This is a genomic window from Streptomyces sp. NBC_01283 (assembly GCF_041435335.1).
Lineage (GTDB): Bacteria > Actinomycetota > Actinomycetes > Streptomycetales > Streptomycetaceae > Streptomyces.
This window is the reverse complement of record NZ_CP108430.1, coordinates 57,672-173,014: the sequence shown is the minus strand read 5'-3', so window position 1 is coordinate 173,014 and position 115,343 is coordinate 57,672. Positions and strand designations below refer to the sequence as shown.

Sequence of the window (115,343 nt, the reverse complement as noted above, 5' to 3'; positions counted from 1 at the left end):
TCTCCTCGGTCGCCTCGGCGCGCCCGTGGTAACCCCGCGCCACACAGGGGCCGTTGATCCAGATCTCGCCGACCTGCCCGTCGGCCAGGAGGCGGTGCGTGGCGGGGTCGACGATGCCCACCCGGGTGCGGCCGACCACGCTGCCGCTGCCGACCAAGGGGACGGCGTCGGCGGCGCCGTCACCGACGGGCTGCGCGGTGCCGTTGCGCAGCGCCTCGGCGGACAGCCACAGGACGGTGGGCTCCTGGTCCTGGCGGGAGCCGGTGGCCTTGAGGGTGTTCTCCGCCAGGCCGTAACCGGGGCACATGGCACGCGGGTCGAAGCCGTGCGGCGCGAACGCGTCGGTGAACGCGCGCAGGGTGGTCCAGCGCACCGGCTCGGCGCCGTTGGCGGCCACGCGCCAGCGGGAGAGATCGCCCACGGCAGCGGTCTTGCCCTCCGCGGCCGCCCGTACGCACAACTCGTAGGCGAAGCTGGGCGCGGCGGCGTGCGTGCCGCCGAACCGGGCCAGGGCCTCCAGCCAGCGGGCCGGGCGGCGGATGAATGACTCCGGGGCCATCAGGTACGAGGGTATGCCCGCCCACAGCGGCATGACGACGCCGAACAGCATGCCCATGTCATGGAAGAGCGGCAGCCAGTTGACGACGGTGCCGCCCGGCTCGCACGGCCACAGCTCGTCGCTCTCCACCACATTGGCAAGGAAGTTGGCGTGAGTGACCATGACGCCCTTGGGGTCGCCGGTGGAGCCGGACGTGTACTGCAGCAGCGCGATGTCCTCGGGGCCCGGAAGGGTCGGCCCGACGGCGTCCGGGTCATAGTGCAGCGCGTCGGTGGCGATGAGCCTCAGACCGCTCAACTCCGCCATGTCACCGAAGCGTTCACGCATCTCGCGCGCGACCTCCGCGGTGGTCAGGACGGTCGAGGTCCCGGCGTCGTCGGCGATCCGGCGCAGCCGCTCGACCTCCTCGCGCCGCCGGGGCACCTGCACCGGAGCGCTGGCCATGCGCGCGTACATGCACCCCAGCAGTGTCCGGACGAACTCCAGGCCGGAGGGGTAGAGCAGCACGGCGCTGGCTCCCGAGAGGCCCTCGGCCGCGAACGCAGCCGCTCGCATGCGGGCATCGCCGTGCAGGCGGCCGTAGGTCAAGGTCTCCTGGGGGTCCTCGCCGTTGAGCAGGAAGACATAAGCGGTCCGGTCGGGCTGCTTCTCGCCGCGCAATCGCAGGGCGTCCGCCAAGGTGTGCACGTCCACGGTCGAATACGGTCCTGTGCTGGTCACGGGTCAGATCTCCTCATGCGTGCAGGGACTTCGAGCGGGGTGAGGTCGTCGGGGCTACTGCGCCATGGGCATCGAGGCCAGCATGTGTTCCACCGCCGCCAGCACATTCCTCGTCGCCACCGCGGCTGCCGGGACGATGTCGGCCATGAGGAGATATCCGTGCACCAGGCCCGGAGCGGGCACATGGTGCACCTCGACGCCGTCGGCAGCCAGCCGCACCGCAAGCTCGACACCCTCGTCGTGCAGCGGGTCGAACTCGGCCGTGCCGATCACCGCGGGCGGCAGCCCGCGGTGATCGGCACTGAGCAGATCGATCTCCGGATCGGTGCGGTGCGCCGGGTCCGGCACGTACTGGTCGTAGTACCAGTGCAGGTCCTCGACCTGCGAGAGGTACCCCGAGCCGTACTTGCGGGCGGACTCCGACCGCAGCTGAGGATCGGCCGGCGGGTACACCAGCAGCTGAGCGGCGAAACCGATGCCGCCGTGGTCACGGTGGTGCATGGCGATCCCCATGGCCAGGGCCCCGCCCGCGCTGTCCCCGGCGATCACATGGTGGCGGCCGGGGAAGGCGCGCTCCGCCCACTCGGACGCGGCGATGCCGTCCCGCAGTGGACCGGGGTGGGGATGCTCGGGCGCGCGCCGGTAGTCGACGGAGACGACGACCGCGCCGAGGACGGAGGCGATGGCACGGCACACCGGGTCGTGCGTGTCGACGTCACCGACCGTCCAGCCGCCCCCGTGCAGGTACGTCACCAGACGCCCCCGGTCGGTGGGCGGCAGATACGTCCGGACGCCGAACTCACCGTCGCCGGCGTCGATCAGCTGGTCCTTCGTCTCGATGCCCGCATGCCGCGCGGTCGCGCGGCGCACATGCGCCGCCTGCGCGGCATAGCGCTCGCGCAGCTGTGCCAAGGGGAGCGCGCTCGCCGGTTCGGGTCGGCTGCCGGCCTGCCATTGGATCAAGGCGCGGACGAAACGGTCCATGGCCAAGAGGGCTCTCCTTGAGTCACACCAGCGGAGGATTCAACGGTTTGAATCCGCGTAGCCGGCTGTACATGTGGTACGGGTACGGCGCGGTGACCGAGCTGACCTTGTCGAGCCGGGACAACTGCTCGGCGTCCAACTGCCAGCCGATCGCGCCCAGGTTGTCCCGCAGCTGCTGTTCGTTGCGCGCACCGATGATGACCGTCGCCACTGTCGGCCGGGTCAGCAGCCAGTTCAGAGCCACTTGAGGAACGGTCCGGTCCGTCTCGGCGGCGATGTCATCGAGCACGTCGACCAGGTCGTAGAGCCGTTCGTCGTCGATGGGCGGAGCGGCCGCGGCGGTCCGATGCAGCCGGCTTGCCTCCGGCAGCGGCTGGCCCCGGCGGATCTTCCCGGTCAGGCGGCCCCAGCCCAGCGGGCTCCAGACCACCGCGCCGATGCCCTGGTCGTGGGCGAGCGGCATGAGCTCCCACTCGTAGTCACGGCCGGCGAGCGAGTAGAAGACCTGGTGCGCGACGTACTTGGAGAATCCGTGCCGGTCGGCGGCGGCCAGCGATTTCATCAGCTGCCAGCCGGCGAAGTTCGACGCCCCCACGTAGCGGATCTTGCCCGAGCGGACCAGGTCGTCCAGCGCCGCGAGTGTCTCCTCGACCGGGGTGCCGGAGTCGAAGACGTGCAACTGGAACAGGTCGATGTGGTCGACGCGCAGCCTGCGCAGCGAACCCTCGACCGCCTTGATCAGCCGAGACCGCCCCGTACCCATCTCATGGGGACCGGAGCCGGTGGGCGTGCCCGTCTTGGTCGACAGCAGCACCCGGTCCCGGCGCCCGGCGATCGCCGCACCGAGCAACTCCTCCGACTTGCCCTCCGAGTACACGTCCGCGGTGTCGAACATCGTCACACCGGCGTCCAGACAGATGTCGACCATGCCCCGCGCCTGCTGCTCGTCGGTGTCGCCCCAGGCGCTGAACAGGCTGCCGCGGCCGCCGAAGGTGGCCGCGCCCAGACTCAGTACCGGGACGTGCAGTCCGGAGGCTCCGAGCCGTCGGTATTCCATGACCGTCTCCTCTCCAGCGACTCCGCGGTCACCAGTCGATCAGCGTGAGGGAGACGGCGAACCCGCCGCCCATGCCGAGCATCAGGACGCGATCGCCCCGGCGCAGCGCCCCGGAGCGGGCCGCCTGGTCGAGGGTGAGCGGGACCGACGCGGAACCGACGTTGCCGAACTCGCCGACCGTGCGGTGCAGCGTGGCGCCCGGCAGGTCGAGCTTCGACCACAGGTCGTCGAGCATGACTCCGTTGGCCTGGTGCGGGACGACATGGGCGATGTCGGCAGGCAGCACCTCACAGTCGTGCAGGAACTGCTTCACGAGGCCGGGCACCGTATTGATGATGAAGTCCCGGACGGTGCGTCCCTCCATCGAGAAGTACTGCAGACCCGCGTCGTGCGCTGCCGGATCGTAGGGCTGCCGGCTGCCGCCCGCCGGTACGACGACGAGGTCGGACATGTCGCTGTACATGTGGAACGCCGTTGTACGGATCGCACGGTCACCATCGCCCGGCCCGATGACCGCGGCGCCGGCGCCGTCGCCGAAGAGGATCACGGTCTTCTTGTCCGCCGGGTCGAGGATCTGCGAGTACAGGTCGGCGCCGATGACCAGACCGTAGCCGCCGGACTTGGCGATGATCCCGTGGGCCACGTCCAGGGCGAAGGAGAAGCCGGCGCAGACCGCGTTGACGTCGAAAGCCGAGACGCCGGGCGTGGCCCCGCCCAGGTTCTGGTGCACGAACACCGCGGTGGCCGGCTGCTTGTGGTCCGGGGTCGAGGTGGCGACGACGATGGTGGACAGCTGGTCAGCCGTGATTCCCGCGGCCTCTAGGGCTCTGCGCGCGGCGCCGGTGGCCAGGTCGGAGGTGGCCTGCCCCGGTTCGGCCCAGCGGCGCTCGTGGATGGCGGTCTTCCGTACGATCCAGGCGTCGTCGACCCCGGCGGGCGTACCGACCTCGGTGTTGGACACCACACGGTCCGGGACGTACGACCCGGTGCCGAGTATCGCGACAGGTGCTGAAGGCACAGGCATGGGCGAACTCATTCCGTGACGTCGGCGGGCAGGGCGAAGTCCGTGGTGGCCTCGGGCCACTCGGGTACCGAATCGATCTCCAGCACCGCCACAGTCAGCGAGTAGCCGCCGCCGGCACTGACCAGGAGCACCAGATCGCCCTCATGGACGTGCTTCTTCTCCACGAGCCGTGCCACGCCCGCGAGCAGGTCGCCCGCGCCCAGGTGCCCGGTGTAGCGGCCCCAGTCCATCAGCGAGCGGTCGGCCGTGATGCCCAGCGGCTGGAGGAACTGGGCGTCCATCAGGCCGTGCCCCATGTTGGGCATCAGGATCTTGGCGAAGTCGTCCAGCTTGTGCCCGGTCTTGTCGAGCACCGAGCGGACGATGTCCTGCAGCGCCACCTCGGCGCGCTGCATCACCGACTCCTTGCCGACCTTGGCCAGGTAGGACTTCTTGGGCGCGCGCAGATCGTCGACCTTGGGCTGCGGGGCAGTGGTGAAGGGATGGTTCCCGCGGTGCAGCGGCTCCAGCGAGGCGTCGGTGTACGACTCGACGGCGTGGATGCGGGCGAAACCGCCGGCGGTGGACAGAACCATGGCCGTGGCCCCGTCACCGACGACGATGCCGTACGCGCCCCGCCACCGGTCCATGCCGGGCAGGCAGAACCGGTCCGACGTGGTGATCATGGCGCTCGTGCCGCGGCCGGCCTGGAGCTGCGACATGGCCAGGTCCATCGCGACCATGCCGCCGTTCGACAACTGCTGCACGTTCACCGCGAAGGCGTTGGTGACGCCCAGCTCCCGCTGGATGTAGGGGGCGGAGGTCCAGCAGTAGTCACGGCCCTGGTGATACACCGACGCGTGTACGAGCACGTCGAGCCGGCCGCCGGCCACGTGCGCGGCACGGTCGAGCGCGCGCCGCGCCGCGAATGCCGCCATGTCGGGGACCGAGGTCTCGTCCGCGACGACGGGCAGACAGACCATCTTGTTCTCTTCGAAATCCTCGGCAGCGTACTTGCCTGCGGCCACTGCTTCCCTTGCCGATTCGGCGGGCGGAATCCAGGCGGCTGCCGACGCGATGTAGACAGGAGCGGTCATTCTTCACTTCCTCCGAGTTCGATGCCCGCGGATAGAATTCCTCCGCCGGAATGAAATTCACGCTACCAGCGCCGCCCCGATGGTCCGCATATTAAATCCTCACGCCTTGTGCTCGATATTGCACAGTCGTGATATGGCGGCCGACCGCGTTATCGATGGGTGAGCAATTGATCTCGCCGGGCGGATCACAGGGGGATGTTGCCCCGCAGCGTCCGCGGGGCGAGAGCCGATTCGTTGCGCAGCGCGCGCAGAGCCCCGGCGATGTGCGTGCGCGTGGACGAAGGGGTGATGACCGCGTCGATGAAGCCGAGGTCGGCCGCCACGTACGGCGTGCAGTAGCGGTCCTGGTACTCCCGCTCCAGCTCCGCGCGGACCGCCTCGATGTCGCCGCCCTCGGCCTGCACCTGTGCGAGGTGGCGGCGGTGCACGATGCTCGTCGCGCCCTGCGCCCCCATGATCGCGATCTCCGCGGTGGGCCAGGCCAGGTTGACGTCGGCGCCGAGGTGCTTGGAGCCCAGCACGTCGTACCCGGCGCCGTACGCCTTGCGCGTGATCACGGTGACCATGGGGACCGTCGCCTCCGCATAGGCGTAGATCAGCTTTGCGCCGCGCCGGATGATCCCGCTCCACTCCTGGGTGGTGCCGGGCAGGAAACCGGGCACGTCCACGAACGTCAGGATCGGCACGTTGAACGCGTTGCAGGTCCGCACGAAGCGCGCCGCCTTCTCGGCGGCGTCGATGTCCAGGCAGCCGGCGAAGTGCAGCGGCTGGTTGGCGACGACGCCGACGCTACGCCCCTCGATGCGGGCGAAGCCCACGAGGATGTTGCGCGCGAACAGCTCCTGGACCTCCAGGAACTCACCGTCGTCCACCACGCCTTCGATCGCCTCGTGCATGTCGTACGGCTCGGTGGGGGAGTCCGGGATCAGCGAGTTCAGCCTCTTCTCGAGGTCCTGCGGCGCGCGGTCGACCAGCGGCTTGCCCGTCCTGTCCATGGCGTCGAAGACCGGGGCCTCGGTGGCGTTGTTGTCGGGCAGGTGGGACAGCAGCACCCTGACGTAGGAGATGGCGTCCTCCTCGTCCTCGCCCAGGTAGTGCACGTTTCCCGACTTCGTGCTGTGCGTCCTGCCGCCGCCGAGGTCCTCGAAGCCGACGTCCTCGCCGGTGACCGTCTTCACCACGTCGGGGCCCGTGATGAACATGTGCGAGGTCTGGTCGACCATGACCACGAAGTCGGTGAGCGCGGGGGAGTACGAGGCGCCGCCCGCGCAGTACCCCATGATCAGCGAGATCTGCGGGATCTGGCCCGACGCCTGCACGTTGCGCTGGAAGATCTCCCCGTACATCGCCTGGGACTCCACACCCTCCTGGATGCGGGCACCGCCCCCGTCGTTGATGCCGATGAGCGGCCGTCCCGACTTCATCGCCAGTTCCATGATCTTCAGGATCCGGCGGCCGTGCACCTTGCCGAGCGAGCCTCCCTTGTAGCTCGCGTCCTGGCTGAAGACACAGACGGTGCGGCCGTCGACGTCCCCGTATCCGGTGATGACGCCGTCGCCGTACTCGCCGTCCGTGTCCGCCTCGGACTCGGGGCGGGCGAACCGGTCGATCTCGACGAAGGAACCGGGATCCATGAGGAGATCTATGCGCTCCTGAGCGGTCAGCCTCCCCTTTGAATGCTGCTTCTCGGCCATCCGGACCGAGCGTGCGGCAATGGCTTCACGGCGTCGATGCAGGTCGTCGATCGCATCCCGCATGCTGCCCATTTTGGCCCTCCACCGGTTCATCAATGGCCCCCGGTCCTGATGGGGATTTGGATGATATATCTCGGGGTCGGGCGCGGGCACGCGAAAATGAATTACCAATACAGATGTCTGAGGAATTCATAAAATTCTGTGCAGGATGCATGCGGGGTGCGGGCGGGCGGAATTCGAGGAGTGGATTCGTTACGCTCGCGACGGCCGTGCTCGGACGTTCAACTGCCCATTGAAAAACAGTTGAACGGTCAGTTCGGCTCCGCATCCGATGTTTTCGGTGTTCCCGATGTCTCCAGGGCCTGTGCGAGCAGGCCGTCGACGAAGGCCCGAAGCCCCTGCGCGAAGGTGTCCTGTCCGGCCAGCGCCCCCCACCGGTCGGCGATGGCGGCCAGGTGCGGGAGCCGGGCCGGGCTGTCGGTGTTGCCGAAGTAGGCGTTGAGGCCGGCAGGGTCCCGCTCGTCCATCTCGCGGTGGCGGGTGTGCGTGCGCACCAGGATCTCGCCGACCGTGTAGTACCAGATGCTGCGAAAGATCTGGACGGACTGCTCGGGGGTGCATCCGGCGTCGACGACTCCGGCCAGGACCGCCTCGACCAGCGACAGGAACGAGTCGCCGAGCCGGGCGATGAACCCGTCGGTGGTGAGAACCTCCGCCGCCCAGGGCCACGCCGCCAGACCGTCGTGGATCGCGACGCCGGCCGTGATGATCCGCTCCCGCGGTTCGCTCGGCATCTCGGGATGCGGAATCTGCTCCGCGTACTCGTGGATCAGCAGGAACAGCAGGTCGTCCTTGGCCCGCACATGCGAGTACAGGGTCGTCGGCGCGACACCGATCTCGGCCGAGAGCCGGCGGATCGTGAGCTTCTCCCAGCCGTACTCGTCGATGAGCCCACGCGCCGCGGCCAGGATCTGCTTGCGGGAGGTCAGCGGGGGGCGGCCGACGGGCCGGCGTGGTTCGTTCGATCGGGGCATCGCCCCATCATGCCCGCCGCGACACCCCGTGTATGACCTGCGCGGTCGACACCCAGCGGCCACCGCTGCTAATTTCAGAACGCATTCGGAAATTCGACTGGCACGACCGGACAAAGAGGGGCTGGGTGCGGTGGCAAGTACGCAAGTAGCGAGTGGGAAGACAATCGTCGCGAGCGGCGCGCGGCCGGGGACCACCCTCGCCGCCGTCTCCGTCGTGCAGTTCATGGTGTCGCTGGACCTGACGGTGGTGAACGTCGGGCTCCCTCGCATCGGCAGCGGGCTCGGCTTCAGCGAGGTGGGCCTGACCTGGGTGATCCACGCCTACGCCCTGACCTTCGGTGGCCTGCTCCTGCTGGGCGGCAAGATCGCCGACCGGTACGGGCACAAGCGCGTGATGCTGTTCGGGCTCGGCCTGTTCGGCCTCGCCTCGCTCGTCGGCGGCCTCGCGCAGGCCCCCGGCCAGCTGGTGGCCGCCCGTGCCGCGCAGGGCGTCGGTGCCGCCGCACTGGCGCCGGCCGCGCTGGCGCTGCTGGCCTCGACCTTCCCCGGTGGCAAGGAGCGGGTGAAGGCCTTCGGCATCTGGAGCGCGGTGAACGCCGCCGGCGGCGCCGTCGGCGTCCTGGCCGGCGGCCTGCTCACCCAGTACGCGGGCTGGCAGTGGGTGATGTACATCAACCTGCCGATCGCCGCCCTCGCGCTGGCCCTGGCCTGGCGCGGCATCGCCCAGGACGGCCCGGCCGGGCGCCGCGGCCGTCCGGACGTGCTGGGCGCCGTGCTGGCCACCTCGGGGGCGGCCCTGCTCGTGTTCGGTGTGGTCCGCACCGATCAGAACGCGTGGACCTCGGCGACCACCCTGACCACCCTGACGATCGCCGTCGCCCTCCTGGCCGCGTTCGTCCAGGTCGAGCGGACCACCAAGCGTGACCCGCTGATCCGCCTCGGCCTGCTCGCCAACCGCTCGGTGGCGGGCGCCAACCTCTACGCGCTCCTGTTCGGCGGCGCCATGGCCTCGGCCCTGTACTTCGTCTCCCTCTATCTCCAGCGGGTGCTCTCCAGCAGCCCGGCCCGGACCGGAGTCGAGTTCCTGCCGTTCACGCTGGGCGTCGTCGTCGGCTCCACCCTCGCGGTGAAGCTGGGCTACAAGTTCGCCCCGCGGTCCGTCCTGATCACCGGCGGCACGCTGGCCGCGCTGGGCTTCGCCTGGTTCGGCCTGTTCCGCGCGGACGGTTCGTTCCTGGTCGACGCCCTCGGTCCGTCGATCCTCGCCAGTGTCGGCATCGGGCTGTGCCTCGCGCCGGCTGTCTCCATCGCCACCGGTGGCGTCGCGCCCCACGAGGCGGGTGCCGCCTCCGGCGTGCTGAACAGCACACGCCAGATCGGTGCCTCGCTGGGCCTCGCTGCCCTCGGAACCGCGGCCAATGCCCGCACCGGAGAAGTGGTCACGCCCGCCAGCCTCACCGACGGGTACGCGCTCGGCATGTTCGCAGGCGCCGGCCTCCTCGTCTGCGCCGTCCTCATCGCGGTCTTCGTCCTGCCACGGCCCGGCCAAACCACCGCCGCGGGAGCGCAGAAGTCGTGACGTGACGACCAGCGAGCGCCACTCGTCCGGTACTTGCTCGATGAATACGGTGAACGCGGCCCCTGGCGATCGGGTTCTTCCCCGCCCCGATCGTGAACAGGGGCCGTTTTCGTGCCTTGCCGAAAGGAATCCAGGCGTCTCTATAGACGGCATGCAGAGTTCACCCAGTCGCGCTGCCCACAATGACGAGTTGTCCGAGGAACTACTCAGGGGGCTTGCATGGGAATCGATGTTCTGGTGTCTGATGACCTGCATCTGTCCGGCTTCGCGCTGGCCGCACTGCTCGACCGGGACGAGGAAGTCCGCGTCGTCGGCCCGGTGGAAAGCAACTTTGCCGCGCTGCAGTTCGCCGAGACCTATCGGCCGGATGTGGCGGTCATCAGCTTCGAGGGTGAGGACAGCGACGCGGTCTCTGTCGCCGAGAAGATCGCGAATCTGGGCTGTCGGAGCATGCTGCTGGCCACGGCGGTGACGCGGTCGATCGTCCGCCAGGCCTTCGCGGGCGGCATCGCCGGCATCGTCGAGCGCAGCGTGTCACCACGCCAGTTCGTCGATGCCATCCACCGCGTGCATCAGGGCGAGAGGGTCTTCGACGCGGAGCTGACCGTGGCGGCGCTGAGCAACAGCGACTGCCCGCTCAGCGCGCGCGAGTTCTCCGTGCTCGAGCACGTCGCCCGGGGGGACACGGTCCCCGAGATAGCGGCCCGGATGCATCTCTCGCAAGGCACCGTGCGCAACTACCTCTCCTCCATGGTGACAAAGCTGGGGGCACGCAACCGAATCGACGCGTTGCGCATCGCACGGGACTCGCGCTGGATCTGACCAACAGAAAGAAAACCGGGTGCCGGGATGGATGACAACTCCCCCTGACTCGCGCTCTGTTGAATCCCATGGACGTTCAACTGCTCATGAAGAAGCAGTTGAACGTCCGCCCTCTTACGGCCCGTGCGAGGGGGCTGGTTGAAGCCACGTGGTGTGTGTTTCTAATGGGTGCGCACTTTACAGAGACACGGCGGCAAAAACATAGCGCCGAACCGGTTTGTTAATCCCGGGGGACCGCGCCGCGCAGGGCGATTTCCTGCTGAATGCGCGCCGGCTCGGTGAATCGACTCGTACGGCTCCCCGACCCCTGCGACGCATTCAGGATTGGGTTCGACATGGCTACCTCGGTCAAGGTGAGTGAAGGCAGGACGTCCCGGTGCGGCGGGAGCGGTGCCGGCATCGCCGCGACGGTCCTCGACGTCATCGGCGACCGGCTTGCGTCGTATCGCGGCACCGAGGCGGTCAACCGCGGTGGCGCGGAGGGACTTTCCTGCACCGCGCTGTGGGAGCGCGCCGAAGCGATAGCCGGGGAACTGGCGGACGCCGGGGTGCGGCGCGGGCACGTCGTGTCCGTCCTGCTGCCCCGGACGACCGACACGGTCGCCGCGCTGCTCGGCGTCTGGCTGGCCGGGGCCGTCTACGTACCGCTGGATCCGGCGTTTCCCGCCGAGCGGACCGAGTACATCCTGCGCGACTGCGGCAGCACCGTCCTGCTGACCCACTCCGGTCTCGGCGAGCCTTTCGCCGCAATGGGTCGAATCGGTCGAATGGGTCCGATGGGCCCTCACGTCATCGCACTGGACGCACCGCTGCGGCACACGGGCCGCCGCCCCCGTGCCGCGTCGGTGCGTCCGGCCGTCGGTGACCTCGCGTACATCGTCTATACGCCGGGTTCGCCCGGCCGCCCCAAAGGCGTTCAGGTCACCCACCGGTCGCTGCTCAACTGCACCCTGCGGATCGCGGAGATGCTGCGGCTCGGCCCCGGAGACGTGGTCACCAACGTCGTCAGCCCGGCGCTCGGCGCGTCGTTGACCGACTATCTGGTGCCCCTGCTGAGCGGCGCCGGCATCTGCCTGGCGCCCCAGGACGCCCTGGCCGACGCGGGGCGACTGGGCCGGATCATCGAGGACAGCGGCACCACCGTCCTGCAGGCCCCGCCCGTCACCTGGCAGATCCTGCGGGAGGGCGAGTGGTGTCCGTCCGGCGCCTTCACCGCCCTGAGCGGCGGCCAGGCACTGCCCGCCGACCTGGCCGCCTGGATCCGCGACCGCTGCACCACAGGCATCCATCTGTACGGTCCCGCGGAGACGACGATCTGTGTCTCGGCGCAGGACCTGTCCCTCGTCGACCTCGCCGCGGTGCACACCGTCCCCCTGGGCGCCCCGATCGCAGGCGTCACCCTCCACGTCCTGGACGAGGACGGCGCCCTCGCGCCGGCCGGCGTCCCGGGCGAGCTGTGCGTGTCCGGGGTGGCGTTGGCGCGCGGCTATCTGAACCGGCCCGCGGAGACCGGGCGCGTGTTCGTGCCGCACCCCTTCCGCCGCGGCGAGCGCATGTACCGCACCGGCGACCTGGTGCAGCGCCACCGCAACGGGTCCCTGGAACTTCTCGGGCGCATGGACCACCAGGCGGCCCTCACCGGCAACCCCGCCTTTCGGAACGGGTCCGGCCCACTGCTCGCCGACCGGCCGGGCACCATCAACCCCCGGCTCGGCAGTACCACGTTGACCCCGGGAACCGGTGACGGCACCAACGTCGTCGCCGGCACGGATCAGCTCCCGGAGCCGGCCCGCAACCGTGCGGACTGGTACGTCAGGAGGCGGTGATCCATGGCGACCACGGGAGCGGCCTTGCGCATTCAGCTCCTCGGGCCGGTACGTGCCTGGCGCGACGGGGCGGAGATGGCGCTGGGTCCGCCCAAGCAGCGGGCGGTACTGAGCCTGCTGGCGAGTCGGCCGGGCGACATCATGGGCGTGGAGAACATCGTGGACGCGGTGTGGGGCAGCGACGTCCCGCAGACGGCCGTGAACGGTGTGCACACCTATGTGGCAGGGCTGCGCCGGGTGCTGGAGCCCGGACGGGCCGGGCGGGCGGGCGGCACGGTGCTCACCTCCGAGTCCGGCGGGTACTGCCTGCGGGTGGACCCCGCGGACGTGGATGTCACGCGCTTCACCCGGACTCTGGGTGAAGCGCGCAGATCACGCGGTCGGGGTGACGTCGATGCCACGCTGCGGCTGTACGAGCAGACCCTGGCGTACTGGCACGGCGAGGCGCTGTTCAGGATCCCCGGCCCCTTCGCCGCGGTGGAGCGCGACCGGCTGCGGGACCTGCGGCTGACGGCCGTGGAGGAGCGGGCCGCCGACATGCTGGCGGCCGGTCACCACGCCGAGCTGGTCACCGAACTGCCGGGAACGGTGTCCGAGGAACCGCTGCGCGAGAGGCTGCGCTGGCTGCTGATCCTCGCGCTCTACCGCAGCGGGCGCCGGGCCCACGCGCTGTGGATGTACGAGGAGATCCGGGATCTGCTGATCCGGGAACTCGGCATAGAGCCCGGTGTCGACCTGCGCACGCTCCACGAGCAGATCCTGTCCGGGCACCCCGAACTCCTCGCGCCCGGCGGCGACACCGGCTCTCCGCGTGCCGCGCACCCCGGGCGGCTGCTGCGCGGCACACCCAGACCGGTCCAACTCCCGTCCCTGCCACGCGGGTTCGTCGGCCGCACCGAGGAACTGGCGCGGCTGGAGCAGGCAGTGCGGGGCGAGAGCGCCCGCGGTGGCCCGACGACGCCGGCCGTGGTGGTCGGCGGCGCGCCAGGCGTGGGCAAGACGGCGCTCGTGCTGCAACTGGCACACCGCCTGGTCGACTGCTTCCCCGACGGACAGTTGTACGTGGACCTTCGGGGCGCCGACCTGGAGGGGGGCCCGGCGAGCGCCGCGGACGCCCTGGCGCAACTCCTGGGCAGCCTGGGCGTGGACGGCGCACGGGTGCCGCCGGATTCGGCCGCCCGCACTGCCCTCTACCGGAGTCTGCTGCACGGCCAGCGGATGCTGGTGGTGCTGGACGACGCGCACAGTGCCGAGCAGGTGCGGCCGCTCATCCCGCGAGGTTCGTCCGGTGTCCTGGCCACGAGCCGGCAGCACCTCGGCGGGCTCGCGACGGACGAGGGCGCGTACCTGGACACGATCGGGCCGCTGACCGTCGGGGAGGGCGCGCGGCTGCTGGCCCTGCTCAGCGGGGGGCGGCTGGAAGAGCGGAACCCGGCCGCCGAGCGGCTGGTGGCGCTGTGCGGGGGGCTCCCGCTGCCGCTGCGCATCGTCGCCCAGTGGCTCGCGGCCCATCCCGGTGCCCCGCTGAGCGCACTGATCGAGCGGTATACCGACGTACTTGGCCGCGTCGAACCGGTCTCGGCCTTGAACGGTGCGGCGATGGACGGCGCGGTGGTGGACGGCGCGGTGGTGGACCTGTCCCGTGTCGTCGAGGCGTCGTGATCCGACCCGCGAAGCGGTTGGACGAGTTCCGCTCCAGTGCCGCTTGAGCCCGACTAGTAAAAACAGGGCGGTCGGTTTCTTTGTGGGTATCGTCTTGCCGTGAACCCGGAACTGGAGATGCCCCAGGAGGCGCTCATGCTCGACGTGTTGACGGCAGCAGCCCAACCCGCATCACCAGCATCTGGCGCCACTCGCCTGCCGATGACGGAACTGGTGCCCATCGCAAACCTGGTGACCACGGACTCGCCACGTGTCGCGGGGAAGGACGCGGAGCACGTCGAGGTGCTGGCGCAGACGGAGAAGGCGCTGCCGCCCATCGTGGTCCACCGGCCGACCATGCGGCTCATCGACGGCCTGCACCGACTCCAGGCGGCAGTTCAGCGGGGCGAGGACCACATCGAGGTCCGGTACGTGGAGGGCTCGACCGAGGACGCCTTCATACTGGCCGTCCAGCTCAATGCCGAGCACGGCATGCCGTTGTCGCGCAGGGACCGGGTCGCGGCCGCCGAGCGCATCATCGGCACCCACGCGCACTGGTCGGACCGGCGCATAGCGGAAGTGACCGGCCTCGCGCCCGCCACCGTCTCCACGCTGCGCAGGCGTTCAACCGGGCAAGGCGATCAATTGAACACGCGAACCGGACGTGATGGCCGTTCCCGCCCGGTCAACAGCGCTGCAGGCCGGCAGCGTGCGGGCCAGATCATCGCCGAACGCCCGAACGCCTCGCTGCGTGAGATCGCCCATGAGGCGGGCATCGCTCTGGCCACCGCCCGGGACGTCCGGCTGCGCATCCGTGACGGCAAGGACCCGGTGCTGCCGAAGCTGCGTGATGCCGCGAAGGACAACGTACTTCCGGAGCAGCGCACCGTGCGCGGACGGGCGGAGGCGGACGAGGCGGAGCGTGGCGGACGCGCCCGGCTGGAGCCGGCCGAAGTCTCGGACGCGGAACGCTTCGCGAAGCTCCGCAAGGACCCCTCGCTGCGCTTCTCCGAGGCGGGCAGGGTGCTTCTGCAGCTCCTTTCGACCAACGCGCTCGACAACGAGAAGTGGCGGTGGCTGGTGAGCGCGGTGCCAGAACACCGGCACGCCGACATCGCGCGGGCCGCACGACGCTGCGGGGAGCGCTGGCTCACCTTCGCCGACGGGCTCGAGCACGGCGGCGGCGTACGCCGGGGCCGGGCGGTGTGAACCAGCCGGCCCCTGCCACCCCACACACCCACGCGTCCGGCGTCCAGGAGGGAACTCTTCGGCGGACGCGTCTTTCGGTCGCGTCGAATCCGAGCGGTCTCTGCTGCCCGAGGTCACCGGCGCGGGCACGGAACGCTGTTAGCATACGAACTCGACGGTTTGTTTGTTCGGGGGCGGAGACCTAAGAGGGAGATGTGCCTTGGCGCAACAGGAGCGGGCACTCCGGACCCGACGCGCGATCCTGACCGCCGCGGCCGAGGTATTCGACGACTTCGGCTACGAGGCCGCGACGATGTCGCAGATCCTGCGGCGTGCCGGCGTCACCAAGGGCGCACTGTACTTCCACTTCACCTCCAAGGAGCAGCTCGCGAGTGAGGTGCTGCACGAGAATGCGCAGGTCCCCGCTGTTCCGCCGCAGAGGCTGAAGCTGCAGGAGGCCGCCGACCGGGGCTTGTTGCTCGCCTATCTGATGGTGCGTGACCCCGTGCTCCGGGGTGGTGTCCGGCTCGCCCTCGAACAGGTCGGACAGGACAGACTGGAACGCAACGTGCCGTTCCTGGACTGGGCCGAGGAGAGTCTGCGGCTGCTCCAACTGGCCAAGTCCGCTGGAGAGTTGCAGCCTCACATCGATCCAGGTGAGCTCTCCGAGGTGTTCGTCGGGGCATTCGCCGGGACGCAGCTCATGTCCCACGCGCTGTCGGGGCGAGCGGACCTGAATGAACGCGTGGTCGCCCTCTACCGCGTTCTGCTGGCGGGAATCGCCGCCCCGGGCGTCATGGCCGAACTGGACGTCACCGAGTGCCGCGGCGCCCGTGTGGAGAAGGCCATCCGGGCTCTGCACCCTTCCGTGCGCTCCCAGTCGGCGTGAGGGAATCGGCCCGCCCACCGGCACGCGGCCACGCACTTCGCACTCATTAGTAAACCGCCAATGCGGTTTGTAACCTGGGAACTTGCTGGTGAGCGAGTTCTGCATCAGGGACGGAGCCGCTCTGGTGGTGATGCCATGCCCGTGTTCCGCGTGTGCGGGCCATGGTGCGGCTCGGAACTACGGAGTGCCCCGATGGTCAAGCAGGAACGTGCCGTGCGTACCCGCAGAGCGCTGGTCACCGCTGCCGCGGACGGCTTCAGCCGGGCGGGCTACGGTCCTGCCTCACTGCTGGACATCAGCCGCCACGCCGGCGTCACCAGCGGAGCTCTGCACTTCCATTTCCCGACCAAAGCGGCGCTCGCCTCCGCGGTCATGACAGCCGCGGCGCAGCGACTTCACGAGCTCGTGGAGCTGTGCGAGACGCGGATGCGGTCCGGCGACGCGCTGCAGCTTCTGGTCGACGCGGGGCATGAACTGACACTGCAGCTGAGAGAAGACGTGGTGTTGCGGGCCGGATTCGACCTCGAGGGCGACCCCGGGTCCCCGAAGGACATCGGAGAGGTGCGCCGTCTCTGGCACGTGTGGATCAGCGCGACGCTCGAAAAGGCGGACGAGGCGGGGGAGCTGCGGCAGGAGGTGTCGGCCGACCAGGTGGCGAGCGTCGTGTTCGCGTGCACGGTTGGTTTCCAGATACTCAGCAGACGGGATCCGACCTGGGTCTCGCGACGTGTGCAGACGCGCTTCTGGTCCGTGATGCTCCCGCGGATCGCGGTCAGCCGGCAAGGCCTGAGCGCTGCGGGCTCCTGAACCGATCGAGTGGGCGCTCGCGGTGTCGTACGGAATCCCGCACGACCGAAAACGACCCATGACAAACAGTGCAAGCAACTTGGAAACAAGCAAATTGCATGGCATATGCAGGGAGCAGTATCGGGGAAATGTGACGGTGAGCGTTCAACCACACTAAGGGTTCGATAAATAAACCGGTGGACCCGTATATTTTGTGCCACCCTTTCGCACCAAGCTCACCGTGCCCATTCTGCCGAGAAGAGGGAAATCCATGGCCCTGCTCGTCCGCCAGCAAGAGCACACCGACACTCCCGTTCTGCGGGCCGCCCAGGACCTGCCGAAACTCACCACCACGGTGCCCCGGGAGTACGTGCACCGTGCCGCGCACGCCGAGGTGTTCCTCACCGGATGCCGCCGCCTGGACGGCGACCGCTTCGCACTCACGGGGCAGTGGCCGCGTGCCCACACCTTCTTCACCGACGCGGAGGGCAAGCGCCACGACCCCACGCAGGCGGCGGAGACCATACGCCAAGTCGGGCTGCTGCTGGCTCACTCGGAGTTCGGCGTGCCCCTGGGGCACCAGTTCCTGCTGCGCGACATGGAGTACTCCGTGTCCCCCGACAACCTGGACATAGGCACCGGCCCCAGTGAACTGACACTCCAGGCCATCTGCACCGACGTGAAGTGGAGGGGCAGCCGCGTCACGCAGTTCGCCATGGCGATCACCATCGAGCGCGACGGACGCCCCGCGGCCTCCGGCAGCGGGCACTTCACCTGCATCGCCCCTGCCGCCTACAACCGGCTGCGCGGAGCGGGACGCGTCGATACCGGCACCGCGCCGACACCCCGCCCCCGCATCGTCGACCCGCGACGGGTGGGCCGCTCGGCCGCCGTCGATGTCGTCCTGTCACCCACCGACCAGGACGGCCGCTGGCTGCTCAGCCCGGACCGGAGCCACCCCATCCTGTTCGAGCACGGTGGCGATCACGTACCGGGAATGGTGTTGATCGAGGCGGCACGGCAGGCGGCCTGCGAGCTGAAGGGCGACACGTTCGAGCCTGTCCAGGTCAGCACCGAGTTCCACCAGTACGCTGAATTCGACTCACCGTGCTGGATAGAGGCGGTGACGGTGGCGCCCGCACGAGCGGGCATGCGCAGCGTCCACGTCACCGGACATCAGGGGGACAACCTCGTCTTCAGCGCCCGGCTGACCGGCTATCGCCGTGAAAGCGACGCACCGGGCGACCGCTTGGCCGGGAACGACGCGCCATGACAGACGCGCCATGACAGACGCGCGGCGGCAGGCCCCTGGCGGCGTGTCACCGCGGCGCGATCCGCGGGGCCGCGCCGGAGCGGGATCACACCTCGGGCGCCGTGAGCGGGCCGGGCACCGAGGTCACCGAGGGGGCGCCACCTAAGCCGAGCGTCGCGGTGAGTCCGGCATCGACGGGAAGCACGGCACCCGTGATCCATCGCGACCGCGGGCCGGCCAGGAACAGCACGGCGTCACCGACGTCCCAGCCCGTGCCCTCGATCCCCAGCGGCGCCGCCTGCCGTCGCTGTTCGCGGGCGCCGTCGTCCACTCCCTGGGAGTGGACCATCGGGGTGTAGACGTAACCGGGAGCGATCGCGTTCACACGGATCCCCTCGGGACCGTGGTGCGCGGCCATGGTCTTGGTGAGTCCGATGACCGCTGCTTTCGTCGTGGGGTAGGCCACCTCCGGGTGGCCGCCGACGAGAGCGACCGCGGAGGACATGTTGACGATCGATCCCCCGCCGCCCGTGCGCATGCGGGGGATGGCGGCCCGGGACATCAGCATCATCGACGTCAGGTTGAGGCCAAGACACTGGTCCCAGGCATGCAGGTCCAGGTCGACGACGGTTCCGGGCGGGCCCGCGACGCCGACGTTGTTCACCAGGATGTCGAGTCTGCCGAAGGTGTCCCACGTCCGCGCGACCACATCGGCGCACTCCTGCGGGCTGGTCACATCCGCGGTCACCAGAAGGGCGTCCTTGCCCCGCTCCGCCATCAGGCTCCGCGTCTCGGCCATGTTCCGCGCGGCGGAGTCGACCACGACCACGTGCGCCCCGGCCTCCGCGAGCAGCACCGCGGCCGCCCTGCCGTTTCCGACGCCCGACGCACGCGAGCCGCCGCCGGTGACGATCGCAACCGAACCCTCAAGACCGAAATCAATGGCCATACCGTCCTGCCCTTCTCAGACCTGCCGGCTACGGCCGGCCCAATAGGTCTCGCGCACGGCCCGCTTGAGGACCTTGCCGTTCGCGCTGCGCGGCAGCGAGGTGACGAAGTCCACCCGCTTGGGCGCGCGGATACCGCCCAGCGTCTTCCTGCACAACGCGATCAGCTCGTCGGCGGAGACCCGGTCGCCCGGATTGGGCTCGACCACCGCGGTGACGGCCTCTCCCCAGTCCTCGTGCGGAACACCGATCACGGCGCAGTCCTGCACTGCCGGGTGACTCCAGATCACCTGCTCGATCTCACTCGGGTAGATGTTCAGCCCACCAGAAATGATCATGTCCTTCTTGCGGTCGGTGATGAACAGATAGCCGTCCGCGTCGAAGTGACCGATGTCGCCGGTGTGCAGCCAGCCGTCGACGATGGTCTCGGCCGTCTTCTCAGGCGCCGCGTAGTAACCCTTCATGACGAGATCCCCGCGGACACAGATCTCCCCGGACTCGCCCGCGGGGACCCGCCGTCCGCTGTTGTCCTGGATCTCGACGGCGACCAGGGGGTAGGGCCGGCCGCAGGATGCCAGCCGCCCCTCCGGCGCTATGGCCCCGGCGGCGAAGTGCTCGTCGGGGCGCATGAAAGAGACCCCCGCGAACGCCTCCACCTGGCCGTAACACTCCATCAGGACCGGCCCGAACAGATCGATGGCCCGCCGCAGCTTCTCCGCGGACATCGGAGCCGCGGCGTACAGCAGATAACGAAGCGAGGTCAGGTCCCGACCCGTGAGCCCCGGCGCCTCCATCAGCCGGTAGACGACCGTGGGGGCGAGGAAGAGCTCGGTGACCCGGTGCCGCTCGATCGCGTCGAGGATCGCCGTCGGCTCGGCCCCGGGCAGGAAGACCACCGTGCCGCCGCGCGCCGTGGCGGCGAGGCTGATCACGCCGGAGGCATGGCTGATGGGCAGCGCCGCGAGATCGACGATCGGGTCGTCGGCGCCGTACTGGAACGCCATCATCAGATGTGCGAGACAGGTGGACAGGGACCGGTGAGTGTTCATCACGCCCTTGGGCGCACCGGTCGTACCGCCGGTCGAGGAGATGGCCACCACGTCGTCCATCGCGTATCGCACGTCCGGTGGCGTCGCGGGCAAGCCCGCGGTCCACTGCGACAGCGAGGGGGCACCGGCCGCCGCGTCGTCGATACACACGTACTGCGTGACCTTCGCCAGGGAGGGAGCCAGCCCAGCCACGGCCGACGCCATCGAACTGTGGAAGAACAGCACTTCACAGTCGAACGTCTCGATCACCCGCCGCAGGTCTGCCGGGGGAGTGGTGGGGTTCAGCGGCACCCAGGCCGCACCGGCCCGCCAGATGCCCAGCACGCCGATCCAGGCACGCGCATCGTTGGGTGACAGGACACCGACCTTGGTCCCTTGAGCGCACCCCGCCCGCAACAGGGCGTGTGAGACCCGGCACGACAGTGCCCCCGCCTCGTCGAACGTCCAGCTCCGCTCGCCGCACACATAGGCGACCGAGTCCGGAGCGTGCCGCCAGCCGCGGTCGAAGAAATCGATGATCGCCACTACGCCCCCAAGACCGTGATGGCGGCGACTGCTTCCTCGCCGCCGTAGAAGCCGCCGCTGTTCTCCGCGAGCGCGACCCGGGCGCCCGCCACCTGGCGAACACCGGCCTCTCCGCGCAACTGCTGGACGAGCTCGTACACCTGGGCCAGGCCGGTCGCCCCGAGAGGGTGCCCCTTCGATTCCAGCCCGCCGGACGGGTTGACCGGCACGCGCCCGCCCAGCGTCGTCACCCCGGCCTCGGCGGCCGCACCGCCACCACCGGGTTCGCACAGGCCGAGGAGTTCGGTCTGCTGGATCTCACCGAAGGCCGTGGCGTCGTGCAGTTCGGCCACATCGATGTCCTGCGGGCCCACCCCGGCCCGTTCGTAGGCACGCACGGACAGCAACTTGCTGATGTGCTGGTCCCACGCATCCCGCGGGTGGACGGCACCGGTACCGACCACATGCGCCAGCACACGCACCAGGCGGCCGCGGGCAGCCATCCGCCGCAGCCCGCGCTGCCCGCACACCACCACGGCCGCCGCGCCGTCGGTGACCGGTGCGCACATCGGCACGGTCAGCGGAAAAGACAAGGCGCGAGCGGAAAGAACGTCCTCGACGCTGAATTCCTTTCGATGCTGCGCCTTGTCGTTGTGCACGGAATGCCGATGGTTCTTGGCCGCGACCGCGGCGATCTGCCGCTGTGTCGTGCCGAAGCGCTTCATATGCGCACGGGCCATGGACGCGTAGATATCCATGAAAATACTGCGCCTGCCGACGTGCGCGTCATCGCTCTCGCCGCCCATGTCGGTCAACGCCGCCGTGAGCCCCGCCGGATCCGATACGTCGTACGCGCCGTTGAAGACCGCCATGGTCCTGTCGGAATCGGCGACGTTCATCTTCTCGGCGCCCACCGCAAGCGCGATGTCCACGGCACCGGCGCGGACCTGATCGACCGCCAGATGCAAGGCCGTGGCACCCGTGGCGCAGGCATTCTCCACGTTGTACATCGGAATCCGTTCGAATCCCATGCCACGCAGGGCGATCTGGCCGCCCACCATGAGCTGGCCCTGCAGGGCCCCCTGGGTGGTGTTCCCGAAGAAGGCCGCTTCCACGTGACGTCGCTCCAACCCCGCGTCGGCCAGCGCTTCGTGGACTGCTTCGGCGGCCAGGTCCGCCACCTCACGATCGGCGTGATGGGCGAATCTCGTCATCCCCACCCCGGCGATCCACACCTGTTCCGCCACGGACCGACTCCTTTGTCTGAGAGCGTCCCGTCAGCCGGCTGACCTGGTGGTGACGGTATGGAAAAGAAGATGTCCCACCTGTAGAACCGCCGTCAATATTCGTTATTCATCAGCAAGATGCGGAATTCATATTGCTGATCGCGGTCCGCGCTGCGAGCCTGAGCGGATCCTCAGGGGCAGCCCACCACTTGGGCCGCGTAGGACAGGCCGGCGCCGAAGCCGAGCAGGAGTACCGGAGCGCCGCTGGAGATCTCGCCGCGTTCCACCAGCTTGGACAGGGCAAGCGGAACGCTGGCCGCCGACGTGTTGCCGGAGTCGACGACATCGCGCGCGACGACGGCGTTGGTGGCCCCGAGGCCCTTGGCCACCGCCTCGATGATCCGCAGATTGGCTTGGTGCGTGACCACGGCGGCCAGCTCGGCCGGTGCGACACCGGCTCGCTCACAGGCCTGCCGAGCCACCGGAGCGAGGGAGGTCACCGCCCAGCGGTAGACGACGTGCCCATCCTGTCGGAACAGCGCGGGCGGACCCTCCGGCCCCGTGGTGCCGAGAACGATGGCGGACCCGCGCTGGGGCTGAGAACCCCATACCACCGGGCCGATGCCGTCGGACCGAGCGTCATCGGTCCTGGTGACGACCGCGGCGCCGGCCCCGTCACCGAAGATGACGCAGCTGGTGCGGTCCTGCCAGTCGAGGAAATCGCTCATCTTGTCCGCACCGATGACGAGTGCGGTACTGCTGCCGCCGCCCCGGATGGTCATGTCGGCGGTGGCCAGTGCGTAAGTGAACCCGGCGCAGGCGGCGTTCAGGTCGAAGACGGCCGCTTCGGGAACACCCAGGTGATGGGCGACCCGGGCGGCGATGCTCGGCATCCGGTCCACCGCCGTGCAGGTCGCGACGATCACCAGATCGATGTCGGCGGCATCCACCCCCGCACGGGCGACGGCCTTGGCGGCGGCGCCGATCGCCATGTCGGCGACACTCTCGTCCTGCGCGGCTATGTGGCGGGTGGCGATGCCGACGCGGGACCTGATCCACTCGTCCGACGTGTCGACCATGACGGCGAGTTCGTCGTTGGTGAGTACGCGCGTGGGCTGGTGATGGGCGAGTGACAGTATCCGGCTGCCTGCGGTCGTGGCGGTCACGAGTCCTCCATGGGGTCACGTTCCGGGATGCGAAGCGCCGCGCGGTTCAGGGACGCGCGGCAAGGACCGAGCGGGAAGTGCTGGACGACGGCGCGACGGGCGCCGTGCAGGCCAGGGCGTCGGCGACCGTCGCCAGTACGTCGGAGACCGCCGAGTGCAGGAAGAAGTGCTCGCCGGGAAGGACGACCAGCTCGGAGCGGGCCTGGGTCTGCCGCAGCCACCGGTGCAGCTTCTCGCGCGCCACGAGCGGGTCCGCCTCGCCGCCGAACACGGTCATGGGCACCGTCAGCGGCGGCTGCGGCTGATAGCGGTACGTCTCCAGGACCGAGAAGTCGGCACGCAGCGCGGGCAGGATCAGCTCCATGAGCCCGGCGTCGTCCAGGAGCTCGGGCGGCGTGCCGCCGAGGAAACGCAGCTCCTCGATCACATCGGCCTCCGGCGCCGCGTGGATCGGCTCCCGGGTGCGCGGCAGGTCGGGGGCGGCTGATCCGGAGACGAAGAGATGCGCCGGCTGAGGCAGGCCCCGCTCGCGCAAGGTCCTGGCGAGTTCGAAGGCGATCAGACCGCCCATGCTGTGGCCGAACAGGGCGTAGGGCCGGTCCAGATGCTCCGCCAGGACGTCGGCCAGCAGCTCGGTCAGCAACGGCATCCTGCTCACCGGGGACTCGCTCCAGCGGGCACCGCGGCCGGGCAGCTCCAGCGCGTGCACGTGCACGTGATCGGGGGTCAGGTCGTGCCAGGTCCGGTATGCCGAAGCGTTGCCGCCCGCGTACGGGAGGCAGAAGAGGCGGACCCCCGCCTCGTCCCTCGGCTCCGACTGGGCAAACCACGGGTTGCGCATGGTGTGCTTCTCCTTGGTCGTGTTCCGTGCGCAGTGGGTCCGCGCAGGTCAGACAGCCACGCCGCCGTCGATCTGGAACGTCGTGCCGGTGATGTACGCGGCCCGGTCCGAAAGCAGGAACGAGACCAGGTCGGCCACCTCGTGCGGCTCACCGAACCGGCCCAGCGGAATGCGCTGGCGGAACTGCTCCCGCAGGTCGCCCGGCAGCTCCATGACCGGGTCGGTCGCGACGAAGCCGGGCACGACCACGTTCGCCCGGATCCCGTACCGGCCGACCTCGCGGGCCAGGGACTTGGTGAACCCGATGATCCCGGCCTTGGACGCGGCGTAGTTGGTCTGTCCGGCGTTGCCGTACAGACCGGCGATGGAGGACATCGTCACGATCGCACCGCGCCGGCGCTCGATCATTCCGTTGATGACGGTCCGGCAGACGTAGTACGTCCCGTCGAGGTTGACGCGCTGGACGTCGCTCCAGTCGTCGTCCTCCATCGCCGCCAGCGGACCGTCACGCAGCACGGCAGCCGAGGTGACCACCGCGGAGACCGGCCCGAGATTCCGCTCGATGCCGTCGATGAGTTCCTCCACCGCGAGGCTGTCGCCGACATCGGTCCGCCGCACATACGTGCGCCGGCCCAGCGCGCCGATCTCCTTCTCCAGGCTCTCCGCGGCGGCCGTGTCGGAGGCGTAGCACACCGCCACGTCGAAGCCGTCCTCGGCGAGTCGCAGCGCCACGGCGCGGCCGATTCCGCGGGAGCCGCCCGCCACCAGCGCCACCGGGGCGCCCTGCGGTGTCCCGGCCGGGTCGGGTGCGGTGCTCATGCCCGGCCCTCCTGGTCTTCCGTGGCCAGGTCCTCCCCTGTCAGCAGGCGGCGCAGCTCCTCTTCCACTTCGTCGTCGGACAGCTCGGCCAGCGCGTCCAGGTCCGTTGACGGCTCGTCGCGGCTGAGCACCTCGATGGGGTTCTCCAAGCGGTCGGCAGCCGGCCGGGGGCCCGCCTCCAGCAGGTCGGCGGTGTGCGCGACCGTGGGCTGTTCGAAGAAGGCCCGCAGGTCGAGCTCGGCTCCGAGCCGGTTCCTCAGAAGGGTGCCGATCTGGACCGCGGCCAAGGAGTGGCCACCGAGGGCGAAGAAGTCGTCGTCGACGCCGACCCCGTTCACGCCCAGGATCTCCTGCCAGACCTCGGCGACCTCCCGCTCACGGGCCGAGCGGGGAGCCACGTACGGCGTTTCCAGGTCCGGGCGGGGATGGCTGGCGCCGGGCGGAGCGAGCTGCTCCATTTCCTGCTGCAGCAGCTCGGGGGTCAAGGACCTGGCCAGCTCGCGCACGGCGGTGAAGTCGCGGTGCGAGACGAGGAGATGGCTCGGCAGCCCGGGAGCGGCGAGGAGCCGGGCGAAGACGTCCTTGCCCTGGCCCTCGGTGATCCCCTCGGCGAGGGTGCGCAGGACCCCGGAGCCCGCATCCGCGGAAGGCGCGTCGTCCACCTCGGCCGCCGGAGCCTGGGCGGCACGCGTGATCTGCTCGCGCAGACCCTCCAGGTCGTTGATCCGCTTGATGGTGAAGTCACCGATCCGGACCAGCAGCCGCCCGTCCGGGTCGAGGATCTCGATGTCGCACGTACTGGTCTCGCCCGCGGTGTCCCCGGCGCCCTTCACCTCCACATAGGCGTGGACGGTGCTGGTCAGGCCGTGGTGAAAGCGCAGGCTGCGATAGCTGAACGGCAGATAGTACGTGTCGGGGGCGTGGACGCGCGCGGTGCCGCCGGCCGCGTCGAGCAGGGCCGGGTGCAGCAGGTAGTGGTCGAGGTCACCGTGGTACTCCTCGTCGAGTCGCAAGGTCGCCATCACCCGCTCGGGTCCGACCTGGATCTCCCGCATGCACCGCCAACGGGGCCCGAACGAGAACTCGATCGGCCCGCCCTTCTCGAACCGGTCCAGGCGGAGCCCCAGCTTGATGGACTCGTCGGTGTCCAGGACCTCCGTCACCGCGCAGCCGGCGCGCAGCTCGTCCAGGTCCCGCACGGTCTCCTCCACGGGTTCCGGGAAGGCGACCGTGCCGCGTGCGTGATCGGTCCAGGCCACCGCTCCGGGTGCGCCGGTGCGGCTCTGCACCGCGAAGTGCCACCGGCCCTCGCGTTCTTCGATGGTGGTGAAGACCTCGCGGCTCTGCCCGTCGGGAACGACGACAGGGATCATGTACTGCACGTCGCCGATCTCGATGTCCCGCCCGGCCGCTTGTTCGGCGACGGCGGCCCGGACCAGTTCGAGGTAGGCGGTACCCGGGACGAGGCCGTAATCCTGGATGCGGTGATCGGCGACGATCCAGCTGTCCTCGGTACTGAGGACCGTGGCGTAGGTGCGGGACGTGGGGGTGGAGCGCACCAGGCGCCGCAGCAGAGGATGGCTGTCGAGCGGGGTGCCGGAGTCCAGGCCGAACCGGGAGTCAAGACCGGCGGCCATACCGACGCCCCGCCAGGTGTCCCAGCCCACCGCGGTGACGGGAAGCCCGCTCTCGCGGCGCTTGTACTGGGCCCACGCGTCGAGGAAGGCGTTGGCAGCCGCGTAGTCGCTCTGGCCGGGGCCGCCGAGGACGGCGGTCACCGACGAGCAGAGCAACATGAAGTCGAGGCCGTCCTCCTGGCAGACCTCGTCCAGGACGAGCACCCCGTGCGTCTTGGCGGCGAGCACCTGCCCCGCGTCGGCCGGTGACTTGGTGACGATCATGCCCTGAGAGGGCAGGCCCGCGGCGTGCACGACGCCGTTGAGGGGGCCTGCGAGGGCCCGCAACTCGCCGACGGCCCGGCGCATCTCCTTCTCGTCGGTGACATCGGCGCGCAGCAGAACCAGGCGAGCGCCGAGCGATTCGAGGTGCCGCAGCCGCTTGATACGGATGCTGGTGGCATCGCTGTCCTCGTGCGCGGCGAGGTGGGCGTCCCAGGCGGCGGGCGCCGGGAACTTGGAACGGCCCAGCAGACCGAGAACGGGCCGGTCGACAGCGCTCGCCACCTGCTCGGCGAGCGCCAGTCCCAGGCCGCCGAGGCCGCCGGTGATGAGGTAGACGCCGCCCTCGCGCAGGGCGGTGCGCTCTTCGTCGCCGTCGGCGATCCAATCCACCCGGTCGAAGGCACGGGCCCACACGTGGCGTCCGCGCACGGCGAGTTCAGTGCTGGTGGTGCTGTGGAAAGCGCTGAGCACGGTGTCCACAGCCTGCTCGTCCGTGGCGGCGCCCGTGATGTCCAGGACACGGCAGGTGATGCCCGCGGTCTCCTGGGGGATCACCGTGGCCGCACCGAGCAGCAGAGCGTGCTCGGGCTTCAACGCTTCATCACCCGTGACGTCGTACACCCCGTCGCACAGCACATCGAGGGTGACCGGTGCGGGCAGCCGCTCGGAGCCCAGGGCCTGGGCCAGCGCCAAGAGGCTGTCGAAGCCGGTGCGGCGCGAGGCGTCCAGCCGCGCGCGGGCCAGGGCCGCGCCGTTCGCGGGCCCTTCAGCGGTACTCCACAGGTGGATGAAGCGAATGCGCTGCCCGTCCCCGGCCGCGACGGGGGGCACGGCCAGGGACGAGGCGAGCGCCGCCAGGTGGTCTCGTTCGGCGGGATCCAGGATCCAGGCATCCTCGCCGGTGTGTTCCAGGGTGGTGCCCGCGGTGACGCGCACGACGCGGTCGCCGGAGGCGGCCAGATGGTCGGCGACGGCGTCACCGAGGTCGAGCCCCGCGCCCAGGACGATCCAGGTGTCGCCCGTGGCAGCGGCCGCGTTCCGGACGGGCAGGGCCAGGCGCTGCCAGACGGGAGCGTAGAACCAGTTGTCCGCGGTGGCGCGGGCAGGCTCCGCGCCCCGCAACGCGCGAGGCCGGCCGGAGGGCTCGACCCAGTAGCGCCGCCGCTGGAAGGGATAGCCGGGCAGGGATACGGGGCGGTGGCCGTCGGGGCCCAGGACGGACTCCCAGGCAACGCGGACACCGGCGCTCCACGCTGCCCCCAGGCCGCTGAGCAGATGGGCGGCGTCGTCGGCGGCGCGCTCACCGGGACGGGGCAGGGAACCCACGACGGTGCGATCCGGCGTCCAGGACCGGTGGGCACGCACGAAGTTGGCCAGGTTCTGGCCGGGGCCGATCTCCACCGGGACGAGGAAGGGGTCGGCGAGCAGCACATCGAGCGCGTCACCGAACCGGACCGGCAGGCGCAGATGCGTGCCCCAGTAGTCGGGGCTGGTCGCCTCCTCGGTGGTGATCCAGGTGCCCGTCACGTTCGACAGGAAGGGAATCTCCGGCGGACGCAAGGTGACGGCACGGACCTCGTCGACGAACGGGGCCACAGCACCGTCCATGTCAGGGGAGTGGAAAGCATGCGACGTGTGCAGGCGACGGCATCCCACGCCCTCGTCCTTGAGCCGTTGCTCGAAGGCATCGACGGCCTGCGGGGTGCCGGAGACCACGGTGAGCGCCGTGGAGTTGACGGCGGCGAGGGCCAGTCCCTCTCCCAGCCGGGCGACGGTCTCGTCCTCGGAAAGGAAGACGCTGAGCATGGCGCCGCGCGGCATCTCCTGGACGAGCCGGCCGCGGGCCGCGACCAGACGCACGGCGTCCTCCAGCGAGAACACGCCCGCCAGACAGGCGGCGGCGTACTCCCCGATGCTGTGACCGGCCATGGCGCGGGGCTCGACACCCATCGACTGCCATTGCCGGGCCAGGGCGAACTCCACGCAGAACAGAGCCGGTTGGGCCAGCCGCGTCTGCCGCAGCCGTTCGGCGTTCCGCGGGTCGTCCGAGCCGAGCACCAAGGCACGCAGGTCCTCACCCAGGTACGGGGTGAACAGCTCCGCGCAGCGGTCGAACTCGGAGGCGAAGACGCCCTGCCGGTCGTACAGGCCGCGGGCCATCCCGGGGTACTGCGCGCCCTGCCCGGGGAAGAGGAACGCGACCGGAGCGTCGTCCGAGGAGGCGACCGGGGGCGGGGCCTGTGCCAGCCGCCGCAGCGCGGAGACCGCCTCGCCGGTCGTGGAGGCGACGACGGCGCCCCGGTGGGCGAACTGGGCTCGCCGGTGGGCCAGGGTATGGGCGGCGGCGTCCAGGGCGACGTCCGGAGCTGCCTCCAGATGATCGGCCAGGCGCCCGGCGGCCTCGGCGAGCGCGGGCGCCGACTTCGCCGACAGCGGCAGCAGCTGGGGACGGACCTGCGCCGTGGCGTCGCCCGCTCCGTCGGCGCGCTGTCGCGGCTGCTCGGCCGGGGCCTCTTCCAGGACGACATGGACGTTCGTGCCGCCGATGCCGAAGGAGCTGACTCCGGCCCGGCGCGGCTCGTCCTCGCGCGGCCAGGCACGCAACGCGGTGTTCACGTAGAACGGGCCGGACTCCAGCTCAAGGCCGGGGTTGGGCCGCTCCCAGTGCAGGGTCGGCGGGATGGCCTCGTGCTTGAGGGCGAGAGCCGCTTTGATCAGTCCGGTCACACCGGCGGCGGCGTCGAGATGACCGACGTTGCTCTTGACCGAGCCGATGGCACAGCGGTCCCGGTCGTCGGCGCCCGTGCCGTAGGCACGCGTGAGAGCGGCCAGCTCGATGGGGTCGCCGATCGGCGTACCGGTGCCGTGGGTCTCGACGTAGCCGACGGTGGCGGGGTCGATGTCGGCCAGGGCCAGCGCCTCGGCGACGACCTCGGCCTGGCCGTCGACGCCGGGCGCCGTGTAACCGGCCTTCAGCGAACCGTCGTTGTTGACGGCGCTGGCCAGGACGACCGCGTCGATGCTGTCCCCGTCGGCTCGGGCGTCGGCGAGGCGCCGCATGACGACGATGCCGACTCCGTTGCCGGGCACCGTCCCCTCGGCATCGGCGTCGAAGGCCCGGCAGGTGCCTTCCGGGGAGAGGATGCCGCCGGGCTCGTACGTGTAGCCGCCGTGCAGCGGGGAGCTCACGGACACGCCGCCGGCCAGGGCGATGTCGCACTCGCCGTTGAGCAGGCTCTGGGAGGCGAGATGCACCGCGGTCAGAGAGGTGGAGCAGGCCGTCTGGACGGTGATCGCCGGACCCGTGAGGCCCAGCTTGTACGCGGCACGCGTGGCCAGGAAGTCCTTGTCGGAGGCGAGCATCACCTGGTACATGCCGGAGGCGTCCAGGACCTGCTGGTTGTTCATGAGGTTGAACAACAGATACGTGTTGAGGCCCGCGCCCGCGAAGACGCCGATGCGGCCGTCGAAGCGGGCCGGGTCGACACCGGCGGACTCCAGTGCGTGCCAGGCGCATTCGAGGAAGACGCGGTGCTGGGGGTCGAGGAGCTCGGCCTCGCGTGGGCTGTAGCCGAAGAAGCCCTCGTCGAACAGGTCGGCGTCATCCAGCGCGCCCTTGGCCCGTACGTAGTCGTCCCGGGCCAGCAGTTCGGGGTCCACGCCGGCTTCGGCAAGTTCCTCGTCGGTGAAGACGGTGATGCCCTCGCGGCCCTGTTCGAGATTGGTCCACAGGGCCTCCACGTCGCCCGAGCCGGGGAAGCGGCCCGCCATGCCGATGATGGCAATGCGATCGAGGTCCTGGCCCTGCTCCTGGCCCTGCTCCTGGTGTTGCTGTGCCACGTGGATCACCTGTCTCCGCGAGAGGAAGCCCGGCGTTCGGCCGCCTGTTGCCGCCGGTTACGGGACTGACGTCGGTTCTGTGCGCGTTGCCTGGCGCCCTGGCCGGCGGCCCCGGGCGTGCCGCGCGTGCCGCCGAGGCGGCCGGCGAGGGATTCGATGGTGGGGTGCTGGAACAGTTCGACCATGGTCAGTTCGTGGCCGAGCGCTGAGGCAAGAGCGGTCCGGAACTCGGCCATGAGCAGGGAGTGCCCGCCGAGGTCGAAGAAGTTGTCGCGCAGCCCTACGCGCTCGACACCCAGCAGACCGCGCCACATGTCGGCAAGCGTCTGCTCCAGGCCGTCCTTGGGGGCGACGAACCGGGTCCTGAGGTCGGGCCGGTCGGTCTGCGGCACAGGCAGAGCCTTGCGGTCCGTCTTGCCGCTGGGCGTCAGTGGCAGAGCGTCGAGCACGGTGAAGGAGGCAGGGACCATGTACTCCGGCAGCTGCTCGCGCAGATGGGAGGCGAGATCACCGGCTCCGGGCCTGTCGGCGCGCGCGGGGGTGACATAGGCGGCCAGCCGGACATCGCCGGGGGAGTGCTCGTGGGCGACCACCACTGCTTCGCGCACGGCGCCATGCCGCGTCAGCACGGCCTCGATCTCACCCAGTTCAATGCGCTGGCCACGGAGCTTGACCTGGTGGTCGAGACGGCCCAGGAACTCCAGCGCGCCGTCCGCGCGGTGCCGTGCCAGGTCGCCGGTGCGGTAGATACGGGCCCCGGGGACGAACGGGTCGTCCGTGAAGCGCTCGGCGGTCAGTTCCGGGCGGTTCAGGTAGCCGCGGGCCAGCCCCCGTCCGCCGATGCACAGCTCACCGGCGACTCCGGCCGGAACAGGCCGGTCGTGGCGGTCGAGCACGTACATGCGGGTGTTGGCGATGGGGTGGCCGATGGGGACCGGGCGGGGGTCGTCCTGCGGCCGGCAGTGCCAGGCGGTGACGTCGATCGCGGCCTCGGTGGGGCCGTACAGATTGTGCAGCTCGGCCGTGTGCAGGCCGAGGAAGCGGTCGTGGAGGTCGCGGGACAGTTCCTCGCCGCTGCAGAAGACGCGCCGCAGACCCGCCGAGCGATCCGGCGGCTCGGACAGGAAGAGCTGCAGCATGGACGGAACGAAGTGGATCGTGGTGATCTGCTCCGCGGCGATCGTCTCGGCGAGGTAGGAGCTGTCACGGTGCCCGTCGGGCCGGGCCATCACGAGGGCGGCACCGGTCATCAGGGGCCAGAAGAACTCCCACACCGACACGTCGAAGGAGAACGGCGTCTTCTGCAGCACCCGGTCGGAGGCGTCCAGGCCGTAGGCGTCCTGCATCCACAGCAGCCGGTTGCGCAGGGCGGCGTGCACATTCATCACGCCTTTGGGCCGACCCGTCGACCCGGAGGTGAAGATGACGTACGCCAGGTCCTCGCCGTCCACGGCCGCGTCCGGATTCTCCGGGGACTGCGCGGCCAGTTCGGCGTCGAGATCCTCCATGCGCAGCACGGGGCAGTCGAGTTCGGGCAGCCGGCCGGCCGAACCGCCGTGGGTGAGCACCACGGGGGGCCGGGCGTCCTCGACGATGGCGGCCAGCCGGGCGGGCGGCAGCCCGGTGTCGAGGGGGACGTACGCCCCGCCCGCCTTGAGGACGGCCAGCAGGGCGACCACGAGCTGCAGGGAGCGTTCCGCGGCCACGCCGACGAGGACGTCCCGGCCCACGCCGCGTCCGCACAGCAGGTGAGCGAGACGGTTGGCCCGCTCGTTCAGCTCGGCGTAGGTCAGCGACGTACCCGCGTAGCGGACGGCTTCGGCGTCAGGGGTGCGGCGCGCCTGCTCCTCGATGCGTTCGTGCACCAGCCCGTCGGGCCACTGCCGGTCGGTGGCGTTGAGCTCGCTGACGACGCGGTGGTGTTCCGCCGCGTCGAGGAGGTCCAGGTCGGCGACGGGAGCGTCGGGGCGGGCCACGATCTGCTCGATCAGGCGACGGAAGTGACCCGCGAGGCGCACGACGGTCTCCTCGTCGAAGAGGTCGCGGTCGTACTCGAACCAGCCGGTGACACCCCCGTCCGTGTCGAACGCCTGCAGTTCCAGATCGAAGCGGGCACCTTCGCTCCGGACCGGCAGCCGGGTGAGGCGGGCGCCGGCCATGGCGAGCGTCGGCACCGGTTCCCGGCCGTAGCTGAAGCTGACCTGGTACACCGGAGGACGGCTGAGATCCCGGGCGGTGTTGAGGTCGGCGACGATCAGTTCGAAAGGAATGTCCTGGTGGGCGTACGCGCCGAAACAGGCGTCGCGGACGCGGGTGAGGACCGCTTCGAAGCTGGGGCCGCCGGACAGGTCCGCCCTGATGGGCAAGGTGTTGACGAAGTAGCCGATGAGCGGTTCGACCTCGGCGTGCCCACGCAGCGCGGTGGGCACACCGACGACGAGGTCGTCCTGGCCGGTATAGCGGTGCAGCAGAATCTTGAAGACGGTGAGCAGCGCCATGTACGGCGTCGCCCCATGCCGCCCGGCCAGCGCGGCCAGTTCACCGATCAGAGCGGGCGGCAGATCGACGGGCACGGAGCCGCCGTTGAAGCCCTGCACGGCCGGGCGGGGCCGGTCGGTGGGCAGGTCGAGTACGGCCGGCGCGCCGGCGAGATGCTCGCGCCAGTAGGCCAGGCCCTGCCGCCAGCCGTCACCGCCGATCTGCTGCTGCTGCCAGGAGGCGAAGTCCCCGTACTGGATGGCGAGTTCACCCAGCTGTGGAGTGGAGCCGGCGGCGAACGCCTCGTACAGCTCGGACAGTTCGTTCAGAAAGACCGCGAGGGACCAGCGGTCCGAGACGAGATGATGCATCGCGACGACCAGCACCGACCGGTCGGGCCCGGTACGCAGCAGGCGCACCCGCAGCAGCGGGCCGGTGTCGATGTCGAAGGGTTCGGCGAGGGCGTCGTCGATCCACTTCTGGCGGTCGGCATCGGTGTGGTGCGGGTCGCTGAGGTCGGTCTCCGGGACATCGATCGCGAGGTGATGGTGGACGACCTGGACCGGCGCGCCGTCCCGCGACTGGAAGGTGGTGCGCAGGGCCTCGTGCCGCCGCACGATCTCGGCGACGGCGGTACGCAGCAGGCCGGTGTCGATGGGGCCTTCGACGCGCACGGCGCCCGGAACGATGTAGCCGGGGTTGCGGGGCCGGAGCTGTTCGAGGAACCACGTGCCGCGCTGCAGTACGGCCAGCGGGAACGTCACCTCGGCCGAGTGTTCGGCGAGCAGGGCGTCGAACCGGGCCCGCTCTTCGGGAGTCAGGGCGGCGAGGCGCCCGGCGAGGTCATCGGTCACGAGTGCTTCTCCTGGCCGGACGCGGAAGCGGAGCTGGTCAGTTCGTCGAGTAGTGCCGTTGCGGCATCGACGGCCCGGGGCATTCGCTGGATCGCAGCGGGTGCCCCGGAGCCGTCGTGCCCTGTGCCCGCCAAGCCGCTGCCACCGATCACGGCAAGCTCCTTGACGATGCTCCTGGCGACGCTTGCGATGGTCGCGCCGCCCAGGAAGTCGGTGATCTGCAGGGTCAGGCCGAGCCTGCTCTGGATCTCGTTGCGCAGTTCGACGGCCATCAGGGAGTCCAGGCCGAAGCCGGTCAGCGGATCGTCCACGCCGACATCGGTGGAAGCGGAGCCCAGGACGTCCTTGACGCTGAGCACGAACTGGGCGCAGAGGGTGTCGAGACGCTCGGTCTCACCCAGCGCCAGCAGCTCGGCGGCCGTGGAGATACGGCTCGCGCGGCGCCGGCCGCGCGAGGACCGGCGGCTGGAGCGGGAGCGGCGGTCACCGGAGCCGTTCACGGCCGGCGCGTCGCCCCTGTCCTCGGCGGGCGCCGCCGCGGTGCCGTCCCACGGGCGCGGGGGCTGCCAGCAGCGGACCGGATCGAACGGGTACGTGGGCACGGCCACGTTGGCGCGGGTGTAGTCGCGGTCGAAGCCGGTCCAGTCGATGGGGGCGCCGGCCGCGTACAGCTCGGCCACCGTGCCCAGCAGGACCTCCCAGTCGTCCTGCTTGGGCCGCAGGCTGGGCAGCAGCAGGTCGTCGTGGCCCGGCGGCAGGGCGTCGCTGATCACGCCCAGCAGCGTGGGGGCGGGGCCGACCTCCACGAAGGTGTGATAACCCATGGACCGCAGGGTGCGCACACCGTCGGTGAACCGGACGGTTCCGCGGACGTGCCGGCACCAGTAGTCGGGATCCGGCGCCTTGTCCCAGGGCCACAACTCGCCGGTGACGTTGGAGATCAGGGGAATGCGCGGGGCGGTGAAAGTGATCTGCTGGGCAGCGCGGCGCAGCGGCTCGAGCACGGGGTCCATCAGCGGGGAGTGTCCGGCCGACGCGATGTGCAGCCGCTTGGCCTTGACACCGCGGGCGCTGAACGCGGCGCACACGGCCTCGACGAGGTCACGCTCGCCGGAGACCGCGATGTTCGCGGGGCCGTTGACCGCGGCGATGGCGATCCGCCCCGGGTGCGCGGCGAGCTCGGCGGCGACCTCCTCCTCGGATGCGAAGATCGCGGCCATGGTGCCGGGCAGCGAGAACTCCTGGATGAGGCGGGCGCGTTCCACCGCGAAGGTCAGCCCGTCCCGCAGGGACATGGCCCCCGCCACACAGGCCGCGACACACTCGCCGAAACTGTGGCCGAGCACGGCGGCGGGCGTGATGCCCCAGGACCGCCACAGCTCGGCCATGGCGTACTCGACGACGAACGTGGCGGGCTGGGCATAGGCGGTGTCGTTGATCTGCTGGTCGTCGGCGTCGTCGGGGAACAGGACGGACAGCAGCGGCTTTTCGAGCAGCGGGAGCAGGATCTCGGCGCATTCGTCGACCGCCCGCCGGAACGTGGGCTGAGTGTCGTACAGGCTTCGGGCCATTCCGGGACGCTGGGCTCCCTGGCCCGTGAAGACGAACACGACCTCGGAGTTGTCCCCCTCACCCTGCGCCAGGCCGGGCGCGCTCTCGCCGCGGGCGAAGGCGGCGAGCTGACCGGCGACCTCCTCGCGGCTGGAGCCGACGGCGGCGAGACGGTGCCGGAAGTGGGAGCGGCCGGTGCCCGCCGCGTGACACACGTCCGCCAGTGAGGTGCCCTCGTCGGCAAGACGGTCGGCGTAGCGGCCGGCGAGCGCGGTGAGCGCGCTCTCGCTGCGGGCGGACAGCGCCAGGACCGAGGCGGGCCTGCGGTCGTCCTCGGCGGGCGGCGCCGACGGTTGCGGCGCCTGCTCCAGGATCAGGTGGACGTTGGTGCCGCTCAGCCCGAAACTGCTGACCGCGGCCGTCCGGCGGCCGTCGGTGTGCGGCCACGGGGTCAGAGAGGTGGGCACCTGGAAGGTCGTGCCGTCGAAGGAGATGTTGGAGTTCAGCCGGTCGAAATGCAGGTTCGGCGGGATCTCGCCGCGCTCCAGGCACACCGCGGCCTTGATGAGCCCCGCGATGCCGGCGGCCGCCTCCAGGTGGCCGATGTTGGTCTTGACGGCGCCGAGATAGACCGGAGATCCGTGCTCGCGGCCATACACATCGGCGAGTGCCTCGGCCTCGATGGGGTCTCCGAGGCGGGTGCCCGTGCCGTGGGTCTCGATGTAGCCGACCTGATCGGCCCGCACTCCCGCCGCGTCCAGGGCGCGCTGGAACACATCGCGCTGCGCGGCGCCGTTCGGCGCGGTGATACCCGCGCTCCGGCCGTCCTGGTTGACCGCGCCGCCGCGCACGACCGCGAGCACACGGTCCTTGTCACGCAGGGCGTCGGACAGCCGCTTGAGTACCACCACGCCACAGCCCTCGCCGCGGACATAGCCGTCGGCGCTGTCGGAGAAGGTCATGGCGCGGCCCTGCCGGGAGACCGAGCCGAACTGCGACTGGGAGATCATCAGCATCGGTGAGAGCACCACGTTGACGCCACCGGCCAGGGCCATGTCGCATTCACCGAGGCGCAGGCTCTGGCACGCCTGGTGGACGGCCAGGAGCGAGGCGGAGCAGGCCGAGTCGACGGTGAGGTTCGGGCCGCGCAGATCGAGGAGGTAGGCGATGCGGGCCGGTATGAAGGACATCGCGGCGCCGGAACTGGTGTAGGCGCTGACGTCCTCGGGGTGGCGCAACTGGGCGGTGATGTAGTCCCAGGAGGCCGCGCCCAGGAACACACCGGTACGGCTGCCCGCCAGTCCTGACGGCGCGTGACCCGCGTTCTCCAGGGCTTCCCAGCACACCCGCAGGCTCAGCCGCTGGGCCGGGTCCATCGCCGCGGCCTCGCGCTGGGAGATGCCGAAGAAGTCGTGGTCGAAGTGCTCGAGGTCGTCGAGGAACGCGCCGGAGCGGGTGTAGACCTTCCCCGGCTTCCCGGCCTCCTCGTCGTAGAACGACTCGTGGTCCCACCGCCCGGCGGGTATCTGACCCACCGTGTCGGTGCCCTCCGCCAGCATGCGCCAGTAGGAGGCGGCGTCGGTCACGCCGCCGGGGAGGCGGCAGCCGGTGCCCACGATGGCGATGGGCTCGGAGCGTGCCCGCTCGTACTCCGCGACCTGCCGCTGGAGGCGCTCCATCGTCAGGTAGGCGCGCTTGAGCGTGTCGGCCGCTGTCAGGTCCTGTCCCGGCGTCATCGCTGGGCCCCCTCGTCGATCTGTGTGGTTTTGGCCATCAGGAGTGCTCCGAGTTCCGCGGCGGACATCGAGTCGAGGTCCACGGATTCGTCCGCGGCGATCCCGTGGGCGTTCTCGGTGGCCGAGGAAGCCGGTACGGGTCCTGCCGGAACGGCGGGAGGGTCTGCCCGGTCCCCGCCCAGCTCCTGGTGGGACTCCAGCTGGATCCCCATCCGGTCGGCCAGGTACGGCACCAGGGCGTCGATGGTCGGGAAGCGCCAGGTGACGGTGGAGGGCAACTGGATGCCCAGCGACGACTCCAGGGACTTGCGCAGCTCCAGGGAGAGCAGCGAATCGAAGCCCATGCCGGTGATCGGGGCGCTGGTGTCGATCCTGGCCGGATCCGCTCCGATGACGCGGGCGGCGACCGCTCGCCCGTGCTCGGTCAGTACGGCCCTGCGGCGCCGGCCGGGTTCGACCGCGAGCATCAGGCGGCGTATCTCGTCCTGCGGTCCCGCGGCACCCTGCGTGTCCTGGCCCCCGTCGTCGACGAGGGTGCGCAGCAGGCCTCCGCCGTGATGGCCGCGCACCCGCTCGTGATCCAGCGGCAGGACGCACACCTGGGCGGCGGAGCTGCTCAGCAGCCGGTCGAGAGCGGCGATGCCCTGATCGGGGCTGATGCTCTCGATGCCGCGGGCGGCCAGGGACCCACCGCGGTCCGGGTGGGCCGCGAGGCCGATCTGTGCCCAGGGGCCCCAGTCGATGCTCAGCGCGGGCAGGCCCAGGGAGCGCCGGTGATGGGCCAACGCGTCGACGAAGGCGCTCGCCGCCGCGTAGTTGCCCTGACTGGCCGAGCCGAGAACGGCGGCGGCCGAGGAGTACAGGACGAAGAAGTCGAGGTCGCGGTCCGACGTGGCCTGGTGCAGATGCCAGGCAGCGGCCGACTTCGGGCCCGCGACTGACCGGAACCGCTCCGGGGCAAGGCCGGTGAGCAGGCCGTCGTCGAGAATGCCCGCGGCGTGCACGACGCCGGCCAGGGGCGGCAGGGAGCCGTCCAGGCGGGCGAGCAGGTCGTCCACCGCGCCGCGTCGGGACACATCGGCGGCGGTGACGACGACCTCGGCCCGGGTACGCAGTTCGGCGAGGACGGCCTCGGCATGCGGTCCCGGGGCATTGCGGCCGACCAGGACCACATGGCGGGCGCCCTGGCCCACGAGGTAGCGGGCCGTCTCCAGGCCCAGCGCGCCGAGGCCGCCGGTGATCAGATAGGTGCCGGAGGGGCGCACCGGTGCGGCGCCCACAGCGGTCGTCACCGATTCGTTGGCAGCCGGTAGCAGTACGAGCTTGCCGGTGTGGCGGGCCTTGGCCATCGCGGTGAAGGCCGCGGGGGCGTCGGCGAAGGGGTGCGTGGTGATGGGCAGGGCCGTGAACTCCCCGCGGTCGAAGCCCTCGACGACGTCGGCGAACAAGCCGGCGACCCGCTCCGGCTCCTCGCGGATGGTGTGCTCCAGGTCGACGGCCATGAAGGCCCGGTTGCCTTTGAAGAACTCCAGGCCGATGTGGCTGTTGTCGTAGATGTCGCGCTTGCCGATCTCCACGAAGCGCCCACCGGGCGCGACCAGATCCAGGGAGCGGACCAGTGCCTCGCCGGACGAGGAGTTGAGGACCACATCGACCCCGCGGCCGCCGGTGAGCGCCCTGATCTCCTCGGCGAAGTCGAGGGTGCGGGAGTCCATGACGTGCTCGACACCGAGACCGCGCAGCAGATCCCGCTTGGCCGGAGTGCCGGCCGTGGCGAACACGCGGGCACCGCGGCGGCGGGCGACCTGGAGTGCGGCGAGCCCGACACCTCCGGTCGCGGAATGGACGAGGACGCTCTCGCCCTCGCCGAGCCGGGCCAACCGCTCCAGGCCGTGGACGGCGGTGAGGAACGCGATGGGCACGGCGGCGGCCTGCTCGTCGTCGAGTGCCGGGGGAGCGGGGGCCACCAACTGCGCGTCGAGCGTGATGAAGGCCGCCATGCTGCCGGGGCCGGCGGCGATGACCCGGTCGCCGACCTGTGGCGCGCTGACGCCCTCACCGACAGCGGTGACCCGGCCGGCGCATTCGGCACCGAGCGGCACGACCCCTTCGGCACCCGGGTAGGAGCCGAGGGCCTTGAGCACATCACTGAAGTTCAGGCCCGCGGCGGTGACCTCGACCTCGACCTGACCCGGACCCGGCGGAGTGCGGTGCCACCAGGTGGGGCGGAGGCTGGTGAGACTGCCGGGACGGGCGGCCAGCAGGTGGTGGTTCCCGTCGCGTGCGGCGTCGAAGTTCCAGGCGGGGCGAGGGCCCTGGCCCGGATCGTCGGTGGGCGCCCAGGGCTGCAGTGCGGGCGTCAGACGGACAGCGCCCCGCAGAGCGACCTGGTCGTTGTCGCCGGAGCCCAGCACCTCGGCGAGCAGGAGCGCGCCTTCCTCCGCGGGCCTGGCCGGGTCCAAATCGATGACCGAGCTCCGCAGTTCGGTGTGCTCCAGTCCGATCACCCGGGCCAGACCCCACAACGGGGCCTGCCCGACGTTCAGTTCGTCCCCGTCGGCGGCGTGCTGGGCGCCCCGGGTGAGCAGCACGAGGCGGGGCGCGGGGTCCTGACCGGCCAGCGCGAGTTCCTGCACGAGACGGAGCACCGGCAGACCGGCATCGCCGGCCGCGCTCGCCGGTGGCCGGCCGTCGCCCTCCTCGGGAAGGCCGATGTCGAGGGACCAGCCGTGCACGATGCCGTCCGGGCCGGTGCCCGAGGCGGTGAGATCGGCCAGCAGCGCCGCGATGTCCTCCCGGCTGCCCGGATCGATCTCGTAGTGGTCCGGGCCGACCTTGCGGTAGGCCGGGCCGGTGGTGACGGTCCGGCAGGTGGCGCCGTGCGCGCGCAGCGCGTCGGCGAGACCCGCGGTGGTGCGGGCCTGGTCGACGAAGAGCAGCCAGCTGCCCGGCGGCTGCTGGAGGGCTGGGGCGGGCGCGGGTGTGGAGCGCCAGACGAGATCGAGCAGAGCCTCGTCGCGCGGGTCCGCGGTCTCGGTGCGGTCCAGACGCTGCAGGGTGACGTCGGTGATCTCGCCGACGGCGGCGCCCTCGGCGTCGTACAGGACGACGCGAGCACCGGTGATCGTGTCGGCGCCGGGCTGCGGCGCCGTGACGGCGGCGTGCGCCCAGCGGGGGGCGACCTGGTCGCCGACGAGGGTGAAGCCGCCGACGGCCACCGGCACGTACGTCGCGTCCAGAGGCTGGTCCTGTGCGTCGAGGGCGGCACTGAGGACCTGCAGGGCACTGTCGAGCACGACCGGGTGCACAGGGTGCTTGCCGCGGTCGGTGGTCAGGGCGCTCCGCTCGCGAAGCCGGGCCACGGCCTCGGCCCGGCCCTGCCACAGCTCTTCGATGCCCTGGAAGGCGGGCCCGTACGCCAGCCCGGCGTGGCGCAGGGCGGCGTAGTGCTCGTCGGACGGGACCGACGTGGCACAGCGTGTGCGGACGGGGGCGAGAGGCTCGGCCGTGGCGACGGGAGCGGTTCGGCGCACGCCCGCCCGTGCGGCTTCGGTCCAGTCCTCCCCGGCGCCGGACCGGGTGAACAGGCGCACCGTCGCGGTGTCGGCCGTCGCGGGCACCAGCGTGAGCTGCAGCGTGGACCCGTCGGCCTGTTCGGGCACCACGGAGAGCCGGGTGAAGGCGACATCGTGCAGAACAGCGCCGTCGTCGAGGTGGTCGCGGGCAGCGCCGAGCGCCGCGTCCAGCATCAGGGCGGCGGGCAGCACGGGACTGCCACCGACTTGATGGTCCGTCAAGTAGGGGAACTCGGCGAGGTCCACCGGGGCCGACCAGTGGACGGCGTGCGGTGAGAGCGCCGACACGGTGCGCTCGCGCAGCGCCGGATGGCCACGGTGCGCGGACCGGCCTGCCGGACGCAGCTCGCGCCAGCTGCGGGTGCGCTGCCAGGGATAGGCGGGCAGATCGGTCATCGGCCCGGCGGGACCGTGCACCCGCCTCCAGTCGATCTGGTGGCCGGCGGTGTACAGGCGGCCGAGTTCGCCGAGCACGGTGGCGCGGCCCGGCTGATCCCGGCGCAGGGACGATACGGCGACCCCGTCGTCGTACGAGGCAAGGCGTTCGGTGACGGCGTCGGTGAGCATCGGGTGAGGTGACGCCTCGACGAACACGTTGTGGCCGGTGTCGGCGAGCGCGGTGACGGCGGTGTCGAACAAGACCGGCCGGGTGAGGTTGGACGCCCAGTACTCGGCGTCGAGCCGGTCACCGGGCACGATCTCCCCGGTGCCGGTGGAGATCATCGGGATGGCGGTGGGCCGGGGCCGCAAGGGGGCAAGGACCCGCCACAGTTCGGAGGCGACGGGCTCCATCAGGGGGCAGTGGGAGGCGAACTCCACGGACTCGAGGACCTTGCAGTACAGACCGTCGTCGGCCAGGGACTTGGCGAACGTCTCCAGGGCGTCGTTCTCGCCGGAGAAGACGGTGGAGCCGGGACTGTTGGCGGCAGCGATCCACACCGGCCCCGGGGCGCGCTCGGCGAGCAGCGTGCGGGCCTCGTCCAGGGAGACGCCCGCGACAGCCATCCGGCCCTTGCCGGTGGCGGCGTGCAGAGCCGTGCCGCGGTGCAGGGCGATCAGGAGGGCGTCCTCCAGGGAGATCGCACCCGCCACATGGGCCGCGGCGATCTCACCCACGCTGTGTCCGACGACGGCGGCGGGCTCGATGCCCCAGGAGCGCCACAGAGCGGCGAGCGCGATCTGGACGGCGGTGAGAGCGGGCTGGCCGACCGCGGTGTCGAGCAGCCGGGAACGTGCCGGGTCGGCTGCGAGCTGGTCCAGGAGCGACCAGTCGGTGTGCCGGCGCAGCAGCGTGTCCGCCCGCTCCAGTACGGCGCTGAAGGCTTGCTCCGCGGCGAGGTCACCGGTGAGCAGCTCGGCGGCCAGCGGCCACCAGCGGGGCCCCTGTCCGGAGAAGACGAACACCGGTTTCGACTGCTGGCCGGCCCGGCGCACCCCGGTGCTGAGCCCGGTGACACTCTCCCCGCGGCCGAACGCGGCCAGCGCCGTGCGCAGTTCGGGGGCATCGGCGCCCACGCAGGCCAGCCGGTGCTCGTGGTGGGTGCGGCGGACCGCGGCGGCCGCCGTGACGTCACGTACGGGCGTCGCGCCGGTGAGCTTGTCCGCGTAACGGGCGGCGAGATCACGCAGGGCCTGCTCGTCCCGGGCGGAGACGGTCAGCAGCGCGGCGCCCTCGGAGGGGGAGTGGGCGGGAGCGGCGGCCGGTGGCGGTTCCTCCACCACCAGGTGGGCGTTGGTGCCGCCGAAACCGAAGGAACTGACGCCGGCCAGAGCCGGGGCAGCCGTGGCCGGCCACGGCTGAAGGGTGTCGGCGACGCGGACCGGGAGCTCGTCGAAGGGAATGTGCGGGTTGGGCGCGCGGTAGTGCAGCGTCGGCGGCACCATGCGATGGCGGACCATGAGGGCGGTCTTGATCAGCCCTCCGATTCCGGCGGCGGCCTCCATGTGGCCGAGGTTGGACTTCACCGAGCCGATCAGGCAGGGCCGGTCCGCGGCACGACCGTCGCCGAGCACACCTCCCAGCGCCTTGGCCTCGATGGGGTCCCCGAGGATGGTGCCGGTGCCGTGCGCCTCCACGTAGGCGATGTCCGCGGCGCGCACCCCGGCCCTGGCGTGGGCAGCACGTACCACTGCCTGCTGGGCCTTCGGGTTGGGCGCCATCAGCCCGTTGCTCGCTCCGTCCTGATTGACGGCGCCGCCGCGGATCACGGCGTGTACCGGATCGCCGTCGGCCAGAGCCCGGCTGAGCGGTTTGAGTATCACCACGCCGGCGCCCTCGGAACGCACGTAGCCATCGGCACTCGCGTCGAACGGCTTGCACCGGCCTTCGGCGGACATGACGCCCGCCTTGCTGAAGTTGATGGCGAACGCGGGGGAGAGCACCAGGTTGACGCCGCCCGCGACGGCCAGGTCGCAGTCGCCCCGGCTCAGGCTGGTGCACGCCTGGAGCACGGCCACCAGCGAGGAGGAGCAGGCGGAGTCGACCGCCATGCTCGGACCGCGCAGATCCAGCAGATACGAGAGCCGGTTCGCGGCGATGCTCAGCGCGCTGCCGGTTCCGGTGTAGGCGTCGATGGCGTCGAGGTCGTTCAACTGGCCGGTGGCGTAGTCGAACGTGGAGATGCCGATGAACACCCCGGTCTGCGTGCCGGACAGCGACGCGGTGGGCACGCCCGCGTTCTCCAGGGCCTCGAAGGAGACCTCCGCGAGCAGCCGCTGCTGCGGATCCATGCGGGCGGCTTCCTGCTGCGAGATGCCGAAGAAACCCGAGTCGAACTGGTCGACGCCCTCGACGAAACCGCCCCAGCGGCTGGTCGTGCGGCCGGGGGCCGCCGGATCGGCGTCGGTGAACTCCTCGGTGCTCCACCGGTCGGCGGGAACCTCGGTGACCGCGTCGCGGCCCTCGGTCAACAGCTGCCAGAAGCTGTCGGGGCCGTCCACCCCGCCGGGAAAGCGGCAGCCGATCCCGATGATGGCGATCGGCTCGTCCGCGCCCTGCCCCGCTGCCCCGGCGGGCGCCGCGGCAGGCACCGGGGCCGTGAGGGTGGTGGCGGGCTCGGCGAGCGAGGGCGCCGGGGAGTCGGCGGCCGACCCTGCCAGGTGGGCGGCGAGCTTGGCCGCGGTGGGGTGTTCCCAGACGATGCCGGGCTGCAGGGGAACGCCGAGATGCTGCTCCAACTCGCCGACGATGGAGACCAGTTCGACGGAACGCAGTCCGTAGCCGGCGAAGGGCACGTCCGGATCGATGGTGGCGACCTGTCGTCCGGTCGCGGCAGCCAGCGACTGGCGCAGCCACTGTTCGATCTCGCGGGCGTTTGGCGCGGGACGCTCCGTCACGTCCTTGCTCGCGCCCGGTGCCTCCTCGGGCACCCGGCCCGCTTTTGCCTCGTCCGCGCGCCACAGCGCGAGCGGCTCCGCGGTTCCTGCCAGGAGCGCGTCGAGGCAGGCCGCGCGCTGCAGCTTGCCGCTGGAGGTCTTGGGCACCGTACCGGTGCGGGTGAGTGCGACGATGAACGGCTGAAGACCGTGCTCGTGGGCGACCTCGGTGCGTATCGCGTCGATGACCCGTGCGCGGTCCTCGGGCGAGCGGCTGCCGCGGTACTCCTGGACGACGATGAGCCGTTCCTCACCGTCGATCTCGCGCGCGCCGGCCACGCCGCAGCCTTCCCGCAGGCCCGGATCGACGCTCTCCACGGTGCGTTCGATGTCCTGGGGGTAGTGGTTGCGGCCCGCGACGATGACGACGTCCTTGATACGGCCGGTGACATAGATCTGGTCACCGTCGGCGAAACCCAGGTCGCCGGTGCGCAGGAACGGCCCCTCGCCGGTGTCGAGGTGGGCCCGGAAGGTCTCCTCGGTGGCCTGGGGGCGGCGCCAGTAGCCGCGCGCGACGCTCGGTCCCGCCACCCACAGTTCGCCGACCCGCCCCGCGGGCAGCGCGGCATGGGTCTGCGGGTCCACGACGGCGACCTGCTGGTCCTGGAACGAGATGCCGCAACTGGGCAGGTTGCGTGCCGCCTCGCCCGGTCCCGCGGTCTCGGCCACACCGGCGAGGAGTGCCTCGGTGCGCAGGTCGCGGTGGACGGGCTCGGCGGCCGGGTCCCCGGTGGACACCACCAGGGTGGCTTCGGCCAGACCGTAGGACGGGGCGTGCGTGGTGGGCCGGTAGCCGCACTCGGCGAACGTGCGGGAGAAGCGGTCCATGGTCTGCTTGCGCACCGGCTCCGCCCCGTTGAGGGCGACGCGCCATGAGCTCAGATCCAGCGTCTGCCGGTCCTGCTCGGTGATCTTGGCCACCGCGAGGTCGTAGGCGAAGTTCGGCGCGGGGCTCGCGGTGGCCCGGACGTCGGAGATGGCCCGCAGCCAGCGCAGCGGCCGCTTCAGGAACGAGTACGGGGACATGAAGGTGACCGGGTATCCGCCGTACGCGGGGGTGAGCAGGCCCATGATCAGGCCGAGGTCGTGGAAGGGCGGCAGCCAGCTCACCATGTGCTGGTCGGGGTCGTTCCCGAAGAACTGCCGGTTCATCTCGGAGATGTTGTGCATCAGGTTGCCGTGGCTGACCATCACGCCCTTGGGGCTGCTGGTGGAGCCGGAGGTGTACTGCAGGAACGCCAGGTCGTCGCGTTCGGTGCCGGGGGCGCGCCAGCCGTCGGCGGCCGCGGTGTCGATGTCGTCGACGGCGATCCAGACGATGTTCCGCAGCGCCGGAGCGTGTTCGGCGAAGCGGTCGACCAGGGCGATGGTCGCGGCAGGGGCGAGGACCACCGCCGGCTCCGCGTCCTCCACGATGGCGGTCAGCCGCGGCAGGGTGCGCATCGGGAACGCCGGGTCCGGCGGGTAGACGGGCACGGCGACGACGTCCGCGTAGAGGCAGGCGAAGAACGAGGTGACGTAGTCCAGTCCGGCCGGGCACATGATCAGCGCCCGCTCCCCGGCGGGGAAGCGTTCCTGCAGCGCCGCCGCGATCGTGCGGGCCCTCAGGTCCAGTTCGGCGTTGCCGAGCGCCTGCGGCTCGCCCTCGCCGTCCACGAGAAAACGGAAGATCTGCTCCTGCGAGTGCTCGCCCAACACCGTGCGGAAATGGTCGACAAGCGATCGTGCGTCCCGGCCCGACATCCGACCGTCCTCTCCATGCTCGAAATCTGCGTGAACTCTTACGGAAACAGGCGGCCCGGCCGCGCATTCCAGCTGGATTTCTGGCTGCTGTCCGCCACGTTCGGCGAAGGAGCCATTCCAAGAAATTGAATCGAGATCCGGAGATCTGAGGATCTGGAGATCCGGAGGGGCGGCGAGGAGAGCCGATCCGAAATTCGGCCGCATCCCCGTTCGATTTCCGCTATTCGTCGGTCAGCATCCAACAGGTCCCGTCGACCCGTCAAGAAACGTTCGGGGAAAAGCAGTTGGCGCCGCGCCCGGAGGAAGCGCGTCTTCTTTCGTGACGCGCCGGGTTACCTCTCGACGTGTCAGACGCCCGCAGGCCGCGAGCGGAACCTGTTGATGGCCGCCTCGTGACGGTCCCGCAGCGCGGCGTCGCTGACCCCGAGCCCCTCTTCAGGGGCCAGGCACAGCACCCCGACCTTGCCCTGGTGCAGGTTGTGGTGCACGTCGTGGACCGCCTGGGACGTGCCTTCGAGCGGCACCACGTCCGACAGCGTGGGATGCACCAGTCCCTTGGCGATGAGGCGGTTGGCCTCCCACGCCTCGCGGTAGTTCGCGAAATGGGTACCGACGATGCGCTTGAGGTGCATCCACAGATACCGGTTGTCGAAGGTGTGCTCATATCCGGAGGTGGACGCGCAGGTGACGATGGTGCCGCCGCGGCGGGCCACGTACACGCTCGCGCCGAAGGTCTCACGGCCCGGGTGCTCGAAGACGATGTCGGGGTCGTCGCCCCCGGTCAGCTCCCTGATGCGAGCTCCGAGCCTGCGCCATTCGCGCGGGTCCTGTGTGTGCTCGTCCTTCCAGAACCGGTAGCCCTCGGCGCTCCGGTCGATCACGAGCTCCGCGCCCATCCGCCGGCACGCCTCCGCCTTCTGCGGACTGGACACCACACATACCGGTGTCGCCCCGCCGTTGAGTACCAGCTGGGTGGCGTAGGAGCCGAGGCCGCCGGAGGCGCCCCAGATCAGCACCGTGTCGCCCTGCTTGAGGCGGGCGCCGTTCGCGGACACCAGCTGCCGGTACGCGGTCGAGTTCACCAGACCCGACGCGGCCGCCTCCTCCCAGGTGAGGTGGCGCGGCTTGGGCATGAGCTGATTGGCCTTGACCAGCGCCAGTTCGGCCAGCCCGCCGAAGTTGGTCTCGAACCCCCAGATCCGCTGTTCGGGGTCGAGCATGGTGTCGGCGTGCCCGTCGGGGTGGTCCAGTTCCACGGACAGACAGTGCGCGACCACCTCGGCCCCGGGCTGCCAGCCCGTCACCCCCTCGCCGCAGCGCAGCACCACACCGGAGAGGTCGGACCCCAGCACGTGGTAGGGCAGGTCGTGCCGGGCCGCCTGCGGCGAGGTGCGGCCGTAACGGGAGAGGAAGCCGAACGTCGGCAGCGGCTCGAAGATCGAGGACCACACCGTGTTGTGGTTGATCCCGCTGGCCATCACCGCCACAAGCACCTCACCCGCGGCCGGCTGGGGGGTGGCCACCTCCTCCAGATGCAGCGAGCTGCGCGGGTCCTTGTCCCGGCTTTCCAGTCCTTCGAACATCGCCGTCTCATCGGCGTGCAGCACCACCCCTCGGTAGAAGTCGGGCACCGGCAAATGGGCCACCTCGTCGAGTTCTCCCGCGAGGATCGCATCGAGGATCTTCTCCATCGTTTCCGGACCTCTTTCCGGCTCAGTCCGCGAGAAACGGACGCGGTTGATTCGCATTTCTCGCGAGATAAAAGGCAGGGCCGCCTTGCCGAGTCGTGGAGGCAAGTGCGGGATGAATGCTGGCACTTCGCTCGCGACGGAGTCCAGGGGGAGAGGGTTCGTATGCGGTGCACCCGACATAATTTCGACCACGGATACTTGCTCCCATGTTCAACTGGCTGATTCGTTCAGTTGAACGTCCCGCCCTTTCGCGGGAATTGGTGAGACTCGCCGCCGGTTCTACGGGCGATGCCTCGTCGTCACCACGGGCCGCGCATCCGCATCGACTCGGTCGGCAACACGGCACCGTCGCGAGACAGAGCGTCCTGGAGAATCACTGGAGACGCTCTATAGGCGCACTTGAGAGCGGCAGGAGATGTGTTACTCGGGGCCAAGGCCATTGCCCGGCACAGGGGTTGTCGTCCAGCGGTGAACGTCGTGGGGGACGTTTTCGCGTTGGACAACGGGGAAACCGGTGCGTATCAGAATTCAAGCGAATTTCCGCGAGCCCCATGGCGGGGCCCGGCCGCCGCACTCCGGGCCGGAAAAGCGGGCGATCGGGAGCATGGAAAGGATCATCCGTGAATCTCATGCGGCTTGAAAAATCTGGTGATGCGCCCTTCACGGGGCTGCTCCGTGACGTCGGCCGGACGATCTCGATCGCCCGTGGATCCGGGCTGATGGCCAGGTCACGATGGTGTCAAGGCGTCAGGAAGCGCTCCCGCGAGGCGAAGCGGCCATCGTGCGGGCCCGGTCCGCCGTCGCTCTGCGGGCATTGCTTCGGCGCGGGTAACAAAAGGACCATAGAAAGACATGGATTCACTTCCCATGGAACGGGAAACGACGTAAGCGGAGCGACCGTCCCGAGGTGACTTCACACCGCGTTCAACTGGCCGAACCAGCCAGTTGAACACCGCGACCCGTCGTATTTCTCGACCGATCACGAGTTCGTAAGGGATCTCCCTGATGCGGGCCTAGGGGATGCCCCTGATGTCGGATGCCCTTCTTCCGCTTACGGTGAGCCACGTGGGCTCTGCACGACCGTCCGCACACAAAACATATCGCTCACCCGGATTTTCGTGACCGGGTGATCAGACCGAGGAGGAACTTGTGACCGACAACGGCGCCAAAGGTTTCCTGAAGGGGGCGAACGTGCGTACCTCTTCCAAAGGCTGGACGGCCGGACGCGTCACCGCCGTCGTGGTCGGCGCGTTCCTGGCCCTCGTCGCACTGACACTCGTCGGCGCGGGCGGTACGGCCCTCTACATGTCCTCCCAGGACGACGGCTACATCGATCTGGGCACCGACAAGTACATGCACCGCACCGACACCTACGCCATGACGACCGAGAGCTGGCGCGCCGACAAGGAGCTGGGAGGTCTCTACGACGACCTCCGCATCACCTTCAAGCCGGACCGGTCCTCCGACGCGGTGTTCATCGGCCTCGCCGACAAGGGGCACGTGCGCCAGTACCTGGACGGTGTCCAGCACGTGACCATCCATGACTCGAGCGACAAGGGCGACACCGAGAGCAAGCACCCCGGCGGCACGCCCGGGACGCCGCCGGCCAAGGCCGACGGGTGGATCGCCAAGGCCAGCGGGCCGGGAGCACAGACGCTGAACTGGTCGGTGAAGTCCGGTGACGTCACCGCGGTCGCCATGAAGGCCGACGGGTCGCGCGGACCGGCCGGCCACGTGACCGTGGCGGCGAAGATCGGATGGCTGCCCTGGATCGGTGTCGCGTCGCTGCTCGCCGGCCTGCTCGTGCTGGCCGGCTCGGTGCTGCTGATCCTGCGGCCGCTGCGCCGGGCGCGGGGCCGCACCGCCTGACCCCCCGGCAGAAGAGCGCCAAGGAGGCGCGGACACGGCGAGGCCGTGTCCGCGCCTCCTTCGCTGTCCGCGTCCGCCAATGCCGACCGGCATCCCCCGCCACCTCGTGTTTCGCCGCACACGGTTGCCTCATCACGGCCGCGAGAGTGACCATCCTCTGGCACGGCCCCGCCGTCTCACGCACTGAGCCCAGCCCCTCCTGCGGTGACGGTGCCGAACATGGACAGGCCGATCACCGATCGATAGACAGGCACCTGCAGCCCGGACAACAGGCCGATCGTGGCGGCCTGTTCCCGTCTTCGGCTCCACTCTTTCGAGGCACTCGCCCCACAACCCACCGACGGACCGCACGGGTCGAGTCGCAACGACTCGCGACGTGAGCGGATTCGCTGCTCGCTGCGGGCAAAGGCGCGCCACCCCGGATGGTCGGCACCGACCGCCGAGACGCAGGGCGCCCACCACCGGACGTCGACACCGCAACCCGCGAGGACCACAGCGCAGGTGCAAGAACCTCCTCCCCGCCGAGTTCAACGATCAGGAGACTGGCGCATGACCGACATCGACCTGACCAGCCTCACGCCGGAGCAGAAGCGCGCGCTGCTGGCAGAGCGGTTGCAGCGCAAGAGCGCCCAACAGCCCCCGGTACGCGAGCGCCGGTTCTCCGCGTCGTTCCCCCAGCAGCGCATGTGGTTCCTGGACCGCCTCAACCCCGGCAGCGCCGCCTACAACATTCCGGCGGCCGTGCGCATGCACGGGCCGCTCGACCTGGAGATCTGGCGCCGCAGCCTCGCCGAGATCGTCCGCAGGCACGAGTCGCTGCGCACCACGTTCGAGGAGGCCGACGGCGAGCCCGTGCAGGTCGTGCACCCGACCGGCGAGCTGGAGATGACGGTCGAGGCGTGCGAGCACCTGCACGGAACCGAAGGAGAAGAGGGCGTCAAGGACCTCGCGCGCCGCGAGTTCGCCCGCCCCTTCGACCTGGGCACCGGGCCGCTCATGCGGATGAAGTTCTTGCGCCTGGCGCCCGATGAGCACGTCCTGCTGCTCACCATGCACCACATCGTCGCCGACCTGTGGTCGACATCGGTGCTGTTCGGCGAGCTGGTCGCCCTGTACCAGAGCTACCTGACCGGTACCGAGGCCACACTTCCGAAACTGACCGTCCAGTACGCCGACTATGCGGCGTGGCAGCGCAAACAGCTCGCGGGGCCGGGCTTCGCGGCCGAACTCGACTACTGGAGGACGACCCTCGACGGCGCCGCACCCATCCTCGAACTGCCCACCGACCGGCCCCGCCCCGCGGTGCTCGGCACCACCGGCGGTTCGCGGCCCTTCCAGCTGCCGGCCTCGGTGATGGACGGAGTGCGCGACCTGAGCAGGCGCACGGGAACCACCCCGTTCATGACGCTGCTCGCCGCGTACGTCGCCCTGTTGCACCGGTACAGCAGGCAGGAGGACGTCGTTGTCGGGGTCCCGGTGGCCAACCGCGGCCAGTCCCAGGTCGAGCAGCTCATCGGCTACTTCGTCAACACGCTCGCGATCCGCAACGACGCCTCCGGCAACCCGACGTTCACCGAGTTGCTCGGACGCGTGCGCTCCGCCGCCCTCGGCGCGTTCGCCCACCAGGAACTGCCCTTCGAGCGGCTGGTGGAGGAACTGCGACCGGAGCGGGACCTGTCGAGGTCGCCCCTCTTCCAGGTGTCGTTCGTCTACCAGAACATCCCCGTGCCGGAGTTCGGCGTGGCCGGTCTGCGCCTGGAACTGATGGACGTGGCCAGCACCACCGCACGGTTCGATCTCGAACTGCAGGTGTTCGAGCAGGACGACAGGCTCGGCGGCTGGTTCGAGTACAACACCGACCTCTTCGACGCGGCCACGGTCGATCGCATGGGCAACCACCTGAAGGTGCTGCTCGACAACGTGCTGCGCGACCCGGACCAGCCGATCCTGGACATCGCCCTGCTCACGGAGACGGAGCAGCTGGCGCAGCACCGGGAGCGGACGGACACCCGCCACGAGTGGCCCGACGAGCTGCTCACCCACCAGCGCATAGAGCAGCAGGCGGTACTGCGGCCCGACGCCGAGGCGGTCCACTGTCAGGGACGGACCCTCACCTATGCCCAACTCGACGCCTCCGCCAACCAGTTGGCGCGCCGGCTGCGGAGCCATGGTGTCGCGCGCGACGTGATGGTCGGGGTCTGCCTGGAGCGTTCGCTCGACATGGTCGTCGCGGTGCTGGCCGTACTGAAGGCCGGCGGCGCCTACGTGCCCGTCGATCCGGGGCTGCCCAAGGACCGCATCACGTTCATGATCGAGGACGCTGAACTGCCCGTCCTGATCACTCAGAGCTCGGTGGCACCGGGCCTGCCGCAGACCGCGGCCGCGACACTGTGCGTGGACGAGTTGCGCCAGGAGCTCGCCGCCGAGTCCGCCGAGCCCCTTGGCGCGCCGGTCGACGGCGCGGACCTGGCCTACGTCATCTACACGTCGGGCTCGACCGGCCGCCCCAAGGGGGTCCAACTGCCCCACCGCGCGCTGCGCAACCTCTTCTGGGCGATGAAGCAGTGGCCGGGCATCGACGCCGGCGACAGCCTGATCGCGGTCACCACCCTGTCGTTCGACATCGCCACCCTGGAGCTGCTGCTCCCGCTCGTCGAAGGCGCCCGCGTGGTGCTCGCCACGCGCGAAGTGGCCACCGACGGCAAGCTGCTGGCCGCCGAGATGGCCGCCACCGGCGCCACGATGATGCAGGCCACTCCCTCCACGTGGCGGATGCTGCTCGATGCCGGATGGCAGGGCCGCCCGGGACTGCGCGGGCTGATATGCGGCGAGGCGCTGCCCCCCGATGTCGCGCGGCGCCTGCTGGACAGCGGCGTGGAACTGTGGAACATGTACGGCCCCAGCGAGACCACCATCTACTCCCTGGGCACCCGGATCGTGGACGAGACGATCACCATCGGCGGGCCCATAGCCAACACCGAGGTACACATCCTCGACCCCGAGGGGCGCCCGGTGCCCTCCGGCGTCCCCGGCGAACTGTGCATCGGCGGCAGCGGTCTCGCCCGTGGCTACATCAACCGGCCGGAACTGACGGCGCAGCAGTTCGTCCGTAACCCCTTCCCGTCCGACCTCGCCGATCGTCTGTACCGCACCGGTGACCTGGTACGGCGCCGGGTCGACGGCACCATCGACTACCTCGGCAGGCTCGACCACCAGGTCAAGCTGCGTGGCTACCGGATCGAGCTCGGCGAGATCGAATCGGTGCTCATGCGCCAGGACCAGGTGAAGGACTCCGTCGTCGTGGTCCGCGAGGATCAGCCGGGCAATCAGCGTCTGGTGGCCTACGCGGTGCCCGCCGCGTCCGCCGGAGCCGACGACGAGCTGCGCCGCCGACTGCGCTCGGCACTGGCCGGGAAACTGCCCGACTACATGGTCCCGTCCGCGTTCGTCTTCCTCGACGCGCTGCCGCTGACCCCCAGCGGCAAGACCGACCGCGGCGCCCTGCCCGCGCCCGACGGGCAGGAGACCCGTACGGCGGCGGCCTACATCGCGCCTCGCAACGCCGAGGAGGAGGCCCTGTGCGACCTGTTCGCCGAGGTACTCGCGGTGCCTGCGGTGGGCATCGACGACGGCTTCTTCGCCCTCGGCGGGCACTCGCTGCTCGCCACCCGCCTGGTGGCGCGGATCCGCTCCACGCTCGGTGTCGAGCTGCCGGTACGCGCCCTGTTCGAGAAGCAGAGCGTGGCCGAACTGGCTGAGCTCGTGCGTCAGGGCAGCGGCGACGCGCGGCCCGCGCTGGTCCGGGCCACCCGGCCGGACCCGCTGCCGCTGTCGTTCGCCCAGCGACGGCTGTGGTTCCTGCACCAGATCGAGGGGCCATCGCCCACGTACAACCTTCCTGTGGTGCTGAGCCTGAACGGGGCGCTGGACGTGGACTGCCTGCGGGCTGCCCTCGCCGATGTCGTCGCCCGTCACGAGGCGCTGCGCACCGTCTTCCCGGACACCGGCTCACCGGCCTGCCAGCTCATTCTCGAACCGGGGCAGGCACGCCCCGAACTTCCGGTCACCGAGGTTGCCGAAGGAGGCCTGGACGACGCGGTGGCGAACGCGGTCCGCCACTCCTTCGACCTGACCCGTGAGATCCCGCTGCACGCGGAGCTGTTCACGGTCGGCCCCGACGCCCACGTGCTGGCCGTCGTCGTGCACCACATCGCCGCGGACGGCTGGTCGCTCGCGCCCCTGCGCCACGACCTGGCCGCCGCCTACCGGGCGCGCCGGGCCGGCCATGCTCCCTCCTGGGAACCACTGCCGGTGCAGTACGCCGACTACGCCTTGTGGCAGCGGCAGTACCTCGGTGAGCCCGACGACCCCGACAGCACCTGGACACGACAACTCGACTACTGGCGCGGCGCGCTGGAGGGTCTGCCGGAACGGATCGCCCTGCCGGTCGACCGCCCGCACCCGGCCGAGGCCTCGCACGCCGGAGACACGGTCACCTTCCAGTGGGACGCGGACCTGCACGAAGGACTCGCCCGACTGGCCCGCAGCTGCGACGTCAGCATGTTCATGGTCCTCGACGCGGCCCTCGCGGTGCTGCTCAGCCGCCTCGGCGCCGGCCAGGACATCCCCATCGGTGTCGCGAACGCGGGCCGCGACGACCAGGCCACCGAGAACCTGATCGGCTTCTTCGCCAACACCCTGGTCCTGCGGACGCGGATCTCGCACCAGCAGACCTTCCGGCAACTGCTCACCGCGGTGCGGGAACGCACCCTGGACGCGCTCGCGCATCAGGACATCCCCTTCGAGTCCCTCGTGGACAGCCTGCGGCCGTCCCGGACCATGTCCCACCACCCGCTGGTCCAGGTCATGCTGTCCTGGCAGAGCGTGGCCGACGAGACGCTGGACCTGCCCGGCATCGAGGCGTCGCCGCTGGTGATGAGCACCGGCACGGCGCGCATGGATCTGGTCCTCCTGCTGCACGAGCGCCTCACGAGCGACGGCGCCGCGGGCGGGATCGAGGGCGGCTTCGAGTACAACGCCGACGTCTTCGACCCGGAGACGGTGCGCACCATGCTCGGCAGGCTGCGTCAGGTGGTCCTCGCGATGATCACCGACCCGGACCAGCCGGTCGGCGGCGTCGATCTGCTCACCCCGGCCGAGCGGCACCGCGTGCTGGAGGAGTGGAACGGAACGGGCGCCAAGGAGCCGACCGCCGCTCTGACCGAGCTCTTCGAGGCGCAGTGCGCCCGCACTCCTGACGCCGTCGCGATCAGCTGCGGCGACGAGCGGCTGACCTACCGCGAGCTCTCCCGGACCACGGACCGGCTCGCCGCACGGCTGCGGGCGCTGGGGGTGGGTGCCGACGGTGCCGAGGACGCGGTGTGCCTGTTGATGGAGCGGTCGGTGCGGGTGCCCGTGGCGATCCTGGCCGTGCTCAAGGCCGGCGGTGTGTACGTGCCGCTGGATCCCCGCTACCCCGAATCCCGGATGCGGCTGATCATGGAGGAGCTGGGAGCGGACGTACTCCTCGTGGACGGAGACGGACCGGCGCACCCCGCCGTCGACGGCCTGCGCGTGCTCGACGTGACCACCGAACTGGCCGCCGCCGACACCGCGGCCGAGCCCGGCACCCTGACGCCCCCGAGCGACCCGGACCGGCTGGCCTACATCATGTTCACCTCCGGCTCCACCGGACGGCCCAAGGGCGTGGCGGTCACCCACCGCAATGTCGCGAGCCTGGCTGCCGACCACACCTGGCGCGGTGCCAACCACACCCGCGTGCTGATGCACGCCCCGACCGCGTTCGATGCCTCCACCTACGAACTGTGGGTCCCCCTGCTGTCCGGCGCGGAGGTCGTCGTCGCGCCGGCCGGGGAGCTCGACCCGGACGTGCTGCTGGGCATCATCCGCGAACGGGGCGTGACGTCGGCGTTCTTCACCGCCGCACTCTTCAACCTGCTCGTCGAGTACGACGCCACGGCCCTCTCGGGCATGCGCGAGGTGATGGCCGGCGGCGAGGCGCTGTCACCACCCGTGGTCGCCAAGGCACTTGCCGCCTGGCCCCGGACCGTACTCACCAACGGGTACGGGCCGACGGAGACGACCACGTTCGCCGTGCTGCACAGCATGAGCGAGCTGACCGACGGCACCGTGCCGATCGGTACACCGATGGACGACACCCGTGCCTACGTCCTTGACGAGCGGCTGCGCCCGGTGCCGGTCGGCGTCCCCGGCGAGCTCTACCTCGCCGGAGCGGGCCTGGCCCGCGGCTACTTCGCCAAGCCCGGCCTGACGGCTCAGCGTTTTGTCGCCTGCCCCTACGGAGCGGCCGGCGAGCGCATGTACCGGAGCGGTGACCTGGTCCGCTGGCGCGCCGACGGCACCATCGAGTACCTCGGCCGCACCGACGACCAGGTCAAGATCCGCGGCTTCCGCATCGAACCGGGCGAGATCGAGAACGCGCTCGGTGCCCATCAGGCCGTCGCGGACGCGGCCGTGGTGGTCCATGACAAGGCCTCGGGCGGCAAGGACCTCGTCGGCTATGTCGTGCTCGCCGACGGAGCCGCCGCTGAACCCGCTCAGCTGCGCTCCTTCGTGGCGGAACGGCTGCCGCAGTACATGGTGCCCGTCGCGGTGATGGTGCTCGACGCGTTCCCGGTGACCACGAACGGCAAGCTCGACCGCCGCGCACTGCCCGCACCGGACCTGGGCGCGGGCTCCGCGTCCCGCGCCGCACGGACGCCGGTCGAGGAGATCCTGGTCGCCGTGTTCGCCGACGTGCTCGGGCTTCCCGAGGTCGGCGCCGAAGCCGGATTCTTCGACCTGGGCGGCGACAGCATCCAGGCCACCCAACTGGTCGCACAGTCCCGCACGGCCGGTCTCGTGTTCACCGTCCGGGACGTGTTCACGCACCAGACGGCGGCCGGCATAGCCCAGGTGGCGCGGCCGGCCGATGAGGAGGCCGCGGTGGGCGTCGCGGACATCGGCACCGGCTCCATCGCGCCGTTGCCCATCCTGGAACGCCAGCGCCAACTGGGCGGCTCCGCCGTCGGCTTCGACCTCTCCGCCACCGTCGGCCTGCCTCTCGACATCGACGAGGACCGGCTGGTCGCGACGCTCCAGGCGGTCCTCGACCAGCACGACGCCCTGCGCACCCGGCTGGTGACCGAGCCCGCGGGGCAGTGGTCGCTGCACGCGGCGGAACCCGGCACGCCGCGCATCGCCGACGTGCTGCACCGGGTGGACATCGGCGGCCTGGACGACGCGGACGCACACCGCCTGATCAGCCAGGAGACGACCGCGGCCAAGCGGCGCCTCGACCCGGCCGCGGGCGCGATGCTGCAGCCCGTGTGGTTCGACGCGGGACCAGGACGCCCCGGCCGACTGCTGCTCGCCGTACACCACTTCGCCATCGACGGCGTGTCGTGGCGGATCCTGCTGTCCGACATCGCCGTCGCCTGGGAAGCGGTGTCCGCGGGCCGTGAGCCGGTCCTGGCACCGGTGACGACGTCACTGCGCGGCTGGGCGGAGCGGGTGGCCACCGGCTCCGCCGTCATCCGGCACCGCGCGGAACTGCCGGCGTGGCAGGACATCCTGCGGGACGCCGAGCCCCTGGTCACCGGAGAGCTGGACAGGGAGCGGGACGTCACCGGCACCGAGGGACGCCTCTCGGTGACCCTGTCCGCCGAGGACTGCGCACCGCTGTTCGCACAGGTGCCCGCCGTGTTCCGCCGCGGCATCCAGGACGTGCTGCTGACCGCCTTCGGCCTCGCTGCCGGGCAGTGGCGAGCCCGCCGGGACGGTTCAGCCGCGGCGGGCACCGGCCCGGTGGTCCTGGACGTGGAGAGCCACGGCCGGCACGAGCACCTGGTCGAGGGCACCGACCTGTCACGCACGGTGGGCTGGTTCACCAGCGTCCACCCGGTGCGCCTGGAGGCCGCGGCGCTGCCCTGGCACCACGTCACCGACGCGGGCGATGAGCTCGCGGCCGCCGTCGCCCGCACCGGCGAGGACCTGCGGGCCATCCCGGACAACGGCCTGGGCTTCGGCCTGCTGCGCTACCTGGACCCCCAGACAGCGCCCCTGCTCGCCGCACCGGCGAGGCCGCAGGTGCTGTTCAACTACCTCGGCCGGGTGCCCGTCACCGACGAGGAGCGGCCCTGGCTGCCGCTGCGCGAGGACACCGCCTCCGCCCCCGCCGGGGACCGACCGCTCTCCCACCCGCTGGAGATCAACGCGGTCACCCAGGACGGCCCCGAGGGACCGCGGCTGGTGGCCAACTGGAGCTGGGCCACTTCGCTGCTCGGTGAGGACGAGGTCCGCGAGCTCGCGGACGCCTGGTTCGACGCACTGCGCGCCCTCACCCGGTGCGCGGACGGCGTCGAGAACGGCACCGTCAAGCTGCCCCGCCGCCAGGACGCACCCGCCGCGGCCATCGGGGCGGCCGACCTGCTGAACGCCCCGATCCCCAAGGCGGACCGCAGCGACGGCACCGGCCTCTCCTTCGGACAGCTGGAATTCCTGCTGCAGCCGGTGGGCCCCAACCACGCCCACCACGCCGTCATCACCGCGTTCCGGGTACGCGGCGAGCTCGATGCCGCGGCCCTGCGCCGCGCCCTGGACGACCTGGTGCGCCGCCACGACATCCTGCGCACCCGCTACGTCCAGCGAGGCTCGGCGACACAGCAGTTCGCCGACGGCAGGCCCCAGTGGCAGCTCGACACCATCGAGCTGCGCGGGTACCAGGGGCAGGCCCAGCGCGAGCAACTGCACGCGCTGCTCACCGAAGAGACCAAGAAGACGTTCCGCATCGAGGACGGCAACCTCGTACGCGGTCTGCTCGTGCGGCTGGCCGACCAGGAGCACGCGCTGGTCCTCGTCGCCCACCACATCCTGGTGGACCACTGGGGCTTCCTCGTGGTCTTCGACGAGCTGGCGAAGCTGTACGAGGCCCACGCGGCAGGACGCAGGCCGCAGCTGCCCGAGGTCATGGTCCAGCACCTGGACTACGCGGCATGGGAACAGGGACTGCTGGCCAGCGGCGCACTCGACGAGCATGTCGAGCACTGGCGCACCGAGCTGGACGGGGCGGCGCGCACGCTGGACTTCGAAGCCCCCCACCACCAGCTCGACGACTTCATCGAGGGCTTCAGCCACAGCGTCGTGGTCGGCGCCGATGTCATGTCGGCGGTGAAGGAGGCCGCCCGCAGCGAGGGCGTGACCCTGTTCATGATGCTGATGTCGGCGTTCCACGTGCTGCTGCACAGCTACTCGGGCGCGACGGACATCGCCGTGAGCCACCCGCTGGCCGGCCGCGAACGACCGGAGACCGAGTCGATGGCCGGCCCGTTCATCAACATCATCCTCAACCGTTCGCGCATGTCGGACGACCCCACGTTCCACGAGCTGGTCCAGCAGGTCCTGCACGGCGAGCTCGACGCCTACTCGCACCAGAACGTGCCGGTACGCGCGCTGGTGCACGACGGCGTCGTCGGGGACGGCAACATGCTGCCCCTGCGCGTCATGCTCAATCTGCTCGGCGTGCCCGCCAAGACGCTGACCCTGCCGGGACTGGACGTGACACCGCTGGACGTGCGGGTCGGCGACGTGACACCGCTCCCCGAGCTGATCACCGCCATCGAGCCGCACAACCTCGACCTCTATCTGGTGGCCCGCGACGTCGAGGGCGAACTGCACGGCCTGTGGGTGTACTCGCCGGACTACATCGCGCCGCCCGTCATGGGCGCACTGGTCCGCCAGTGGCCCCGCGTACTCGAACTGGTCGCACACCACCCCGAGTTGACGGTGTCCCAACTGCGCGAGCGGTTGCGCGCCGAGCAGGACGACACCTCCGGCACGGACAGCGACCGCTGAGCGGCGCCGACCGGCAGGCCCTCATCCATCACCAGATCAGCCGCGGTCCCAACGCGGCGGAATGCAGAGAGCATGTCTGAGACCACACTTGTCGTCACGAACGGGCTGCCGACGCTCCGGGAGCGGCCCCTGGACCCACCCCACGCGCTGCGCGCACAGGGCCCGATCGGCCGGATGACCTTCCCCGACGGATACGAGGGCTGGCTCGTCACCGGATATCAGCAGGGCCGGCAGATCCTGGCCGACAAGCGGTTCAGCTCGGCCGCCTCACACAAGCACCTGGCGTTCCCCTCCGACCGTCCTTCGGACCTGGAGGCGGACATACCCGGTCTGTTCGAGCACATGGACCCGCCGGACCACACCCGGTTCCGCAGGCGCCTGGCCGGCCAGTTCACCCTGCGCCGGATGCGCCAGCTCGCCGCCCGGATCGAGGAGATCACCGCGCACTACGGCGACGCGATGCTGCGCAAGGGGCCGCCCGCGGATCTGGTCACGGACTACGCGGTGCCGGTGTCCTCCCAGGTGATCTGCGAACTCCTCGGGGTCCCGGTCGCCGACCGGGAGCGGTTCGTCGCCGACTCGGAAGACCTGCTGCGCCTGGACATCGCCCCGCAGCAGGCCCAGGCCGCGCTGAAGAGCCTCGTCGACCTCACCGGTGAACTGCTCATGCGCAAGAAGGCCGAACCGGCCGACGACGTGCTCAGCGTGCTGGTGTCCGGCGACGACATCACCGTGGAGGAGTCCATCGGAGCCACCCTGCTGCTCCTGGTCGCCGGGCACGAGACCACGGCCAGCATGCTCTCGCTCGGCACGTACGCACTGCTCAACAACCCTGACCAGATGGCGCTGCTGCGCGCGGACGAATCACTGGTCGAGAGCGCGGTCGAGGAACTGCTGCGCTTTTTGACCATCGTCCACGTGGGCGTACAGCGCACCCCGACCGAGGACGTGGAGATCGACGGGGTGACCCTGCGCAAGGGGGAGACGGTGCTGATCCACCTTCCCAGCGCCAACCGCGACCCGGGCCAGTTCACCGACCCCGACCGTCTCGACGTCACACGAGGTGGCCACAGCCACCTCACCTTCAGCCACGGCATCCACCAGTGCCTGGGGCAGCAACTGGCCCGCCTGGAGCTGCGCATCGGCTACACCGCCCTGCTGCGGCGCTTCCCCGACCTGCGCTTGGCCGGGGACCCGCAGGAGATCCCGATGCGATCCGACATGGCCGTCTACGGCGTGCACCGGCTGCCGGTGACGTGGTGAACGGCACCGACGACACCGACGACACCGACGACGAGGAGTGCACGATGACGAACCCGTTCGACGCCCCCGACGCCGCATACCGGGTGCTGGTCAACGAAGAGCAGCAGCACAGTCTCTGGCCCCGGGACGTGCCCGCGCCGGGCGGGTGGTCGCCGGTGTTCGGGCCCGACACCCGGGACGCCTGCGTCGACTACGTGGACACCCACTGGAGCGACATGCGTCCGGCCTCGATACGGACAGCCGGATGACGACCGTGACAGAAGGGCGTTCACCCCTGCGGAGCTGGCAGTTCCGCAGGGTCATCGCCGCGGAGTTCACCTCCTCCGTCGGCACGCAGATGACCACGCTCGCGCTGCCGTGGTTCGTCCTCATGACCACGGGCTCACCGGCCCGGATGGGACTGGTGTTCCTGATCCAGATCCTGCCGGTGCCGCTGCTCGCCATGCCGGCGGGGCTGCTCGTCGCCCGCTGGGGCGCCCGTCGCGTCACGATCGCGGGCGACCTGTCCAGCGCGCTGCTGACGGCGGCGGTCCCCACCCTGTACGTGGCGGACATGCTGCCGTTCTGGGCGCTGTTGGTGATCGTGGCGCTCATCGGCTGTGTCGCGTCGGCCTACCTCTCGGCCCAGCGCATGCTGCTGACCGAGTCCATCGGACTCGATGAGGGGGTCGTCACCGCGGGCAACGCCCTGTTCGAGACGGCGACCTCCACGGCGCGCCTGGTCGGGCCGGCGATCGCGGGCTTCCTGATCGCGCAGTTCGGCGCACTCAACGTCCTGTGGATCGACGCCGCCTCGTTCGCGGTGTCGGCCGCCCTGCTGGTCGGGCTGCCACGCCACACCCCGGCCTCGGAGCCATCGTCCTCGCACCACATGGCCGAAGGCGTGCGCTACCTCTTCCGGGACCCGGTGCTGCGCACCCTCGCGTTCGCCGCCCTCGGGTACGGCATGCTCATGCCCGTCGTGATGCTCGCGCTGCCCGTGCTCGCCAAGAACCGCTACGACGCCGACCCGCACGTCGCCGGATGGCTCCTTGCGGCCTGGGGCGGCGGCACGGCCCTGGGCACCGTCGCCGTCGCCCGGCTCGCCCGCCAATTCACCCCCGTACGGCTGGCATCCGCGGGCGGCGTGGGCGCGGCGGTCGTGCTGTGGTTCCTGCCGTGGGACCAGCCGGTCACCACGCTGGCGGTGACCGTGGCGGCCGGCTGCATGTTCCTGCCCGCGGTGACCGCGCCGGCGGTCGCGCTGATGATGCTGCGCCCACCGGAACACCTGCGCCCCCACGTGGTTCCCGTGTTCGGCGCCGCCGTCTTCGTCGCCAGCCCGATCGCCTACGGCGTGGCCGGCATGTTGTTCGAGCACCTCGCCGTGAGCACCGTCCTCATGGCGGTCGCCGTGGGGGCGAGCCTCTGCGCGTTGCTGCTGGTCGGCTTGGCGCGCCGCACCCAGCCGGGCCCCGAGGCGGCCCTCACACCGCCCGCCCGACAGTCGGCGGAGCCGACCTGATGACCACTCACCCATAGGAGCGCTCATGCCGGATCACCATGGCAGCGGGGCCGGACAGCTGTCCAGACAGAAACTGCCCTCGCTCACCGGGCTGCGGTTCTTCGCCGCGGCCCTGGTCTTTCTCTTCCACGCATCGCTCCCCGAAGTCCTCGGCGGATTCGAGGACCAGGGATTCGCCGACGGATACGCGCAGGCGTTCAGCCGCGTCGGTTTCGCGGGAGTGTCCTTCTTCTTCATCCTCAGCGGGTTCGTGCTGGCCTGGTCGGCACGCCCGAAGGACACACTGCGGGCCTTTTACCGCCGTCGTTTGCTGAAGATATATCCCAACCACATCGTGATGTGGGCCGTCGCACTCTGCTTCTTCGCGACAATGACCCCTGTGCGCCCAGGGGTGTGGCTGACCAACCTCTTTCTCGTCCATTCCTGGATACCGCGTGCGGACACGGCCGTCTCCCTCAACCAGCCCAGCTGGTCGCTCTGCAGTGAACTCCTCTTCTATCTCCTCTTTCCCTTGCTGTGGCGCTGGATTCGCACCATCAGGAGCAGCCGTCTGTGGATGTGGTTCGGTCTCACCTCCACCGGGCTGCTGAGCACCCAACTGATGATCGACGGATGGATATCCGGGACCCCGCGGCTTCCGGACTGGCCGGTGTCCCTGATGCAGGCCTGGCTCGGCTACAACTTCCCGCCGCTGCGCCTCTTCGAGTTCGTCCTGGGCATGCTCGTCGCCCGGCTCCTGGCGGAAGGGCACCGCGTCTCCCTGGGCGTCACGCCCGCGCTGGCCCTGACCGGCGGAGGGTATGTTCTCGCGCTTGCCGTGCCCTGGCAGTACGGATTCAACGCGGTCCTGGCCGTCCCGCTGGCCCTGCTGGTGGCGGCCATCGCGCACGCGGACATCGCCGGACGCCGCACCGGCCTGCGGGGCCGCCTGCTCACCCTGCTCGGCGAGGTGTCGTTCGCCTTCTACCTCGTGCATTTCATGGTGCTGCTCATCGCCCACGACCTGCTGGAGGGAAGGCAGTTCGACACAGCCACGGCCCTCGCCGTCATCGCCCTCGCCTTCGCCGTGACCCTGCTGCTCAGCTGGCTGCTCTACGAGGGCGTGGAACGCCCGATCATGCGCCGGTGGGCCGGCGGCCCCAAGAGGACGGTGACCGCCGCGGAACCCGACCGGCCCCAACTCGTGGAGCACAGCGGCTGATCCTGAGGGGAACCACCCGATGCGTTCCGCCACGCCGCCCCGGCGGCGGGCGGTTCGCCTCACACCAGAGCGTCCAGCGCCTCGGCGACGGCGTTGCTCACCGTGATCCCGGCGTGGTGCAGCAGGTACTCCTCCCCGCCGACCAGGTCGTAGTGGATGTCCGGCACGCCGATCCGCCGCACCGGGGGCCCGCCGACCTCCGCCACCACCTCGCACACCGCCGCCCCAAGGCCGCCCAGCGCCCGGTGGTCCTCGATGGTCACCACCACCTCCGCGTTGGCACTCGCGTGCAGCACGGCCTCCCGGTCGAGCGGCTTGACCGTGTGCATGTTCAGGTGCCCGGCACTCACGCCCTGTGCGGCGAGCTCCCGCGCCGCCTGGGCCGCGACCAGGTTGGGATGCGGGCCGGTGGCGACGAACAGCACCCGGCCGGGATCCCGCAGGACCTTCGCCCTGCCGAGCACGAACGCGGCGCGCTCCTCGTACAGCGGCGTCGTGACGTTGCGCCCCAGCCGCAGGTACGCCGGCCCCGGGTCCTCAGCGATCGCCACGGTGGCCTGCGCCGCCTCCCAGGCGTCGGCGGGCACCACCACCGTCATGTTCGGCAGCATCCGGGTCATGCCGATGTCCTCGAGCGAGTGATGGGTCGGGCCGTAATGACCCGAGGCGAGACCCGCGTGCGTTCCCACGATCTTGACCGGCAGATTCGCACCCGCCACATCGATCTTGATCTGTTCGTAGGCACGGGCGATGGCGAAGGGGCTCATGCCGTTGGCGAACACCGGGCGGGCGGCCACCGTCATGCCGGCGGCCACACCCATCATGTTCTGCTCCGCGATACCGAGGTCCACGTGCTGACGCGGCAGTTCGACGGCGAAGTGGTCCTCGAAGTTCATGTCGGCGGTCAGACACGCCAGGTTCGGGTTCTCCCGCGCGAGCGCGAGCAGCATCATGGCGTACGCGTTGCGGCTCTCGATCGTCGAGCGGTTCTCCCAGACGTGGTCGAGGACCTCCGCCACGGTGCGACGCACCGCGATGTCAGTGCTCATGCCCGGTCACCTTCCAGGACGGCCAGCGCCTGACGCCGTGCCGACTCATCGAGGGTCGCCGAATGGCTCTGCTTGGTGTCCTGCAGCCCCGGCACTCCACGCGCCTTGACCGTGCGGGCGATGACGACCGTCGGCCGGCCCGGCTCGACGGGCCCGGTCAGCGCGGCACGGATCTGGTCGTGGTCGTGCCCGTCGATGCCGAGCACGCGCCAGCCGAAGGCACCCCACTTGTCGGCCAGGGGCTCCAGCGACATGCACTCGTCGGTGCGGCCGCTGATCTGCCAGCCGTTCCGGTCGACGATCGCGATCAGGTTGTCGGCGCCATGATGGGCCGCCGCCATCGCCGCCTCCCAGTTGGAGCCCTCCTGCAGCTCCCCGTCACCGAGGATCACAAAAGCCCGCTTGTCGTGGCCGAAGCGCTGGCCGGCCAGGGCGACACCGAGGGCCAGGGGGAGCCCATGCCCCAGGGCACCGGTGGAGAAGTCCACCCCTGGAAGCCGTTTCATCGGGTGACCGCCCAGCCGGCTGCCCTCCTCGGCGTAGGTGGCGCACTCCGACTCCGGGATGACCCCGGTGGCGGCGAGCACCGCGTAGAGCGCCGCGGAGGCCTGCCCCTTGCTCAGGATCAGATGGTCACGATCGCCCGACGTGCCCTCGCCCGCCGGGTCGCGCAGAACCTCCGCGTAGAGCACGGCCAGGAGGTCGGCGATCGAGATGCTGCCGCCGATGTGTACGCCGTTGGGGGAGGCGCTCATCTCGATGATCTTGCGCCGGATCTGCAGGGAAAGCTGCCGTGCCGTGGTCTGCGGAGGCGACTGTATGAGCATGGGGGATGGATCCTTCCGTAAGTCGGCCGGCGCCTTGACCAGACCGCCGGGTTGCGGTGCCCGAAGGTCACACCACGCCGCAGGCGGCCCGGGGGGCCGGCCGGCGCACCTGGAAGAGCGATTCGCGAACGGACTCGATGAACCGGTAGTCGATCTCCAGCGTCACCGGGTCCGCATGGGTCAGGAACACCCGCAGCGGACTCGTCAGCAGGTCATGGGTGGGCACGATGACGTCACCGGGGCCCCGCTTGACCACGAGGTCCACCACCGAGGGCCGGTCGCGGATCTCCTGGACCAAGGCCTCGTCGACCGAGACCACGGTGCCGGACAGCGAAGTCGGGGCGTTGTAGACGGCGGCAGGCTGACGCCGCTCGTAGATCCCGTCGGCGTGCTGGGCGAGGAACTCCTGGGGGCGGAGGTAGGCCAACGCCGTCAGGTCGGCGCTGTTCACGCCGATGGCCCGGTCGTGGAAGGCGGGATGCAGATGCCCGTTGACGCGGGCGCCGACCTCGACCAGCGCCGGACCGGCATCGGTCACGATCAGTTCGGTGTGCGCGGGACCGTGCTGAATGCGCAGGACGTCGAGGACCGTACGGGTGTAGGCGGCCAGTTCCGCGACCACCGGAGTGTCCGAAGGCAGCAGGATGTCGCGGTTGTAGATGGGCTTGCCGTTGTCCAGCAGGCGCTTCTCGTACCGCCAGACACCGCAGACGTAGTGATGGCCGTCGACGCTCACGGTGTCGACGATGTACTCGGTGCCCTCCAGGTAACTCTGGACGAGCACCTCGGTGTTCGCGCCGTTGAACACGGTGGTGCTGGACAGCACCGACCGGAACGCGGAGCGCAGCGCCTCGGCGTTGCGGCAGACGGTGACGCCGTCGGTGGACGCGGATGCCAGCGGTTTCGCCACACAGGGCCAGTGCCCGTTGGCCTCGACCCACGCAACGGCCTCTTCCACGTCATCGGTGAGCAGCTGTTGGGCGGTTCGCAGCCCCGCCGCGGAAACGGTCTCGATCATCTTGTACTTGTCGCGACGCGCATCGGAGTGCGTGGTCCCGTTGGTGCGGACATCCAGCGCCTCGCTCAGCCGGTCCGCGAGCAGGACACCCGGCTCCTGGCCGGGCAGCACGAAACGCACCCCGGCCTCTTTGAGAACCTGCTCGGTGCCGCCGTCCGGGTCGTAGACCAGCCAGTCGAGATACGCGGACCGGTCCCACGGCTGCATCCGGGAGATCGGCTCGGCACTGCTCTGCACGTGGATCACGTCGAAGCCCAGCCGGTTGAACGCCGCCGGCAAGTAGTTGCCCGTCCCGTACGCGTCGACCAGGACACCGACCGAGCGGCCCCTGGACCTGCGCACCACCTCGGAGGAGCGGTCCCCCAGCTCCTCGATACCCCTGTCCACCATCAGCTCAGTCATCGGATTCTCCCGCCTCGGGTCATCGCGGTCAGAGCTCAGAACGTAGGAGCTGGGAAACGCGGGGAAGCGGGTGATACGACTTGAGACACATGGGGGCACCCCCAAAGGCACACAGCCGAAACCGGGGCCCGACGCCGTCGGCATGGTGATCTCCCGGGCGCTCTTGCCGATTCCCCGAGGAAGGTGCGGGATGACTTACTCAGCCGACGAGGACCGCTACGGCCGCCTGCGCTACCGGCGCGCCGGGCACAGCGGGCTGCGACTGCCGCCCTTGTCCCTGGGGCTCTGGCACAACTTCGGTCCCGACCGCGCAGCCGACGTCCAACGGGCTCTGCTGCTGCGGGCCTTCGATCTGGGCATCACACACTTCGACCTCGCCAACAACTACGGCCGACCGGTGTTCGGATACGCCGAGACCCGCTTCGGAGAGGTGCTGAAGAGTGACCTGAGCCGCTATCGGGACGAGATCGTCCTGTCCACCAAGGCCGGCTACGAGAGCTGGCCGGGGCCCTACGGCATCGGCGGCTCCCGCAAGTACCTGATGGCTTCGCTCGAGCGCACCCTGCGCCGCCTGGGCGTGGAGTACGTCGATGTCTTCTACTCGCACCGGCCCGACCCGGACACACCGGTCGAAGAGACCATGAGCGCCCTCGCCGACGCCGTGCGGCAGGGCAAGGCCCTGTACGCGGGCATCTCCAACTACTCCCCGGAGGCGACGCGGCAGGCCGCCGACGTGCTCACCGACGCCGGTGTGCCCCTGACGCTCCATCAGCATCGTTACTCGATGTTCGACAGGACGCCCGAGCGAGGGCTCTTCACGGAACTGGCCCGGCTCGGCACCGGCGGCACGGTCTTCTCCCCGCTCGCACAGGGACTGCTGACCGATCGCTACCTCAGTGGCCGGGTGCTTCCCGGCACTCGCGCGGCGGCCGGCATGTTCCTCTCCGCCGAGGACATCACCGACACGTATCTGCAGCGGGCCAAGGCGCTCAACGTGATCGCGGGCGAACGAGGCCAGAGTCTTGCCCAGCTGGCCCTCAGCTGGGTGTTGCGCCGGCCGGAGGTCACCTCGGCGGTGATCGGGGCCAGCAGTGTCTCCCAGCTGGAGGCCAATGTGGCGGCGCTGGACGCGCCGCCGCTCACCGAGCGGGAGCTGGCCGCCATCGAGCCGTACGCGGTGGATCGGGCCGCGGAGTGACCCGCCGGCCCAGGTGACCGCTCATGTCGCCACGCGCAGACCGTGGGCCGCACGCGTGTCGCCGGGGTGGATGAGCCGCATCGAGGAGGCCTTGTTGACGGCGTCCAGGCGGCTGACCGCGCTGAGCTTCTCGAAGATGTTGCTCAGGTGCCGTTTGACGGTGCCCTCCGCGATCCCCAGCTGCACGGCGATCTGACGGTTGCTCAGGGCTGCTGCCGCGTGGGTGAGGACCTCCAGCTCGCGCGCCGACAGCTCCGAGCCGGTCACCGGGCCGCTGCCCGCGGCCCGCAAGGACCGCCGGTGCAGCGGCAGCGTCACCGTCTGGTAGGAACGGGCCCCCCGTTGCGCGCACACGGCGTCGACGACGCTGCCGTAGCCGACGCTCTTGTGCAGATAGCCGTGGATGCCCAGGTCCAACAGCCGCTGCACGAGGCGCGGTTGCTCCAGCATGGACAGCACAAGCACACGGCAGGCCGGAATGCCGTGCAGCAGACGCGTGGCGATCGCCTCGCGATCGTCGGCCGGAACCATCTGGACATCGAGCACCACGAGGTCGGGCCTGGTCCGTGCGACCAGCGTGAGCAAGTCGGCCACCTGGCCCGTCTGGCCCACGACCTCGATGCCGGGCTCCGTGTCCAGCAACGCGCAGAGAGATTCGCGCAGCAGTCTCTGCTCGTCTGCGATCACAACGCGTACGGATGCGTGGGACATGGCAGGCAGTACTCCTGTGTTTCCGGGCAAGTGGGTGGGCGGCGCGCCGGACCTTCGTACGTCATGGGAGCGGAATGCATGCCGGTCTCGCGGTGCACGGAAATTGCCGGCACTCGGAAATCGATCCCGGGCAGCGTAGAACCCAATTCTCGCCCAGAGCAGTGGATTTCCGAACCCACGTTTCTGAAAACGGTGCGTTGCCTGTCGACCGTCAGCGGCGCACACGAATCACGTTAGCGACGTCCATTGTCCGGGCCTATATGCACTTCTCATATGTACCCGTGAACGATTCCCGGAACGATTGCGGACAGGGGCCGAAAGCCACGCCCGCATGTGCCTTTGAGCGCGCCGGCATGTGACAGAAGTCGTAGCACCACCGGCCCGGCACGGTCCGCCGCCTACGTTTCTGGCGTCCCCGGGCCGATCAGGCCCTCCGTTGCCACAGGGAGGAACGCCGATGGCGCCCTCGACTCAATCTCCCACGATGCGAGGACACGTCGACTACGACTTCAGCAAGGTCGCCCCGGAGATCCGCAAGAGACTCCGGCCGCTGGGCGCACTCGACAACTGGCACGCGATCCGCGCGATCCTCGCGGACTACGTGGGTGTCGCCGTCGCGATCTGGGCGTGCCTGTACATCTCCTGGTGGCTGTACCCGCTGGCGTTGCTCTTCATCGGCTCGACCCAGCGCGCGATGGTCAACCTCCTGCACGAGGCGTCGCACAAGGTTCTCAGCCGCAATCCGGCGCTCAACCTGACCCTGGGGACGGTGTTCTCCGGCTATCTCGTCTTCCACCTGTACTCGCCCTACCGGACCAGCCACATCGGCTTCCACCACCGCTACCTGGGAGACCCGCAGAAGGACCCCGACTACGAGTTCCACCGGGATCTGGGCCTGTACGACCCGGCCAAGTCGGACGCCCGCTTCTTCCTGGAGAACATCGCGCTGGCCGTCCTGGGCCTGCGCACCGCCTCGTACGTCCGGTACATCGTGCGGGACCGGATCTTCTACCGGGGGCCGGGAACCAACGTCTCCATGCCGGTCGGCCTCGGCGCGGAACGGCTGATGTTCGCCGTGCAGTGGGTGCTGATCACGGGGGCCTGCGCCGCCACCGGAACGCTGCATCTGCTGCTGCTCTTCTGGATCGTGCCGCTGTTCACCAGCGCGGTCGCCGTGGGATGGCTCTCGGAACTCGCCGAGCACTACCCGATGCCCGAGAGCGAGCGCGCCCAGCTGCTGATGACGCGCAACCGCCATGGATGGGCCCTGGAGAACTACCTGCTCGGCAGGCACCACGACAACTACCACCTGGTGCACCACCTCAACATGAGCATCCCGTTCTGGAACATGAAGCGCGCCCACCGCATCCTGCTCGACGATCCCACCTACGCCCGCTGGGACGCCCTGTGGGGCGGCATCGTCACCCGCGCCAAGAACAGGGCCGGCGCGGAGACGGTCGTGACGTACGCCGCCAAGTACCGGCGCTGGCGCCGGGCCGGCGGGGACCCCCAGGCCTCTTCGCCCACCTTCGCCGAGGTGTTGACCCTCGCACACACCAAGCCCGCGGAGCCTGCGGAGCCTGCGGGGAGGCACGCATGATCGACCGGACCTACTCGACGCGGTGGCGCTCGTACCTCAACACGGCCGGCTCCGGGCTGCAGAGCCGCGAAACCCGCGAGGCGGTGGCCGACTACCTCACGCTGGAAGGGACGATCGGCTCCTACTTCGCCGAACGTGCCTACGCGGAACTGATCCAGGACGGGGTGTACCGCAGCCTCGCGCAGCTGTTCAACTGTCCGCGGGAAGCCGTGGCGATGTCGGACTCCGCGACCCGCGCCTGGCACAGCGCCGTGGCCGGCCTGACCCTGACCGCAGGCGACACCGTGTGGACGACGCCGTACGAATGGGCCGGCAACCTCCTCTTTCTCAAGAACGCGCAGAGAACCGCGGGATTCTCGATCCAGGAGATACCACTCACCCCGGACGGGGACGTGGACATCGAATGGTGCCACCAGCACATCAGCGACCGGGTTGCCCTGATCTCGGTGACACACATGCCCTCCTGCACGGGGGCCCTCACCCCGCTGGCCCCCTTCTCGGAACTCGTCCGTGACCGGCGCACGCTGCTGGTCGTCGACGCCTGCCAGTCGGTCGGGCAGCTCCCCATCGACCTGACGGACACGCCCGTCGACCTGCTGACGGCGAACGGCAAGAAGTCGCTGCTCGGGCCGCGCGGCACAGGCTTCGCGGTGGTGTCCCCCCGCTTCCTCGCGGCAGCCGAGCCGGTCAGCGTCGACGTGCACACCCACGCGTTCGCACCCGGCGGCGGCATCCGTCACCTCACCGGCGGCGCGACCAGGTTGGAGCTCGGTGAGCGAAGCGTGTCGGCCTTCGTCGGGCTCGACACCGCCCTGCGGCAGGCCCGGTCCAATGACTGGGACGGGATGGCCGGTCTGTCGAAAGACCTGCGCGAGCGGGCCCGGCAGATCCCGGGGCTGCGCGTGCACGCTCCGGGCACCCACCACACCGGCATCATCTGCGTCACCCACGAGCGCATCGGGCCCGAGCAGCTGTGGCACGAGCTGTGCCGGGCGGGTGTCGCCTGCTGGCTCATCGACGGCGCACACACCCCCAACTACCTCCTGCGCAACGGTATTTCGCACGCGGTGCGGCTGGCTGTGGGACCACGCACGACGCAGCAGGAGATCGACTACGCGATCGGCGTCCTGGAAGAGATCGGCAGCCGCCGGGCCTCCGTGCCCGCCATGGCAGCCCCGCGGGAGAAGGAGTGGTCAGCGTGAAGAAGATCATCATTCTTGGCGTCAATGCCACCAGCGCCAAGTACGTCCCCCGGGCGCTGCGTTCGGCCGGGTTCGAGCCCGTCTTCCTGGCGGACCCCGAGGAGTTCGCCGGCCAGGCCGCCGAGAGCCTGCGGGACTGCGCCTGCTTTCCGACGGACATCCAGGACCGGGCCGCGGTCCTGCGTCTGCTGGCCGACGAACCGTCGATCACCGAGGACGCGTTCGCCATCACCGGCTTGTACGACGAGAAGTTCCCGCTCATCGCGGAGATCGCCGCCACCTACGATCTGCAGGGGCCGGAGCCGGTCGCCGTGCGGCTGGCCTCCAAGTCCGAAGTCGCGTCTCTCATACCGGAGTTCAGCCCGCCGACCCGGCAATTCACGGCAGGCGAGGCAGCCCGGCTTGCAGTGGACCCCGCCACCCTCGCTCCGGCGCCCGACGGCTACATCCTCAAACCGGCCGAGCAGGCCGGCGGGCGCGGCGCGGCGCGTCTGCCCCAGGGGGCCGGACCGCTGGACGTGTGGAACGCCGTGGCCACCACCGGCCTCTCGCAGGACGCTGCCCACCCCTGGGTGCTGCAGGCGGACATCCGCGGGTCGCTGTTCAGTCTGGAGGGCTACGTCACCGAAGGCCGGATCGTCTTCGTCGACTTCTCCCAGCGCGGGCGCATCTCCTGGACGGAGGTGAGCAACCTGCTTCCTGCCGATCGCCGGCTGCCCCGCGGTACCGAGGACCTGTGCAAGACCGCTGTCACCACGCTCGTCGAACGCTCCGGTCTGTCCCAGGGCTACTTCCACTGCGAGTTCCTGGTCAACGGCAAGCGGCCGTTCCTCATCGACGCCAACATCGGACGCCTCGGCGGCGGTGCCATCGTCGAGCAACTCGGGCTCGCTCACGGCCTGGACCCGGCCGAGATCCTCGCCCATGTCCTCACGCTGGGCCTGCCGGCCGCAGGCACCAGCCCGGAGCCCGCCTACCACCCCCAGGGCAGTGGCGAGTCCACCCTGTCGTACTACTACGGCATCGAAGAAGGCGGGCAGATCACCTCGGTGACCGCGCCGGACGGCGGACGCTGCCTGCACACCCAGGTCGCGCCGAAGGGGGCCCGCGTCGGGCCCGTGGGCACCGGCGACGCCGCCTGGGTCGGGATGCTCACCGGCCTCACGAGCGACGTGGCACGTGAGATCGAGAACGTCGTGGTGCACACCACCGACGGCCCGCGCCGGCCCGCCTGGGTGGCGCCCTCATGAGTCGTGAGCGTGCGGCGCCGCCCGGCGGCTGGACGATCTACGCCGTCCGCTTCCTCACCTACAGCACATGGGGCGTTCTGTACCCCTTCTTCACGGTGTGGCTGCTGGACCAGGATTCCTTCTCGACCGCGGACTGCGGCCTGATCACCGGCGCCGCGGTCCTGGCGAACCGGCTCGGCTCCCTGGCATTCGTCCGCGTCCTGCCGCCGGGCAGCGAGCGGGCCTCCATCATCGGTTCGCAGCTCGTGATGGCTGCGGCAGCAGGCCTGATGTGTGCCATGGCGCTGCTCCCGGTCGGCTCGCTCATCGCCTGGATGCTGGTCTCGGGGATCTTCGGCCTCGCGGGTTCGCTGGCCACGCTCGCCCAACTCACGCTGATCGTGCACCAGTTCGGCCCGGAGGAGACCCGTCGGGCCTTCTCCTACGAGAACGTCGCACTCAACGCGGCCGGCGGCCTGGCCCCCTTCGTCTCCTCTCTGGCCTACGCCGCCACGGGCCGGTACTACGTGCTGGCCCCGATCGGGTTCGCCGTGCTCGCGGGGCTGCTGGCGACGCGCCTCGCGACGGGACGCGTGCCGGTGCGCGAGACGCCGGGGAAGGCGCCGGATCCCGCAGTTCTGCCCCGGGGCATGGGCGCCCTGCTGGGGGTCAACTTCCTGACCCACATCACGTACGCGCAGTTCTACGGCGTGTTCGCCGCCTACGCGAGCCCGAGCCTGGGAGCACGCAGCGTCGGCCTCCTGTTCGCCTTTGCCAGCGTCGCCATCGTGGTGACGCAGGCGCTGGTGACCCGGCTGTGCCGAGAGGCGCGCGAGCCCGCCCTCATCGTGGGCGCCAACCTGGCCCTGGGAGCCGGCACCATCCTGCTCGTGGCGCCGCAGGGCGGCATGGCGCTCATGCTTCTCGCCGTCCTCGCCATCACCATCGGCGAGATGCTCTACGGCCCGGTGTACCAGACGCTGGCCGTCGCGGTCGCGGGTGGACGTACGAGCCTGGCCGTCGGCGCCCTGACCTTCGTCTGGGGACTGGCCGAATCCCTCGCCGTGGCAGCGGGACTGTGGCTCATCGGGGCCGGCCTCGGCGCCGCGACGTTCTTGATCGGAGGCGGGGCGGCCCTGGCCGTCGTCGTGATCGTCGCCGTAATGCACCGCAGCTTCGCTGCCATGGCGAACACCCCCGTGCCCGTGCCCGCGGCCCGGCGCACCGCCGATTCCACTTCGTGACGGGAAGAGACAACGTGGCATCCGCACCCTCCACCCATCAGCGCCCCACCCTCGACCAGCGCCCGGCTCGCGTACTCAAGTTCGGCGGGACCTCGATGGGAACCACCCCCGAGCAGCTCGCACGGATCGCGCGCATCGTTGCCGCAGCCCACCGGCACAGCAACGTCGTGGCCGTCGTCTCCGCCCGCGGCGATTCCACCGACCGGCTCATCGACGAGGCACGTTCGGCCGTCGCCGTGCCGCCGAGCCGCGAACTCGACCAGTTGATGGCCACGGGAGAAGCCCGCTCGGCCGCCCTGCTGGCGATGGCACTGCACGAACTGCGCATCCCCGCGGTGTCATTGCTGGGAGCGCAGGCCGGATTCACCGTGTCCGGCGAGCACACCAACGGGCGCATCGAAAAGCTGGACACCACACGGCTGCGCCAGACGCTGTCCCATGGGCAAGTGGCCGTCGTGGCCGGCTTCCAGGGCCTGACCGCGGACGGCGATGTCATCACCCTGGGCCGGGGCGGCTCCGATACGTCGGCCGTGGCTCTGGCCGTCGCACTCGGCGCCGCGGCCTGCGAGATATACACCGACGTCGACGGCGTCTTCTCGGCAGACCCGCGCATCGTGCCGCAGGCTCGGCTGATTCCGGTCGTCCGCAACAGCGTCATGTCGGAGATGGCCTATGCCGGAGCCCGGGTACTGCACACGCGCTCGGTGGAACTGGCCGGCCGCGCGGGCGTCGCCCTGCACGTACGGAGCACCTTCAGCCGCAGCCCGGGGACCGTCGTGGTCTCCGAACAGGAAGGAGAACCCGTCATGTTGGAAACCGAGGACCGTGTGGCAGCGGTGTCCCACGAGCCGGGGAACGCCCGGATCACGATCGTGAGCGCCTCTCCCGAGGCCCCACTGCCGGGGACCGAAGTTCTGGCCCTGCTGGCCGACGCGTCGGTGCCGATCGACGTGATGACCAGGTTCACCGACAGGGCGCAGCGGCACGGGTGGGACTTCACGGTGCCGGCCAAGGACATCGACACCGTGACCAGCCTGCTCGCGACCCTGCCCTGCCGGGTCGCGGTCGACCCCGCCGTGGCCAAGGTGTCGGTCGTCGGCTCCGGTCTGCTCAGCGACCCCCGAACCCTGGGCCGCCTGCTGAACACGCTGCTCGCCGAGGGGATCGACCCCCTGTCCCTGGCCACCTCGCAGAGCCGGATCTCCGCGACGGTCGCCGAACCCGACTGCTCCCGCGCGGTGGCGGCCCTGCACGCGGAGTTCGTGTCCGCACCCGACCTGCACGAGTCGATCGGATCGACGGCCGTCACCGTCGGTTCATCCGTTTGACCCGCCCGGCCCGGGCGCGGCAGGCGCGCCTGCTCCGCTGCGTGCCGATCACGTCCTTGAAGCCTTCCTGCGCGCCACCCGCCAGCCACCGAAAGGGGCCCTCCATGACCGAGCCGGATCTGCTCCGCGCCGGGCACCACCTGCGGGTACTGCGACAGTCGCGCACGACGGGTAACGCCGACGGGGTGTTCGCCTACATCCCACCCGACGAGGGCTGGTGCCAGAACAACGCGGGCATCATCACGGGCCCCGAGGGGGTCACGGTCATCGACACGGTCGCGACCGAAGCACGCACGCAGGCCCTGCGCGCCTCCATGGAAGCCCTGCGCGCGGGACCCGTCCGCAAGGTCGTCAGCACACACCATCACGGCGGCCCCATCTCCCGCAACGGTGCCTTCCCCGAGGCGACCGTCATCGCGCATTCGCTGACGCGCAGCGAGATGGCGGAGACAGAACCCGCTCCGACGGAGCTGTGGCCTGGCGCCGGCCGGGGCGACGTGCGTCCCGTTCTGCCCTCGGTCACTTTCGACGAGCGCCTCACCCTGTACAGCGGGGAGCGACGCATCGAGCTCGTCTTCTGCGGGCCCGCGCACACCACCAACGACGTGGTGGTGTGGCTGCCGGGAGACCGGGTGCTGTTCACCGGCGACGTGGTGCTGGCGGGGGCGGCCCCGTGCACGGTGATGGGCTCCGTGGAAGGGGCGTTGGCGGCCATCAGGACCCTGCGGGCCTTCGGCGCCCGTACGGTCGTCTGCGGGCGCGGTCCCATCCGGGGCGCGAAGGTCTTCGACGAGACGGAGGCCTACCTGCGGTGGATCCAGATCGTCGCGATGGAGGGCTGGCAGCAAGGCCTGACACCGCTGGAGACCGCCAGGAGGACAGGGACGGGCCGCTTCTGCCACCTGACCCGCGCCGAGCGCATCGTGGGCAACCTCCACCGGGCCTACGCCGAACTCGAGGGCGGCGCCTTGGGCCGGCCCCTGGAACTGCCCCAGATCTTCCGGGAGATGGCGGAGTTCAACCACATGGCGTCACCACCGCTTCCCTGACCGGAGACAGCGAGAGCAGGCCGGTGTTCGTGCTCTCAGCCGTCCATTGACAGAACCGCTCGGTTGGTTTTTTCTTGGCTATGAGTGTGCGGCCAAGGCCGTCCGAGTTCCCTCCGAACAGCTCTTTCGTCAGCACAGTCAGTCATACGAAGGAAGGAACAGACGTGTCTGCTGGAACGATTGCGGATGCACAGGCCGGGATCCCCGATGTGGTTCGGCTCACGCCGAACTTCGACGTGGACTCCCTGGTACGCGACGTGCAGGCCCTGCGCGCGGAACAGGCCGCCGACTGGAAACTGCAGAAGACCTTCGTCACCGATGACCACCTGGTCGAGACCGAACTCGACTGGCACATCATGCCGCTGCGCAGCACAGGCGGGGACAAGGCGCGCACCGACCCGGGCGGACCGGGCCTGGTGTCGTTCGCCGACACCTCCCACACAAAACTCGCCCCGCACCTGCACGCGGTGATGCGAGCGATCCCGTCGCCGCTGCGCTCCGTGCGCCTGATGGCACTGGGCCCGGACACCTACGGCCCCGACCACTTCGACAACAAGTACGCGCTCACCTGGGGCATCGCCCGACTGCACGTACCGGTGATCACGCTGCCCGAGGCGAAACTGTTCTTCGGACAGACCCCGTACGTATGGGAAGCGGGCTCGCTCTGGTTCGGCAACTTCGCCCGCACCCACCGGATCGAGAACAGCGGCCGCAGCCACCGCGTGCACTTCGTGCTGGATGTGCAGGTGACCGAGGCGCTGTTCGATCTGTTCCCGCCGGAGGTCCGCGCCGAGCTGCCCTTCGACAAGATCATGGTCAACCGTGATGAGCAGCCGTTGCGGCCCTCGGCCCTGCACCAGGTCGCCTTCGAGGTACCGAAGTCCTTCACCGACTGGGAGGAGGCCGACGGCGAGTTCCTCATCGACCAGCCGACGGTCCCGTCCGAGATCAGGGTGCAGGACGGCCGTCTGGTGCTGCACTACGACGGAGCCCCCTACGCGGGCCTGGTGCACATCGGGGACAACGAATTCCGCTTTCAGGGATGGACCGACGAGCGCACCGTCCAGGTCGTCGACGACGGGGGGCAGCGACGGGTCGTGCTGCGTACCAGGGTCGGCAAGCAGGTCCGGACGCTGGCGCTCCCGGCGACGCCCCAGAGTGTGTGAACCGCCACGGTGGAGGCCGATATGAGCATGACCGTGAACAGCTGCCGGACGACCGGCTTCGGCTCCCCGACCGAGGGGCTGGGCAAGGAGGAATGGGACCGGCTGGCGGGTGACCACCTCTATGCCACCAGCGGGTGGCTGGACTTCTGTGTCGATGACCCCGGGGGCCGCACGCTCACCGGCAACGTGCACGCCCGGCTGCCCGGCGGCACCGCTGCCGTTCCGGTCACCGCGGTGTGGGAGGAGAACAACGGGTTCTACCAATGGAGCCGGCTGCTGGACAAGGCGGGCCTGCCTGCGGTGAGCCCGCAAGGTCTCCTCGTCGGCCCGCGCCGTGGCTATCAGACGAACCTGCTGATCAGCGACGGGGTGGAGCGCACCGAAGGGGCCTCAGCCCTGGTGGAAGAACTCGCCGGCCTGCGCAGGCGGGCCGTGGCGGACCGGATGTTCGACCACGGCGACCCCGACCAGATCCCGTGCCACGGCATGTTCCTGACCAGCGCCGACGTGCGCGCCCTTCGCTCCGCCGGGGTACGCGCCGAGCCCGTACTGTGCGCCGCCGACGCCTGGATCCGTACCGAGGGCGGTGACTGGGACGGCTGGATGCGCACGCTGCCGTCCAAGCGCCGCGGCGAGCTGATCCGCCGGGACCAGCGGCGCTTCGATTCCGCGAACTACCACTTCATCGAGAAGCCGCTCTCGGAATGCTATGAAGAGGCGGCCCTGATGTCCCAGGGCACCCAGGCCCGCTACGGGCAGCCCGCGGATGTCTCGGTGCTCGCCGAGTCCCTGCGCGTCCAGGCCGAGACGATGGGCGAGGCGGCACGGGTGCTGATGTGCGGCCGAGAGGGCGAACCCCCCGTCGGGTTCCTGCTGTTCTACCGCTGGGGCGACGCGACCTTCCTCAAGGGCGCCGGATTCCACTACGACCAACTGGTCGGTGTCGCCGAGTACTTCAACCTCGTCTACTACGAGCCGGTCCGCGACGCGCTGCGCCATGGCAGGCGCTGGATGCACGCCGGCATCGCGTCGACCGACACCAAGGCGATGCGCGGCGCCGAGGTCCGCCCCCTGTGGATGCTCGATGTGTTCGGCGACGCCGCCCACAACGACGCCATCCGCGCCTACAACGCGGCCCAGCTGCGCGAACTCACCGAGTCCTCCACAGCGGTGGCCAAGGCAGTGGTCGAAGACGAGTGGTTGGAGTTCTGTTGAAGTCGCGCCTGTTGCTCAACGGGGATTTCGCTCGTTTCTGGCTGAGTCAGGTGCTGACCAGCGTCGCGTCGAAGAGCATGACGATGGTCTTCCCGCTGCTGGCGACGATCTCGTTCGCGGCCACGCCCTTCGAGGTGGGCGTGGTCGCCGCCGCCCAGTACGTGCCGGTGCTGGTGGTGACCCTCTTCATCGGAATGTGGCTGGACCGGCGACCACGGCGGCCCACGCTGCTGTTCACCGACGTGGCGGGCGGGCTGGCGCTGCTGATCATCCCGGTTCTCAGCGGGCTCGACGAGTTCCATCTCGGGATGCTGTACGCGGTCGCCTTCGGCTTCGGCTCACTCGTCGCCATCGCCGAGGTCTGTGCGCAGGCGTATACGCCGAGTCTGGTGCGCGAATCCGAACTGGTCGCCGCGATCGGGCGGCTCGAAGCGGTGTTCACGCTGGTCGTGGTCGCCGCACCCGGCCTGGGCGGGCTGCTCATGAACTGGCTGGGCGGCTCCGGCGCGGTTCTGATGGGGGCGGTGCTCTACCTGATCGCGGCGCTCGTCCTGCTCAGCGTGAACCGGCGCGAGCCGCCGGTCGTCGCGCCGGTGACTCGCGAACGCATGGTGAGCGAAATCGCCGCGGGCGCCCGGCTCCTGCTGTCCATACCCGTACTGCGGACGCTGATCGGGCAGGCCGCGCTGTTCAACTTCTTCGAGCAGGCGATGCTGACCCTGTACACCGTGTACGCGGCCTCCGTCGTCGGCGTCACGCCGGCGCTGCTCGGCCTGACCGTGACGCTCGGCGCCGTCGGTTCCATGCTGGGCGCGGTCGCCGCCGAGCAGGCTGAACGCAGGTGGGGGCTGAAGCGTGTCGTCGTGGCGAGCATGGCCATCGCATCGTTCGCGCCGGTGCTGATCCCGCTCGCCACGGATCCCACCCCGCTCACCGTGACGATCTGGTCCGTTTCCTTCGTTCTCTACGGATTCGGTCTGACCGTCTACAACGTCTTCAGCACCTCCACCCGCCAGAGGCTCACCCCGGACCATTTGCGTGGCCGCGTCGCGGCGACCACTCGCCTCGTCGCCTACGGGCCGCTCAGCGCCGGCACGCTGCTCGGGGGCAGCCTCGGCTCACTGTTCGGGGCGCGTGAAGGACTGTGGATCACGGTGGCCCTGCTGATGGCGGCTTTCCTGCACTTCGTCGTGGCGATGAAGCGCACCCGGATCCCGGACCTGCGGGCCGAACCGGAACTGGCGAAGTGAGGGTGCGGGGCGTGTCTGGCCCCGCACCCTCACTTCCCGCTCTCAGCGGTCCTGGCCAAATGGCTCCGTCTGCCAGAACCACGGTTCGTCGAACGCCGGCTTGAGGTCGTCGAACCACACCGCGTGCTCGTCGTGCTTGGCGAAGAACGGCCGGCCGACCCAGTTCGGATCGCGCGCCTGCAGAAAGCGGCAGCAGAACACGTCCTGGCCGGCGATGCGGGCGATGCCGTCGACTGCCACCTTGCCGGGCGAGGCGGACATGACCGGCCCGCGCGCCGTGCGCTCCAGCCCGGAGACCGATGAGATCGCGTCGCGGTAGATGGACACGGCTCGGTCCAGCGGCAACTCGAAGTACTGGCTGGCTCCGGTGTCCCGCTCCACGAACATGTAGTACGGCGCCACACCGAGTCGGGTCATCGTCCGCCACATCTGGGCCCACACGGCCGGGTCGTCATTCACATGGCGCACCAGAGGTGCCTGCGCACGGATGACGGCGCCGGTATCCCTGATCCGCCGGATGGCCTGCCGGCAGGCATCCGTCTCCAACTCGCGGACATGGGAGAAGTGCGCCATCACGGCCACGTGCCGACCCGCCGCAGTCGCCTCTTCCAGAAGGCGCAGCAGGTCCGTCGCATCGGCGTCGGTGGTGAAGCGGTAGGGCCAGTAGGACAGTGCCTTCGTCCCGATGCGGATGTTGCGGATGTGTGCGAAACGGGGTTCCAGCAGCGGGGAGAGGTAGGACCGGAGCCGGTCCGTAGACATGATCATCGGGTCCCCGCCGGTGAACAGCACATCCGAGACCTCGGGGTGGGCCGCAAGATACTGGAGAGCTTGCTCCGGCCCGGACACGGCCTGCTTCAGTTCCGCGACGCCGATGAACTGGGCCCAGCGGAAGCAGTATCCGCAGTACGCGTGGCAGGTCTGGCCCTGTCCGGGGAACACCAGCACCGTCTCCCGGTACTTGTGCTGCAGACCGACGAGCGAGCCCGTCTCGTCCTCGGGGACGTTCGCCTGCAGCTGCTCCCCGGGGTGGGGGTTGAGCTGCAGCCGAGCCCTGTTGACGGCGCTGCGCAGTTCCGCGCGGGGCGCCTTGCGGTCGATCAGTTCGGCGACCTCCTGGTATGCCGGCTCGGGCAGCATGTCGCGGTCGGGGAAGGTCAGCCGGTAGATCGGATCGTCGGGAGCCCTGTCCCAGTCGATGAGTTCGTCGAGCACGTAGTTGTTGACCTTGAACGGCAGGACCGCGCTCACCACCTCGATGTCCCGGCGGACGGCAGGGTCCAGCCGCTGTACCTGAGGCAAGTGGGCCAGCCGCGCCCCGGGAACCGCCCGCATCTTCATGGGGCTGGGGGACTTCCCCGTCATGCTCGCTCCTTCGTCATGCCGGTGCGCGAGAGCCCGGTGGCCGAGGCAAGGGCCCGGGACAGCGCACTCACTGCCTGGTCAACCTGGGCTTCCTCCACGATCAGAGCGGGGAGCAGCCTCAGTACGTTTCTCAGTGGTCCGCCGATCTGCACCAGCAGCCCCTGGGCGATGGCCTCTTGCTGGACACGGAGCGCCTTCTCGGGGTCCGGCCGGCCGTCCGGTGACGAGAACTCCCAGCCGAGCATGAGGCCGAGCCCGCGAATGTCACCCACGACCTCGTGCTCCTCGGCGATCTCCATCAGTCCCTCGGCGAGCCGGAGGCCCTGGAGAGACGCGTTCGCCACGAGTTCTTCGTCCGCGATGACGTCGAGCGTGGCCAGCGCCGCAGCGCAGGCCACCGCGTTGCCGCCGTAGGTTCCGCCTTGTGAGCCCGCGGGGGCGGCGCTCATCAGCCGTTCCGACGTGGCCATCACCGACAGCGGCAGTCCGCTGGTCATCCCCTTGGCGGCCACCAGGATGTCGGGCTCGACGCCGAAGTGCTGATGGCCCCAGAACCGCCCCGTCCGCCCGAACCCGGTCTGGACCTCATCCACCACCAGGAGGAACCCGTGGCGGTCGGCCCTCTCCCGTAGTCCTTGCATGAAAGCGGCGGTGGCAGGGATGAATCCACCCTCGCCCAATACCGGTTCCACGATGAGAGCCGCGGTGTCCTCGGGGGCGGTCACGGTCGCCAGGAGGAAGTCGAGTTCCTGCAGGGCGAACCGGGTGGCCTCGTCCTCGCTCCAGCCGTACCGGTACGCGGAGGGGAACGGTGCGATGTGCACCCCGGCCATCAGAGGGGCGTGCCCCGTGCGGAATCGCGGGCTTGAGGTGGTCATCGACGCGGCGCCGACGGTCCGGCCGTGGAAGCCGCCGTGGAACACGATGACGTTCGGGCGCCTTGTGGCCTGCCGGGCCAGGCGCAGCGCCGACTCCATCGCCTCACTGCCGGAGTTGGCGAAGAACAGGGACTGCAGCTCAGCCGGAAGTACCTGCCCCAAACGGTCACACAGGTCGAGCAGGGGCCGGTGTCGCACGGTCACGTACTGGCCGTGGATCAGTCGACTGGCCTGGTAGGCGATCGCGTCGACCACCCACGGGTGACAGTGGCCGGTGCTGGTGACCCCGATCCCGGCAGTGAAGTCCAGATATCGCTGCCCGTCGTCTCCGTACACGTCCAGCCCTTTTGCGTGACTGACGGTGACCGGAGTCGCTGGCTTGAGAACGGGCGATAAGCGTGCCATGGGTCGTCCCTCCGTGTGGTTGCACCCCTGTGGCGCTGCGCCGACCCGATGAAGGTAGCCAGGCCAACCCGAAAAGACAACCGGACAGTCGGTTTATTGCTCGCCTGCCCCATGGGGGAGATATGCATGCTTACTGGTGGTTTGCCCCGTGGAGATGCCGCAGTTGGGCGATGTCCTGTGCAGTTTTCTCGCCTTGACAAAACCACACGGTCGGTTTTTGATGCGTTGGTCAGCCATCACGCCGCCCTTCACCGCACGCGGCGTGTCACCAGGAGCCACCAGTTGTTGATCACCTGCCGTCAGAGCAGGGGAATTCGAGGGGTCTGATGACTGCGCCGCTTTTCGAACTGACCGACCGAGAACGCTCCGTCCTGTGGCAGCAGGCCGAGGAGGTCGTCCACCACGGCCCCGAGGCCGTCGGCGAGGACGCCCTGCCCATACGCGTGAAGGAAGCGATACAGGACTTCGGCCGGGACTCGGGCGAGAGGGGTTTCATGCTCCTGCGCGGCCTGGAACTCGGCCCGCTCCCGCCCACACACGCCGACGGCGAACCGGCGACCCTACCGGGTCACGGCACGGCCGGCCTGGGCATGCTCATCGCCGAAACGCTCGGCACGATGATCGGCTACGCCGACGAGAAAAGCGGCGACCTGGTCCACAACGTGCAGCCGCTGCCCGGCGAGGAGACACGGATCGAGGGCTCCGGATCCGTGGCGTTCGACTTTCACATCGAGAACGTCCACCACTCGCTGCGCCCGGATTTCATCGGCCTGATCTGTCTCCGGCAGGACCACGACGGCATCGCGTCGACCCGCATCGCCTCCTGCCGCGAAGCGATGGACCTGCTCAAGCCCGAGACGGTGGAATCCCTGCGGCAGTGCCAGTTCTACAGCAACTACCCGGGCTCCTTCACCAGGGAGGCCACCGTGGAACCCGCTCCCTCGGGCCCCCACCCGGTCCTGTTCGGCAGCACCGACAAGCCGTTCATGCGCTTCAACTCCCACAACACCACCTCACTGAACAAGGCGGGCCGTGCCGCACTTCGCGCTCTTGCCGAGGCGCTCGAAGACGTCTGCCACGACGTGATCCTCCAGCCGGGCGACTGCGCCCTCCTGGACAACAACGTCGCGGCACACGGGCGTTCGGCGTTCGAGCCCCGCTACGACGGACAGGACCGATGGCTTCGGCGGTTCTACTCGATCAAGTCGATCCCGCACTCCGTGCTGCAGATGATGGACGGCTCGCGCGTCGTCCCGCCGATCCCGGCCATCGAAGGCATCTGGTGAGGCAACAGGAGAAGCACGTGCCCGACCTCGACGCACTCCTGTCGCTCGCCGACTTCGAGCAGCGCTGGATGGCTCACGCGGACCGGCCTGTCGCCCAGTACGTGGCAGGCGGAGCGGGATCGGACGGTGTGGTCGCCACCAACACGGCAGCGTTCGACGACGTATGGCTGTGCCCGCGGGGGCTGCACGACGGCCCCGCGGAACTCGACACATCGGCCACGGTGCTGGGCCATGAGCTCAGCTTCCCGCTCATGCTCGCGCCCACGAGCCCGCAGCGGCTGGTGCATCCGGACGCCGAACTGGCCACCGGACGAGCGGCGGCCCAGCGCGGCCTGCTGTCGATCGTCAGCACCGACTCGCACTTCGCCTACTCCCAGATCGCGGAAGCAGCGCCTGGCCGTACCTGGTTCCAGCTGTTCCCCTACCGCTCTCGCACGGACGTCGACGCCACGGTCGAGTACGCCGAGAACTGCGGCGCCTCGGCCCTGGTCGTCACGGTTGACGCATCATTCCCGGCGCGGCGGCTGACCACGGTGCGGGCGGGCTACCGGCTGCCCCCCGGCGTCGACTACGGAACCCTGCGAACCCTGGGAATCCTGCAGGGCGATCCACCACGCGGCGGTCGGCACGAAAAGATCCCTGTCACCTGGGACGATCTCAAGCGCATTCGCGCCCGGACCTCCCTGCCGATCCTCGTCAAAGGCGTGCTCCGGCCGGCCGACGCCCGGCGCTGCGTCGATCTGGGTGCCGACGCGACCATCGTCTCCAACCACGGCGGCCGTCAGCTGGATGGTGTCCTGCCGGCCCTGTTCGCCCTGCGCTCGATCGTCGCGGCCGTCCCGCGAACTCACCCGGTGATCCTCGACGGCGGGATCCGCTCCGGCATCGACCTCGCCAAGGCGATCGCGCTCGGAGCCCGGGCGGTGTGCATCGGCAGACCCTACCTCTGGGGGCTCGGCCTCGGCGGTCAGCAGGGAGTGGAACGCGTAGTGGACCTCCTGCACGCCGAATTCAGCGACGCCCTCCTGCAGCTGGGAATCACCACGGTCGAGGAGTTGGACGACTCGTTCGTGACCACGTCGTGCCGTCACGTGCGCGGCTGACCCGGTAGCCCCGTCCAGAAGAACGTATGACGCACCCACGAAGACAAGGGAGCAACCACACGGTGGCGATGCTGAAACCGCACGGTGGCGAAGCGCCGCATCGCTCGCCCGCTCCTGGCCGCGGCAGGAGCGGCCGGCTGCTGCCCGGGCTCGGCCTGGCGGTCGCAGCCGCCGTCGCGATGGGCGGCGCGGCGCCGGCGCTGAAGGCCCTGGGGACGACCGGGCTCACGGCCGTTCAGATCATTCAGGCCCGAGCGATCGTGGGAGCCGCGCTGCTGCTGCTCGTCGCCGCGACCCTCCACCGCGGACAACTGCGCGTGCGAGCGCGCGACATGTGGCTGGTCCTCCTTTACGGCGCCATCAGCCTCGCCCTGAACCAGGTCGCGTTCACCATGGCCCTGGTACGGCTCCCGGTGGGCGTGGCCCTGCTGGTGGAGTACCTGTCCCCGCTGCTGGTCGCACTCTGGGTGCGGCTCGTCCAGCGCAAACAGATCTCCGGCCTGGTGTGGGCGGGGATCTGCCTCACCCTCATCGGCTTGTCCCTCACCGGGAAAGTGTGGTCCGGGGGCGGTCTGGACGGGCCCGGCCTGGGGCTGGCACTCCTGGCCGCGCTGACTCTGGCAAGCCGCTTCCTGCTCGCCGAGCGAGGCCTGCGCAGCTACGAGCCGCTGGTCATGTCAGCCTGGGGGGCCACCGTGGGTGCCGTCACCCTCACGCTGGTCACCCTCTTCGAACCGTTCCCGCTCGACGCGCTGGGGCGAGATGCTGCGCTCAACGACTGGACCGTCCCGGTCTGGGCGCTGGTGATCTGGGTGGGAGTGATCGGCATGGCCGGCGGCCTGGCGCTCGGCGCCGCCGCCCAGCGCCGGCTCCCGCCGACCTCGGCCAGCCTCATGCTGACCCTGGAGGTGGTGGCCGGAGCCGTACTCGCCTACATCGTGCTCGGCGAGGTGCTGTCACCGGAACAACTGGCCGGATCCGCCATGATGCTCGCCGGAATCGTGCTGGCGCAGCTCGCCGTCCTGAGGCGCCCGCCGCCGCCCGACGACCGATGAGCCGACCCGAGGGGGCCCCACGCTGCCGCCACCGTGCCTACCCGGCGGGTAGACCACTGACCTCGAACACCGGGTAATCCGCGGCGATGTGCTCGAAGTCGTCGAGCGGTGCGTCGGGGTCCACCGGTACATGTGGCCGCGCACCAGGAGCCACCTGCAGGTACTGCTTCATGATGGGGGCGCGGCTCTCCACCGGAAGCTCCTGCAGCCGGACATCGAAGTCCCGGCCGCGCCTGATCACAGCCTTCCCGCTCGCGGCACGGACATTGCGGACCCAGTTGGCGTCGGCTCCCAGCATCGAAACCACGTACCGCTTGCCCTCGAAGTCCACCATCATCACGGGGAAAGAGATCGTCCTGGCGCTCGACCGTCCCCGCACGCACAGCGTGACACCGCCCCTGCGCCCGCGCGCGGAACTGTATTTCCATCTCCAGTAGCGGTTGAGCAGTTGGACCACCGCGCCAGGCCGGGCACCGGGGTATATCGATCGCTTCAACCGGTATAAAAGATGCAACATCCCTCCATTATGGACCACATGGGTTCCCCGGCCCGGCAATGAACGTCCCGCCGACCCCGATCGGGGATCTGTCCTTGCCCAAGTGCCCCTGTACCAGCGGTGCATGTGCATGGACTTTGAACGGTGTGACCCCGCGCCGCAACGCGTACATGCCGACGGGCCTGCCCGCGCTCTCGAACCACGGTCGGCGCCCGAAGCGCCCGAAGCGACCATTGCACCCGACGACGATGGCGGTGAAGGACGAGCGCACGGGGGAGTGGCGCAGTGCACCGGCGCCCGGCGCGCTGCCGGCCGTGTACGAGCCGGTGGAGTGCGAGGTTCCCGACGGGCACCCGGTGTCGAAGGGCAAGTTCGCGCGCCACCACCAGCGCACCCCTGACCAGATGCTGGTGGAGGAGTCCTTCGACTGGTGCCGGCCGCTGACGGACGCGGAATGCATGAAGCCCTATGCCGTCGGCATCGACGTCAACCTGGCGTTCGCCGCGGCCGCGAACCGCCTCACCGTCGGTCTGGGCTGCCCCACGCACGTCCAACGCCCGACTGCCTTCACCGTTCACGGCGAAGAGGGAGCATCCGGAGGGCCCGGCTTGGTATGCCACACCCCCCGGTCGCCTACGCGGTGGAGCTCGGCCACCTGGTCCAACCGATCGAAACGTCCGCTACGAGCACGGCGGGCTCCGGCCTTCCCTGCGGGGGTGGCAGACTCCCCGCCGTCTCCTTGGGGAGGATCTGCCGCTGTCCCGTTGAGGGGCTGCGAATGGGGGCTTCGGTATGCGCGGAGCACTGGCGTGGCTGGCCGGCGCGAGGCGCAACAGAGAGAGCGGTCAGGGGCAGGGGTGGGTAGTTCCGGTAGCCCGATTCTCTCATGTCAATGAATGAGGGATGGTCAATGAATGAGGGATGGTCAAAGAATTGATGTTTGTGTCCATATCTGGGATGATTCGGTTGTGTCGGATGTGGATGATGAGCGTGAACTGGCTGAGGCGGTGGCCGTGTTGCGGGCCGCCGAAGCGCGGGTGACCGCAGCGTTGCGTGTCTTTTTGGCCCGGGATCCGGTCACGGGCCGCCCGGTGCACGGCCGGATCGGCCGTGCGGCACAGCTGACCGGCTGGGGCGAACAGCGCGTGAAAGAGACTGTCACCCCGGCCCTCGCCGAGCGCCGCCGGGGCAAGCGCAAGGACACCGGCGCATGAGTGACTTCGATGCGATCGACTCGCTCCTCGCCTCCGTGACCCCCCAAGCCACGTTGCCCCCACATGCAGCACGACGGGAACTGCGAGAACAAGCCCGCCTGTCGAAGACACAGATTGCTCAGGCGCTCGGGGTGAGCCCGTCCACAATCGCCGCCTGGGAAAACAGCCGGGATCCCGCGGGCGAGGTCCGCACCCGCTACGCCTACCTCCTGCAGGGCCTGGCCGCCAAAGCCGCCGAAGAATCGCCCGGCGCCGCCCCCTGGACTCAAGAGACCGCCCCGACCGCAGCCCAGCAGACCGCTCCGGTGCCGGCACCGGAGACAACGTCAGAACCGGCCGGCGCAGCCGCCACCTCAGGCCCGGCAGGGGACGAGGACGACGTCGAAGCCTTGGCCCTGCCGGAGCCGTGTGTGTTGTGTGGCCAGCCGGCCCGGCAGCGCGTGGCCGGCTTCCCCCAGCACCTGGATTCCGCCCACTGCCAAAACCCCGCCCCGCCCACCGCCCCCGCCGCATCGGCTCTCGCTGCACCGGCTGCCGCCACACCAGCCGCCGAACCGCAGCCCCCCTCCACACCCCGCCACTCCGCCGCCCCATCCGGCGCGCAGCACCCTGGCCCGGCCGGGCGCACCAAGACGCCGACCCGACGTGCATTCCAGCCCTCCGACAATCCGGTCGGCCTGATCACCCGCGCCGTCCAGAGCACCCTCGCGCAGCATCACGGCGACGTGGAAGCAGCGACCGCAGCCTTGGTGAAGAAGGCGGTCCCGGACGCGATGGCCCTGCTGGACGAGACCCGCAAAGGCGCCCGCTACGACGTCATCGCCCACCCCTGGATCCCAGACGTCCTCAAAAAGCAGACCTCCCGCGGCCCGGACCAGATCTGGGAAGCCCGCCCCAAATGGACCCGGCCCCAACTCCCGCCCGGCCACCACCAGGTCACCGCCCTAGACATCAACGGCGCCTACCTCTCCGCCCTCAAAACCCATCTGCCGATCGGCCAGCTCGAACACTCCACCAACACCGGCCACGACCGCCGCCGCGCCGGCATCCACCTCATCACCCCACCCGCCTGGGAGCACGACGCCTACTTGCCCAACCCGATCGGCGAGCGCGACGAGCCCGGCCCCCTGTGGGTCACCGAGCCCACCCTGCGCCTGCTGCTGCGCCTGTCGGGCTCGAAGTACGGGCTGTGCGAGGCGCCGGAAGTCCACGAGTCCTACACATCGGGGGCGACGGAGAACCTGCTGGAGAAGTTCCGCATCGCGCTCAAGGACGCCCGCGACACCGCCATCGCCGACGGCGACGCGGTCACCCTGGAGTACGTGAAGGCGATGTACTCGAAGTTCGTCTCCACCATGGGGGAGTCGAACTACAACCGGGAGCTGTACCGGCCGGACTGGATGCACATCATCCGCTCCCAGGCCTTCGCCAACCTCTGGATGAAGGCGCTCAAAGCCCACGACGAAGGACTCGCCGTCGTCCGAGCGATGGGCACCGACGAACTCCACGTCATCGGCGACTGGCGCCGTGTCTTCCCCGAAGGCCGCGGGGTTACCGAGGTCAAGGTCAAAGACCTCTACACCGCAGGCACCGACACGATGGGGGAGAAGCGGTAAATGCCGGAGCGCAACAGCGACTTCGGAAGGTTCGGCGCGAGCGGCGTCAGGGGAAGCGAACTGGTCGGGCAAAAGCTCGACGACCTCGCCGGCGGCATCGCCACCCCCATCACCGAGAAACGCGGTCTCATGGCGCGCCTCAACGCGAACGGCTGCACCAGGGTGGAGATCCACCCCCTCAACCAGTCCGGCGTCGCCCGGCCGCTGCAGCGCGACGTTCCCTCCGGCACATGAACGTGCGCCGCTGGGACCGGATCGTCGGCGCGTGGGCAGCCGGTGACCACCAGGGCCTGGACGCCGCCTGGACCGACGACGTCCTGCCTGATCTTGGGTCCCAGTACGGAGCGTACGAGTACTGCACCAACGTCGGCTTCGCTGCATAGCCCCTGGCCGGAGGTGGTCTGCGGAGCGCGCGGGATGGCATACCGTGGGCTTCACCGACGCGGGGTGGAGCAGCTCGGTAGCTCGCTGGGCTCATAACCCAGAGGTCGCAGGTTCAAATCCTGTCCCCGCTACTCGGCGCCTCGCCCGGCCGGGCGGATGCGCATGCACCCTGTCAATGGGATCACCCGGACACGCCCTAACCCAACCACCCATCGTGAAGGTGTGAAAGCCCCTCAGGTGTGAGGGCAGCCAGATGTACATACGTGAAGCCCCGGCTGGACGGGGGCCAGCCGGGGCAGTCGGTGGGGTGGCGGGGGTCTGCCGCCTCACGCCGGGTGAAGCGAACCACGCCGGAGCGGTGACGCTCAAGGGCTACGACAGCGGGAAGGGGGACGCGTCGGCCGGGGCCGGGTTGTCGAGGGTGAGGGCGGTGCAGCGTATGCCGCCACCGCCTTTGCGGAGTTGGGTGGTGTCCAGTTCGGCTACGGTCAGGCCGCGTTCGCGCAGGGTGGCAGCGAGCCTGGGGGCGCCCACGGTCATGGTGACCGTCGTGCCGTCGCTGATGAGGTTGAGGGCGAACGCGCGGGCCTCCTGCGCACCGACCTCGATGAGGTCCAGGCCCAGGTCGCGCAGCCGGCCGCGGCTCGGGGCCGCCAGCGCCTGCGGGTGGTAGGCGAGGGTGCGCCCGTCGATGACCGCGACGGCCAGGTCCAGGTCGTACCACTGATCACTCGCGGTCTGCAGCGGTACCATCTCGTGGCCGAACAGCTCGGCGATGAAGGCGTGTATGCGCCGGTCGGTGCGGCGCCCGTACCCGGCGAGCAGGAACCGGCCGCAGGCCAGCGCGTCACCCTGGCCGCTGAAGGGGTACGGCGCGTCGAAGACGTCGAACCCGCTCTCCTTGAGTGCGGAGCGGAAGTAGGGGATCTCCTCCTGGCGCGCGGCCGGCGGGGCGCCCAGTAACGCGCGCTGGTCGCAAACAAACGCGCCGTTGGCGGTGTAGACCATATCCGGGCACTCGGGAGCTGACTCCATGACGCGGACGGTGCGTCCGGCCGCTCGGTGCGCGGCGGAGAGCGCCTCGTGCTCGACCAAGGCTGCCTTGACGTCGGGCTGGCAGCTCATGTCCATGTAGGGGTTGATCTCATAGTCGATGCGGAAATGGGCAGCGCTGGACATCAGCAGGTCACGGTTCATGTGGAATCTCCAGAGGAAGAGGAGCCTGCAGGCCCGCCGCAGCACGGCGGGTGGCACGAGCCGTGGGGGCAGGGAAGGCTGATGCTGTGTCAGCAGGCAGAACGTGCCTCCCGTGGGGCGGCGGCACTACTGTGGCGTATTTTGCGCTGGGTGTCCTGCTGACAAGACACGTTCGTCCCTCAGGAGAGAGGCCCGGGGTCCCGTCGAGTGCCTGCTTTCCTACTGGGAGGGTGACATTCCACAGTAGTGACCATGCTCAAGTGGCTGTTGTCGTTCCGAGCTTGAGGGCAGGGTTCAGTTGGTCAGGCACAGGTTCGGCGACTCTGTGGAAGTGGTGGCCTGTCGTGTTGTCGCTCCTGGGAGTCCACTGTGCAGTCGGGTCGAGATGACCGGGCTGGGTGCTGGAGGCCCACCAGATCCTGGCGTCCGTGTCGAACTGGCGAGCGTGAAGCCCTCGATCGAGAGGCCTCCTTCGCCGTGGGTCTCTTCGACCTCAACTGCTGGGAGTTCTGGTGGGGTTACGCGCCCTCTCGCGCCGGAAAGGCGATCACCGCGAACATGCCCGGTTGACGCCCCCGCCCTGACTGCAGCCGCGTGTATCCTCACCGCAGTGGACTGCTTCGCCTGTGTCGAGATTCGAATTTACTCCCCGGTCACCGTCGACCTTCTGAGCCCGGCCGAACACCCGGCTGAGGGCGGCCCCCGATGACCGCCCCCGAGAACGCGCCGCCGGGAGCGACGACGGCCGACCATGCCTTCACCGTTCTGCTGGAAAAGCTGGCCGGCAAGCTCGGCGGCCGGTCCCCGGGCGCCATCGTGTTCGGCGAGCCCATCGTGAGCCAGGGCGTCACCGTGATCCCCCTGGCGCGCATCGGGTTCGGCTTCGGCGGCAACGCCGGCCAGAAGGCCGGTGAGGACGGCCTGGTCGGCGGGGGCGAAGCAAGGCCGCTCGGCTTCATCGAGATCAAAGAAGGCAGGACCACGTACAAGCCCATCCGCGATCCCTGGGTGAACGTCCTCGTAGGGGTGGCGGGCGGCCTTCTGGCCGGGGCGGCCGGGGCGGCGATCCTTCGCTACCTGGCGCGACGGGGGCCGGCTCCTCGGTAGTCCGTCTCCGCCACGACAGCCGTGACCACGTGATCGCCCTCGGCGGCCCAACGTCTGCGCAGGCAGGCGAGATCAGGCGGGGCCGGCTGCGGGCAGGGCGGTGAGGGCGTCGTGTGTGTGCGGGGGAATTCGGCGCGCCGCTTGGGTACGGCCCGGGCGAGGACGGCCTCTTCCTGTGGGGGCAGGGTGATGTCGAGCCGGTGAGTGAAGGTCCGGACGGCCCGTACGCCGTCGTAGACGGTGCTGCGCGGGATGTGCAGATGCCCGTAGACGACGGCCCGTACATCGAAGCGGGTGTGCCAGTCGGCGGTGCGCACGGTGCCGCACCACTGCACGAACTCCTGATGAGTCATCACCTCGGTGGGGTGCCGCACGAGCGGCCAGTGGTGGACCAGGACTAGCGGCGGCTGCCCGGGCCCGGTGACCTCGGCCAGCCGCCGCTCGGTCGCCTCGACGCGTGCCGCGCACCAATCCTGCCGGCCGGGGTAGGGGTCCTCGGGCGTGAGCACGTCGAGACGGCGGCACATCTCCACCAGCGCCTCGTAGCGCCGCACGCCGCGCAGCGGACTCAACTCCTGCTTGACGGTCTACAGTTCGTGATTGCCGGGCACCCGGATCACCCGCGCGAACCGCTCCCGCAGCAGGGCGAGGGCCCCTTCGATGTCGGTCATCAACTCGCCCACGTCACCGGCGACGATCAGCCGGTCGTCGGGGGATTCGGGCTTCAACTCGGGCGCGATGGAACGGGTTTCGCCGTAGGAGATGTGCAGGTCACTGATTGCTCGCAGCGCGCCCTCGACCTCCGTCATACGATCAGCATAGGCGGCGCCACAGACGCAACGCCCTCTTAAGTCCTCCGCTAGGCGCCGTATAGGAAAGCAGGCGACGCTCGTTCCTTCTTCCTTGGATAGGAGCGGGCATGTCCCATGATTCGAGCGAGGCCGGCGCGGCCGCGGAAGCCGGCCCGGTGGCCCTGGTGACCGGCGGGTCACGGGGGATAGGGCGGGCGATCGCGATACGGCTGGCGCGCGACGGGTTCGACGTTGCGTTGTGCTACCACTCCGACGCGGCCGCAGCCGAAGTGACGGCCAAGGAGGTCCGTGATGCCGGGCGGCGGGTGCTGGTCCGGCGCGTCGACGTCGCCGACCGCGACGGGGTTCGCGGCTTCGTCGCCGATACCGAGGACGGGTTCGGGCCCATCGCAGCGGCCGTGGCATCCGCCGGGATCACCCGGGACCGACCGCTCATGCTGATGTCCGACGACGAGTGGGACACGGTGCTGCGGACCAACCTCGACGGCACCGCCAACCTGCTGCGCGCGGTGGCCCGCCCGATGGCCCGGCGTGGAGCCGGGGCGATCGTCACGCTGTCGTCGGCCGCGGGAGTGGTCGGCAACGCCGGGCAGGCCAACTACTCCGCGTCCAAGGCCGGGATCATCGCGCTCACCCAGGCGATGGCGAAGGAGTTCGCGCGGCTCGGTGTGCGCGCCAATGCCGTGGCCCCCGGCTTCATCGACACCGACATGGTCGCCGCGGTGTCCAAGAGCGCTGTCCTCGACCGCATACCGCTGCGCCGCTTCGGCACACCCGAGGAGGTGGCCGGGATGGTCTCCTACCTGCTCTCGCCCCAGGCCGGATATGTCACGGGCCAGGTGTTCCGCATCGACGGCGGCGTGGCACTGTGAGCGGCTGCCTCTACCCGAGCGACGGGTGGAGGCCCACCGGAGAGCCGCACGGCGGCCCGTCGGCCGCTAACCCGCCGAATCCGGGACCCGGGTTCCGTCCAGGAGCCTGACGAGCAGGTCCCGAAGGGCGTTGACGGAGCGTGCGCGTTGCAGCTCGTCCAGGGGCAGCTCCACCTGGTAGTACTTCTCGAGCTGGGCGACGATCTCGATCAGGTTGAGGGAATCCGCCCGGTAGGAGTCGATGAAGTCCTGGTCGTCGTCGATCTCGTTCAAACTCAGGTCCAGAATGTCGGCGACGATCGATCGGATGCGTACGGCCGGGTGGTCGAGTTCCTGCATGTTCCGTCCTTCGGTCGGGGTTGGTCAGGGGGTGCGGGGCGCGGTCTCACGCGGGGGAGGGGCCGGGCAGCGAAGCAACCAGCAGGGAGCCGACATCGAGCACGCTGTTGCCCTTCACGTGGGACCGGCCCGTGAACTCGCAAGCGGTGCTGGAACTGTGCACGAGTCGGACCTCATGTTCCAGGACGTCCCCCGGGAAGGGCGACGAGCGGAACGCCAGGTCGCTCACTGAGACCAGCAAGGGGATGCGGTCCGGCGGACCGAGACCGGCCAACGTCCAGAGAAGCGAACAGGCCTGACCGAACGACTCCACCATGAGCGCCTGCGGGTACGCGAAGCCCGCGAGGGGCGTGTCCTCCGCGAGGTCCCGGTAACAGCCTTCGGAGCCGGTGATCGCCTTCGTGGCGACGAGCGAGGCGGGCGAGAACTCCCCGACGGTGTCGAGCAGAATCATCGGAGGACGCTGCCGCAGTAGGCCGCGCACCTGCGCATGGTCAAGCATGGGTCCCCACCGGTCCGAAGGTGGCGTCGAGTTCGACGGCCAGCCGGCGATCCGAGCGCACTATCCGGGCATGGGCGAAGATCCCCTCACCGTCCGGTTCGCGGGGGCGCACCCGGATGGTGAGTTCCAGTACGTCTCCCGGGAAGAGGGGCCGGACGAAGCGTGCTCGGTCGAGGCGGCGCAGTTGCAGGCCGCTGCCGTGGAGGCTGTCGACGGCCTGCTGCACCCAGTCCACGACGACCACTCCCGGCAGAATCGGGTAGCCGGGGTAGTGGCCGGCCATGTGATGGGCGCCGAGATCCACCGGAAGCCGCAGGACGGCCTGTGTGCCGTCGGGTGTCCGCTCGCTCCATGTCCAAGTCGCGGGCAGAGCGGACATGGTCGCTTTCGGCGCGGGGGCGGGCACGGTGGTCCTCAGCCCAGACCCGGGTGCGTCAGCAGCCGTTGGGCGAGCTCCTCCACGTACTCGGTGGTCGTGATGTCGTGGTCGAGGTACGGGATCAGCTCCCGGGTCCGTTCGTACAGGACGCGGGTGGCCGAGGACAGGCCCTCGGTACCGCGGATGTCGACCGCCTGGCAGGCGCACAGGAGCTCGAACGCCACCACGTGGGCCACGTTGTCCAGCACCTCCCGGGCACGGCGTGCCGCGACGAAACCGAACGAGACGATGTCCTGGAAGTCCGCGGTGGTGGTCAGGGACTGGATGGACATGGGCATCGCCATCGCCCGGGTCTCCGCGGTCAGCGAGGCGGTCATGAACTGCCCGCCCATCAGACCCAGCCGCAGGCCCGGATCCTCCCGGCACAAGAAGGGCGGCAGTCCGTTGCTGTTGCTCTTGTCCAAATACCGGTCGACGCGGCGGTTGGAGAGGTTCATCAGGGTCGTCATGGCGATCACCAGGTGGTCCATCGCCATGGACACGTACTGTCCGTGGAAGTGCCCGTTGTGGAAGACCTCCGCCTCATCGGGGTTGACGAGCGGATTGTCGTTGGAGGAGTTCAGCTCGTCCTCGACGGTCTGCTCGATCGTGCCCAGGCTGTCCAGGACCGGTCCCAGGATCTGGGGTGTGCACCGTATGGAGTAGGCGTCCTCGATCGACTGGGACCCGGCCTTCGCGGTGTCTGCGATCTCGTCCGCGAGGAGCTGCTCGATGTCGAGTTCGTCGACCGCGAGCTGGGAGTCGCCCAGCGTCTGCCACAGGTAGTCCGCGACCTCCCGCTGTCCGCGGTGCGGCTTGAGTGCGTGCACCCGTGGGTCGAACGGCTTGGTCTTGCCCCCCAGCGCTTCCACGGAGAGCGCCGAGATGAGCAGGTACGACTGCAGGAGCCGACGGGCCTGCTGCACATTGAGCGAGCCCAGGCCGACCATCCCCGAGGTGCCGTTGATGAGGGCGAGGCCCTCCTTGAAGCTCAGCTCCATCGGAGCGATGCCTGCCCGGCGCAGCGCCTCGGCGCCCGGCAGGACCTCGCCGCCCAGCCGCGCCTTCCACTGGCCTATGCAGACCAGCGCGATGGCGGCGAGCGGGCCGAGGTCGCCGCTGGTGCCCAGGGAGCCCTTCTGCGGTACGCAGGGCACGATTCCCGCGTTCACCACCGCGATGAACTTGTCCAGGTTGGCCAGGGAAATGGCCGAGTTGCCACGGGAGAGCGATGCGATGCGGGACACCATGATCGCGCGGACGGTGACGTCGTCCAGGCGTTCGCCCACGTTGGTCGCCACCGCGTTGAGCAGGTTCTCCTGCAGCTGGCGTGCCATGGAAACGGGTACGAGCCAGTCGACGAAACCCCCCATGCTGGTGGTGACGCCGTAGATGATCCGGCCGTCCGCCACGAACTTTTCCAGCGTGCGCCGGGAGGCGTCGACTCGCTCGCGCACGGCACCGTCCAGGGCCAGCCCGGGGCCCTGTGCGGCGGCGATCGACTCGATGTCCGCCAGCCGTACGCGGCGGTCCAGGGACAGGGTGTACGTCATACAGGGCTCCTCAGTGTCGGATCGATGTCAGTGGGCCCGTAGGGCACAGCGGTGGTCACAAGGCGTGCGAGCAGCACCCGGTCGACCTTGCCGTTCTCGGTCAGGGGAAGATCGGCCAGGGGCCGAATCCGGCGCGGCGTCATATAGGCCGACAGCTCCTGGGCGCAGAAGGCGAGCGCTGCGTCCTCGTCGAACGGCGCCGTTGTGTCGTCCAGCACGATGCCTGCCATCAGTACGTGGTCGCCGCCGCGCGGCACGAGGGTGGCGGCAGCCGACGTCACGGCAGGCAGCCGGGCCAGAACGCCCTCCACTTCGCCCAGTTCGACCCTGTGGCCGCGGATCTGCACCTGGGAGTCGGCGCGGCCGACGAAGTACAGTTCGTCTTTCTCGTCCAGGTAGGCCAGATCGCCGGTGCGGAGCACCGCCTGCCCGTGCCGCGGGTCCAGCGGGTCGGGAACCAGCACCTGGGCGGTGGCCCCAGGGTCGTCCCAGTAGCCGCTGAACAGTGCGGGGCTGCGCAGATGGATCTCTGCGACCACCCCTGGCTGCGTCACCACACGTCCGGCCGTGTCCACCAGAGTCATCTCGGCTCCACGGTGGGCGCGCCCGATCGACAGCGTCTGCTGTCGCGCGGGCAGCGGGTCGGGCACGTCGGTGAACGAGGCGGCCATCGACTCGGTCGCGCCGTAGCCGTTGACCAGGCGGGTGCCGGCCAGCATCTCCTGGAGCCGACGCAGTTCGGCAAGGGGGAAGCCCTCGCCGGCGAAGACCACCGAGCGCACCTTGTCCAGCCGCTTCAGCAGCTCCGGATCGTGGCGCAGGACCGGACGCCACAGCGAGGGCACGCCATGGACCTGGGTGACGTCGGCGTCACGAAGGAAGTTGACCATGCGCCGGGGCGAGTCGAGGTACTCGCGTCCCACCGGCACCAGGGTCGCACCGCTCCCGAGAGCGATGCCGATCCCGAAGAGCGCGAAATCGAACGGGAGCGGAGAGGTGCTGGCGACCCGGTCGGTGTCGCTCACCAGTCCGTCAGCGATCACTGCGCGCAGGAACGTGACGATCGCCCGATGGCTCATCACCACGCCCTTGGGACGCCCGGTCGACCCGGATGTGAAGATGATGTAGGCCGTGTCGACGGCGAGTACCCGCCGGCGTCGCCGCGTCCGGCGCGCCGGCGGCTGTTCCGTCGTCAACCCGCTTCGCCCGAAGCGCGCGGTGCCACCGGCCCACGGCAGGTCACGCCGGTCCAGGCCGTCCGCCCGGACGTGGAGTGCCGGCTCGACCGACTTCAGAATCGCCAGGAGGCGGTTGTCGGGAGTCTGCGGACTGACCGGGACGAACGGCAGACCCAGCTTGGCGCAGGCGAGCAGCAGCGCCACCGCCGCCGCGCAGCTGTGTGCTTCCACAACGACCCGGTCGCCGACATCGAGGCCGAGCGGCTCCAGGGCTCGGGTGTACTCCTCCACGAGCGCGCTGAGTTGCCGGTACGAGACCTCGGTGAGCGTCCCGGTCTCGTCGGGTTCCACCACGGCGGCCTTGTCCGGTGTACGGGCGGCGGGAGCCAGGAGGTACTGGCAGAGGTTGTCCGCCGTGGGGTCATGAAGTTCCACAGTGTCTCCCCGCCGAGTGCCGTCCATACGATGTGCGGCTCACTCCGGGACGCCCTTCAGTACGGCGACCGACAGCAGGCCGTCAGGATCCGCCGCGACGATGACGGCAGGCAGCGTCGCCTCGTCCAGGAGCCCCGCGAGCTGAAGCAGCGCGTGGGCGCTGTAGCAGTCCCCGATCCGCTCCTCATCGCTGACTTGCCTCGCCTCGGGCAGGGCTTGGACAAGTCCGCTGCGCTGAGCCTCGTCCACCTCGTGGACACCCGTGTGACGGAAGGCCACCGCCGACACCTCCGGCGCGGACACGCCCGCCCGTCCCAGCGCTCGGGCGAGCGAGTCGGTGAACTGCCCGGCGGAGAAGCCGGCAACCGCCCGCACGCCCACGGCGGCGACCGCCGCGAGCGCCTTCCGGCCGGCGGCCCGGGCCGAGTCCCTGCCCTCCAGCACGAAAGCGGCCGCGCCCTCGCCCTGGACCTGCTGGCCGCGGGCCGCCCGGGCGAGCCATGAAGTCGGTCCGGTGAATTCCTCCGAGGCGGCGGCGAGCACCGCGTCGGTGTGCCCGGCCCTCAGCATGACCACGGCATGGCGCAGCACGGCAAGGCCGGTCGCCGGCCCGGCGGTGACCGTCGCGTTGGCGCCCCGGAGGCCATAGACGATGGCCGCTGCTCCCGCCGGCGAACTGAGCACGCAGTGGGAGGACTTGGCGGCGGCCACCATATGCGGACGCGGCTGGGAGAAGGTGTCCATGCCGAACTCGACCATGCCGGTGACGCTGCCCGCTGCCGTGCCCAGCGTGACGCCGATGCGATCACGGTTCTCGTCGGTCACCCGCAGGCCCGCGTCATCGAGCGCCCTGCCGCAGGCGACCATGGCCAACTGGGCACTGCGGTGGTTGTATTGAGCGGTTCTGCGGCCGAGCACTGCCTCACCGTCGAAGGAGCCGACGGTGAAGGCCGGTCCGGACGGCGGAGTGTGCGCCTGGGGGACGGGATCCGGCCAGATGGTCCCCCGGCCCGAGATCACGATGTGCATGGAGCACTCCCGAAGAGGACGATGGCGTTGTTGCCGCCGAAACCGAAGGCGTTGTTCTGGGCCACGCGAACGGTCGCCTCCCGGGCGGTGCCGGCAACGGGATCGATGCCGTCCAGTTCCGGATCCGAGTGGCGATGGTTGATGGTGGGCGGGATGAAGCCCCTGCTCATTGCCAGTGCGCAGGCGATGCTGCCGAAGCCACTGGCCGCCCCCATGGTGTGCCCCAGCATGGACTTGAGGGAGCTGACCGGTGGCGTCGTCTCGCCGTACACACTGCGGATGGCCTGTGCCTCCACCCGGTCGTTGAGCCGAGTGCCCGTACCGTGCGCGCAGATGTAGTCGACCTCGTCCGGCGTCACACCGGAGCGCCGCAGCGCGCTGTCCATGGTCCGCGCGATGCTCTTCGGCTCCGGCGCCGAGGGATGGTAGGCATCGCAGCTGACCGCATATCCCAGCACCTCGGCATAGATACGGGCACCCCGTTCGATCGCGCCGTTCAGGGTCTCCAGGACCAGCGCCGCACCGCCCTCCGCCGTCAGCATGCCGTCCCGTTCCCGGTCGAAGGGCCGGCAGGTGTCCTTCGCGAGGGCGCCCAGCCGGTTGAACGCGGCATGGGTGAACCGGCTCACCGCGTCGGCGCCACCGGCCACGGCGACGGGGACCTCTCCGGAGCTGACAAGGTCGTACGCGTAGCCGATGGCGCAGTTGGCCGCCGCGCACGCGGCCGAGAACGTCATCGTCTCGCCCGTGGCACCGACCTCCTGAGCGGCCGCCAGGGCCAGGCGGCCGGCGGGCAGTTGCGCGGCGAGCGTGCCGTCAGGGGTCGCCGGACCGTTCAGGTACCAGGACTCGGTCATCGCCACGACGTTCGGAATCTCGCCCGACGTCGTTCCCATGAGGACGGCGGCGTCATCGCCGAAGTCCTGGATGCCGGCGTCGTCCGCCGCCAGGCGGGCAGCGGCCGCGGCGAAGAGCGAGGCCCGTCCCCAGTCGGCGACGTTCAGCCGGGTGATCAGTTTCCCGGCGTCGAAGTCCGCCACCTCACCTGCCATCTGGTGCTCGAACCCCGACACGTCGAACGAGGAGATCCGCGAGATCCCGCTCTTCCCCGCCCGCACGGCATGGCAGAAACCGTCCGCTCCGATCCCGATGCTCGACACCGGCCCGAGGCCGGTGATGACCACTCGGTGCACTGCGACTACCATCCCGCCGCGTCGGCCACGACCTTGTACGTGGAATGGAGATCGGTCATCTTCTCCAGGTCGCTCGCGTCGATCATGACGTCGTACCGCTGCTCGATCCGGCTCAGCAGCTCGACAGCCAGCAGCGAGTCGGCGCCCAGGTCTTCGGTGAAGCTGGCGGCCCGCTCCACTTCTTCGGGTTCCACGGTGAAGATGTCCGCTGCCATGTCCCGCAGCTCCGCCATTCGATCTGACAGCATGGTGAGGTTCCTCCTTGGGTGCCAAGAGCAGGACGAGACGGGCTCAGCGGGAGCGATAGCGGGCCGAGAGCTTTTCCAGTTCGGGGACCAGTTCGCTGGGTGTCGGCTGCGTGGCCTGTTCCCTGCGCAGCCTGTCGGCGCCCTCCCGGAACGCCGGCTCCTCCAGCAGCCGCACCAGGCACTCGCGGACCCGCTCCCCGGACAAGTGCGGCCTTGATATGTAGAGGCCTCCCTGGGCCTCCTCCAACAGCGGGGCACGCAGGTCGATGTCACCGACAACCCGGCCGACCATCAACTGCGGAACGCCGTTGGCGATCGACTCCATGAATGCGGGAATCCCGCCGTGATGGATCACAGCTGAGCACGTGGGGACCACCGCGTGCAAGGGGACGAACTCCGTCAGCATCGCATTGGAGGGAACCCGCTTCAGATTTCTCCGGACTTTTTCCGGTGCCGTCACCACCAGTTCGATATCCAGATCGGCCAGGGAGTCGAGTATCTGCTGTAACTGCCTGACGGAAACGGCCTGGTATTCCCTTCCCTTGTTCTGGCTGATCCCGAAGGTGGCCAGAACGCGCGGCTTCTGCGGGGGGCGGCGGGCCCATTGGGTCACGACGGCGGGCCCGTGGTAGGAGACATAGCGCAGGGGTATGTGCGGCACATCCGATTCCAGCCGCATGGAACCCAGCATGTGCTCGATGGTGAAGTGTCCGGTCACCATCTCCTCGGAGTACGACTTCCCGAACTTCTCCGCCCAACGCCCCAGCCAATCCGCCAGTGCGTCCTCTCGCTCCTCGGGTGCCTGCTGTTCGCGGAGCTGGAGGAAGGCGCGCCGGGACCAGGCGTCGACATCGATCTCGGAGCGAATGCGCGCGCTGGCCGCGCCTGTCGCGCGGGCCACGATCGGCCCCGCGTGGCTCATCCACTCCCATACCACCAGGTCCGGCTTCCACCAGCGGCAGTAGTCGACCAACTCCTCGACCATCGCGTCGTTCACGCCCTTGAGGATCTCCGTGAAATACCGCGTTCTCAGGCGCAGCCGGTCCCAGGTCAGCGCCTCCTCGGTGTTCAAGGCGAAATCGAAGAAGAAGTCGTCCCTCGATCCGAGCTGCTCCAGGGTCCGCACGAGCTCCACCTGTTCCTCGGTGAACTGCTCGTACATCTTCTTCAGGACATCGGGGGGCCCGACCGGAACCGCCATCAGGCCCGACGCGGTCAGGGACTCGGTCAGGTCCGGGCTGCTCGAGACACGCACCTCGTGCCCCGCGGCCTGCAGTGCCCAGCCCAACGGGACCATCGGCTGGAAGTGAGTCCTCCAGGGCCAGGACACGATCAGGACGCGCACAGCACCAACTCCTCCATCGATAGCGGGATATCGAGAACCCTGGGCGGACTGCCTAAAGCCGGTCTTGGGCCGCCCTTGCTCGGCCGCCGGGGTCTGCCGATCCTCGGCTCCGCAAGGGCGGGCATAGATCGGCCCAAGCCTTGGTGCCCACACTCGCGGCAGGGCAGACCGATGCCGACGGCATCATCAACCTGGTGAGGAGCCGGCGTTGCAGAGTGCGAAGGACAGTCAGGATCGGCCGCAGCTCACGGATCGCGAGGACCCCGTGCTGCCCGAGCGCATCACACGGTCCGCAGCCGCACGGCGGGGCGAGTCCGTGGAGGACATCACCGCCTGGGTGCAACGGCGCCGCAAGGAAGTCGACCCCACGGTGCAGCGCATCCCGTTCGCGGAGCTCGACGGCTGGTCCTTCTCGCAGGAGACCGGCAACCTGGTGCACCGCAGCGGGCGGTTCTTCACCGTTCAGGGGCTCCGCGCCAGCATGGGTGAGCACCCCGACCGCGTGAGCTGGCACCAGCCCATCATCGCCCAGCTCGAGGTCGGCATCCTGGGCGTTCTTGCGCGGGAGTTCGACGGGGTCCTGCACTTCCTCATGCAGGCCAAGATGGAGCCGGGCAATCCCGGGCTGGTGCAGATCTCGCCCACCGTGCAGGCCACATACAGCAACTACACCAAGATCCACAAGGGTGCGGACGTCCGCTACCTGGAGTACTTCACCGACAGGTCCCGCGGCCGCATCCTGTCGGACGTGCTGCAAAGTGAGCACGGCTCGTGGTTCCGCCGAAAGCGCAACCGCAACATGGTCGTGGAGGTGACGGACCCGGTCCCCGACCACGAGGACTTCCGCTGGCTCACCCTGGGGCAGATCCATGAACTGCTGGGCCACGACAACACGATGAACTTCGACGCCCGCTCGGCTCTGGCCGGCCTGTACGGGGCCGGTGCTTCCTTCGCCCTGCACTCCGACACCGAAGTGCTGTCGTGGCTCGCGGCGCGGCGGTCGGTGACCCCGATCACCGGGGTGCCGGTCTCGCTCGCCGACATCCCGGGCTGGACGCGCGACGAGTACTCCATCCACCATGACGACGAACGGTACTTCCGTGTCATGGCCGTGTCGGTGCGGGCAGGCAACCGAGAGGTGGGCGAGTGGACCCAGCCGCTCTTCGAACCGAACGGCCAGGGCATCGTCGCGTTCCTGACCCGCACCTTCAACGGCGTGCCGCACGTCCTGGTCAGCGCTCGTGCGGAGGCCGGATTCTCCGACCTGGAGCTCGGTCCCACCGTGCAGTGCGTGCCGCGCAATCACGAGCACCTGCCTGCAGGGGAGCAGCCGCCCTTCCTCGGCGTGGTGAGGTCCGCCGCGCCGCCGCGGATCCGCTACTCGGCGCTGCTCTCGGAGGAGGGAGGCCGCTTCCTCAACGCGGTGAGCCGGTACCTCGTCGTCGAGGCCACCGAGAGTGAGGCGCCCCTGCAGGAACCGCCCGGGTTCCGCTGGGTCTCCCGCGATCAGCTCGCCGCGTTCACCCGGTACAGCCACTACGTCAGTGCACAGGCCCGTACCCTGCTGGTGTGCCTGAACACGCTCGAGGCATAGCGGGCAGGCGCTCCGGCGCTACTCGGAGACCTTCGCGAGGAGGATCTTCGCGATTCCCAGACCGACCGTCGGCGGGTTCTCGGGGTCGACGATCAGTGTTCCTTGCGGAGAAGCTCCGTCCACAAGTGCCGGCAGCTTCTCGACCGCCTCGGCGACGACATCGTCGACCGAGATCCCCGAAGCCGCGGCGAGGGCTTCCAGGTTGTCCTGGCCTATGCCGTTGACCACGTCCTGCCGCATGAGCGGCGTGTTGGCGCCTGTTGAAACCCAGGACTTCGCTTGGTACACCTGTGCGAGCGGAATCATGAGCCCCTGGGATTCGGCTCGGGCGAACGCTTCTTCACTCGTCTCCGTGAGGCCCGGTTCGGGTATCACGGCGACGCAGTAATAGCCGTCGAGATTTCCGGATGCGCTTTCATCGCCCTGCCCGGCAGGGGTTGAAAGATTCTCGGTCACGTAGACTCCATGGAGTTCGGAATGGGCGGTTCGGAGAAATCAACCAGCCTATTGATCGGGCGGTGAACCGCCCGGCAATGGTCCCACTCAGGGTCTTGTCGGACAAGGCTGATGGTGCCGCCCCTTGCGCACGCCCCGGATGAATTACCCGAAACGCAGGGCTGTCCTGGCGACCGGACATCGGGAGATTCGGGCGAATCCGGGCCGCTGAGTTCGGGGTCGACTGCGTTACAGTCCGCGTAGATGTCGCGCATCGTTGGCGAACCCCAGAATCCGTTGTGAGTTCCCAGTGCCAGGAAAAGGCGGGAGAACAATCGTGACCACCCTGACTGTTGAGTGCGCCGACCTTACCGACCCGCAAACCTTCCTCGCGGCCGATGCCGAACTCGTGGAGATGTGGCGCCGGTTCCGGTCGGCGAGTCCGGTCCACTGGCACGAGGTGGAGGACCGTGCCGTGCCCGGCTTCTGGGTGCTCTCGCGCTACCGCGATGTGATGGAGGTCTACCGGGACAACAAGCGCTTCACCTCCGAGTACGGCAATGTGCTGGCGACTCTGCTGGAGGGCGGGGACTCGGCCGCGGGCAAGATGCTCGCCGTCACGGACGGCCAACGCCACCGTGAACTGCGCAACTTGATGCTGAAGGCGTTCGCACCCCGGGTGCTCGAACCGGTCGTCGCCGGAGTGCGGGAGCGCACGGACCAGTTGGTGCGGAGCGCTGTCGAGGCCGGGGACTGCGACTTCGCCAAGGACGTCGCGGAGCACATACCGATGGCCACCATCGCCGACCTGCTGGGGGTTCCTGCCGGTGACCGCGACGATCTGCTGGTCCTGACGAAGGAGGCGCTCAGCACCGAGGACGAGGGCAGCTCCGCGGACGAGGCGATCGTCGCGCGCAACGAACTGCTCTTCTACTTCGCGGAGTTGGCCGCGGTGCGGCGCAAGGACCCGCGTGACGATGTGCTGAGCATCCTCACGACCAGCACCATCAACGGCGAGCCGCTCACCGAGCAGGAGATCATTTTCAACTGCTACAGCATCATCATCGGCGGCGACGAGACCAGCAGGCTCTCGATGATCAGTGGCGTGCGCGCGCTGATGGAGCACCCGGAGCAGTGGCGGCGGCTCAAGTCCGGGGAAGTCACCGTGGACAGCGCCGTGGAAGAGGTACTGCGCTGGGTCAGCCCCGCCATGCACTTCGGCCGGCGGGTCCGCGAGGACGTCGAGATCGGGGGCCGGCTCCTTCGCGCCGGCGACGTCGTCACGCTCTGGAACAGTTCAGCCAACTACGACGAGGACCTTTTCGCCGACCCCGGTTCCTTCGACCTGGGCCGGACTCCCGGCAAGCATGTGGCGTTCGGCTACGGACCGCACTTCTGCCCCGGCGCCTACCTGGGCCGGGCCGAGATCGCCGCCATGCTCTCCGCCCTGCGCACTCACGTCGCAGAAGCCGTGCCGAACGGCCCGGCCAGGCCCATCCACTCCAACTTCCTGCACGGATACAGCAGTCTGCCGGTCTCTTTGAGTTCAGCCAGGTAGCCCTCGATCCCCTTTATCGTCCCGAGACTCTGGAGAATTCGTGAGCGACCCACGAGGATCGTCCGCTGACGTGCCGTTCGCCGGGACGGGTGTTCCTCCGGCCACCTTCACCGAGCTGTTCGAGGCACGGGTACGGGAGGTGCCGCAGAATCCGGCCGTCGAGTGTGCCGGCACGGTCTGGACGTACCGGGAGCTGAACGCGTCGGCGAACAGGTTCGCGCACTGGCTGATCGGCCGCGGTATCGGCCCGGAGCAGACCGTGGCCCTGGCGATGCCGCGCTCGGTCGAGCAGATCGCAGCGCTGCTCGGCATCATGAAGGCCGGCGCAGCCTATCTGCCCTGGGACCTGGGCCATCCGGAGAAGCGCATCGCGTACATGGCAGCCGATGCCGCCCCGACTGCCGTGCTCACCACACGAGCCGCCGCCGTGCGGCTGCCCGCGGGGCTCGAGGCGGACGTGCTGGTCGTGGATGCACCGGACACTGCGGCGGCTCGGCGTGGTGCGCCGGAGTCGGACCCGGTCGACTCGGGCCGGGTCGGGCCGCTGAGCGTGGCCAACGCCGCGTATGTCATCTACACCTCGGGCTCCACGGGCCGGCCCAAGGGGGTGACGGTGACGCACTCCGGGCTCGCCGCACTCCGGGCCGAGGCCATGCGGGTAGGTGAACTCGGTGACTGTGCGGGCGCCCGAGTGCTGCAGTACGCGGCGCTCAGCTTCGACATGTCGGTGTGGGACCTGGTGACGGCCTTGACCACGGGGGCCCTGCTCGTCCTCCCGGCGCAGGAACAACTGGTGGGTGAGGAGCTGGCCGCGCTCCTGGCGGAGCGCGAGGTGACGCACGCGACGCTGCCGCCGAGCGTACTGGCCACGCTGCCCGCAGGCACCGCGGCATCCCTGGACCAGCTGCGGGTCATGGTGGTCGGAGGGGAGGCGAGCACCCCCGCCCTCGTGGCCGAATGGGGCGCCGCGCGACGGCTGTTCAACGCCTACGGTCCGACCGAGGCCACCGTGTGGGCCACGTTCGGCGGACCGCTCCGCGACGGTGCGGTGCCGATCGGCACCGCGATGACGGACGCCCGTGCGTATCTGCTCGGCGAGGACCTCACGCCAGTCGCCGAGGGGCAGGCCGGCGACCTGTACCTGGCGGGCCCGGGGCTGGCCCGCGGATATCTGGGGCGCCCGGCCCAGACCGCGACGCGGTTTTTGGCCGATCCGTTGGGCCCCGCGGGCGGACGGATGTACCGCACCGGCGACGTGGCCCGAATAGGCGCCGACGGGCAGTTGGAGTATCTGGGCCGCAGCGACGACCAGGTGAAGCTGCGGGGACAGCGGATCGAACTCGGCGAGGTGGAGACGGCTCTCGCGACGCATCCGAGGGTCCGTCAGGCCGCCGTCGTGGTCCAAGACACCGGCACCGGCGGAAAACAGCTGGTCGGCTTCGTGGTGCCGGCGTCCGATACAGGGACCCAGCGAGCCGAGCCCGTGGGCGGGGCAGGGCAGCTCACCCTGGGGCCGGGACTCGGCGCGGCCGAGCTCCGTGCGTTCTTGGCCCGGCGTCTGCCGGAGGGCATGGTACCCGGAAAGATCATGGTCATCGACGAGATGCCGCTGACGCCGAACGGCAAGGCGGACAAGGCGGCGCTGCCTCGGCCGCAGTCCCGCGGGGCTGACTACCGTGCGCCCCGCTCCCCGGTCGAGGAGGCACTCGCCGACGCCTTCGCCGAGGTGCTCTGCCTCGCCCGGGTCGGCATCGACGACGACTTCCTGTCGCTGGGTGGAGACAGCATCCAGGCCATGCGGGTCGCTTCACAGATACGGGCACGAGGAGTGGAGGTCTCCTTCCGGCAGATCTTCGAGTCCCGCACGGTGGCCGCCCTCGCCGACGCGATCGGCGTGGCGGAACCGGACCCTGCCACGGAACTCGCCGACGGGGGAGCGGGGCGGCTGCTGCACCTCCCTGCGACTCACCTCCTGCACGAGCTGGGGCCCGGCGCGGCGCGATACTGCCAGGCGATACTCCTGAACCTTTCCCAAGGCCTGGACCGGACCACCCTGGCCGCCACCCTGGCCGCGCTGATCGACCATCACGACATGCTCCGCGCCCGCGTGACGGAATCCGACGGAGGCGGGCTCGTCGTGGCCCCGCCGGGCTCGGTGACCGCGGACCCCCTGATCCACCGGGTCGCCGCCGACGCCCCCTGGGAGGCCGCGGCGGGCACCGAGCGGGCCGAGGAGTGGAACCGCCTGCTGCGCACCGAACTCGAGGCTGCCGCCGCCCGGTTGGACCCGGCGGCCGGCCCGGTGGCGCAGTTCACCTGGTTCGACGCGGGCAGCCGCGGGGCGGGGCGGCTGCTGATGGTCCTGCACCATCTCCTGGTGGACGCCCACTCCTGGCGCATCCTCCTCGCCGACCTCCGCACGGCCGGGGAACAGCTCCGGACCGGCCTGGACGTCGAACTGCCCCCGGTCACCGCACCGCTGCAGTCCGTCGCCCGCGCCCTGACCGAGGAGGCGCACCGGCCCGCGCGCGTGGCCGAGCTGGACGCCTGGCTCGCCGGCGTCGACGGGCCCGACCCGGCTGTCGGTGCGCGCCGCCGGAACCCGGCCGACGGCGCGGACCCCGCACCGGTCGGCGCCCGGATCCTGCTCCCGGCCTCCGTCACCGACACCCTCCTGGCCGCTCTCCCGGCCGCCTTCCGCTGCGGGGTCGAGGACGCTCTGCTCACGGCGCTCGCGCTGGCCCTGGCGAATCGGCGAGCGGCATCCGGGGCCGACGCGTCGTCCGTGCTGATCCGCCTGGACGAGTACGGCCGGGCGGCGGCCGAGGTGGCCGGCGTCGAACTGTCCCGGACCGTCGGCCGGTTGACCGGCAGCACCCCGGTACGCCTGGATGTGACCGGAGTCGACCTGGAAGAGGCGTTCGCGGGCGGATCCGCCGCCGGCACCGCTGTCAAGGCGGTGAAGGAGCAGCTGCGCGCCCTGCCCGACCAGGGGATCGGCTACCGCCTCCTGCGCCACCTCAACCCCAGGACTGCTGCCGTCCTGGAGCGCTCGGCAAGCGGCCGGATCTCCTTCGCCCACCTGGGCCGGTTCCCGGCCCCCGCCACGGACCTGCCTGGTGCGGGATTCACTCCGGCCGAGGGCTGGACCGTGCCCGCAGCACCGGACGCCGGCGCGGATGTCGACCTCGCCGTCCGGACCGCCCTGGTCGACACCGGCGAAGGCCCGTGCCTCGAAGCCGTGTTCACCGGCTCCGGGGCCGTCCTCACCGCCGCCGAGGTGCAGGAGCTGGCGGATCTGTGGGGCCTGGCGCTCGACGCGATCTCCCGGCATGCCGTCCGGACCGGCGCGGGCGGCCTGACACCGTCGGACGTGCTCCTGCCCGGTGTCACCCAGCAGGAACTCGACGACTGGCAGCAGCACTATCCGGGCCTGTCCGATGTCTGGCCTCTCGCACCGCTTCCGCAGGGGCTGCTGGTGCACTCGCTGATGGAGCACGAGACATCCGCCGAGGTCGACACCTACCAGGTCCAGTACACCTTGCGCCTGTCCGGGCCGGTCGACCCCGCGCACCTGCGCGCTGCCGCACAGGCCCTGGTCGACCGGCACCCCGGCCTGCGGGCCGGCTACGCGCCGGGACCCGACGGCACCCTCGTCCAGTTCGTCGTGGACGGCGTCGAGTTGCCCTGGCAGTACCTCGACCTGAGCAGCCTTGGCGAAGCCATGCGCGACAGCGCCTACCGGCAGTTCCTGTCGAGTGACCTGACGGTCCACTTCGACCTCGCGGTGCCACCGGTGCTGCGCATGTCGCTGCTGACGCTGGCCGAGGACCGTCATGTGCTGATCCTGTCGGCCCACCATGCCACCCTCGACGGCTGGTGCCTGCCCCTGCTGGCCCAGGACCTGATGCGGCTCTACGCCGATCAGGGAGCCGCCGCGCTGCCACCGGCCCCCAGCTACCGCGACTACCTTGCCTGGCTGGACCGGCAGGACACACAGGCGGCGGCCCGCGCCTGGGCGCAGGAGCTGGCAGGCCTGACGGAGCCGTCGCTGCTCACCGCCGGCACCGCCCCCGCCGGTTCGGCGGGCGGCACCGACCGCGTCGACGTCCCCCTGCCGGCCGCCGCGGCCCTGGCACTGCCGGACCGGGCCGCCGACATCGGGGTCACCCTCAACACCCTGGTGCAGGGGGCCTGGGCCGTCGTCCTCAGCCATCTGACCAACCGCCAGGACGTGGTGTTCGGCGCCGCGGTGGCCGGACGGCCCGCCGAGCTGCCCGACGCGGACCGCATGGTGGGAACCTTCATCAACACCGTGCCGGTACGGGTGCGCTGCGACCCGCAGGAGACCGCCGCACAGCTGCTGGAGCAGCTGCAGCAACGGCAGGGAACCCTGCTGGGCCGCCCTCCCTGCGGACTCGGCGAGATCCAGAGCGCCGCCGGGCTGCCGACGCTGTTCGACACCGTCATCGGCTTCGAGTCCTTTCCCCTGGACAGGGAGGCCGCGGCCGAGGCGGCCGAGGCGGCGGGCTTCGCCGTCACCGGCATCGGCCTGCACTCCCTCAGCCACTTCCCCATGACCGTGTTCGCTCATCCCGACGGCGACCGGCTGCGGCTGACCATGCAGTACCAGCGGCAACTGCTCGACCAGGAATACGCGCAGCGGGTCGCCGCACTGTACGGGCGGGTTCTCGAACGGCTCGCCGCAGACGTACGGGCGCTGCTGGGCGACCTGGTCGTCGAGGAGCCCGCAGGAGAACTGAAGGCCGACGGGGATGCCGGGCTCTCCGTTCGGAGCCGGGTGCTCGACCCCCTCCTCGGCGAACGGGTCCGCAGCTGCGCGAAGAAACTCGGGACCGACCCGGCGGCGCTCTTCCACGCGGGCTGGGCCCTGGCGGTGTCGATGTTCAGCGGGCGCGCGGACGTGTGCTTCCGCAGCACCGCGGCCGGCGAGACCCGGCCGGTTCAAGTCGAGTTGACCGGGATGAGCGTGCGGGACCTGGTGCATCGCATGGACCGGGAACTGCCCGGCTTCGGCCACCGCGCCCACCCTCGGCGGTTCGACATGATCCTCGACTTCCGGGGCCCGCACGCGAACGGGAGTGCCGCGGACGACGGGCGCGCTGAGCCCGTGGAGGTGGCGATCAGCGGCCGCCACGGACGCTTCACCGTCCAGGGGCGGGCCGGCCTGCCCTACGACCCGCAGTCCGTCATCGACTACCTCGAGACGGCGCTGGCGCGACTCGCCGACGCCCTCCACGGCGACCGGGCCGCCCAGCACCCCGCTCTCGAACTGCCTGTCCTGGGCGACGAGGTACGCCGCCAGGTCCTGGCGGAGCGGAGCGAGGCGCCGGCCGCACAAGCGCCGGGCCGGTGCGTCCACGAATGGTTCGAGGAAGTGGCAGCCGCGACCCCGGACGCGGTCGCGGTCACCGCCGAGGGCCGCAGCCTCTCGTACCGGAACCTGAACGCACGCGCCAACCGCCTGGCCCGCCATCTGCGGGGCCTGGGTGTCGGGCCGGAGGTTCTGGTCGCGCTGCGCCTGGACCGGACCGAGCATCTGGTTGTCGCCGTGCTCGCCGTGCTCAAGGCCGGTGGCGCGTATGTGCCGATCGACCCTGCTTCCCCTGCCGACCGGACGGCCCTGGTGCTGCGCGACAGCGCGCCGCGTCTGCTGCTGACCGACGCCCCCTCGGACCCGGACCAGGCCCCCGGCGTCCCGCCGATCCCGGTCGTCGACGTGCGCGCGGACACCGACCGGTGGAGCGGGCTCTCGGCCGAGGACCTGCCGGACACCGGTGTCCGGCCCGCCCATGCGGCCTACGTCATCTACACGTCGGGTTCGACGGGCACCCCGAAGGGCGTCAAGGTCGAACACCGCAACGTGGTACGGCTGTTCACCACCACACGGGAGCACTTCGGTTTCGACGAGCAGGACGTGTGGGCGCTGCTCCACTCGTTCGCCTTCGACTTCTCGGTGTGGGAGATGTGGGGTGCGCTGCTGCACGGCGGCACCCTGGTCGTGGTGCCACGGGAGGTCGCCCGCAACCCGAAGGACCTGTACCGGCTGCTGTGCACCTCGCGGGTGACGGTGCTGAACCAGACACCGACGGCCTTCCACCAGCTGATCGCGGCCCAGGGCGAGGACGGCGCGGAACATGCCCTGCGGGTGGTGGTGTTCGGCGGCGAGGCACTGAACCCGGCGCTGCTCACACCATGGATGCGGCGCGAGGCCAACCGGGACACCCGGCTGGTGAACATGTACGGCATCACCGAGACCACAGTGCACACCACCCACCACCTCCTGACCGGGGCTGACGCGGATCGGGTCGTCAGCCCGGTCGGCCGGCGCCTGCCGGACCTGCACACCTATGTACTCGACCGGTACCTGCGGCCCACACCGGTCGGCGTCGTCGGCGAGCTGTACGTCGGCGGCGCGGGCGTGGCGCGCGGCTACCTGAACCGGCCGGCACTGTCCGCCCAGCGCTTCCTCGCGGACCCGTTCGCCGGGAAGCCGGGCGCACGGATGTACCGGTCCGGGGACCTGGTCCGGTGGCTGCCCGACAAAACCCTCGAATACCTGGGACGCAACGACGACCAGGTGAAGGTCCGCGGGTTCCGCATCGAGCTCGGGGAGATCGAGGCCCGGCTCACCGAACACCCGGCGGTCCAGGACGCGCGGGTCGTGGTGCGCGACCACGGCGACGGGGACAAGCGCGTGGTGGCCTACGTCGTCCCCGCGGCGGACCGCGCACCGGCGGTGCGCGAACTGCTCCGCCTGGAACGCGCCGAGGGCGACACCCACCCGCCGGTCCGCGAACTGCCCAACGGCATGACGGTGTTCCACCACAACAAGAGCGAGACGGACTTCGTCTACGAGGAGATATTCACGCGCGAGGAGTACCTGCGCGGCGGCATCACCATCGACAACGGCGACACGATCGTCGATGTGGGCGCCAACATCGGCCTGTTCACCCTGTTCGCGTCGAACCGCAACCCGGACGGCCGTCTCTACGCCTTCGAACCGCTCCCACCGCTGCACGATTCGCTGCGCCGCAACGTCGAGCTCCACGGCCTCAACGCCAAGCTGTTCGACTGCGGTCTGGGGGCGCAGGCACAGGAGGAGACCTTCACCTTCTATCCGCACAACACCGTCAACTCCACCCGCGCCGCGACCGCGCCCGAGGCGCGCGACCTGGTGCGCGCCTTCCTGCGCAACAAGGCGAAGCCGGCCGACGGCGCGCGGCCCGGCGCCGCTGCAAAGGACCTGATTGACGAGGTCGTCGAGTCCCGCCTGGAGAGCCGGACGTTCACCTGCCGTGTGCGCACCTTCTCGGAGATCATCGAGCAGGAAGCCATCGACCGGATCGACCTGATGAAGATCGACGTGGAGGGCGCCGAGCACGAGGTCCTCAAGGGCATCCGCCCGGAGCACTGGCCGAGGATCCGGCAGTTCGCCATCGAACTCCACGACGTCGACGGCAGGTTGGCAGAGGTCGAGACGCTCCTGAAGGACCACGGCTTCGAGGTCGTGTGCGAACAGGACAGCAGCCTGCTGCACAACACGGTCCTCTGCAACGTCTACGCCCGGCGCGACGACGGCCGCAGCGCGGACCCGGGTCCCAGGGCCCCGGTGGCGCCGGCCCAGCGGCGGTGGTCCGGCCGGGCCGACCTGCTCGACGACGTGCGGAACAGTCTGCAGGAGGTTCTGCCGACGTACATGCTGCCGTCCGCCTACACCCTGCTCGAGGCACTGCCGCTCAATCAGAACGGCAAGCTGGACCAGGACGCGCTGCCCGAACCCGGGCGCCCGCGCAGGGACTTCACGCCGCCGCGTAGCCGGGCGGAGCAGGAGCTGTGTGTCTTGATGGCGGATGTCCTGCACATCGACCAGGTAGGTGTCGGCGACAACTTCTTCGATCTGGGCGGCGACTCACTGCTGGCCTCTGGCCTCACCGGCCGGATCGGCAGGAAACTGGGGGTCAGAGTGCTCATCAACGAGGTGTACGGGGCCCCCGACGTCGCGGCGCTGGCGCGCATCGTCGACAATGCTCCCAAGGTCCGCTCGCCGCGGTTGCGCAGGAGGGGCACGGGGGACGGGTCCTGATCCGCCCGATTGTGCCCGCCGGGCCCGAGACGGCCCAGGGCATTCCCCCGCAGTGAGCACCTGCCGTTCGGCAAGATGCGGGTGATCCACTGACATGACATGAGAGTTGAGGACATGGCTTCCCACTCGAAGGACCCGAATACGCTCATTGGCGACGATGACCGGGACCGGGCCGCACAGCTGCTGAAGGACGCGTACGCAAAAGGACAGCTCACGCACCAGCAGTTGGACCAGTGCCTCGAACAGGTGCTGAGCGCCAGGACGCGGGGCCAGATCGATGTGGCTGTGGCTGGGCTCCCGGCACAGAACCCGGACGACCGGTCCACGATCACCACGGTGAGCGGGCTGATCCTCCGGCGCGGCCGGTGGCGGGTGCCCGCGGACCTCACGGTCGCATCGGCACTTGCGACGGTCTACCTGGACCTGTCCCGGGCGATCATCGAGCATCCGGTCGTCGACCTCGAGGTCCTGGTCGGCGTGGGACGCGTCCGGATCATTGTGCCGCGCGACGCGATCGTCGACCTCAAGGACATGGAGACCGGGTTGAAGGGCCTGTCCTACAAGCCCGGAAGGTCCTCCGGTTCCGATGGGCCGCGGATCCGGATCCACGGGACCGTCGGCATGCGGAAACTGACGGTCCGGCATGCGCGTCTGCGCTGACTGATCTGCTTCCTGGGTTCCCGAGCCGCAGAGTTGGAGCAACGTGCAGATCATCGGCCACGGCTTTCTCGCCCGGCATCTCTCGGAAGCCTTCAGGGATCGGTTTCCCGGGGTCACCGCGATCGCAGCCGGCGTCTCCAGTCATTCGGGCGTCGCACCCGCGGAGTTCGGCCGGGAAGCCGAGCTGGTGCGTGAGGTCCTGCGCGAGTGCAGGGACCGGCACAGGACGGTGCTGTTCTTCTCCTCGGCCTCATTCGCGGTGTACGGGTCCACCGGTGCCCCGTGCTCCGAAGGAGACCACCTGGTGGCTCCGCCATCGGCCTACGGCAGAAGCAAGTTGGCGCTCGAGTCGACGATCCGCGGCTCGGGAGTCCCTTACCTGATCCTGCGGCTGAGCCACACGGTGGGCCGACACCAACGACCTCACCAGCTGCTGCCCGGACTGACGCGGCAGGTACGGGCCGGTGCCGTGCGGGTGCAGCAGGGCGTCCACCGGGACCTGCTGGACGTGAACGACCTCGTCGATGCCATCGGGCGACTGCTCGGCCAAGGTGTGCGGGACGAGGTCCTCAACGTGGCATCCGGGGCGCCGCAGCACGTCGAGGCGATCCTGGACGGCATCGAGATGCGGCTGGGCACGAGCGCGGTTCGGACGTACATTCCTGGCGACGCGGCAGTCACCCGCGTTTCGATCCGCCGGCTCCAGTCCTACGTTCCGGACTTCCGCCCTGGGCTGCGGAGCGCGGCGAGCTACCTGGATGACCTCCTGGACGCCTATCTGCCGTACTGCACCCAGGGGCCGGCCGGAGACGAGTGAACGACGCGGCCCAAGGGGCGGGTCTGCCGACCCGCCCCTTGCTTTGATCTTGCCGGCACCCGCGTCCGGGGCACCGCCCCGTCAGGATGTGGCGGTGCGCCGGTACTTGCGCACGGCCAAGGTACGAAAGACGACGATGATGATGACCGAGTAGATCAGCGACGCCTCAATCGGGTGCTGCATCGGCCATGCGTCCCTCGCTCCGGTACCCGGATTGCCGAACAGCGTGCGGGCAGCCTGCACGGTCGCACTGAACGGGTTCCATTCGGCCATGACCCGCAGGGGGGTTGACATGCGAGTGGGGTCTACGAAGGCGTTGGAGATGAACGACACCGGGAAGATCCACAGCATGGGAGCCGACGACGCCGCCTCGGGGGAGCGTGAAGCCAGTCCGGTCAATGCGCCGACCCAGGTGAAGGCGTATCCCAGCAGGAACAGCAGCGCAAAGCCGGCCAGCATCTTGGGAATTCCCTCATGGAAGCGCCAGCCGACTCCCGCTCCGACGCCGCCCAGCACC

At 69.9% G+C, this 115,343-nt stretch carries 73 protein-coding genes, 1 tRNA gene and 2 pseudogenes (2 of these 76 cut by a window edge); 38 read left to right on the top strand and 38 right to left on the bottom strand.

Annotated features, from left to right (window positions below; genetic code table 11):
* From OG302_RS00530 to OG302_RS00500, 7 genes are all read right to left on the bottom strand, one after another.
* Positions 1-1,279, bottom strand: the 5' portion of a protein-coding gene (locus OG302_RS00530; protein WP_371524715.1) for a fatty acyl-AMP ligase. The gene continues 494 nt to the left of window position 1, outside the view; 1,279 of the gene's 1,773 nt are visible here — the first part of the coding sequence; its start codon is at positions 1,277-1,279; the stop codon falls past the left edge of the window.
* A gap of 54 nt (positions 1,280-1,333) precedes the next feature.
* Entirely contained in the window at positions 1,334-2,263 is a 930-nt protein-coding gene (locus OG302_RS00525) for an alpha/beta hydrolase (protein ID WP_371524713.1), read from the bottom strand.
* A gap of 22 nt (positions 2,264-2,285) precedes the next feature.
* Entirely contained in the window at positions 2,286-3,320 is a 1,035-nt protein-coding gene (locus OG302_RS00520; protein ID WP_371524711.1) for an aldo/keto reductase, read from the bottom strand.
* Between the two features lie 28 nt (positions 3,321-3,348).
* Entirely contained in the window at positions 3,349-4,344 is a 996-nt protein-coding gene (locus OG302_RS00515) for a 3-oxoacyl-ACP synthase III family protein (protein WP_371524709.1), read from the bottom strand.
* A gap of 8 nt (positions 4,345-4,352) precedes the next feature.
* Positions 4,353-5,420: a ketoacyl-ACP synthase III family protein gene (locus OG302_RS00510; RefSeq protein ID WP_371524707.1), complete on the bottom strand. Its 1,068-nt coding sequence runs from the start codon at positions 5,418-5,420 to the stop codon at positions 4,353-4,355.
* A 185-nt stretch (positions 5,421-5,605) separates the two neighbouring features.
* A complete protein-coding gene (locus OG302_RS00505) occupies positions 5,606-7,207 on the bottom strand; it encodes an acyl-CoA carboxylase subunit beta (RefSeq protein ID WP_371524705.1) in 1,602 nt (533 codons plus the stop codon).
* 218 nt (positions 7,208-7,425) lie between these two features.
* A complete protein-coding gene (locus tag OG302_RS00500) occupies positions 7,426-8,148 on the bottom strand; it encodes a TetR/AcrR family transcriptional regulator (RefSeq protein WP_371524703.1) in 723 nt (240 codons plus the stop codon).
* Positions 8,149-8,278: 130 nt separating this feature from the next.
* Between OG302_RS00500 and OG302_RS00495 the strand changes: the two genes are divergently transcribed.
* From OG302_RS00495 to OG302_RS00460, 8 genes are all read left to right on the top strand, one after another.
* Positions 8,279-9,727: an MFS transporter gene (locus tag OG302_RS00495; RefSeq protein WP_371524701.1), complete on the top strand. Its 1,449-nt coding sequence runs from the start codon at positions 8,279-8,281 to the stop codon at positions 9,725-9,727.
* A gap of 219 nt (positions 9,728-9,946) precedes the next feature.
* Positions 9,947-10,549 carry a response regulator transcription factor gene (locus OG302_RS00490; RefSeq protein WP_371524699.1) on the top strand — a complete coding sequence of 201 codons (603 nt, stop codon included), beginning with the start codon at positions 9,947-9,949 and terminating at the stop codon, positions 10,547-10,549.
* A 335-nt stretch (positions 10,550-10,884) separates the two neighbouring features.
* Entirely contained in the window at positions 10,885-12,375 is a 1,491-nt protein-coding gene (locus OG302_RS00485) for an AMP-binding protein (RefSeq protein WP_371524697.1), read from the top strand.
* A 3-nt stretch (positions 12,376-12,378) separates the two neighbouring features.
* The gene (locus OG302_RS00480) at positions 12,379-14,037 is read left to right on the top strand and encodes a BTAD domain-containing putative transcriptional regulator (protein ID WP_371524695.1); all 1,659 of its coding nucleotides are present in this window, start codon (positions 12,379-12,381) and stop codon (positions 14,035-14,037) included.
* Positions 14,038-14,136: 99 nt separating this feature from the next.
* Positions 14,137-15,225, top strand: a complete 1,089-nt coding sequence (locus OG302_RS00475; RefSeq protein WP_371524693.1) for a ParB/RepB/Spo0J family partition protein — start codon at positions 14,137-14,139, stop codon at positions 15,223-15,225.
* Positions 15,226-15,424: 199 nt separating this feature from the next.
* Positions 15,425-16,093 (top strand): ScbR family autoregulator-binding transcription factor, encoded by a 669-nt coding sequence (locus OG302_RS00470; RefSeq protein WP_371524691.1) that lies wholly within the window; start codon positions 15,425-15,427, stop codon positions 16,091-16,093.
* Positions 16,094-16,285: 192 nt separating this feature from the next.
* Positions 16,286-16,900, top strand: coding sequence for a ScbR family autoregulator-binding transcription factor (locus tag OG302_RS00465; protein WP_371524689.1), 615 nt, complete (start codon positions 16,286-16,288; stop codon positions 16,898-16,900).
* Between the two features lie 250 nt (positions 16,901-17,150).
* Positions 17,151-18,152: a ScbA/BarX family gamma-butyrolactone biosynthesis protein gene (locus OG302_RS00460; RefSeq protein WP_371524687.1), complete on the top strand. Its 1,002-nt coding sequence runs from the start codon at positions 17,151-17,153 to the stop codon at positions 18,150-18,152.
* 85 nt (positions 18,153-18,237) lie between these two features.
* Here OG302_RS00460 and OG302_RS00455 read toward each other — a convergent pair whose 3' ends face one another.
* The 11 genes from OG302_RS00455 to ccrA all read right to left on the bottom strand — a co-directional run bounded on the left by OG302_RS00455 (position 18,238) and on the right by ccrA (position 47,427).
* Complete coding sequence (locus tag OG302_RS00455) at positions 18,238-19,080, bottom strand: SDR family NAD(P)-dependent oxidoreductase (RefSeq protein ID WP_371524685.1); 843 nt, start codon at positions 19,078-19,080, stop codon at positions 18,238-18,240.
* Between the two features lie 15 nt (positions 19,081-19,095).
* Positions 19,096-20,652 (bottom strand): class I adenylate-forming enzyme family protein, encoded by a 1,557-nt coding sequence (locus OG302_RS00450; RefSeq protein ID WP_371524683.1) that lies wholly within the window; start codon positions 20,650-20,652, stop codon positions 19,096-19,098.
* A complete protein-coding gene (locus OG302_RS00445) occupies positions 20,652-21,878 on the bottom strand; it encodes a thiolase family protein (RefSeq protein WP_371524681.1) in 1,227 nt (408 codons plus the stop codon). Before OG302_RS00445 ends, OG302_RS00450 begins: the two co-directional genes overlap by 1 nt.
* A 170-nt stretch (positions 21,879-22,048) precedes the next feature.
* A complete protein-coding gene (locus OG302_RS00440; protein ID WP_371524679.1) occupies positions 22,049-23,023 on the bottom strand; it encodes a beta-ketoacyl-ACP synthase III in 975 nt (324 codons plus the stop codon).
* A 46-nt stretch (positions 23,024-23,069) separates the two neighbouring features.
* Positions 23,070-23,864, bottom strand: a complete 795-nt coding sequence (locus OG302_RS00435; RefSeq protein WP_371524677.1) for a thioesterase II family protein — start codon at positions 23,862-23,864, stop codon at positions 23,070-23,072.
* A gap of 48 nt (positions 23,865-23,912) precedes the next feature.
* Positions 23,913-24,683, bottom strand: coding sequence for a 3-oxoacyl-ACP reductase FabG (gene fabG / locus OG302_RS00430; protein WP_371524675.1), 771 nt, complete (start codon positions 24,681-24,683; stop codon positions 23,913-23,915).
* Positions 24,680-30,424 (bottom strand): SDR family NAD(P)-dependent oxidoreductase, encoded by a 5,745-nt coding sequence (locus tag OG302_RS00425; RefSeq protein ID WP_371524673.1) that lies wholly within the window; start codon positions 30,422-30,424, stop codon positions 24,680-24,682. Before OG302_RS00425 ends, fabG (OG302_RS00430) begins: the two co-directional genes overlap by 4 nt.
* A 5-nt stretch (positions 30,425-30,429) precedes the next feature.
* Positions 30,430-33,756, bottom strand: a complete 3,327-nt coding sequence (locus OG302_RS00420; RefSeq protein WP_371524671.1) for an amino acid adenylation domain-containing protein — start codon at positions 33,754-33,756, stop codon at positions 30,430-30,432.
* Positions 33,753-37,043: a type I polyketide synthase gene (locus OG302_RS00415; protein ID WP_371524669.1), complete on the bottom strand. Its 3,291-nt coding sequence runs from the start codon at positions 37,041-37,043 to the stop codon at positions 33,753-33,755. Before OG302_RS00415 ends, OG302_RS00420 begins: the two co-directional genes overlap by 4 nt.
* Positions 37,040-45,736: an SDR family NAD(P)-dependent oxidoreductase gene (locus tag OG302_RS00410; protein WP_371524667.1), complete on the bottom strand. Its 8,697-nt coding sequence runs from the start codon at positions 45,734-45,736 to the stop codon at positions 37,040-37,042. The genes OG302_RS00415 and OG302_RS00410 overlap by 4 nt, the downstream gene beginning before the upstream one ends.
* Before the next feature lie 347 nt (positions 45,737-46,083).
* Positions 46,084-47,427 (bottom strand): crotonyl-CoA carboxylase/reductase, encoded by a 1,344-nt coding sequence (gene ccrA / locus OG302_RS00405; RefSeq protein WP_371524665.1) that lies wholly within the window; start codon positions 47,425-47,427, stop codon positions 46,084-46,086.
* Between the two features lie 1,191 nt (positions 47,428-48,618).
* On the opposite strand from ccrA, the gene OG302_RS00400 reads away from it, so the two are divergent.
* From OG302_RS00400 to OG302_RS00375, 6 genes are all read left to right on the top strand, one after another.
* The gene (locus tag OG302_RS00400; protein ID WP_371524663.1) at positions 48,619-49,296 is read left to right on the top strand and encodes a hypothetical protein; all 678 of its coding nucleotides are present in this window, start codon (positions 48,619-48,621) and stop codon (positions 49,294-49,296) included.
* 549 nt (positions 49,297-49,845) lie between these two features.
* Positions 49,846-59,169: an amino acid adenylation domain-containing protein gene (locus OG302_RS00395; protein ID WP_371524661.1), complete on the top strand. Its 9,324-nt coding sequence runs from the start codon at positions 49,846-49,848 to the stop codon at positions 59,167-59,169.
* A 72-nt stretch (positions 59,170-59,241) separates the two neighbouring features.
* Positions 59,242-60,432: a cytochrome P450 gene (locus tag OG302_RS00390; RefSeq protein WP_371524659.1), complete on the top strand. Its 1,191-nt coding sequence runs from the start codon at positions 59,242-59,244 to the stop codon at positions 60,430-60,432.
* Entirely contained in the window at positions 60,429-60,680 is a 252-nt protein-coding gene (locus tag OG302_RS00385) for an MbtH family protein (protein ID WP_371524657.1), read from the top strand. Before OG302_RS00390 ends, OG302_RS00385 begins: the two co-directional genes overlap by 4 nt.
* Positions 60,677-61,936 carry an MFS transporter gene (locus OG302_RS00380; RefSeq protein WP_371524655.1) on the top strand — a complete coding sequence of 420 codons (1,260 nt, stop codon included), beginning with the start codon at positions 60,677-60,679 and terminating at the stop codon, positions 61,934-61,936. The genes OG302_RS00385 and OG302_RS00380 overlap by 4 nt, the downstream gene beginning before the upstream one ends.
* Positions 61,937-61,961: 25 nt before the next feature.
* A complete protein-coding gene (locus OG302_RS00375; protein ID WP_371524653.1) occupies positions 61,962-63,137 on the top strand; it encodes an acyltransferase family protein in 1,176 nt (391 codons plus the stop codon).
* 59 nt (positions 63,138-63,196) lie between these two features.
* Here the strand turns inward: OG302_RS00375 and OG302_RS00370 are convergent, their stop codons facing one another.
* The 3 genes from OG302_RS00370 to OG302_RS00360 form a co-directional block, all read right to left on the bottom strand.
* Positions 63,197-64,186 (bottom strand): transketolase family protein, encoded by a 990-nt coding sequence (locus OG302_RS00370; protein ID WP_371524651.1) that lies wholly within the window; start codon positions 64,184-64,186, stop codon positions 63,197-63,199.
* A complete protein-coding gene (locus OG302_RS00365) occupies positions 64,183-65,013 on the bottom strand; it encodes a transketolase (protein ID WP_371524649.1) in 831 nt (276 codons plus the stop codon). The genes OG302_RS00370 and OG302_RS00365 overlap by 4 nt, the downstream gene beginning before the upstream one ends.
* A gap of 67 nt (positions 65,014-65,080) precedes the next feature.
* Complete coding sequence (locus OG302_RS00360; protein ID WP_371524647.1) at positions 65,081-66,433, bottom strand: ATP-grasp domain-containing protein; 1,353 nt, start codon at positions 66,431-66,433, stop codon at positions 65,081-65,083.
* A gap of 190 nt (positions 66,434-66,623) precedes the next feature.
* On the opposite strand from OG302_RS00360, the gene OG302_RS00355 reads away from it, so the two are divergent.
* A complete protein-coding gene (locus OG302_RS00355) occupies positions 66,624-67,631 on the top strand; it encodes an aldo/keto reductase (protein ID WP_371524645.1) in 1,008 nt (335 codons plus the stop codon).
* 21 nt (positions 67,632-67,652) lie between these two features.
* On the opposite strand, the gene OG302_RS00350 is transcribed toward OG302_RS00355, so the two are convergent.
* A complete protein-coding gene (locus OG302_RS00350) occupies positions 67,653-68,342 on the bottom strand; it encodes a LuxR C-terminal-related transcriptional regulator (protein ID WP_371524643.1) in 690 nt (229 codons plus the stop codon).
* 484 nt (positions 68,343-68,826) lie between these two features.
* On the opposite strand from OG302_RS00350, the gene OG302_RS00345 reads away from it, so the two are divergent.
* From OG302_RS00345 to OG302_RS00305, 9 genes are all read left to right on the top strand, one after another.
* Positions 68,827-69,942 (top strand): fatty acid desaturase, encoded by a 1,116-nt coding sequence (locus OG302_RS00345; protein WP_371524641.1) that lies wholly within the window; start codon positions 68,827-68,829, stop codon positions 69,940-69,942.
* Positions 69,939-71,144: an aminotransferase class V-fold PLP-dependent enzyme gene (locus tag OG302_RS00340; protein WP_371524639.1), complete on the top strand. Its 1,206-nt coding sequence runs from the start codon at positions 69,939-69,941 to the stop codon at positions 71,142-71,144. Before OG302_RS00345 ends, OG302_RS00340 begins: the two co-directional genes overlap by 4 nt.
* Entirely contained in the window at positions 71,141-72,394 is a 1,254-nt protein-coding gene (locus OG302_RS00335) for a hypothetical protein (RefSeq protein ID WP_371524637.1), read from the top strand. Before OG302_RS00340 ends, OG302_RS00335 begins: the two co-directional genes overlap by 4 nt.
* The gene (locus OG302_RS00330; protein WP_371524635.1) at positions 72,391-73,617 is read left to right on the top strand and encodes an MFS transporter; all 1,227 of its coding nucleotides are present in this window, start codon (positions 72,391-72,393) and stop codon (positions 73,615-73,617) included. The genes OG302_RS00335 and OG302_RS00330 overlap by 4 nt, the downstream gene beginning before the upstream one ends.
* A 14-nt stretch (positions 73,618-73,631) precedes the next feature.
* Complete coding sequence (locus OG302_RS00325) at positions 73,632-74,945, top strand: aspartate kinase (RefSeq protein WP_371524633.1); 1,314 nt, start codon at positions 73,632-73,634, stop codon at positions 74,943-74,945.
* Positions 74,946-75,049: 104 nt separating this feature from the next.
* On the top strand, positions 75,050-75,994 hold the full coding sequence (locus tag OG302_RS00320; RefSeq protein WP_371524631.1) for an MBL fold metallo-hydrolase: 945 nt from the start codon (positions 75,050-75,052) through the stop codon (positions 75,992-75,994).
* 164 nt (positions 75,995-76,158) lie between these two features.
* Positions 76,159-77,160 carry an aspartyl/asparaginyl beta-hydroxylase domain-containing protein gene (locus OG302_RS00315; protein WP_371524629.1) on the top strand — a complete coding sequence of 334 codons (1,002 nt, stop codon included), beginning with the start codon at positions 76,159-76,161 and terminating at the stop codon, positions 77,158-77,160.
* Positions 77,161-77,181: 21 nt separating this feature from the next.
* Complete coding sequence (locus OG302_RS00310) at positions 77,182-78,375, top strand: peptidogalycan biosysnthesis protein (protein ID WP_371524627.1); 1,194 nt, start codon at positions 77,182-77,184, stop codon at positions 78,373-78,375.
* Positions 78,357-79,625 carry an MFS transporter gene (locus OG302_RS00305; protein ID WP_371524625.1) on the top strand — a complete coding sequence of 423 codons (1,269 nt, stop codon included), beginning with the start codon at positions 78,357-78,359 and terminating at the stop codon, positions 79,623-79,625. The genes OG302_RS00310 and OG302_RS00305 overlap by 19 nt, the downstream gene beginning before the upstream one ends.
* 42 nt (positions 79,626-79,667) lie before the next feature.
* Here OG302_RS00305 and OG302_RS00300 read toward each other — a convergent pair whose 3' ends face one another.
* On the bottom strand, positions 79,668-80,990 hold the full coding sequence (locus tag OG302_RS00300; RefSeq protein WP_371524623.1) for a KamA family radical SAM protein: 1,323 nt from the start codon (positions 80,988-80,990) through the stop codon (positions 79,668-79,670).
* The gene (locus OG302_RS00295; protein WP_371524621.1) at positions 80,987-82,273 is read right to left on the bottom strand and encodes an aspartate aminotransferase family protein; all 1,287 of its coding nucleotides are present in this window, start codon (positions 82,271-82,273) and stop codon (positions 80,987-80,989) included. The genes OG302_RS00300 and OG302_RS00295 overlap by 4 nt, the downstream gene beginning before the upstream one ends.
* A gap of 326 nt (positions 82,274-82,599) precedes the next feature.
* On the opposite strand from OG302_RS00295, the gene OG302_RS00290 reads away from it, so the two are divergent.
* From OG302_RS00290 to OG302_RS00280, 3 genes are all read left to right on the top strand, one after another.
* Positions 82,600-83,559, top strand: coding sequence for a TauD/TfdA family dioxygenase (locus OG302_RS00290; RefSeq protein ID WP_371524619.1), 960 nt, complete (start codon positions 82,600-82,602; stop codon positions 83,557-83,559).
* Positions 83,560-83,576: 17 nt separating this feature from the next.
* A complete protein-coding gene (locus tag OG302_RS00285; RefSeq protein WP_371524617.1) occupies positions 83,577-84,662 on the top strand; it encodes an alpha-hydroxy acid oxidase in 1,086 nt (361 codons plus the stop codon).
* Positions 84,663-84,730: 68 nt separating this feature from the next.
* Positions 84,731-85,717 (top strand): DMT family transporter, encoded by a 987-nt coding sequence (locus tag OG302_RS00280; protein WP_371749981.1) that lies wholly within the window; start codon positions 84,731-84,733, stop codon positions 85,715-85,717.
* Positions 85,718-85,754: 37 nt separating this feature from the next.
* Here OG302_RS00280 and OG302_RS00275 read toward each other — a convergent pair whose 3' ends face one another.
* Positions 85,755-86,057 (bottom strand): hypothetical protein, encoded by a 303-nt coding sequence (locus tag OG302_RS00275; protein WP_371524615.1) that lies wholly within the window; start codon positions 86,055-86,057, stop codon positions 85,755-85,757.
* A gap of 1,070 nt (positions 86,058-87,127) precedes the next feature.
* Between OG302_RS00275 and OG302_RS00270 the strand changes: the two genes are divergently transcribed.
* From OG302_RS00270 to OG302_RS00255, 4 genes and pseudogenes are all read left to right on the top strand, one after another.
* Entirely contained in the window at positions 87,128-87,427 is a 300-nt protein-coding gene (locus tag OG302_RS00270) for a hypothetical protein (RefSeq protein WP_371524613.1), read from the top strand.
* Complete coding sequence (locus OG302_RS00265; RefSeq protein WP_371524611.1) at positions 87,424-89,043, top strand: helix-turn-helix domain-containing protein; 1,620 nt, start codon at positions 87,424-87,426, stop codon at positions 89,041-89,043. Before OG302_RS00270 ends, OG302_RS00265 begins: the two co-directional genes overlap by 4 nt.
* A pseudogene (locus tag OG302_RS00260) lies at positions 89,044-89,426 on the top strand (hypothetical protein). It begins immediately after the preceding gene.
* Between the two features lie 58 nt (positions 89,427-89,484).
* Positions 89,485-89,558 (top strand) — tRNA-Met (locus OG302_RS00255).
* Positions 89,559-89,799: 241 nt separating this feature from the next.
* Here the strand turns inward: OG302_RS00255 and OG302_RS00250 are convergent.
* The gene (locus tag OG302_RS00250; RefSeq protein WP_371524609.1) at positions 89,800-90,624 is read right to left on the bottom strand and encodes a dimethylarginine dimethylaminohydrolase family protein; all 825 of its coding nucleotides are present in this window, start codon (positions 90,622-90,624) and stop codon (positions 89,800-89,802) included.
* Between the two features lie 705 nt (positions 90,625-91,329).
* Between OG302_RS00250 and OG302_RS00245 the strand changes: the two genes are divergently transcribed.
* Entirely contained in the window at positions 91,330-91,731 is a 402-nt protein-coding gene (locus OG302_RS00245) for a GerW family sporulation protein (RefSeq protein ID WP_371524607.1), read from the top strand.
* A gap of 221 nt (positions 91,732-91,952) precedes the next feature.
* On the opposite strand, the pseudogene OG302_RS00240 reads toward OG302_RS00245, so the two are convergent.
* Positions 91,953-92,540, bottom strand: a pseudogene (locus tag OG302_RS00240) (metallophosphoesterase); the annotation flags it as partial.
* 110 nt (positions 92,541-92,650) lie between these two features.
* Between OG302_RS00240 and fabG (OG302_RS00235) the strand changes: the two are divergent.
* A complete protein-coding gene (gene fabG / locus OG302_RS00235) occupies positions 92,651-93,415 on the top strand; it encodes a 3-oxoacyl-ACP reductase FabG (protein WP_371524605.1) in 765 nt (254 codons plus the stop codon).
* 66 nt (positions 93,416-93,481) lie between these two features.
* Here fabG (OG302_RS00235) and OG302_RS00230 read toward each other — a convergent pair whose 3' ends face one another.
* Genes OG302_RS00230 through OG302_RS00190 form a run of 9 tightly spaced genes read right to left on the bottom strand, consistent with a single transcriptional unit; the run spans position 93,482 to position 101,655 of the window.
* A complete protein-coding gene (locus tag OG302_RS00230) occupies positions 93,482-93,754 on the bottom strand; it encodes an acyl carrier protein (RefSeq protein ID WP_371524603.1) in 273 nt (90 codons plus the stop codon).
* 46 nt (positions 93,755-93,800) lie between these two features.
* Entirely contained in the window at positions 93,801-94,208 is a 408-nt protein-coding gene (locus OG302_RS00225) for a 3-hydroxyacyl-ACP dehydratase FabZ family protein (RefSeq protein WP_371524602.1), read from the bottom strand.
* Positions 94,209-94,248: 40 nt separating this feature from the next.
* Entirely contained in the window at positions 94,249-94,635 is a 387-nt protein-coding gene (locus OG302_RS00220; RefSeq protein WP_371524598.1) for a hypothetical protein, read from the bottom strand.
* Positions 94,636-94,670: 35 nt separating this feature from the next.
* Entirely contained in the window at positions 94,671-96,227 is a 1,557-nt protein-coding gene (locus OG302_RS00215; RefSeq protein ID WP_371524596.1) for a phenylalanine aminomutase (D-beta-phenylalanine forming), read from the bottom strand.
* The gene (locus OG302_RS00210; RefSeq protein WP_371524594.1) at positions 96,224-97,840 is read right to left on the bottom strand and encodes an AMP-binding protein; all 1,617 of its coding nucleotides are present in this window, start codon (positions 97,838-97,840) and stop codon (positions 96,224-96,226) included. Before OG302_RS00210 ends, OG302_RS00215 begins: the two co-directional genes overlap by 4 nt.
* A 39-nt stretch (positions 97,841-97,879) precedes the next feature.
* Positions 97,880-98,869: a beta-ketoacyl synthase N-terminal-like domain-containing protein gene (locus OG302_RS00205; RefSeq protein ID WP_371524591.1), complete on the bottom strand. Its 990-nt coding sequence runs from the start codon at positions 98,867-98,869 to the stop codon at positions 97,880-97,882.
* The gene (locus OG302_RS00200) at positions 98,857-100,062 is read right to left on the bottom strand and encodes a beta-ketoacyl synthase (protein WP_371524589.1); all 1,206 of its coding nucleotides are present in this window, start codon (positions 100,060-100,062) and stop codon (positions 98,857-98,859) included. Before OG302_RS00200 ends, OG302_RS00205 begins: the two co-directional genes overlap by 13 nt.
* 5 nt (positions 100,063-100,067) lie before the next feature.
* Positions 100,068-100,310: an acyl carrier protein gene (locus tag OG302_RS00195; RefSeq protein WP_371524587.1), complete on the bottom strand. Its 243-nt coding sequence runs from the start codon at positions 100,308-100,310 to the stop codon at positions 100,068-100,070.
* A gap of 43 nt (positions 100,311-100,353) precedes the next feature.
* Positions 100,354-101,655, bottom strand: a complete 1,302-nt coding sequence (locus OG302_RS00190; RefSeq protein WP_371524585.1) for an activator-dependent family glycosyltransferase — start codon at positions 101,653-101,655, stop codon at positions 100,354-100,356.
* 208 nt (positions 101,656-101,863) lie between these two features.
* Between OG302_RS00190 and OG302_RS00185 the strand changes: the two genes are divergently transcribed.
* Complete coding sequence (locus OG302_RS00185) at positions 101,864-103,249, top strand: NDP-hexose 2,3-dehydratase family protein (RefSeq protein WP_371524583.1); 1,386 nt, start codon at positions 101,864-101,866, stop codon at positions 103,247-103,249.
* Between the two features lie 18 nt (positions 103,250-103,267).
* Here the strand turns inward: OG302_RS00185 and OG302_RS00180 are convergent, their stop codons facing one another.
* A complete protein-coding gene (locus tag OG302_RS00180; protein ID WP_371524581.1) occupies positions 103,268-103,705 on the bottom strand; it encodes a YidB family protein in 438 nt (145 codons plus the stop codon).
* A 316-nt stretch (positions 103,706-104,021) separates the two neighbouring features.
* Here OG302_RS00180 and OG302_RS00175 point away from each other — a divergent pair, with 316 nt between their 5' ends.
* The 4 genes from OG302_RS00175 (at position 104,022) to OG302_RS00160 (ending at position 114,826) form a co-directional block, all read left to right on the top strand.
* The gene (locus OG302_RS00175) at positions 104,022-105,242 is read left to right on the top strand and encodes a cytochrome P450 (RefSeq protein WP_371524580.1); all 1,221 of its coding nucleotides are present in this window, start codon (positions 104,022-104,024) and stop codon (positions 105,240-105,242) included.
* 40 nt (positions 105,243-105,282) lie between these two features.
* Positions 105,283-113,349, top strand: a complete 8,067-nt coding sequence (locus OG302_RS00170; protein WP_371524578.1) for an amino acid adenylation domain-containing protein — start codon at positions 105,283-105,285, stop codon at positions 113,347-113,349.
* Positions 113,350-113,463: 114 nt separating this feature from the next.
* Positions 113,464-114,009, top strand: a complete 546-nt coding sequence (locus tag OG302_RS00165; protein WP_371524576.1) for a DUF1707 domain-containing protein — start codon at positions 113,464-113,466, stop codon at positions 114,007-114,009.
* 43 nt (positions 114,010-114,052) lie between these two features.
* Positions 114,053-114,826 carry an NAD-dependent epimerase/dehydratase family protein gene (locus OG302_RS00160; RefSeq protein WP_371524574.1) on the top strand — a complete coding sequence of 258 codons (774 nt, stop codon included), beginning with the start codon at positions 114,053-114,055 and terminating at the stop codon, positions 114,824-114,826.
* 81 nt (positions 114,827-114,907) lie between these two features.
* Here OG302_RS00160 and OG302_RS00155 read toward each other — a convergent pair whose 3' ends face one another.
* Positions 114,908-115,343: the 3' portion of an ABC transporter permease gene (locus OG302_RS00155; protein WP_371524572.1), read on the bottom strand. It continues 416 nt past the right edge of the window; only the last 436 of its 852 coding nucleotides appear in the window; the start codon falls outside the window, past its right edge; its stop codon occupies positions 114,908-114,910.

Coding starts and splice junctions, on each gene's coding strand:
- OG302_RS00350 (WP_371524643.1), bottom strand. CDS start 68,342: ATGTCCCACGCATCCGTACGCGTTGTGATCGCAGACGAGCAGAGACTG.
- OG302_RS00370 (WP_371524651.1), bottom strand. CDS start 64,186: ATGAGCACTGACATCGCGGTGCGTCGCACCGTGGCGGAGGTCCTCGAC.
- OG302_RS00165 (WP_371524576.1), top strand. CDS start 113,464: ATGGCTTCCCACTCGAAGGACCCGAATACGCTCATTGGCGACGATGAC.
- OG302_RS00330 (WP_371524635.1), top strand. CDS start 72,391: ATGAGTCGTGAGCGTGCGGCGCCGCCCGGCGGCTGGACGATCTACGCC.
- OG302_RS00220 (WP_371524598.1), bottom strand. CDS start 94,635: ATGTCCGCTCTGCCCGCGACTTGGACATGGAGCGAGCGGACACCCGAC.
- OG302_RS00510 (WP_371524707.1), bottom strand. CDS start 5,420: ATGACCGCTCCTGTCTACATCGCGTCGGCAGCCGCCTGGATTCCGCCC.
- OG302_RS00415 (WP_371524669.1), bottom strand. CDS start 37,043: ATGACGCCGGGACAGGACCTGACAGCGGCCGACACGCTCAAGCGCGCC.
- OG302_RS00290 (WP_371524619.1), top strand. CDS start 82,600: ATGACTGCGCCGCTTTTCGAACTGACCGACCGAGAACGCTCCGTCCTG.
- OG302_RS00480 (WP_371524695.1), top strand. CDS start 12,379: ATGGCGACCACGGGAGCGGCCTTGCGCATTCAGCTCCTCGGGCCGGTA.
- OG302_RS00465 (WP_371524689.1), top strand. CDS start 16,286: ATGGTCAAGCAGGAACGTGCCGTGCGTACCCGCAGAGCGCTGGTCACC.
- OG302_RS00410 (WP_371524667.1), bottom strand. CDS start 45,736: ATGTCGGGCCGGGACGCACGATCGCTTGTCGACCATTTCCGCACGGTG.
- OG302_RS00520 (WP_371524711.1), bottom strand. CDS start 3,320: ATGGAATACCGACGGCTCGGAGCCTCCGGACTGCACGTCCCGGTACTG.
- OG302_RS00365 (WP_371524649.1), bottom strand. CDS start 65,013: ATGCTCATACAGTCGCCTCCGCAGACCACGGCACGGCAGCTTTCCCTG.
- OG302_RS00270 (WP_371524613.1), top strand. CDS start 87,128: ATGAGGGATGGTCAAAGAATTGATGTTTGTGTCCATATCTGGGATGAT.
- OG302_RS00225 (WP_371524602.1), bottom strand. CDS start 94,208: ATGATTCTGCTCGACACCGTCGGGGAGTTCTCGCCCGCCTCGCTCGTC.
- OG302_RS00435 (WP_371524677.1), bottom strand. CDS start 23,864: ATGCGCAACCCGTGGTTTGCCCAGTCGGAGCCGAGGGACGAGGCGGGG.
- fabG (WP_371524605.1), top strand. CDS start 92,651: ATGTCCCATGATTCGAGCGAGGCCGGCGCGGCCGCGGAAGCCGGCCCG.
- OG302_RS00340 (WP_371524639.1), top strand. CDS start 69,939: ATGATCGACCGGACCTACTCGACGCGGTGGCGCTCGTACCTCAACACG.
- OG302_RS00375 (WP_371524653.1), top strand. CDS start 61,962: ATGCCGGATCACCATGGCAGCGGGGCCGGACAGCTGTCCAGACAGAAA.
- ccrA (WP_371524665.1), bottom strand. CDS start 47,427: ATGGAGAAGATCCTCGATGCGATCCTCGCGGGAGAACTCGACGAGGTG.
- OG302_RS00515 (WP_371524709.1), bottom strand. CDS start 4,344: ATGCCTGTGCCTTCAGCACCTGTCGCGATACTCGGCACCGGGTCGTAC.
- OG302_RS00485 (WP_371524697.1), top strand. CDS start 10,885: ATGGCTACCTCGGTCAAGGTGAGTGAAGGCAGGACGTCCCGGTGCGGC.
- OG302_RS00500 (WP_371524703.1), bottom strand. CDS start 8,148: ATGCCCCGATCGAACGAACCACGCCGGCCCGTCGGCCGCCCCCCGCTG.
- OG302_RS00310 (WP_371524627.1), top strand. CDS start 77,182: ATGAGCATGACCGTGAACAGCTGCCGGACGACCGGCTTCGGCTCCCCG.
- OG302_RS00280 (WP_371749981.1), top strand. CDS start 84,731: ATGCTGAAACCGCACGGTGGCGAAGCGCCGCATCGCTCGCCCGCTCCT.
- OG302_RS00215 (WP_371524596.1), bottom strand. CDS start 96,227: ATGACGTACACCCTGTCCCTGGACCGCCGCGTACGGCTGGCGGACATC.
- fabG (WP_371524675.1), bottom strand. CDS start 24,683: ATGAGCACCGCACCCGACCCGGCCGGGACACCGCAGGGCGCCCCGGTG.
- OG302_RS00455 (WP_371524685.1), bottom strand. CDS start 19,080: ATGGCCATTGATTTCGGTCTTGAGGGTTCGGTTGCGATCGTCACCGGC.
- OG302_RS00300 (WP_371524623.1), bottom strand. CDS start 80,990: ATGACGGGGAAGTCCCCCAGCCCCATGAAGATGCGGGCGGTTCCCGGG.
- OG302_RS00490 (WP_371524699.1), top strand. CDS start 9,947: ATGGGAATCGATGTTCTGGTGTCTGATGACCTGCATCTGTCCGGCTTC.
- OG302_RS00395 (WP_371524661.1), top strand. CDS start 49,846: ATGACCGACATCGACCTGACCAGCCTCACGCCGGAGCAGAAGCGCGCG.
- OG302_RS00320 (WP_371524631.1), top strand. CDS start 75,050: ATGACCGAGCCGGATCTGCTCCGCGCCGGGCACCACCTGCGGGTACTG.
- OG302_RS00360 (WP_371524647.1), bottom strand. CDS start 66,433: ATGACTGAGCTGATGGTGGACAGGGGTATCGAGGAGCTGGGGGACCGC.
- OG302_RS00380 (WP_371524655.1), top strand. CDS start 60,677: ATGACGACCGTGACAGAAGGGCGTTCACCCCTGCGGAGCTGGCAGTTC.
- OG302_RS00355 (WP_371524645.1), top strand. CDS start 66,624: ATGACTTACTCAGCCGACGAGGACCGCTACGGCCGCCTGCGCTACCGG.
- OG302_RS00265 (WP_371524611.1), top strand. CDS start 87,424: ATGAGTGACTTCGATGCGATCGACTCGCTCCTCGCCTCCGTGACCCCC.
- OG302_RS00205 (WP_371524591.1), bottom strand. CDS start 98,869: ATGCACATCGTGATCTCGGGCCGGGGGACCATCTGGCCGGATCCCGTC.
- OG302_RS00250 (WP_371524609.1), bottom strand. CDS start 90,624: ATGAACCGTGACCTGCTGATGTCCAGCGCTGCCCATTTCCGCATCGAC.
- OG302_RS00230 (WP_371524603.1), bottom strand. CDS start 93,754: ATGCAGGAACTCGACCACCCGGCCGTACGCATCCGATCGATCGTCGCC.
- OG302_RS00505 (WP_371524705.1), bottom strand. CDS start 7,207: ATGAACCGGTGGAGGGCCAAAATGGGCAGCATGCGGGATGCGATCGAC.
- OG302_RS00245 (WP_371524607.1), top strand. CDS start 91,330: ATGACCGCCCCCGAGAACGCGCCGCCGGGAGCGACGACGGCCGACCAT.
- OG302_RS00460 (WP_371524687.1), top strand. CDS start 17,151: ATGGCCCTGCTCGTCCGCCAGCAAGAGCACACCGACACTCCCGTTCTG.
- OG302_RS00295 (WP_371524621.1), bottom strand. CDS start 82,273: ATGGCACGCTTATCGCCCGTTCTCAAGCCAGCGACTCCGGTCACCGTC.
- OG302_RS00525 (WP_371524713.1), bottom strand. CDS start 2,263: ATGGACCGTTTCGTCCGCGCCTTGATCCAATGGCAGGCCGGCAGCCGA.
- OG302_RS00345 (WP_371524641.1), top strand. CDS start 68,827: ATGCGAGGACACGTCGACTACGACTTCAGCAAGGTCGCCCCGGAGATC.
- OG302_RS00390 (WP_371524659.1), top strand. CDS start 59,242: ATGTCTGAGACCACACTTGTCGTCACGAACGGGCTGCCGACGCTCCGG.
- OG302_RS00195 (WP_371524587.1), bottom strand. CDS start 100,310: ATGCTGTCAGATCGAATGGCGGAGCTGCGGGACATGGCAGCGGACATC.